This is a genomic window from Neisseria sicca, from assembly GCF_014054945.1.
Lineage (GTDB): Bacteria > Pseudomonadota > Gammaproteobacteria > Burkholderiales > Neisseriaceae > Neisseria > Neisseria sicca.
In genome coordinates this window covers 285,317-400,092 of sequence record NZ_CP059566.1, presented here as the reverse complement: position 1 = coordinate 400,092, position 114,776 = coordinate 285,317, and the positions used below count along the sequence as shown (strand labels likewise).

116 protein-coding genes, 3 tRNA genes and 1 pseudogene (2 of these 120 running past the window's edge) are annotated in these 114,776 nt (G+C 50.9%); 40 read left to right on the top strand and 80 right to left on the bottom strand.

Annotated features, from left to right (window positions below):
• From rbbA to rluD, 7 genes are all read right to left on the bottom strand, one after another.
• Positions 1-666: the 5' portion of a ribosome-associated ATPase/putative transporter RbbA gene (gene rbbA, locus H3L95_RS02010; protein ID WP_003755510.1), read on the bottom strand. The gene continues 2,280 nt to the left of window position 1, outside the view; the window shows 666 of its 2,946 coding nt (coding positions 1-666); its start codon is at positions 664-666; the stop codon falls past the left edge of the window.
• A 51-nt stretch (positions 667-717) separates the two neighbouring features.
• Positions 718-1,344: a hypothetical protein gene (locus H3L95_RS02005; protein ID WP_040667879.1), complete on the bottom strand. Its 627-nt coding sequence runs from the start codon at positions 1,342-1,344 to the stop codon at positions 718-720.
• Between the two features lie 297 nt (positions 1,345-1,641).
• Positions 1,642-2,412, bottom strand: a complete 771-nt coding sequence (pgeF, locus tag H3L95_RS02000) for a peptidoglycan editing factor PgeF (protein ID WP_003755515.1) — start codon at positions 2,410-2,412, stop codon at positions 1,642-1,644.
• A 53-nt stretch (positions 2,413-2,465) separates the two neighbouring features.
• The gene (locus tag H3L95_RS01995) at positions 2,466-2,756 is read right to left on the bottom strand and encodes a hypothetical protein (protein WP_003755517.1); all 291 of its coding nucleotides are present in this window, start codon (positions 2,754-2,756) and stop codon (positions 2,466-2,468) included.
• A 130-nt stretch (positions 2,757-2,886) separates the two neighbouring features.
• Positions 2,887-3,225, bottom strand: a complete 339-nt coding sequence (locus H3L95_RS01990; RefSeq protein ID WP_003755519.1) for a hypothetical protein — start codon at positions 3,223-3,225, stop codon at positions 2,887-2,889.
• A gap of 73 nt (positions 3,226-3,298) precedes the next feature.
• Positions 3,299-3,880: a hypothetical protein gene (locus H3L95_RS01985; protein ID WP_040667880.1), complete on the bottom strand. Its 582-nt coding sequence runs from the start codon at positions 3,878-3,880 to the stop codon at positions 3,299-3,301.
• A gap of 1 nt (position 3,881) precedes the next feature.
• Positions 3,882-5,006 (bottom strand): 23S rRNA pseudouridine(1911/1915/1917) synthase RluD, encoded by a 1,125-nt coding sequence (gene rluD, locus H3L95_RS01980; RefSeq protein ID WP_003755525.1) that lies wholly within the window; start codon positions 5,004-5,006, stop codon positions 3,882-3,884.
• Here rluD and H3L95_RS01975 point away from each other — a divergent pair.
• Positions 5,005-5,811 (top strand): outer membrane protein assembly factor BamD, encoded by an 807-nt coding sequence (locus tag H3L95_RS01975; protein WP_003755523.1) that lies wholly within the window; start codon positions 5,005-5,007, stop codon positions 5,809-5,811. The genes rluD and H3L95_RS01975 overlap by 2 nt on opposite strands.
• Positions 5,812-6,295: 484 nt before the next feature.
• Here the strand turns inward: H3L95_RS01975 and H3L95_RS01970 are convergent, their stop codons facing one another.
• From H3L95_RS01970 to sdhC, 17 genes are all read right to left on the bottom strand, one after another.
• Entirely contained in the window at positions 6,296-6,565 is a 270-nt protein-coding gene (locus tag H3L95_RS01970; protein ID WP_003755528.1) for a hypothetical protein, read from the bottom strand.
• Positions 6,558-6,956 (bottom strand): phage holin family protein, encoded by a 399-nt coding sequence (locus H3L95_RS01965; RefSeq protein ID WP_003755531.1) that lies wholly within the window; start codon positions 6,954-6,956, stop codon positions 6,558-6,560. The genes H3L95_RS01970 and H3L95_RS01965 overlap by 8 nt, the downstream gene beginning before the upstream one ends.
• Before the next feature lie 141 nt (positions 6,957-7,097).
• A complete protein-coding gene (locus tag H3L95_RS01960) occupies positions 7,098-7,532 on the bottom strand; it encodes an ElaB/YgaM/YqjD family protein (RefSeq protein WP_003755533.1) in 435 nt (144 codons plus the stop codon).
• 235 nt (positions 7,533-7,767) lie between these two features.
• The gene (locus H3L95_RS01955) at positions 7,768-10,287 is read right to left on the bottom strand and encodes a TonB-dependent siderophore receptor (RefSeq protein WP_003755537.1); all 2,520 of its coding nucleotides are present in this window, start codon (positions 10,285-10,287) and stop codon (positions 7,768-7,770) included.
• A gap of 464 nt (positions 10,288-10,751) precedes the next feature.
• On the bottom strand, positions 10,752-11,642 hold the full coding sequence (gene sucD / locus H3L95_RS01950; protein WP_003755541.1) for a succinate--CoA ligase subunit alpha: 891 nt from the start codon (positions 11,640-11,642) through the stop codon (positions 10,752-10,754).
• Positions 11,643-11,652: 10 nt separating this feature from the next.
• On the bottom strand, positions 11,653-12,819 hold the full coding sequence (gene sucC / locus H3L95_RS01945; RefSeq protein ID WP_003741782.1) for an ADP-forming succinate--CoA ligase subunit beta: 1,167 nt from the start codon (positions 12,817-12,819) through the stop codon (positions 11,653-11,655).
• A gap of 98 nt (positions 12,820-12,917) precedes the next feature.
• A complete protein-coding gene (locus H3L95_RS01940) occupies positions 12,918-13,205 on the bottom strand; it encodes a hypothetical protein (RefSeq protein ID WP_003755543.1) in 288 nt (95 codons plus the stop codon).
• A 199-nt stretch (positions 13,206-13,404) separates the two neighbouring features.
• A complete protein-coding gene (gene lpdA / locus H3L95_RS01935; RefSeq protein ID WP_003755544.1) occupies positions 13,405-14,838 on the bottom strand; it encodes a dihydrolipoyl dehydrogenase in 1,434 nt (477 codons plus the stop codon).
• A 284-nt stretch (positions 14,839-15,122) separates the two neighbouring features.
• The gene (locus H3L95_RS01930) at positions 15,123-15,392 is read right to left on the bottom strand and encodes a hypothetical protein (RefSeq protein ID WP_009312043.1); all 270 of its coding nucleotides are present in this window, start codon (positions 15,390-15,392) and stop codon (positions 15,123-15,125) included.
• Positions 15,393-15,586: 194 nt separating this feature from the next.
• Entirely contained in the window at positions 15,587-16,768 is a 1,182-nt protein-coding gene (gene odhB, locus H3L95_RS01925) for a 2-oxoglutarate dehydrogenase complex dihydrolipoyllysine-residue succinyltransferase (RefSeq protein WP_003755551.1), read from the bottom strand.
• Between the two features lie 112 nt (positions 16,769-16,880).
• A complete protein-coding gene (locus H3L95_RS01920) occupies positions 16,881-19,709 on the bottom strand; it encodes a 2-oxoglutarate dehydrogenase E1 component (protein WP_003766559.1) in 2,829 nt (942 codons plus the stop codon).
• A gap of 207 nt (positions 19,710-19,916) precedes the next feature.
• A complete protein-coding gene (gltA, locus tag H3L95_RS01915) occupies positions 19,917-21,200 on the bottom strand; it encodes a citrate synthase (protein ID WP_003755555.1) in 1,284 nt (427 codons plus the stop codon).
• A 117-nt stretch (positions 21,201-21,317) separates the two neighbouring features.
• Positions 21,318-21,566, bottom strand: a complete 249-nt coding sequence (locus H3L95_RS01910) for an FAD assembly factor SdhE (protein ID WP_003755557.1) — start codon at positions 21,564-21,566, stop codon at positions 21,318-21,320.
• Between the two features lie 3 nt (positions 21,567-21,569).
• Positions 21,570-22,277 (bottom strand): succinate dehydrogenase iron-sulfur subunit, encoded by a 708-nt coding sequence (locus H3L95_RS01905; RefSeq protein ID WP_003678833.1) that lies wholly within the window; start codon positions 22,275-22,277, stop codon positions 21,570-21,572.
• 124 nt (positions 22,278-22,401) lie between these two features.
• Complete coding sequence (gene sdhA, locus H3L95_RS01900) at positions 22,402-24,165, bottom strand: succinate dehydrogenase flavoprotein subunit (RefSeq protein ID WP_003755560.1); 1,764 nt, start codon at positions 24,163-24,165, stop codon at positions 22,402-22,404.
• A 2-nt stretch (positions 24,166-24,167) separates the two neighbouring features.
• A complete protein-coding gene (sdhD, locus tag H3L95_RS01895; protein ID WP_003755562.1) occupies positions 24,168-24,509 on the bottom strand; it encodes a succinate dehydrogenase, hydrophobic membrane anchor protein in 342 nt (113 codons plus the stop codon).
• The gene (sdhC, locus tag H3L95_RS01890; RefSeq protein ID WP_003779309.1) at positions 24,503-24,880 is read right to left on the bottom strand and encodes a succinate dehydrogenase, cytochrome b556 subunit; all 378 of its coding nucleotides are present in this window, start codon (positions 24,878-24,880) and stop codon (positions 24,503-24,505) included. Before sdhC ends, sdhD begins: the two co-directional genes overlap by 7 nt.
• 499 nt (positions 24,881-25,379) lie before the next feature.
• Here sdhC and H3L95_RS01885 point away from each other — a divergent pair, with 499 nt between their 5' ends.
• Positions 25,380-25,778, top strand: a complete 399-nt coding sequence (locus H3L95_RS01885) for a YkvA family protein (protein WP_003755567.1) — start codon at positions 25,380-25,382, stop codon at positions 25,776-25,778.
• Between the two features lie 67 nt (positions 25,779-25,845).
• On the opposite strand, the gene H3L95_RS01880 is transcribed toward H3L95_RS01885, so the two are convergent.
• From H3L95_RS01880 to dapF, 4 genes are all read right to left on the bottom strand, one after another.
• On the bottom strand, positions 25,846-26,358 hold the full coding sequence (locus H3L95_RS01880) for a lipoprotein (RefSeq protein WP_003755569.1): 513 nt from the start codon (positions 26,356-26,358) through the stop codon (positions 25,846-25,848).
• Between the two features lie 201 nt (positions 26,359-26,559).
• Positions 26,560-27,492, bottom strand: a complete 933-nt coding sequence (gene cysK, locus H3L95_RS01875) for a cysteine synthase A (protein WP_003755570.1) — start codon at positions 27,490-27,492, stop codon at positions 26,560-26,562.
• Positions 27,493-27,606: 114 nt separating this feature from the next.
• Positions 27,607-28,215 (bottom strand): hypothetical protein, encoded by a 609-nt coding sequence (locus H3L95_RS01870; RefSeq protein WP_003755572.1) that lies wholly within the window; start codon positions 28,213-28,215, stop codon positions 27,607-27,609.
• A complete protein-coding gene (dapF, locus tag H3L95_RS01865; protein WP_003755574.1) occupies positions 28,212-29,063 on the bottom strand; it encodes a diaminopimelate epimerase in 852 nt (283 codons plus the stop codon). Before dapF ends, H3L95_RS01870 begins: the two co-directional genes overlap by 4 nt.
• Positions 29,064-29,589: 526 nt before the next feature.
• Here dapF and H3L95_RS01860 point away from each other — a divergent pair.
• Entirely contained in the window at positions 29,590-30,078 is a 489-nt protein-coding gene (locus H3L95_RS01860) for a hypothetical protein (RefSeq protein WP_003755579.1), read from the top strand.
• Positions 30,079-30,253: 175 nt separating this feature from the next.
• A tRNA-Asn gene (locus H3L95_RS01855) sits at positions 30,254-30,329 on the top strand.
• Between the two features lie 158 nt (positions 30,330-30,487).
• On the opposite strand, the gene H3L95_RS01850 is transcribed toward H3L95_RS01855, so the two are convergent.
• Both H3L95_RS01850 and H3L95_RS01845 read right to left on the bottom strand, forming a co-directional pair.
• Positions 30,488-30,904, bottom strand: coding sequence for a hypothetical protein (locus tag H3L95_RS01850; protein WP_040667887.1), 417 nt, complete (start codon positions 30,902-30,904; stop codon positions 30,488-30,490).
• A 142-nt stretch (positions 30,905-31,046) separates the two neighbouring features.
• Positions 31,047-32,501, bottom strand: coding sequence for an efflux transporter outer membrane subunit (locus H3L95_RS01845; RefSeq protein ID WP_182096193.1), 1,455 nt, complete (start codon positions 32,499-32,501; stop codon positions 31,047-31,049).
• A gap of 454 nt (positions 32,502-32,955) precedes the next feature.
• On the opposite strand from H3L95_RS01845, the gene H3L95_RS01840 reads away from it, so the two are divergent.
• The 5 genes from H3L95_RS01840 to H3L95_RS01810 all read left to right on the top strand — a co-directional run bounded on the left by H3L95_RS01840 (position 32,956) and on the right by H3L95_RS01810 (position 39,872).
• Positions 32,956-33,165, top strand: coding sequence for a hypothetical protein (locus H3L95_RS01840; protein ID WP_241429719.1), 210 nt, complete (start codon positions 32,956-32,958; stop codon positions 33,163-33,165).
• Between the two features lie 50 nt (positions 33,166-33,215).
• Positions 33,216-36,542: a DUF2339 domain-containing protein gene (locus H3L95_RS01835; RefSeq protein ID WP_182096192.1), complete on the top strand. Its 3,327-nt coding sequence runs from the start codon at positions 33,216-33,218 to the stop codon at positions 36,540-36,542.
• Positions 36,543-36,872: 330 nt separating this feature from the next.
• Positions 36,873-37,253, top strand: coding sequence for a putative zinc-binding protein (locus H3L95_RS01825; protein WP_003757884.1), 381 nt, complete (start codon positions 36,873-36,875; stop codon positions 37,251-37,253).
• Positions 37,254-37,689: 436 nt separating this feature from the next.
• Complete coding sequence (locus H3L95_RS01815; RefSeq protein ID WP_003757882.1) at positions 37,690-38,541, top strand: DUF1853 family protein; 852 nt, start codon at positions 37,690-37,692, stop codon at positions 38,539-38,541.
• 71 nt (positions 38,542-38,612) lie between these two features.
• Entirely contained in the window at positions 38,613-39,872 is a 1,260-nt protein-coding gene (locus H3L95_RS01810; protein ID WP_003757878.1) for an RsmB/NOP family class I SAM-dependent RNA methyltransferase, read from the top strand.
• 228 nt (positions 39,873-40,100) lie between these two features.
• Here H3L95_RS01810 and trxA read toward each other — a convergent pair whose 3' ends face one another.
• The 12 genes and pseudogenes from trxA to H3L95_RS01750 all read right to left on the bottom strand — a co-directional run bounded on the left by trxA (position 40,101) and on the right by H3L95_RS01750 (position 50,271).
• Complete coding sequence (gene trxA / locus H3L95_RS01805) at positions 40,101-40,433, bottom strand: thioredoxin TrxA (protein WP_003757873.1); 333 nt, start codon at positions 40,431-40,433, stop codon at positions 40,101-40,103.
• A 151-nt stretch (positions 40,434-40,584) separates the two neighbouring features.
• Entirely contained in the window at positions 40,585-42,132 is a 1,548-nt protein-coding gene (locus H3L95_RS01800) for an ABC transporter ATP-binding protein (protein WP_003757871.1), read from the bottom strand.
• A gap of 192 nt (positions 42,133-42,324) precedes the next feature.
• Positions 42,325-43,866, bottom strand: a complete 1,542-nt coding sequence (locus H3L95_RS01795; protein ID WP_003757868.1) for a fatty acid--CoA ligase — start codon at positions 43,864-43,866, stop codon at positions 42,325-42,327.
• Between the two features lie 154 nt (positions 43,867-44,020).
• On the bottom strand, positions 44,021-45,067 hold the full coding sequence (locus H3L95_RS01790) for an ABC transporter permease (protein ID WP_003757864.1): 1,047 nt from the start codon (positions 45,065-45,067) through the stop codon (positions 44,021-44,023).
• A gap of 27 nt (positions 45,068-45,094) precedes the next feature.
• Complete coding sequence (locus H3L95_RS01785) at positions 45,095-46,147, bottom strand: ABC transporter permease subunit (RefSeq protein ID WP_003757862.1); 1,053 nt, start codon at positions 46,145-46,147, stop codon at positions 45,095-45,097.
• A gap of 91 nt (positions 46,148-46,238) precedes the next feature.
• Complete coding sequence (locus tag H3L95_RS01780) at positions 46,239-46,889, bottom strand: phospholipase D-like domain-containing protein (RefSeq protein WP_003757860.1); 651 nt, start codon at positions 46,887-46,889, stop codon at positions 46,239-46,241.
• Positions 46,890-47,035: 146 nt separating this feature from the next.
• On the bottom strand, positions 47,036-47,419 hold the full coding sequence (locus H3L95_RS01775; protein ID WP_002219725.1) for a hypothetical protein: 384 nt from the start codon (positions 47,417-47,419) through the stop codon (positions 47,036-47,038).
• A gap of 4 nt (positions 47,420-47,423) precedes the next feature.
• Positions 47,424-47,600: pseudogene (locus tag H3L95_RS01770) on the bottom strand (deaminase domain-containing protein); the annotation flags it as partial.
• Entirely contained in the window at positions 47,570-47,764 is a 195-nt protein-coding gene (locus H3L95_RS01765; protein ID WP_003757858.1) for a phospholipase D-like domain-containing protein, read from the bottom strand. The gene H3L95_RS01765 and the pseudogene H3L95_RS01770, both read right to left, overlap by 31 nt.
• Positions 47,765-47,916: 152 nt before the next feature.
• Positions 47,917-48,846 (bottom strand): CobW family GTP-binding protein, encoded by a 930-nt coding sequence (locus H3L95_RS01760; RefSeq protein ID WP_003757856.1) that lies wholly within the window; start codon positions 48,844-48,846, stop codon positions 47,917-47,919.
• Positions 48,834-49,310, bottom strand: coding sequence for a Fur family transcriptional regulator (locus H3L95_RS01755; protein ID WP_003744587.1), 477 nt, complete (start codon positions 49,308-49,310; stop codon positions 48,834-48,836). The genes H3L95_RS01760 and H3L95_RS01755 overlap by 13 nt, the downstream gene beginning before the upstream one ends.
• A gap of 133 nt (positions 49,311-49,443) precedes the next feature.
• Positions 49,444-50,271, bottom strand: coding sequence for an SDR family oxidoreductase (locus tag H3L95_RS01750; RefSeq protein ID WP_040668374.1), 828 nt, complete (start codon positions 50,269-50,271; stop codon positions 49,444-49,446).
• Positions 50,272-50,397: 126 nt separating this feature from the next.
• Here H3L95_RS01750 and H3L95_RS01745 point away from each other — a divergent pair, with 126 nt between their 5' ends.
• Complete coding sequence (locus H3L95_RS01745) at positions 50,398-50,856, top strand: c-type cytochrome (protein ID WP_003763338.1); 459 nt, start codon at positions 50,398-50,400, stop codon at positions 50,854-50,856.
• A 232-nt stretch (positions 50,857-51,088) separates the two neighbouring features.
• On the opposite strand, the gene H3L95_RS01740 is transcribed toward H3L95_RS01745, so the two are convergent.
• Positions 51,089-51,181 (bottom strand) — tRNA-Ser (locus H3L95_RS01740).
• Positions 51,182-51,346: 165 nt separating this feature from the next.
• Here H3L95_RS01740 and H3L95_RS01735 point away from each other — a divergent pair.
• Positions 51,347-51,907, top strand: a complete 561-nt coding sequence (locus H3L95_RS01735) for a pseudouridine synthase (RefSeq protein ID WP_182096191.1) — start codon at positions 51,347-51,349, stop codon at positions 51,905-51,907.
• Positions 51,908-52,001: 94 nt separating this feature from the next.
• Here the strand turns inward: H3L95_RS01735 and H3L95_RS01730 are convergent, their stop codons facing one another.
• From H3L95_RS01730 to H3L95_RS01715, 4 genes are all read right to left on the bottom strand, one after another.
• On the bottom strand, positions 52,002-52,808 hold the full coding sequence (locus tag H3L95_RS01730) for a DUF4198 domain-containing protein (protein WP_003757845.1): 807 nt from the start codon (positions 52,806-52,808) through the stop codon (positions 52,002-52,004).
• 137 nt (positions 52,809-52,945) lie between these two features.
• On the bottom strand, positions 52,946-53,263 hold the full coding sequence (locus tag H3L95_RS01725; protein WP_003763340.1) for a DUF2322 family protein: 318 nt from the start codon (positions 53,261-53,263) through the stop codon (positions 52,946-52,948).
• Between the two features lie 255 nt (positions 53,264-53,518).
• The gene (gene upp / locus H3L95_RS01720; RefSeq protein WP_003744890.1) at positions 53,519-54,145 is read right to left on the bottom strand and encodes a uracil phosphoribosyltransferase; all 627 of its coding nucleotides are present in this window, start codon (positions 54,143-54,145) and stop codon (positions 53,519-53,521) included.
• 162 nt (positions 54,146-54,307) lie between these two features.
• On the bottom strand, positions 54,308-55,348 hold the full coding sequence (locus tag H3L95_RS01715; protein ID WP_003757836.1) for a Gfo/Idh/MocA family oxidoreductase: 1,041 nt from the start codon (positions 55,346-55,348) through the stop codon (positions 54,308-54,310).
• 118 nt (positions 55,349-55,466) lie between these two features.
• Here H3L95_RS01715 and rbfA point away from each other — a divergent pair, with 118 nt between their 5' ends.
• Positions 55,467-55,838, top strand: coding sequence for a 30S ribosome-binding factor RbfA (gene rbfA / locus H3L95_RS01710; RefSeq protein ID WP_003757834.1), 372 nt, complete (start codon positions 55,467-55,469; stop codon positions 55,836-55,838).
• Positions 55,839-55,944: 106 nt separating this feature from the next.
• Positions 55,945-56,859 carry a tRNA pseudouridine(55) synthase TruB gene (gene truB, locus H3L95_RS01705; RefSeq protein ID WP_003757831.1) on the top strand — a complete coding sequence of 305 codons (915 nt, stop codon included), beginning with the start codon at positions 55,945-55,947 and terminating at the stop codon, positions 56,857-56,859.
• Positions 56,860-57,398: 539 nt separating this feature from the next.
• Here truB and rpoD read toward each other — a convergent pair.
• The 3 genes from rpoD to H3L95_RS01690 form a co-directional block, all read right to left on the bottom strand.
• The gene (gene rpoD, locus H3L95_RS01700) at positions 57,399-59,348 is read right to left on the bottom strand and encodes an RNA polymerase sigma factor RpoD (protein ID WP_003757828.1); all 1,950 of its coding nucleotides are present in this window, start codon (positions 59,346-59,348) and stop codon (positions 57,399-57,401) included.
• Between the two features lie 223 nt (positions 59,349-59,571).
• Positions 59,572-61,344, bottom strand: a complete 1,773-nt coding sequence (gene dnaG / locus H3L95_RS01695) for a DNA primase (protein WP_003757824.1) — start codon at positions 61,342-61,344, stop codon at positions 59,572-59,574.
• Positions 61,345-61,658: 314 nt separating this feature from the next.
• Positions 61,659-64,814: a TonB-dependent receptor domain-containing protein gene (locus H3L95_RS01690; RefSeq protein ID WP_182096190.1), complete on the bottom strand. Its 3,156-nt coding sequence runs from the start codon at positions 64,812-64,814 to the stop codon at positions 61,659-61,661.
• A gap of 507 nt (positions 64,815-65,321) precedes the next feature.
• Here H3L95_RS01690 and H3L95_RS01685 point away from each other — a divergent pair.
• The 3 genes from H3L95_RS01685 (at position 65,322) to H3L95_RS01675 (ending at position 67,973) form a co-directional block, all read left to right on the top strand.
• Positions 65,322-66,758: an NAD-dependent succinate-semialdehyde dehydrogenase gene (locus tag H3L95_RS01685; protein WP_003757815.1), complete on the top strand. Its 1,437-nt coding sequence runs from the start codon at positions 65,322-65,324 to the stop codon at positions 66,756-66,758.
• A 299-nt stretch (positions 66,759-67,057) separates the two neighbouring features.
• The gene (locus H3L95_RS01680; RefSeq protein WP_003757811.1) at positions 67,058-67,405 is read left to right on the top strand and encodes a hypothetical protein; all 348 of its coding nucleotides are present in this window, start codon (positions 67,058-67,060) and stop codon (positions 67,403-67,405) included.
• A gap of 199 nt (positions 67,406-67,604) precedes the next feature.
• A complete protein-coding gene (locus H3L95_RS01675) occupies positions 67,605-67,973 on the top strand; it encodes a hypothetical protein (protein WP_003757806.1) in 369 nt (122 codons plus the stop codon).
• Between the two features lie 469 nt (positions 67,974-68,442).
• Here the strand turns inward: H3L95_RS01675 and H3L95_RS01670 are convergent, their stop codons facing one another.
• The 4 genes from H3L95_RS01670 to H3L95_RS01655 form a co-directional block, all read right to left on the bottom strand.
• Positions 68,443-68,757, bottom strand: a complete 315-nt coding sequence (locus H3L95_RS01670) for a hypothetical protein (protein WP_003757803.1) — start codon at positions 68,755-68,757, stop codon at positions 68,443-68,445.
• The gene (locus H3L95_RS01665) at positions 68,741-69,043 is read right to left on the bottom strand and encodes an integration host factor subunit alpha (protein WP_003675494.1); all 303 of its coding nucleotides are present in this window, start codon (positions 69,041-69,043) and stop codon (positions 68,741-68,743) included. Before H3L95_RS01665 ends, H3L95_RS01670 begins: the two co-directional genes overlap by 17 nt.
• A 73-nt stretch (positions 69,044-69,116) precedes the next feature.
• Entirely contained in the window at positions 69,117-71,480 is a 2,364-nt protein-coding gene (gene pheT / locus H3L95_RS01660) for a phenylalanine--tRNA ligase subunit beta (RefSeq protein WP_003757802.1), read from the bottom strand.
• Between the two features lie 32 nt (positions 71,481-71,512).
• Positions 71,513-72,514, bottom strand: a complete 1,002-nt coding sequence (locus tag H3L95_RS01655; RefSeq protein WP_003757800.1) for a hypothetical protein — start codon at positions 72,512-72,514, stop codon at positions 71,513-71,515.
• Positions 72,515-72,590: 76 nt separating this feature from the next.
• Between H3L95_RS01655 and H3L95_RS01650 the strand changes: the two genes are divergently transcribed.
• Positions 72,591-73,664 carry a DNA cytosine methyltransferase gene (locus H3L95_RS01650; protein WP_003757798.1) on the top strand — a complete coding sequence of 358 codons (1,074 nt, stop codon included), beginning with the start codon at positions 72,591-72,593 and terminating at the stop codon, positions 73,662-73,664.
• Here H3L95_RS01650 and H3L95_RS01645 read toward each other — a convergent pair.
• The 7 genes from H3L95_RS01645 to H3L95_RS01615 all read right to left on the bottom strand — a co-directional run bounded on the left by H3L95_RS01645 (position 73,659) and on the right by H3L95_RS01615 (position 78,630).
• Entirely contained in the window at positions 73,659-74,078 is a 420-nt protein-coding gene (locus H3L95_RS01645; RefSeq protein WP_003757796.1) for a very short patch repair endonuclease, read from the bottom strand. The two genes, H3L95_RS01650 and H3L95_RS01645, sit on opposite strands and share 6 nt — an antisense overlap.
• Positions 74,079-74,094: 16 nt before the next feature.
• On the bottom strand, positions 74,095-75,084 hold the full coding sequence (gene pheS / locus H3L95_RS01640; protein ID WP_003757794.1) for a phenylalanine--tRNA ligase subunit alpha: 990 nt from the start codon (positions 75,082-75,084) through the stop codon (positions 74,095-74,097).
• A gap of 246 nt (positions 75,085-75,330) precedes the next feature.
• On the bottom strand, positions 75,331-75,690 hold the full coding sequence (rplT, locus tag H3L95_RS01635; protein ID WP_002214103.1) for a 50S ribosomal protein L20: 360 nt from the start codon (positions 75,688-75,690) through the stop codon (positions 75,331-75,333).
• A gap of 12 nt (positions 75,691-75,702) precedes the next feature.
• On the bottom strand, positions 75,703-75,900 hold the full coding sequence (gene rpmI / locus H3L95_RS01630; protein WP_002232040.1) for a 50S ribosomal protein L35: 198 nt from the start codon (positions 75,898-75,900) through the stop codon (positions 75,703-75,705).
• A 146-nt stretch (positions 75,901-76,046) separates the two neighbouring features.
• Positions 76,047-76,568 carry a translation initiation factor IF-3 gene (infC, locus tag H3L95_RS01625; protein ID WP_074895063.1) on the bottom strand — a complete coding sequence of 174 codons (522 nt, stop codon included), beginning with the start codon at positions 76,566-76,568 and terminating at the stop codon, positions 76,047-76,049.
• Positions 76,569-76,585: 17 nt separating this feature from the next.
• Positions 76,586-78,499, bottom strand: a complete 1,914-nt coding sequence (gene thrS / locus H3L95_RS01620; RefSeq protein WP_182096189.1) for a threonine--tRNA ligase — start codon at positions 78,497-78,499, stop codon at positions 76,586-76,588.
• Positions 78,500-78,553: 54 nt separating this feature from the next.
• Positions 78,554-78,630: transfer RNA gene (locus H3L95_RS01615), tRNA-Val, on the bottom strand.
• Between the two features lie 256 nt (positions 78,631-78,886).
• On the opposite strand from H3L95_RS01615, the gene tgt reads away from it, so the two are divergent.
• From tgt to H3L95_RS01530, 17 genes are all read left to right on the top strand, one after another.
• Positions 78,887-80,002 (top strand): tRNA guanosine(34) transglycosylase Tgt, encoded by a 1,116-nt coding sequence (gene tgt, locus H3L95_RS01610; RefSeq protein ID WP_003757784.1) that lies wholly within the window; start codon positions 78,887-78,889, stop codon positions 80,000-80,002.
• A gap of 115 nt (positions 80,003-80,117) precedes the next feature.
• A complete protein-coding gene (prmB, locus tag H3L95_RS01605) occupies positions 80,118-81,017 on the top strand; it encodes a 50S ribosomal protein L3 N(5)-glutamine methyltransferase (RefSeq protein WP_003757782.1) in 900 nt (299 codons plus the stop codon).
• Positions 81,018-81,367: 350 nt separating this feature from the next.
• On the top strand, positions 81,368-82,105 hold the full coding sequence (locus H3L95_RS01600) for a toxin-antitoxin system YwqK family antitoxin (protein WP_003757777.1): 738 nt from the start codon (positions 81,368-81,370) through the stop codon (positions 82,103-82,105).
• A gap of 205 nt (positions 82,106-82,310) precedes the next feature.
• Positions 82,311-82,991, top strand: a complete 681-nt coding sequence (locus H3L95_RS01595) for an excalibur calcium-binding domain-containing protein (protein ID WP_003757775.1) — start codon at positions 82,311-82,313, stop codon at positions 82,989-82,991.
• A gap of 141 nt (positions 82,992-83,132) precedes the next feature.
• Positions 83,133-84,851, top strand: a complete 1,719-nt coding sequence (argS, locus tag H3L95_RS01590) for an arginine--tRNA ligase (RefSeq protein ID WP_003757770.1) — start codon at positions 83,133-83,135, stop codon at positions 84,849-84,851.
• 111 nt (positions 84,852-84,962) lie between these two features.
• Positions 84,963-86,492, top strand: a complete 1,530-nt coding sequence (locus tag H3L95_RS01585) for an ABC transporter permease/substrate-binding protein (protein WP_003757768.1) — start codon at positions 84,963-84,965, stop codon at positions 86,490-86,492.
• 127 nt (positions 86,493-86,619) lie between these two features.
• Entirely contained in the window at positions 86,620-86,868 is a 249-nt protein-coding gene (locus H3L95_RS01580) for a CsbD family protein (RefSeq protein WP_003757767.1), read from the top strand.
• Between the two features lie 222 nt (positions 86,869-87,090).
• Complete coding sequence (locus H3L95_RS01575; protein WP_003757765.1) at positions 87,091-87,840, top strand: class I SAM-dependent methyltransferase; 750 nt, start codon at positions 87,091-87,093, stop codon at positions 87,838-87,840.
• A 59-nt stretch (positions 87,841-87,899) separates the two neighbouring features.
• Complete coding sequence (locus H3L95_RS01570) at positions 87,900-88,298, top strand: hypothetical protein (RefSeq protein ID WP_040668368.1); 399 nt, start codon at positions 87,900-87,902, stop codon at positions 88,296-88,298.
• Between the two features lie 451 nt (positions 88,299-88,749).
• Entirely contained in the window at positions 88,750-89,691 is a 942-nt protein-coding gene (gene tehA, locus H3L95_RS01565) for a dicarboxylate transporter/tellurite-resistance protein TehA (protein ID WP_003757761.1), read from the top strand.
• A 79-nt stretch (positions 89,692-89,770) separates the two neighbouring features.
• Positions 89,771-90,217 (top strand): hypothetical protein, encoded by a 447-nt coding sequence (locus H3L95_RS01560; RefSeq protein ID WP_003757759.1) that lies wholly within the window; start codon positions 89,771-89,773, stop codon positions 90,215-90,217.
• 21 nt (positions 90,218-90,238) lie between these two features.
• Positions 90,239-91,318, top strand: a complete 1,080-nt coding sequence (locus H3L95_RS01555) for a hypothetical protein (protein WP_003757757.1) — start codon at positions 90,239-90,241, stop codon at positions 91,316-91,318.
• Positions 91,319-91,472: 154 nt separating this feature from the next.
• Positions 91,473-92,747: a ferredoxin reductase family protein gene (locus H3L95_RS01550; protein ID WP_003757755.1), complete on the top strand. Its 1,275-nt coding sequence runs from the start codon at positions 91,473-91,475 to the stop codon at positions 92,745-92,747.
• Positions 92,748-92,961: 214 nt separating this feature from the next.
• Positions 92,962-93,825, top strand: coding sequence for an SDR family oxidoreductase (locus H3L95_RS01545; protein WP_003757753.1), 864 nt, complete (start codon positions 92,962-92,964; stop codon positions 93,823-93,825).
• Positions 93,812-94,672, top strand: coding sequence for an ABC transporter ATP-binding protein (locus tag H3L95_RS01540; RefSeq protein WP_003757751.1), 861 nt, complete (start codon positions 93,812-93,814; stop codon positions 94,670-94,672). The genes H3L95_RS01545 and H3L95_RS01540 overlap by 14 nt, the downstream gene beginning before the upstream one ends.
• A 155-nt stretch (positions 94,673-94,827) precedes the next feature.
• Positions 94,828-95,928 (top strand): hypothetical protein, encoded by a 1,101-nt coding sequence (locus H3L95_RS01535; RefSeq protein ID WP_003757748.1) that lies wholly within the window; start codon positions 94,828-94,830, stop codon positions 95,926-95,928.
• A 7-nt stretch (positions 95,929-95,935) separates the two neighbouring features.
• Complete coding sequence (locus H3L95_RS01530) at positions 95,936-96,400, top strand: low molecular weight protein-tyrosine-phosphatase (RefSeq protein WP_040668367.1); 465 nt, start codon at positions 95,936-95,938, stop codon at positions 96,398-96,400.
• A gap of 212 nt (positions 96,401-96,612) precedes the next feature.
• Here H3L95_RS01530 and H3L95_RS01525 read toward each other — a convergent pair whose 3' ends face one another.
• Complete coding sequence (locus H3L95_RS01525; RefSeq protein ID WP_003757745.1) at positions 96,613-97,041, bottom strand: hypothetical protein; 429 nt, start codon at positions 97,039-97,041, stop codon at positions 96,613-96,615.
• Between the two features lie 372 nt (positions 97,042-97,413).
• Here H3L95_RS01525 and waaF point away from each other — a divergent pair, with 372 nt between their 5' ends.
• Positions 97,414-98,439: a lipopolysaccharide heptosyltransferase II gene (gene waaF, locus H3L95_RS01520; RefSeq protein ID WP_182096188.1), complete on the top strand. Its 1,026-nt coding sequence runs from the start codon at positions 97,414-97,416 to the stop codon at positions 98,437-98,439.
• A 109-nt stretch (positions 98,440-98,548) separates the two neighbouring features.
• Here waaF and hscB read toward each other — a convergent pair whose 3' ends face one another.
• Positions 98,549-99,055, bottom strand: coding sequence for a Fe-S protein assembly co-chaperone HscB (gene hscB / locus H3L95_RS01515; protein ID WP_003757741.1), 507 nt, complete (start codon positions 99,053-99,055; stop codon positions 98,549-98,551).
• Positions 99,056-99,137: 82 nt separating this feature from the next.
• Here hscB and H3L95_RS01510 point away from each other — a divergent pair, with 82 nt between their 5' ends.
• The gene (locus H3L95_RS01510; RefSeq protein ID WP_049223989.1) at positions 99,138-99,359 is read left to right on the top strand and encodes an alternative ribosome-rescue factor A; all 222 of its coding nucleotides are present in this window, start codon (positions 99,138-99,140) and stop codon (positions 99,357-99,359) included.
• On the opposite strand, the gene iscA is transcribed toward H3L95_RS01510, so the two are convergent.
• The 8 genes from iscA to iscR all read right to left on the bottom strand — a co-directional run bounded on the left by iscA (position 99,319) and on the right by iscR (position 104,085).
• A complete protein-coding gene (gene iscA / locus H3L95_RS01505) occupies positions 99,319-99,639 on the bottom strand; it encodes an iron-sulfur cluster assembly protein IscA (protein ID WP_003757740.1) in 321 nt (106 codons plus the stop codon). The two genes, H3L95_RS01510 and iscA, sit on opposite strands and share 41 nt — an antisense overlap.
• 72 nt (positions 99,640-99,711) lie before the next feature.
• Complete coding sequence (locus tag H3L95_RS01500) at positions 99,712-100,296, bottom strand: hypothetical protein (protein WP_003757738.1); 585 nt, start codon at positions 100,294-100,296, stop codon at positions 99,712-99,714.
• Positions 100,297-100,310: 14 nt separating this feature from the next.
• Positions 100,311-100,559 (bottom strand): recombinase RecA, encoded by a 249-nt coding sequence (locus tag H3L95_RS01495; RefSeq protein ID WP_003757736.1) that lies wholly within the window; start codon positions 100,557-100,559, stop codon positions 100,311-100,313.
• A 444-nt stretch (positions 100,560-101,003) separates the two neighbouring features.
• Positions 101,004-101,390 carry a Fe-S cluster assembly scaffold IscU gene (gene iscU / locus H3L95_RS01490; RefSeq protein WP_003674559.1) on the bottom strand — a complete coding sequence of 129 codons (387 nt, stop codon included), beginning with the start codon at positions 101,388-101,390 and terminating at the stop codon, positions 101,004-101,006.
• 69 nt (positions 101,391-101,459) lie between these two features.
• Complete coding sequence (locus H3L95_RS13720; protein WP_002234986.1) at positions 101,460-101,588, bottom strand: hypothetical protein; 129 nt, start codon at positions 101,586-101,588, stop codon at positions 101,460-101,462.
• A gap of 129 nt (positions 101,589-101,717) precedes the next feature.
• Positions 101,718-102,323 (bottom strand): hypothetical protein, encoded by a 606-nt coding sequence (locus H3L95_RS01485; RefSeq protein WP_040668358.1) that lies wholly within the window; start codon positions 102,321-102,323, stop codon positions 101,718-101,720.
• Between the two features lie 71 nt (positions 102,324-102,394).
• Positions 102,395-103,609: an IscS subfamily cysteine desulfurase gene (locus H3L95_RS01480; RefSeq protein ID WP_040668357.1), complete on the bottom strand. Its 1,215-nt coding sequence runs from the start codon at positions 103,607-103,609 to the stop codon at positions 102,395-102,397.
• A gap of 29 nt (positions 103,610-103,638) precedes the next feature.
• Positions 103,639-104,085 carry a Fe-S cluster assembly transcriptional regulator IscR gene (gene iscR, locus H3L95_RS01475; protein ID WP_003757728.1) on the bottom strand — a complete coding sequence of 149 codons (447 nt, stop codon included), beginning with the start codon at positions 104,083-104,085 and terminating at the stop codon, positions 103,639-103,641.
• Positions 104,086-104,436: 351 nt separating this feature from the next.
• Here iscR and H3L95_RS01470 point away from each other — a divergent pair, with 351 nt between their 5' ends.
• Positions 104,437-105,609, top strand: coding sequence for an alpha-hydroxy acid oxidase (locus H3L95_RS01470; RefSeq protein WP_003757724.1), 1,173 nt, complete (start codon positions 104,437-104,439; stop codon positions 105,607-105,609).
• Positions 105,610-105,663: 54 nt separating this feature from the next.
• Here H3L95_RS01470 and H3L95_RS01465 read toward each other — a convergent pair whose 3' ends face one another.
• On the bottom strand, positions 105,664-106,650 hold the full coding sequence (locus tag H3L95_RS01465) for a tRNA dihydrouridine synthase (protein WP_040668354.1): 987 nt from the start codon (positions 106,648-106,650) through the stop codon (positions 105,664-105,666).
• Positions 106,651-106,775: 125 nt separating this feature from the next.
• On the opposite strand from H3L95_RS01465, the gene H3L95_RS01460 reads away from it, so the two are divergent.
• From H3L95_RS01460 to H3L95_RS13715, 3 genes are all read left to right on the top strand, one after another.
• Positions 106,776-107,939, top strand: coding sequence for a site-specific integrase (locus H3L95_RS01460; protein ID WP_003757717.1), 1,164 nt, complete (start codon positions 106,776-106,778; stop codon positions 107,937-107,939).
• A 192-nt stretch (positions 107,940-108,131) separates the two neighbouring features.
• Complete coding sequence (locus H3L95_RS01455) at positions 108,132-108,683, top strand: DUF4760 domain-containing protein (protein ID WP_003757713.1); 552 nt, start codon at positions 108,132-108,134, stop codon at positions 108,681-108,683.
• Positions 108,684-109,038: 355 nt separating this feature from the next.
• Positions 109,039-110,010, top strand: coding sequence for a BRO-N domain-containing protein (locus H3L95_RS13715; RefSeq protein ID WP_003757708.1), 972 nt, complete (start codon positions 109,039-109,041; stop codon positions 110,008-110,010).
• A gap of 59 nt (positions 110,011-110,069) precedes the next feature.
• Here the strand turns inward: H3L95_RS13715 and H3L95_RS01440 are convergent, their stop codons facing one another.
• The 8 genes from H3L95_RS01440 to gpJ form a co-directional block, all read right to left on the bottom strand.
• Positions 110,070-110,579 (bottom strand): hypothetical protein, encoded by a 510-nt coding sequence (locus H3L95_RS01440; protein WP_003757706.1) that lies wholly within the window; start codon positions 110,577-110,579, stop codon positions 110,070-110,072.
• Positions 110,580-110,831: 252 nt separating this feature from the next.
• On the bottom strand, positions 110,832-111,305 hold the full coding sequence (locus H3L95_RS01435; protein ID WP_003757702.1) for a D-Ala-D-Ala carboxypeptidase family metallohydrolase: 474 nt from the start codon (positions 111,303-111,305) through the stop codon (positions 110,832-110,834).
• A gap of 140 nt (positions 111,306-111,445) precedes the next feature.
• Entirely contained in the window at positions 111,446-111,721 is a 276-nt protein-coding gene (locus H3L95_RS01430) for a hypothetical protein (RefSeq protein ID WP_003757700.1), read from the bottom strand.
• Positions 111,718-112,143 carry a hypothetical protein gene (locus H3L95_RS01425; RefSeq protein WP_003757696.1) on the bottom strand — a complete coding sequence of 142 codons (426 nt, stop codon included), beginning with the start codon at positions 112,141-112,143 and terminating at the stop codon, positions 111,718-111,720. The genes H3L95_RS01430 and H3L95_RS01425 overlap by 4 nt, the downstream gene beginning before the upstream one ends.
• Before the next feature lie 63 nt (positions 112,144-112,206).
• Positions 112,207-112,578 (bottom strand): hypothetical protein, encoded by a 372-nt coding sequence (locus tag H3L95_RS01420; RefSeq protein WP_241429718.1) that lies wholly within the window; start codon positions 112,576-112,578, stop codon positions 112,207-112,209.
• Positions 112,579-112,645: 67 nt separating this feature from the next.
• Positions 112,646-112,852, bottom strand: coding sequence for a hypothetical protein (locus H3L95_RS13970; RefSeq protein ID WP_003757693.1), 207 nt, complete (start codon positions 112,850-112,852; stop codon positions 112,646-112,648).
• 16 nt (positions 112,853-112,868) lie between these two features.
• The gene (locus tag H3L95_RS01415; RefSeq protein WP_003757691.1) at positions 112,869-113,315 is read right to left on the bottom strand and encodes a hypothetical protein; all 447 of its coding nucleotides are present in this window, start codon (positions 113,313-113,315) and stop codon (positions 112,869-112,871) included.
• 71 nt (positions 113,316-113,386) lie between these two features.
• A protein-coding gene (gene gpJ, locus H3L95_RS01410; RefSeq protein WP_003757689.1) for a TipJ family phage tail tip protein crosses the window boundary here: on the bottom strand, positions 113,387-114,776 show its final stretch. The gene runs 3,755 nt beyond the window's last position; the window shows 1,390 of its 5,145 coding nt (coding positions 3,756-5,145); its start codon lies off the right edge, out of view — the gene reads right to left on this strand; the stop codon is at positions 113,387-113,389.

The window sequence follows — 114,776 nt, the reverse complement described above, 5'->3', positions numbered from 1 at the left end:
AGGCTTGTTTTCCAGCAGCCTGCCCGCGTCCATCGCCAGCAGCCGCTCGAAACGCTGCGCCTCTTCAATATAGGCGGTCGCTACAATCACGGTCATGCCCGCGTGTTCCCGCCGCAAATCGTCCACCAACGCCCAAAACTGGCGGCGCGACAAAGGGTCCACGCCCGTGGTCGGTTCGTCCAGAATCAGCAAATCCGGGCTGTGCACCAGCGCGCAGCACAAACTCAGCTTCTGCTTCATCCCGCCCGATAGCTTGCCCGCCGCCCTGCCGGAAAACGGCGCAAGGCGGGTCGCCTCCATCAGCCGCGCAATCTGCCGCGTGCGTTCCTGCCCGTCCAAACCAAACAGCCGCGCGTGAAAATCGATATTCTCATACACCGACAAGGTAGGATACAGGTTGCGCCCCAAACCCTGCGGCATAAAGGCGATGCGGTGCGACAAATCCCGCCGCACGTCCTTGTCCGCCATATCGCCGCCCAACACTTCCACCCGTCCGTCCTGAATCACCTTCACCCCCGCCATCAGCGAGAGCAGCGTCGATTTGCCCACACCGTCCGGCCCGATCAAACCGACCGTCGCGCCTTTCGGAATGTCCAGCGACACATCGTCAAGCGCAAGGGTCTTGCCGTAGCGGTGGGAAAGGTTTTGGATGGAAACGGTGTTCATCAGAATTTCCTTAATCTGCTATTCGTTTTTTCAGACGACCTCAAGCCAACATCATCCCCAAAACGCTTCTTCAAACCCTGCCGCGCATTCGTGCGGCAGTTCCCGGTACAGCAACTCGTGCAATGCCGCACTCAATTCTGCAACCGTACAACAGCCTTCTTCATCATAAACCTCCCTGCCCTCCCCCTGCCATTTCTGTTCAAAATCATAAATGTCCAATAAAGTTTGCATCAGGGCAGCCACGGACGGCGCAACAAGGCGGCGTTTTTCTACCGTGCCGTAACCGGTCATCAGCCAATAAACAGGGCTGTCAGGTGAAGCGGTATCGGCAAAAAGAATCGAATCGTCAGACATTACGCCAAACACTGCCCATTCTTCGCGCCAGCCTTCTATCGACAGATATTGTTCGGCTTTGATGTCCCAGCCAAACGCCCAATCGTTCCAAATATCCGGCAGCCTTGCATAAGTCAGCCATTGCAAAAACAGGGTTTCCATTTCCAGCCAATAATCGGCAAGCGGGTTTTCACTCCGCCACGCGCCGTCCATATGGCGGTAAAACCCGTCCAACGCGCCCAAATACAGATGCCGCCCGCCTTCCAACGGCGGCAATTCTTGCGGCTCTTGCTTGTAAGGAAGACCAAAAGTTTTGGCAAAGGTTTGAATCAGTTTATCGTTCATAGCATTGACCGTCATGTTACGCAGATACAGCGTTAAATTGATTTTGGATGGCTTGGGTCTCTATATTACTTTTCTTCAACGGAAAGTTTTACAATTTTTCAGACGACCTCAATAGCGTCACATGCAATGACAAATACCGCCTGATTTATCTAAAGGATACAACGAACAAAGGTCGTCTGAAAACCGTTCCTGAAATTGAGGAAACCGATATTTTCAGACGACCTTAACGATATTGGAACCGATACGCTTAACAACGGCTTTTTTCAGTCAAATATCGGATACACGGTTTACCGCGCTTTATTCCGCCAACCAAATCAGGCTGACCATGCGGCCGGTTTGTCCGTCGCGGCGGTAAGAGAAGAAAGTGTCGCGTTCCAAGACGGTGCAGTGTGTGCCGCCGTAGATCATGTCCACCCCTTCGCGGCGCAGAACCAAACGCGCCAGTGCGTAGATGTCGGCAAGATATTTACCGCCGCCGATATCTTCGAATGCGTCCGCCGCTTCGGGCATGGGGGCACAAAATGCGTCGAAAACGTCTTGTCCGACTTCGAATGCGTCCGCGCCGATGGCAGGGCCGAGATATGCCATGATTTCGACGGGCGCGACATTCATTGCGGCTATGGTGTTTTGCAGCACGCCGCCCGCCAAACCGCGCCAGCCTGCATGTGCGGCAGCGACGACCGTACCGGCTTTATCGCAGAACAAGACAGGCAGGCAGTCGGCAGTCATCGCGGCGCAGGCGGCTTTGCCTGTGTTGTCCACCGAAGCGTCTGCGTCGGGCGTGTTGCCCAATGCGTCGGCAGCGTTGACGACGATGGTGCTGTGGATTTGATTGAGGTAGGCAACGGGCAGCCCGACCTGTTCCTGCACGATTTCACGGTTGCGGCGCACGGCGTCAGGATCATCGCCGACGTGCAAACCGAGGTTCAAACTTTGATACACGCCTTGGCTCACGCCGCCGTTGCGGGTGGTAATCAGGGTTTTCACGTTGGCGGGCGCAGGCCAATCGGCTGTCAGGAAATTTTTGCCTTGCGGGGCGAGGTTTAAGGTTTCTGTGATGGTTTTCATGTTTTTATCTGAGTAAGGAAAGGTTTGAAAGGAATGCGTCTATCGGCTTCGTATTAACGCATCTCTACGACTTCCAATAATTCTGTGTTTTCCAATCGGTAATAAAGGTCATAACCCCGACCATGCTTATCTTCTCCTTGATTGGGCAGGAAACTGATACAGGCAAATTCTTTATTCTCGGAAATATTGAACCAAATAGTATAGTTCCTCAAATCCGATTGATTCTGCAAATAACGATCAAATTCTTTTTTAGCCGCAGCCATTACCAATAACAAACTTCCATCTAATCTAAATAAATAATCAGATTCAAAAGCATCTCTCCAAACTTTTTCCTGATAACTCATGTCGGCACCTAAATCCTCTATCTTAAATTGACCATTCAGTATGGCAAGTAAGCTTTTTCAACCGTATCGCCTGAATATTCCCATCTGCCTTAGAAAGTAATCAAGGTCATTTAAATAATACAATTGCGTATTAACGCATCCCCACTACTTCCAATAATTCCGTATCTTCCAGTCGGTAATAAAACTCATAACCCCGACCATATTTATATAGTCCTCTATAAGGAATTTCAAAAAATATCCCACCCACCATTTCATCTATTTTGGGTATAAAGCCGATATTGGCAAATTCTCCATTTTCGGAAATATTTAACCAAATAATATAGTTTTTCAGATCCCATTTACCTTGCGAATAACCATCAAATTCTTTTTTTGCAGCAGCAATTGCCAATAAAAAATTCCCGTCAATTTCAGATAAATCGTCTAATCTAAAAGCATCTCGCCAAACTTGCTCCTTATGACTCATCATCATCTCCTAAGCTACTCGTTTTAAATCGACTTCTCGATATATTGAATGCGATATTGGTATGAAAAGTCTGATCAGACTAGTTGTACAAACCGTTTTCATCTAAAGGCAGATTCATCTGCTTGGCAATATTTTGTGCGGCAGCCGCGAAATCTTTTTTGTCTGACGGCTTGCTATAAATAAAAGTCAAAATTTGAACGTATGGTGCGGGATACGGGCGGCGATATTCCAACGTAAAAGATTCTCTGTAGCCTTTGCTTCTCCATCTGATTATTGATAAGTGGTCATTCTCAGAAAGAGGATATTCCATAACGATTTCGCTGCCTTCCCAATGCGTCAGTACACGTTTGACAGGGTCGTATTGCCAAGACTCATCCTGTAATTTTTCCAATGCTCTTTTTTTGGATGATAGAGACAAATACAGGAAGGGCAAAATCATTATCAAAAGAAATGACAGGAAGAAGAAACCGGAGCCTATGTTCAGAATCTCCATATCCTCCATAATCAACATACCCACCCATACGGGTAGCGCAATCATGGAAACGATGGCAGCTTTAGTGGCAAGTCGGTATGTTTTTTCAGACGACAAATTGCCGTAACCCGCCAGCCACTGCATTTCGCCGTCCATTTGTGCAAGATTTACCAAATCTGAAGAAGACATCTTAATCCCTCACATAAACCACTTCGACATCGTAGTCGTCTTCGTTCCAATCATCGTCGTCATCCGTGCCGAGTTTGTCCTGCCATTCTTCTTCGTTGCTCAAAGACGAATCCAAGCCTGCTTCGAGGCGCAGGACGGAGAGCAGGTGGTAAATATCGTCGGGAATCGGGGCTTCAAAAGAGACGGTTTCGCCGGTTTTCGGATGGACGAAACTTAAGCGGTAGGCGTGCAAAGCCTGACGCGCGCCCAGACTTTTGACGGCTTCTTTTACCGGTTCGCTGCACGGATGGCGCAGGTTGCCGTAAACGGGGTCGGCGGCAAGCGGGTGGTTGGCTTCGCGCATATGGACGCGGATTTGGTGCGTCCTGCCTGTTTCGAGCGAGCATTCGATGTAGCTGTGGGCAAGATAGCGTTCCAACACTTTGACGTGTGTCACGGCAGGTTTGCCGCCGAATTTGACGACCGCCATTTTCAGGCGGTTGTGCGGATCGCGTCCGATTTGGGTTTCGATTTTGCCGTCAAAGGGAACGATGCCGTTGGCGACGGCGCGGTAGATGCGTTTGACCGTGCGCTCTTGAAGCTGTTGCACGAGGGAATTTTGTGCGGGCAGGGTTTTGGCGACCACCATCAGGCCGCTGGTTTCCTTGTCTAGTCTGTGGACGATGCCCGCGCGCGGAATCTGGCTCAATTCGGGACAATGCGCCAATAAACCGTTGAGCAGCGTCCCCGTCCAGTTGCCTGCGGCGGGGTGGACGACCAGTCCGGCAGGTTTGTTGACGACAATGACGGTATCGTCTTCGTACACAATATCCAAATCCATCGCTTCGGGTTTGAACGCGAGATTCTCTTCGCTCGGAAGTACCGTTACGCTGATGGATTCCCCGCCTATCATTTTGTCTTTGGGTTGGGCAGGCTTATCGTTTACAATAACCGCGCCTTCTTTAATCCACGATGTCAGGCGGCTGCGCGAATAATCAGGCATGAGCTTTGCCAACACTGCATCCAGCCGCCCGCCCGCAAGCTCCAGCGGAACAGTCAAATTAACACAACTTTCTGCTTCGGGGGCTGACGTAAAGTCTAAATCGTCGCTATAATCGGCTTCATTATCAAAGGAAGTATTCTGCATGAAAAAAATTCTTTTAGTAGTTTCGTTAAGTCTGGCACTGGGTGCCTGTGCAAGCAATAAAGGTACGGTCGATAAAGACGCGCAAATCACACAAGATTGGAACGTGGAAAAACTCTATGCCGAAGCGCATGACGAGTTGAACAGCAGCAATTATACGCGAGCCATCAAGTTATACGAAATTTTAGAATCCCGCTTCCCCAACGGCCGCTACGCGCAACAGGCGCAGCTGGACACCGCATACGCCTATTACAAAGACGACGAGCCTGAAAAAGCCCTCGCCGCCATCGACCGCTTCCAGCGCCATCACCCGCAACATCCGAATATGGATTACGCGCTTTACCTCAAAGGCTTGGTTCTGTTCAACGAAGACCAATCCTTCCTCAACAAACTCGCCTCGCAAGACTGGTCCGACCGCGACCCTAAAGCCAACCGCAGCGCATACCAAGCGTTTGCCGAATTGGTACAACGCTATCCGGAGAGCAAATACGCCGCCGACGCAACCGAGCGCATGGCAAAACTGGTGGACGCTTTGGGCGGTAACGAAATCTCCGTTGCCCGCTACTACATGAAACGCGGCGCCTACCTCGCCGCAGTCAACCGCGCCCAAAAAATCGTCGAGCGTTACCAAAATACCCGCTACGTCGAAGAATCGCTCGCTATGATGGAGCTGGCTTACAAAAAACTGGACAAACCCCAACTCGCCGCCGACACCCGCCGCGTCTTGGAAACCAACTTCCCGCAAAGCCCGTTCCTGCAACACCAATGGCAGCCGAACGATATGCCTTGGTGGCGCTACTGGCGTTAAGGCTTGAAGTTTAAGGCATAGTGATACCGTATCGCCCTATGCTTTTCTGAAACCAAAGGTCGTCTGAAACTGAAAAATACAGTTTCAGACGACCTTTTTATGTTTCAAGCAATCGTTATTCGTGGGCAAAGCCCACGCTACCGTTCCTACATCGCCTGACCGACTGCGACATTTCAAAAAATATAACGAATGCAAACAAAAGCCTCTATACCTCCAGCAGCCGTCATTCCCGCGCAGGCGGGAATCCATCGGAAACCCTAAGAAACAGATATTCAAAAACAGTTGCCGAAATTCAAAAGTGGATTCCCGCCTGCGCGGGAATGACGGCAGAAAAATATCCCGTCGGATACGGTTATCCCAACCTACACCGACAACCCAAAATCGTCTGAAAACCACCGTAGCGTGGGCTTCACCCACGAATCCCACAAATTACAAAAAGGTCGTCTGAAACCCAACTTTCAGACGACCTTCTTTCTAATCCCATCTACTTCATCGCAGCCTTCAACGCAAACGCTGCCAGCAGTGCGCCGAAGCGGTACTTGCGTGGAATGGCGAGTCCTGCCGTTTTATACAGCAGGCTTGTCTGCGTCAGCTCGTTGCCCAAATCCAGCAGCTTCATCAGCGTGTCCGACTTGCGTTCTTCCTGTTCCTTCAATTTTCGCTGTTTCAAATACGATGCCTCAATCCTCAGGCGGACGAGTTTGGCTTCCAGTTGCAGCAGTTCGCGTGCTTCATCGCGTTCCGTTTTATTCATCGTCCCCTCCTTCCTGCATATCTTGACCGCGCAGGCAGGCGATGTCTGCCCGGATGTCCTGCAAGGTTGCCGCGATTTGGTTGTTTTGGCTGCGCCAGTCTTTTGCGACTTTGCCGAACAAAATTGCAATGACGATCAGGCTGAGGGCGGTTATCCCGAAAAATACCCATATCGCCGCAGTATCTGACAACACGCGGTTTAGTCCAAAAAGCAGGCTGATGAATGCAATCAGCAGCAATATGCCCGATACGACCAGCCATATGATGATGCGGAACACGTTTTCCGCCTGCTCCGCCAAATCCAGATTCAAAATCTGCAACCGCAGCAAAAGCAAATCAATACCTTGATTCAGCAGCGTTTTCGTATGTTCGATATTTTGTCTGATACCCATATTCCGATTTCCCTGATTGCTCCGAAACGGACAATCCGAAGGCTTTGGGGTCGTCTGAAACCTTTGCCGCCCCTCATAAGCAAACGCCGCCGGAACAAGACTTCTAAAAATCGTGTCCGGACGGCATTCCTGTTTGACCGATTATCGGCGGTTCAGCAAGACGCCGACGACCAAGCCTGCCAGTGCGGCAAAGCCCATTGCGTAATAAGGTTTGTCGTGTACGGCTGCATCGGCTTGGCGTGCGCCGCGTTTGATGCGGTCGCCCGCTTCTTCTCCAAATTCGGCAAAGCGTTTTTTGCCTTCTTTGAAACGCTCTTCTGCCAATTCTTCAAATTCGTCGTATTTTTCGCGTGCTCGGTCAGCGTGATATCTGATTCGGTCGCCAGCTTCTTCTTGAAAATCGTGTAAACGATCCTTGGCGGCTTCGAGTTTTTCCTGCAATTTGGCTTTGGCTTTTTTACCTTCTTCCGAGCCGGCTTCCACGCCTTTGGTGTACAGCTCTTCGACATCGTTCATTACATCTTGAATGTCTTTCAACAAAGCTTCTTTGCGGGATTCAAAATCATGTTTTTTCATTACCTTCTCCTTGATGTCCTTACCATTGAAATAACAGATTGTTCATCTGTTAATCGATTATAACCCCTTTACACTTCTGCTCAAGTCAATTCGGCTAAAGGTGGTTTGAAAACATGTAAAGATTAACGCGGGAGATAAAAAGGTCGTCTGAAAACTTTCAGACGACCTTTGGGCCTCTTTAAAACTTTTCCGTCATGCAAACTGCTTCTTGGCGGAAGAGTTCCGTGCAAACAGCCTACCACTTAATTTTCAAGGCAACGGAGGCATTGCGCGGCTTGCCGTAGAAATTGCTGCGGGAGTTGGTGTAATAGCGTTTGTTGGTCAGGTTGCCGACGTTGACCGCCAGTGCGGCTTGTTTGTTGATTTTATAGCGCGCCATAACATTCCATATCGAATAGGAAGGCTGCCACAGGGCTTTGGGTTTGTCGGAAACGTAATATTGCCCGTTGGAAAGACCATGTCCCCAAGGTTTGGGCTTGGTGCCGCTGACCCAGCGCATCCCCACCCCCATCGTCAGCTTGGGGGTAAAGTCGTAGCTGGTGAAGAATTTGAAGGTTTTATCCGGCGCGGTATAGGTGCCGCCGTACTCCAGATTCATGTCGTCCCCCAAGTCGTTGGAGGAGTTGGGCGCATCGTAAGGTTTGTCTATCTTCAGTTTGACAAAGCCCGCCTGCATCCGCCATTTCGGGGTAATCTGTCCGGCAAGGTTAATGTCGAACCCCCTGCTGGTATAGCCCTTACCCGTACCATATTCCCAATCGCCTTGGAAGCACCACGGTTCGTTGCCGTTTTCCCCACCGTATTTCCATTCGTAACAACGCGAGCCTGTAGGTTCGAGCGTGGGGTAATTTTTCTGGGTCATGGTGAAGTAAGACAGGGCGAAATTCAGCTTGTCGTTCCACAAGCCGCCTTTGATGCCGACTTCTTTGGAATTGCCGGTAATCGGCGGCAGCCATCCGCCGCCCTCGCCATAGGCCGGCCGATTCCTTAAAACATTGTTGGTTTTCAGGATGCCGGTATAGCTGGCGTAAGCATTGATGGTCGGCGTCAGTTCTACAATCACGCCGCCGTACGGGACGAATTTGCGCACCGTATCGTGATACATCCTGCTTTTATTGTGATCGGGGGCGTACCCTTCGTCGGGCATTTCGACCGTATCGTCCGTTATCACGTTGTTTTTGTTTTTATAAAACGACCATTTCCCACCCCCTTTGTCCCGCCATGTCAGCCAACGCCCGCCTATCACCGCCGTCAGCCACTTGGCCGGCTTGAGTTTCAGGGCAAAATAGGGACCGTATTGTTCCGAAGCCAAATGATCACGGGAAATCAACCCGTCCGGTCCCAATTTTTTCTCCCAAGCCCGGTTGTACCCCAACATGGGATAGCTGCCGTTATTCCAGTAATCAAGCGGAATCGCCTGCCATAAATAGAAGTTACGGTCTATCGGTTCCCCCGTCATGGCCGCAATACCTGTAGGCTTTGCATCATCGACATTCAATTCGCCGCTGCTGCTGAAATTATAATCGTCCCTCGTCTGGGTATGGCGGATGCCGCTAAAACCGACAATAAACTGCTGGTCCTGTTCAAAAAGTTTGAAACGGCTGTCCAGATGGATATCGAATGCCTTGTCGTCGTATTTGTCGCGTTCGCGGCCGAAATCGTAAGTTGCCGCGTTAAATTGCGGCGCGTAGCCGTTTACCCCCATATCGCCGTAACGCAAGTCGCTTTTGGTACGGCTGCGGGTATAGGCGGTTTGTAGCTTGATATGGTCGTTGAAATGATGTTTGTATTCGGCAAACATATTGTCACTGGTGGCTTTGTTAAACGCCCATTCCGCCCCGTTGTTGAAGCTCGGCGGAACGTCGCGGGCATCTATCCAATGTGTCGGGGAATCCCCCAACTCGAAATCATAATCCTGGATAACTTTCGAATAACGCATCAACCCCTTGGTCGGCGCACCGGTGATGTTGCGGTGCTGACGGCTGAAGCCAAACGTAAAGCTGTCTTTGTCGGTTGGCGTCCAATCGAATACAGTGTAGAAGGCATGGGATTTGCGTTTGATTCTGTCCATAAAGCTGTTGCCGTTCTCCCATGTTCCGACGACGCGGCCGCGCAGGGTTTGGGATTTGTTCAACGCACCGCCGTAATCGAATTCGACACGTTTGTTGTTCCAAGAACCGTATTTCAGGTTCAATTCCCCCGATTTTTTCGCCATCGGGCGTTTGCGCACGAAATTGACGCTGGCCGCCGGATCGCCCACTCCGGTACTCAGCCCGTTCGAACCGCGGATGATTTCCACCCTGTCGTAAAGATAGCTGTCCTGTGCGGCAATGAAGCGCGGCCCGCCGAGCAGGTATTTATTGGCCAGCACACCGTCAAGCTGGTAATTATCGACGGGGAAGCCGCGCGAATAATACTGGGCTTCGCCCATGCCGGTAACGGAGTCCTGCAATACGGTAATACCCGGAGTTTCTTCCAGCACCTGATCGAGGTTCTGCAAATTCTGATCCTGCATCTGCTGCTGGGTGAAAACGGTTACACTTTGCGGGGTTTCTTTGAGTTTCAAGTCAAGCTTGGTGGCCGAGGTGCTGCCTTTGACGGTGTAGTTGCCATTACTCTGGGCGGGTGTATTTCTTGCCCCCTTTACGGTAATTTCGTTCAGATTGACTTTATCGGGTACAGTTTGAGCATATGCGGATGAAAATGCAAAAGCGATGACGATACTCAAACAGTTAGGCTGCCACGGGCTGTTCATAACTGCTCCTTAATGGGAAATGAATTCAGATATGAGTAAGGTCGTCTGAAAAAGTAAGATAGGAAGATGTTGATATGATTGATTTGTTTTTGAGAATGATTATATATTGAATAAAAATTAAAGATAACACTGCAAAGTATAGAATATCCGACAATTTATGTAGCTTATGCGACAATCTGTACGATATAGTGGATTAACTTTAAACCAGTACGGCGTTGCCTCGCCTTAGCTCAAAGAGAACGATTCTCTAAGATGCTGAAGCACCAAGTGAATCGGTTCCGTACTATCTGTACTGTCTGCGGCTTTGTCGCCTTGTCCTGATTTAAATTTAATCCACTATAACGCTGGAAACAAACGCCTAACGAAATTCTCAGATTATGGCAAACCAAGTAAAAAGGTCGTCTGAAAACCTGTTTCCAAGTTTTCAGACGACCTTTCGGTTTTTCAGTCAAAACGACCAAGCGTTACGCCAAGCCTTTTGCTTTCAACACTTCCAGCATGGTGCTGCCCAATTCGGCAGGGCTGCGGGTGTAGGCGATGCCGGCTTTTTCGAAAGCGGCAAATTTTTCTTCCGCAGTACCCTTGCCGCCGGAGATAATCGCACCGGCGTGGCCCATGCGTTTGCCTTTAGGAGCGGTAACACCTGCGATGTAACCTACAACAGGTTTGGTTACGTTGGATTGGATGTATTCGGCTGCTTCTTCTTCCGCAGTACCGCCGATTTCACCGATCATGATGATGGCGTCGGTATCTGGGTCTTCTTGGAAGAGTTTCAGCGCGTCGATTTGGTTCATACCCGGAATCGGGTCGCCGCCGATACCGATACAGGTTGATTGACCCAAGCCCAGTTTGGTAGTTTGTGCCACGGCTTCGTAAGTCAATGTACCGGAACGGGAAATGATGCCGATACGGCCAGGTTGGTGGATATGGCCCGGCATAATGCCGATTTTGCACTCGCCCGGAGTAATCACGCCCGGGCAGTTAGGGCCGACCAAACGTGTGCCGTTGCCGTTGGTTTCCAGATAGCGTTTGGCTTTGAGCATGTCCAGAGTCGGTACGCCTTCGGTAATCACAACCACCAAGCCTACGCCGGAATCAACCGCTTCAACGATAGAATCCAATACAAACGGAGCGGGAACGTAAATTACGGATGCGTCTGCGCCGGTTTCTTTAACGGCTTCTTTCATGGTGTTGAACACGGGCAGGTTCAGGTGGGTTTGACCGCCTTTACCCGGGGTAACGCCGCCGACGACTTTAGTGCCGTAAGCCAGAGCTTGTTCGGAGTGGAAAGTACCGTTTTTACCGGTGAAACCTTGAACCAATACTTTGGTGTCTTTATTAATCAATACGCTCATTCTTTTCTCCTTAGGCGTTTACGGCTGCGACAATTTTTTCGGCTGCGTCATTCAGGCCGTCGGCGGAAGTCAGTTTCAGACCTGATTCGTTCAGGATTTTCGCGCCGAGTTCGGCGTTGTTGCCTTCCAGACGGACAACGACAGGCACGTCAACGTTGATTTCTTTAACGGCTGCCACGATGGCTTCCGCAATCATGTCGCAACGGACGATACCGCCGAAGATGTTGATCAATACGCCTTTGACGGATTTATCTTCGAGAATCAGTTTGAACGCTTCAACTACACGCTCTTTGGTCGCGCCGCCGCCTACGTCGAGGAAGTTGGCAGGTTGGCCGCCTTTGAGTTTGATGATGTCCATGGTTGCCATCGCCAAACCGGCACCGTTCACCATACAGCCAATGTTACCTTCCAAAGCAACGTAGTTCAGATCAAATTCGGAGGCTTTCAGCTCGCGTTCGTTTTCTTGGGATTTGTCGCGCAATTCGGCGATTTTCGGCAGGCGGTAGAGCGCGTTGCTGTCGATACCGATTTTGCCGTCCACGCAGGCCAGCGCGCCATTTTCGCGGACTGCCAGCGGGTTCACTTCAAACAGGGCGAAGTCGTTTTCGACAAATGCTTTGTACGCGCCGGTCATCAGTTTGACGAACTCGTTGATTTGTTTGTCTTTCAAGCCCAGTTGGAACGCCACTTCACGCGCTTGGCAAGGTTGCAGGCCGACCAGCGGGTCAACGGTTACTTTGAAGATTTTTTCAGGGGTTTCGGCGGCAACTTTTTCGATTTCCACACCGCCTTCGGTCGAAGCCATGAACGTAATGCGACGGGTAGAACGGTCGACCACCGCGCCCAAATACAGCTCGGTTTGCACCGGATACATGTCTTCGCAAACCAAAACGCTGTTGACCGGCTGACCGTTGGCATCGGTTTGATAAGTAACCAGATTGGTACCAATCAGGCTTTCTGCCACTTCTTTGGCTTCTTCACGGCTTTTGACGACTTTTACGCCGCCCGCTTTACCGCGTCCGCCTGCGTGGACTTGGGCTTTGACGACAGCAAATTTGCCGCCCAGTTTGTCGTAAGCGGCTGCGGCTTCCTCGCCGTTGTGTGCCAAAATACCGCCTTGCACAGGCAAGCCGTAGCCTGCCAGCAGTTCTTTAGCCTGATACTCGTGTAGATTCATGGATTTCTCCTTTAGATTAGTGGAATGCCCTGAGACTGCCCATAAATGGCAACCCCGTGCGTTTCAGACGACCTTTCGGCGGTCGGAAAATCGTCGTTTCACTTGCTGAACGGCAACCACATCCGCGCAAGCAGATACATGATTGCGCCGCCGCCCCCGAGGATAAAAAAGACGATGCCTTTTTTACGCGAATTCGGGCAGAGCAGGTAAACGGCAAGGCTGAAACTGATAAACAACAATGCCACGCGCCAAACCAATTCTTTGTCTTTGAAACGGTTGAGCGTATAAGTTTCGGTCATCATCACATACATCTGCCACAACGCGGCCATACACATGCTGATGATGCCCATCGGTATAAACAGGATACCGATTACTTCTTTATTCATAATCAAATGCTGTCTGTGAATGTGTCGCCGATTATATAGTAGATTCTGCTTAAATCGTCATTCCGGCCAGGGAACAATAGCAACTGATACGCTCTATTTTCTCTCTATACCTATCGGAACATTGCTTCCGAACATTCATCTTTCCGAAAAGGTCGTCTGAAAAAGTTTCAGACGACCTTTTATGCTTTACTTGACCTCATCAGCCGTGCAAAGCGCGTTTGTCGGCGGCCAGTGCGGCTTCGTGAACCACTTCGGACAAGGTCGGATGGGCATGAATGATGCGGGCGATGTCTTCGCTGCTGGCGAAGAATTCGAGCGCAGTGACGCCTTCAGTAACCAATTCGCTGACAACCGGACCGATCATGTGTACGCCTAAGATGCGGTCGGTTTTGGCATCCGCCAACACTTTGACCGTACCTTTTGCCTTGCCCATCGCCAACGCGCGACCGTTCGCGCCGAAGCCGGAAGTACCTTTTTTGTATTCCACGCCTTCGGCTTTGAGCTGCTCTTCGGTTTTGCCGACCCAAGCGATTTCGGGGTCGGTGTAAATCACGAACGGTACACTGTTGAAGTCGATATGCGGTTTCTGACCGGCGATGCGCTCGGCAACCGCCACACCTTCGTCGCTGGCTTTGTGCGCCAGCATCGGGCCGCGAACCACGTCACCGATTGCCCAGACATTAGGCAGGTTGGTGCGACATTCACCGTCCACTTTGATAAAGCCGCGCTCGTCTTTTTCCAAGCCGACGGCTTCGGCGTTCAAGCCTTTGGTGTTCGGAATACGGCCGATGGCGACGATGAGTTTGTCGAAGACTTCGGTTTTGGCTTCGCCTGCGGCAGTTTGGTAGGCAACGGACACGCCTTTGCCTTCAGATTTGATGTCGCCGATTTTCACGCCCAGTTCGATGTTCAAGCCCTGCTCTTTGGTGAAATATTTGAAGGCTTCTTTGGCGATTTGCTGGTCGGCGGCGGCAAGGAAGGTCGGCATGGCTTCGAGGATAGTGACTTGCGATCCGACGCGGTTCCACACCGAACCCATTTCCAAACCGATCACACCCGAACCGATAACGCCCAGTTTGGCGGGCACTTCGGTCAGGTTCAATGCGCCTTCGTTGTCCAATACGTTTACATTATCGATGGCAACCTGCGGCAGCGGACGCGGCACGGAACCGGTCGCCACGATAACGTGTTTGGCTTCGATAACGGTTTTTTCGCCTTTGTTATCGACTTCGATTTGGTAGGCATCGCCGTTTTTTCCGGCAAACGAAGCCGTACCGAACAGGCTGGTTACTTTGTTTTTTTGGAACAGGAATTTCACGCCGCCGGTGAGCTTGGTTACGATGGCGTCTTTGCGCGCAATCATTTTCGCCGCGTCGAATTTGATGTCGCCGACGCTGATGCCGTGTTCGGCAAAATCATGCTGCGCAGTGTGGAAATGTTCGCTGGATTGCAACAGGGCTTTGGAAGGAATGCAGCCGACGTTCAGGCAGGTACCGCCCAGCGCGGGCGCATCGCCTGCTTTGTTGACGCCCGCATCGACACAGGCGGTTTTGAAACCCAGTTGGGCGGCGCGGATGGCGGCGACGTATCCGCCGGGGCCTGCGCCGATAACTACTACATCGTATTGAGACATGTGAAAAATCCTTTGTTTGACATTTTTGCCGCAGGAAAACCTTCGGCAGCGGTATAGTGGATTAACTTTAAACCAGTACGGCGTTACCTCGCCTTGCCGTACTATCTGTACTGTTTGCGGCTTCGCCGCCTTCTCCTGATTTAAAGTTCATCCACTATATTTTGCATAAGAGGTCGTCTGAAAGCGCGGCTTCAATGCAGTTAAAACTCATTCTGCCTTTTTCAGAATGCTAAGCCTGCCTGCAGGCACGACCTTTGAAACTTCAGCCCGATTGTTCGGACGCATCAGCGGCGGCAGGAATGCGGGCTGTATTCCCTGACTTCCTGTCCGGTGAAATTGTTGTAAACGCGGACGGTAGCGTGCGGATAACGTTTGCACAAAACGCTGCGGGCGACGGGAATGCCCGCTTTGTTGCTGTCCATTTCAAAACGCTTGTTCAACATTCTGCCGCGCGCGTCGTAGGCGTTGACGGAATATTCCTTGCCTTCGAATGCGGCACACGCGCCAAGCAGGGAAACGACAGCCAAAAGCGGAAACAGGGAAATGGGTTTCATGGATATGCTCCTATGGATTTTCATACCGTTTGCTTCTGCACGGAAAATGGCAGCAACAAACTTTCTCCCTTAGATTTCAAACATCCCGCCGTTTTCAGACGACCTTTTTTCTTTTCAAGGTCGTCTGAAAACCGGTAAGCAGCCCGATTTCAAACTGCTTTGTTTTGATCCGCTTTATATCCCTTTGGCGGCGTTTACAGATCCAACAACAGGCGTGCCGGATCTTCCAGCGCGTCTTTGATGGCAACCAAAGTCAGCACAGCTTCGCGGCCGTCGATAATGCGGTGGTCATAAGAGAGCGCCAGATACATCATCGGGCGGACAACGACTTGACCGTTTTCCACGACTGCGCGCTCTTTGGTTGCGTGCATACCCAAAATGGCGGATTGCGGCGGATTGATAATCGGGGTGGACATCATAGAGCCGAACGTACCGCCGTTGGTAATGCTGAACGTACCGCCGGTCAAATCTTCCAGCGCGATTTTGCCGTCTTTGGCTTTTTTGGCGTAATCAACGATGGCTTGCTCGATGTCGGCAATGCTCATTTGGTCGGCATCGCGCAGAATCGGCACAACCAAACCGCGCGGACTGCCGATGGCAATACCGATGTCGAAGTAACCGTGATAAACGATGTCGTTGCCGTCAACGGAGGCATTGACCACCGGATATTTTTTCAGCGCTGCAACAGCTGCTTTGACGAAGAAAGACATGAAGCCGAGTTTGGTACCGTGTTCTTTCTCGAATTTTTCTTTGTATTTCGCACGCAAGTCCATGATGGGTTTCATGTTGACTTCGTTGAACGTAGTCAGAATCGCGTTTTCCTGTTGCGAAGCCAAGAGACGCTCGGCAACACGGGCGCGCAGGCGGCTCATCGGAACGCGTTGTTCAGGACGTGCGCCTGCTGGAACGGGGGCTGGCGCAGCAGCGGGTGCAGCAGCAGGTTTGGCGGCGGCGTTTTGCACGTCTTCTTTCAAGACGCGACCGTCACGGCCGGAACCTTGCAGCGCGTTCACATCCACGCCGGTTTCGGCTGCCAGCTTCGCAGCGGCAGGCATGGCAGCATTGGTTTGCGCAGCAGCGGGAGCGGCTTCAGGTGCAGGAGCGGCGGCTGGGGCTTCAGCAGAAGTGGAAGCAGTTGCAGCAGTATCGATACGCGCCAATACTTGTTCGGCGGCAACGGTTTCGCCGTTTTGAGCGATGATTTCAACCAATACGCCGGCTTGTGGAGAAGGTACTTCCAGAACCACTTTGTCGGTTTCGATGTCGATCAGAATTTCGTCGCGCGCTACGGCTTCGCCGACTTTTTTCTTCCATTCCAAGAGCGTGCCTTCGGATACGCTTTCGGACAGCATGGGTACTTTTACGTCAATAATCATTTTGTGTCTCCGGATGGTCGTTGGTTTTCAGACGACCTGTTGTGTGTTATCTCTTTTGTTTGGTAGGCGTTCCGTCTGGAGTGTTTCATTCGGAACGCCGCACCGTATTGCGTTACAGCGTCATTGCGTCTTCAACCAGTTGTTTCAGCTGGGCGACGTGTTTGCTCATATAGCCGACGGCTGGCGATGCGCTGCTCGGACGGCCGGCGTAAGACAGTTTTTGGCTTTCGCCGATAACGTCTTCCAAGCGGTGGCGGATTTGGTAGAACGCGCCTTGGTTTTTCGGCTCTTCTTGCGCCCAAACCACGGATTTCGCGTTCGGATATTTCGCCAACTCCGCGCGCACTTCGTCGTATGGGAACGGATAAAGCTGCTCGACGCGGACGATGGCGACATCGTTTTCCAGTTTGCGCTCGGCGCGACCTGCTTCCAAATCGTAGTAAACCTGTCCGGCGCAAAGAATCACGCGTTTCACGCTTTCATTGTTGCCACGCTCGGCGGTATCGCCGATAACGGGGCGGAAGCGCGAACCTTCGGTAAAGTTTTCCAGCGGACTCATCGCACCTTTGAAGCGCAACAGGCGTTTGGACATGAAAATCACCAGCGGTTTGCGGTACGAACCCAAGACTTGGCGTTGCAGCAGGTGGAACATTTGCGACGCTTCAGACGGCATGATGATTTGCATATTGTGTTCGGAGCACAGTTGCAACCAACGTTCTACGCGGCCGGATGAGTGTTCCGGACCCTGACCGTCGTAGCCGTGCGGCAGGATGGTGGTCAGACCGCAGAGACGGCCCCATTTGGTTTCGCCGGACGACAGGAATTGGTCGATGGTCACTTGCGCACCGTTGGCAAAGTCGCCGAACTGCGCTTCCCAAATGGTCAGTTTGTCGGGTGCGGAGCAGGCGAAACCGTATTCGAACGCCATGACCGCTTCTTCATTCAAGATGGAGTCGATAACGAGGAATTCGCCTGCACCTTCGCCCATATTGCGCAGCGGTACATAAGTGCCGTCATCCCATTTTTCGCGTTTTTGGTCGTGCAATACGGCATGACGGTGCGAGAACGTACCGCGTCCGGAGTCTTCGCCGGAAATGCGCACGCCGTGGCCTTTGGTGACCAGGCTGGCGTATGCGAGGGTTTCCGCCATACCCCAGTCAATCGGCTGACTGCCCGCAGCCATGCCTTTGCGCGCTTCGAGCACGCGTTTGGCTGTCGGATGCAGTGCAAAGCCTTCGGGAACGGCGGTAAATTTCTCGGCAAGACGCTCGATGTCGGCAGCGGGCAGGCCGGTTTCCACATCTTCGCGCCAGTCTTTGCCTTGGTATTTGCTCCAGTCAATTTGCGTGCGTTGGAAATTACTCAACGTCGTTTGTTCGACATGTTCGCCTTTATCCAAAGCATCGCGGTAGGCTTGGATATAGCCGTCGGCTTCTGCCTGCGTCACCACGCCTTCTGCGATCAGTTGCTCGGTGTACAAAGCACGCGCTCCGGGGTGTTGCGATACTTTTTTGTACATCATTGGCTGGGTCAGGGTCGGATCGTCGCCCTCGTTGTGGCCCCATTTGCGGTAGCAGACGACATCGATCACGATGTCTTTGTTGAATTTCTTACGGTAGTCCAACGCGGCTTGGATGGCAAAGCAAACGCGTTCCGGATCGTCGCCGTTGACGTGGATGACCGGAGCGGAAACCATTTTCGCCACGTCGGTACAATGCACGGTCGAGCGGGTGTCGCGGGTATCGGAGGTGGTAAAGCCGATTTGGTTGTTGATGACGATGTGAACCGTACCGCCGGTGGTGTAGCCGCGCGTTTTGGACAGATTGAACGTTGCTTGATTGACGCCCAAGCCGACAAATGCAGAGTCGCCGTGAATCAATACGGGCAATACTTTGTCGCGGCCGTTTTCACCCAAACGTTTTTGTTTGGCGCGTGCAGAACCTTCAACGACAGGATTGACGATTTCCAAATGCGACGGATTGAACGCCAAAGAAACGTGCATCGGGCCGTTCGGCGTAGCGATGTCGGAACTGAACCCCATGTGGTATTTCACGTCGCCGCTGGGCAGCTTGATTTCGGCACGGCCTTCAAATTCGGCAAACAAATCGCCCGGTTTCTTGCCCAAGATGTTGACCAAGACATTCAGACGACCTCGGTGTGCCATACCGATGATGACTTCTTCGACACCATCTTTACCTGCGTTTTGAATCAGGTAATTCAGACCGGCAATCACGCTCTCGCCGCCTTCTACGCCGAAGCGTTTCTGACCGACATATTTGGTATGTAGATAACGCTCCAAAGTCTCGGCAGCGGTCATTTCTTTCAGGATGCGGCGTTTCTGTTCGGCACTGTAGCTCGGGGTGGACAGCACATCCTCGAAATAATTGCGCAACCAGCGGCGCTCTTCGGTATTGGGAATGTAGATGTATTCCAATGCGAGGTGGCCGCAGTAGGTTTGCTTGAGGTTGCTGATGATTTGGGACAGGGGCAGTTTGCTTTGGCCGGAAAAATCGCCCTCGCCCATATTGAACTGAACCGCCATATCGGCATCATTCAGTCCGTGGAATTTGGGATCGAGGGCTTCAATGTTGCGTGGCGGGATACGTTTGAGCGGGTCAAGCTGAGCAGCGCCCACACCTTGAATACGGTAAGCAGAAATCAACCGCAGTACGCCGACCTGTTTCTTCATCATGGCTTCATCCATACCGCCGGCAATAGCCGCTGTCGATTTGGTTTTTGCCAAATTGGCGAAGGATTCACGGATCGGAGCATGGGCGATATCAACATCCGCCGCACCGGGCTGCTTGCTTAAGTCGGTGAAATACTGCTTCCATTTTTCATCGACCGAATTGGGGTTTTCCAGGAAATTCTCATACAACTCCTCGATGTAGGGAGCATTTGAACCGAACAGATAAGAAAAATTGAGTTTTTCATCCATCATGACGCGAGCTCTTTTCTTTAAAATATAAACAAAGGGTAGAATTCCATGTGTTTCAACGGAATCCATGCCGTTTGAAATGACACTTCATTCTACCCTATTTCCAGCCAAATTACTTGTATCTGTTTCGTTTGCTGCAGACAAACTTATTTAAAAAAACTATTCGGCTTTCTCAAATGAAGTTCTGACAACATATTAATATACCGATTTTCAGCGTTTATCCGCCGGCACATAATCGCGGCGTTCCGCACCGGTATAAAGTTGGCGCGGACGGCCGATTTTCAGCGAAGGATCGCCGATCATTTCATGCCAGTGCGAAATCCAGCCCACGCTGCGTGACAGGGCAAAGATGACGGTAAACATTTCGGTCGGAATGCCCAGCGCGGACAGGACAATACCGGAGTAGAAGTCGACGTTGGGGTACAGCTTGCGCTCTACGAAGAACGGGTCTTTCAGAGCAATTTGTTCCAATTCCATTGCCAGCTTGAATTTCGGACTGTCTTCCAAGCCCAATTCTTTCAGTACTTCATAACAGGTTTCACGCATGATGCTGGCGCGCGGATCCATATTGCGGTACACACGGTGTCCGAAGCCCATCAGGCGGTATTTACGCTGTTTCACGCCTTCCATATATTCGGCAACACGGGACACATCGCCGATTTCGTCCAACATTTTCAAGACAGCTTCGTTCGCGCCGCCGTGGGACGCACCCCACAGACAGGCAATACCGGCAGCGATACAGGCAAACGGGTTCGCACCTGAAGAACCTGCCAGACGGACGGTCGAAGTCGATGCGTTTTGCTCGTGGTCGGCATGAAGGATAAAGATGCGGTCGAGCGCGCGTGCCAATACAGGATTGGGTTTGTAGTCTTCACATGGTGTGGCAAACATCATGTGCATGAAATTTTCGGAATAAGAGAGGTTGTTTCTCGGATAATTGAACGGCAGACCGTTGGAATAGCGGTAGCACATTGCTGCAATCGTCGGAATTTTGGAAATCAGGCGGTAAATCGCGATTTTTCGGTGTTCGGGGTTCGTAATGTCCAGACTGTCTTGATAGAACGCAGACAATGCACCGACCACGCCGACCATCATCGCCATCGGATGCGCATCGCGACGGAAGCCACGGAAGAACCAAGTCAGCTGTTCATGCACCATCGTATGACGGCGGACGGTATTGTCAAATTCTGCCTTTTGCTCAAGCGTCGGCAGTTCGCCGTAAATCAGCAGGTAGCAGACTTCCAAATAATCGGATTTTTCGGCAAGTTGTTCGATGGGATAACCACGGTAATACAGCAGACCTTTGTCGCCGTCGATATAAGTGATTTTGGATTCGCAGCTTGCTGTTGAAACGAACCCGGGGTCGAATGAGAATAAGCCTGTGTTTTTCGTCAGTGCGCGGATATCGACCACGTCATGACCGATGCTCGCTTCCAATACGGGCAGTTCTAAATCCTCTTGATTGGGTACGTTGAGTTTAATTGATTTGGACATATTTATCGCTCCTTTGTAGGTTGGGGCTTTCGTTGCTGCCTATGCAGCACGGTCTTTATTTTCAGACGACCTCCGTATCCTAGAAATCCGCCGAAAGGCAGGCGGATTTCCAATACGTCAAGCTTGTCTGATTTTTTCAAGCATGGGGATAAGGTGTTCCTTGTCTGTCGCCGAATGTCCGTTGATCAGGGCAAGAAGCTCTTGATCTTGAAACTCAAGGATTTCGGAAAACTCGGACAGCTCTTTATCGCTCAAATGCTCGAATTCTTTTTCCATAAACCTGCCGAAAATCAAATCTAACTCCAATAATCCCCGGCGGGTTTGAAAACGGATTTTCCGTTTGGCAATATCGTCAAAAACCATCATTTCTTAAACGGCTCGTTTCAACATAATTTCTTTAATCTTACCGATGGCACGGGTCGGATTCAAGTGTTTAGGACATACGTCCACGCAGTTCATGATGGTATGGCAGCGGAACAGGCGATACGGGTCGTTCAAATTATCCAAACGCTCGTTGGTGATGGTATCGCGGCTGTCGGCAATGAAGCGGTAGGCGTTCAGCAAACCGGACGGACCGACGAATTTGTCGGGATTCCACCAGAACGACGGACAGGCAGTTGAGCAGCAGGCACACAAAATACATTCGTACAAACCGTCCAACTCTTTACGCTCTTCTTGGGTTTGCAAGCGCTCTTTGTCGGCATCGATCGGATTGTCGTTAACGACGTAAGGCTTGATGGAATGGTATTGTTTGAAGAACTGGGTCATGTCCACAATCAGGTCGCGGATGACGGGCAGACCGGGCAGCGGGCGGATTTTGACAGGCTGTTTTAGGCTGCGTAAATCGGTCAGGCACGCCAAGCCGTTTTTGCCGTTGATGTTCATACCGTCCGACCCGCAAATACCTTCACGGCAGGAACGGCGGAAAGACAGGGTATCGTCTTGCGCTTTCAGGCGCACCAGCGCGTCCAAAAGTTTGACGTCGGTAGGTTCCAGTTCCAACTCGTAACGTTGCATATATGGTTTGGCATCAACGTCCGGATTGTAACGGTAAATTTCAAAACTCATTTTTTCCATGAGAAGTGTTCCTTTTCTCATAAACCGCCTGATGGTTTTATGTTATGGGTTCAGGCTGTTCAGTGTGGTGGTGTATTTGATTTTCAGACGACCCCTTGTGATACGGCGGTCGTCTGAAAACGCATCAGTAAACGCGCTTGGCCGGTTTGATGTATTCCACGCTCAAAGGCTTGGTGTGTACCGGTTTGTAGGACAAGGTGTTGGTATCTGAATGGTACAGCGTGTGTTTCATCCAGTTTTCGTCATCGCGCTCAGGATGGTCGTCTGAAGCGTGCGCGCCGCGCGATTCTTTACGCGCTTCGGCAGACACCAAAGTCGCTTTCGCTACTTCAATCAGATTATCCAATTCCAAAGCTTCGATACGCGCGGTATTCCACACTTTGCTCTTGTCTTTGATTTCAGTACGTTTCACACGCTCAGCAATCGCCATGATTTCTCGAACACCTTTGCTCAGAATCTCATCGGTACGGAACACGCCGGCATGCAGTTGGACGGAGCGTTGCAGTTCGCGACGCAGTGCATCAACATTTTCGCCACCGGTCTGGTTATCCAAGCGTTCGATACGTTGGCGGGTCAGCTCGCCAGCATCGGCAGGCAACGGTTTCCAATCGCTTTGCTCTTTGATGAATTTAATCATACTGTCGCCGGCAGCTTTACCGAACACCACCAAGTCAAGCAGGGAGTTGGTACCCAAACGGTTCGCACCGTGTACGGAAGCACAAGCGCACTCACCCGCAGCATACAGACCTTTCACCGGCACTTCATATTCGTCGCCTTGCGGCACAACAACTTCACCATGATAGTTGGTCGGAATACCGCCCATCATGTAGTGGGTAGTCGGCACAACGGGAATCGGGTCTTTAATCGGGTCGATACCGGCAAACTGGATGGAAATCTCGCGGATGCCCGGCAGTTTTTCCATAATTTTTTCGGCACCGATATGGTCGATTTTCAGCAATACATGGTCTTTGTTTTTACCGCAGCCGCGACCTTCGTAAATTTCCATCGCCATCGCACGGGAAACCACGTCGCGCGAAGCCAAGTCTTTTACGGTCGGCGCATAGCGTTCCATAAAGCGTTCGCCGTCGGCATTCAACAGAATACCGCCCTCACCGCGTACGCCTTCGGTAATCAACACGCCTGCACCTGCCACACCGGTCGGGTGGAATTGCCAGAATTCCATATCTTCCAACGGGATACCTGCACGAGCGCAAATGCCCAAACCGTCGCCGGTATTCATATAGGCATTGGTGGAAGACGCATAAATACGGCCGCCGCCGCCGGTAGCAAACATCACGGCTTTAGCGTGGAAAATATAAACTTCACCGGTTTCCATTTCCATGGCGGTCACACCGATCACGTCGCCGTTCTCATCGCGAATCAAATCTTGCGCCGTCCATTCCACAAAGAATTGCGTATTAGCACGGACGTTTTGTTGATACAAGGTATGCAGCATTGCATGACCGGTACGGTCAGCAACCGCGCAGGCACGTTCTACTGCACGTTTACCGTGTTCGGCAGTATGACCGCCAAAAGGACGCTGATAAATTTTGCCGCTTTCCACGCGGTCAAAAGGCATACCCATGTGTTCCAACTCAATCACCGCTTCAGGCGCGGCGCGACACATAAACTCAATCGCATCTTGGTCGCCCAGCCAGTCTGAACCTTTCACGGTATCGTACATGTGCCAGTCCCAACGGTCTTCCTGCACATTACCCAGCGAAGCGGAAATACCGCCCTGCGCCGCTACGGTATGCGAACGGGTCGGGAACACTTTAGACAAAACGGCACAATTCAGACCGGATTTGGATAATTGGAGGGCTGCGCGTAAACCTGCACCACCACCGCCGACAATCACGGCATCAAACTTGCGAACAGGAAAACCCATACTTACCCCCAAATTACTTTAATTGAATACACCAAGCAGCCGACCAGCCAAACGATGGTGGCAACCTGCAAAAACAAACGCACGCCGAAGGGTTTGATATAGTCCATCCACAAATCGCGGATACCCACCCAAGCGTGCAAAAATACGGCGATAAAGCTAACCTGGGTGAACACTTTCACCCAAACTTGATCGAAAAATGCCTGCCATGCCGAATATTCTTTAGGCAGGGTAAACAGAATCACTAAAAGCGCGACGGTATAGATCAACATGATAACCGCAGTCGCACGCTGCATCGCCCAATCGCGCAAACCGTAATGGGCACCGGTCAATTTACGTTCTACCATAACAACGCTCCCAAAACGACGGTCAGCACCAATGCGGCAGCAAACACCAATTTGGCGGTATTGCGCGCAGTATTCAGCTCAAGGCCTTTGTGTGCATCCAAAAATAAAAAACGGATACCGGCGAGAAAATGGTGCAGATAAGCCCATAACACGCCGATTAAAATCAACTTGACCAAAGGATTGGAAACGATGGCACGGTAAGTTTCAAACGCCGACTCGCGGCTCAACGTACCGGACAGGAGATACAGCAAAACGGGAAGCATTATAAATAACCCTACCCCGCTGATGCGGTGCAAGATGGAGACAATTCCCGGTATGGGCAACCGTATATTGGGAATCTCCAAAAAGACAGGACGCGGTTTGACGGACATAGCCAGTTCCTCTGTATTTTTTTATCAGCTCAAAACCAATAACTCAAATTACATCGAGTTACATAAACTATAATTTACCTGTTTTATCCGATTTTGAACAGTCTAATTTATAAACAATCTAATAAATTTTACCAAAAAACATCATAAACTGTACCAATAACAAAACACTATCCATTAATAATTGAACCAATACCGCTTCAACTGCCGTTCGACAACCTCCATATGGCTTTCATGCCCTGCAATACCATCTTAATATCTTTGTTTTTATAATATATAAATAGAAATAAATATTATTTTTATAATCCAATAACCACAAAATTCGAATATAAATCGAACCGCAAAAACATTACATTCAACGCCTGTGATCGGTATGTTTCAGACGACCTCTTCAGCACCTATCACAAAACTGCACTATACTGACATTTCTTTGCCTTACTCCGTTTTATACTTTGCCCGCATTACGGCAAACCCTTCCCACTCAATTACTGTGAGGCTTGTTATGAAACATTCCGAAGAAAAACAATACACCCAGTCTTCCGATCCGGAAAACTTTATCCCCAAATTCAGAAGGCGCAATTTGGATAAAACGGGTTTTCTCAATAAACTCGCCCGTTTTGCAGGTCGGTTGGGCGAACCCATCGTACGCCAGTTGTATGCGCTGTATTATCTTTGGGACTCCCCTCACACCCCCAGACGCGCCAAAATGATTATCGTCGGCGCATTGGTTTACTTCCTCAGCCCTATCGACAGCATTCCCGATTTGCTGGGTCCTTTGGGATTCAGCGACGACATTGCCGTCATTACTTTGGTGTACAGCCAGATGAAAACTTACCTGACGGAAGACATCAAAGAGCGGGCAAGACTGGCAACCGAGAAGCTGCTGCGTAAAACATCATAAATATCGGCATCCAAAACAAAAGGTCGTCTGAAAATTTTCAGACGACCTTTTGTTTGAAATGAGGAACTTATTTCAACGGAGTCATATTCATGACTTCCATCAGGAAGTTGGTAAATGCCGGATTAGAAGGTTTGTTACCCATATTTTTCCAGCGTTGCTGCCATCCGCGCAAGGCGTTTTGGATATACAGCTTGGATTGTTCGGTATTGATTTCGCCTCGTTGGCTGTCAACGGCAGAACGCAGATAAACCTCATATACGCTGTCATCCACGACATTACGGCCGACAAGCTGAATGCGGAACTTGTTCAGATATTGGGCAGCTTGAACCTTGGTCATTTTTCCTTGGCTGACCTGATAGCTCAAACGCGTTGCCTCATCGCGGATTTTTGAAACATCACTCCAATGCGAAGAAGCCAAACTGAACGCCGCAGATTTTTCACCCTTAGTCGTTTTAACATTAGGCTTAACATTAGTCGGACGGACAGGCACTTCTTGCAAGCTTGGGACATAAATGGTCTCACAACCGGCAAGTGCCGCCAACGCAAATAAGATGGGGATATATTTTTTCATGTCTACCATTATAATCAGGATTATCCAGATAACCAAATTCTATATCAATCTGACTTTTTCTGTTGACTGAATTACAACAACTTTCGCCTTACATTCCAATCTTTACACGATATGGTGGTTTAAATCCATTTTTGCGCCACACCATGCCGCAAGACCGCAAAAAAGACCGCCGAAGCGGTCTTTTTCATCACTTATTTTCTTCCAACCTTATTATGCCAAATCGGCAAACAGAGGCGTAGAAAGATAACGTTCGCCATAAGAAGGCAGCAGCACGACAATCAGTTTGCCTTCGTTTTCAGGCTGTTTGGCAAGCTGCAGCGCGCTCCATACTGCCGCACCGGAAGAAATACCGACCAAAATACCTTCTTTTTCCGCCATCGCGCGGGCGGTTTCAAACGCTGCTTCGTTCGGAACTTGGGAAACACTGTCATATACTTTGGTATTCAACACGGTAGGGATAAAGCCGGCGCCAATACCTTGAATCGGGTGCGGACCTTTTTCGCCACCGCTCAAAACCGGAGAAGCCTCAGGCTCGACGGCAACGACTTTGACTTCGGGTTTGTATTTTTTCAACACTTCACCCACGCCTGTAACCGTACCGCCCGTACCGACACCCGCCACAAAAATATCGACTTTACCGTCAGTATCGCGCCAAATTTCTTCGGCGGTCGTTTCGCGGTGGATTTGCGGGTTCGCCTCGTTATCGAATTGGCGCGGCATGAAATAAGTATCGGGATGTTCGTCCACCAAGGCTTGTGCTTTTGCAATCGCCCCTGCCATACCTTCGGACGCAGGAGTCAAAATCAATTCAGCACCGAACGCACGCAACAGCATTTTGCGTTCTTTACTCATGCTTTCAGGCATCGTGATTGCCAGCTTGTAGCCGCGCGCCGCGCACACCATTGCCAAACCGATACCCGTATTGCCGCTGGTCGCTTCAACAATTACGGTATCCTTACCGATTTTGCCCGCTTTTTCGGCGGCTTCAACCATCGCTTCGGCAATACGGTCTTTCACGCTGCTGCCGGGATTGAAAAATTCCAGTTTGACGGCGATTTCGGCTTTCAAACCTTCAGTCAGACGGTTTAATTTGACCAACGGGGTGTTGCCGATCAGCTCGGTGATGCTGTTTGCAATCTTCATTTTCTACTCCAGATTTTGATGTGATATGACCTGTATATTAAAGACAGGTCGTCTGAAAAACCAATATCGAATGTTTCTTTATTTATAACTTTTGGTTGTTTGGCTTGATGCGTCCTAATGAAGTCCGATTTCTCCGACTATCGCCCCCGTGACTAAAGTCTGCATGACCAAAGCCATCAGCCAGCCCAGTCTGAGTTGCGCTTTACTGAACACTGCCGGCGACTGCTTGGCAATACTTCTGCGGTGCAGATAAAAAACCGCCATCATGACAAGCTGCAAAATAAACCAATAAACAGGCTTGAGCGCATACAGTTTCAACAATGCCGGAAACGTAAAAGCCAAAGAACGACCCGGCAGCAGAAAATACAATATCACGGCAATCGACACAAAAGCCAAAGTCATCAATACATTGCTGACGGCAAACACGCTCAAAAACGGATAACGCAAATCCGCCTGCCAAAAACCAGTATCCGCCTGCTTTTTCCAATGAAAAGCAAAGAAAAACACACTGGCAAAAGTCAGATAAAAATGCGGGACAAACAACGGACCGACATGGGTAATCCCCCACATTCCCGGCAAAAGCTGCGATCCCAAAATCGACACGCCCAGCCACAAAACAACCGAAGCCCAAAACCACTGGAACATTTCAGCGCGGAAAATCAATCCAAAAAACACCAGCCCATAAGCAACAACTGCGAGAAAATCCAAATTCGTCCAAATCATGAATACTGCAACTCGCCTTCAAAAACCGTTTGAACAGGCCCTGTCATCAAAACGTCCTCACCATGCGACCAAGTAATAAACAAATCCCCGCCCGGCAGCGAAACCTTCACTGGCACACCTTCCGCCAACAGCCCCAACCGGACGCCCGAAACCACAGCCGCACAAGCCCCCGTACCGCAAGCCTGCGTTTCACCCACACCGCGTTCAAATACGCGCAGGCGGATAGATTCCCTATCGACAATCTGCATAAAGCCGACGTTGACACGTTCCGGAAACTGTTCGTGTGACTCAATCGCCTCACCCCAATGAGCCACGGGCGCAGTCTGTACATCCTCGACCACGATCACAGCATGAGGATTGCCCATATTCACACAACTGACCTGCACCGTCTCCAAACCGACCATCACCATATGCGTCAAAGCATCATCCGCTTCGTCAGGAACCGGCACAAACGGGATTTCAGACGACGTAAAGCGCGGTTTGCCCATATTCACGGTCACCAAACCATTATCCAACAACTTGGGAATAATCACACCCTTAGCCGTTTCCACCAAAATTTCCTTTTTATCGGTCAAGCCTTTATCCGCCACAAATCGGGCAAAACAGCGCGCACCGTTGCCACACTGCTCCACCTCGCTGCCGTCCGCATTGAATATACGATAACGGAAATCCACCGCATCGGAAGACGGTTTTTCTACCAACAGCAACTGATCGAAGCCCACCCCTCTAAAACGGTCTGACCATTCGGCAAGCGGCGCAGTCAGTGGATCAAAATCCTGCCCGATACCGTTTACCACCATAAAATCATTGCCCAAACCGTGCATTTTGGTAAATTTCAAGGTTTTCATTGTTTTTTCCAGAATTCGTTATCGATTAAATAGGGAGCGAATATCCAAATATTCTTAACCTTTTTACTTTGCAGAAAAATCCGTCTGAAGGGTCGTCCGAACAGCATTCTACACTATATATATGCTATATCGCAGATTTTCCCGACTTCATACCGCCATACGCCGATATCCTTATTATCCATACAGTCTTAATGCTTCTTTCTCCCACCTTAATCAAAGCTAACGTCCTCAACCGAATAAAAACGATATAATTCAATAAGAAAGTCGCCACATTCGGCTTTAGTTTCATAATATAGTGGATTAACTTTAAACCAGTACGGCGTTGCCTCGCCTTAGCTCAAAGAGAACGATTCTCCAAGGTGCTGAAGCACCAAGTGAATCGGTTCCGTACTATCTGTACTGTCTGCGGCTTCGTCGCCTTGTCCTGATTTAAATTTAATCCACTATGTCATTGTCCATCCGATACAAAACCACGCCTTTCCGTTACCGTCTGCAATCAGGTTCATACTCATAGCGAGGAAATGCCATGAAACCCTCAATTCCCCTCATCCTTCTCTCTCCCGCACTCTGCGCCTGCACCGCCGGCACGCCCGGCATGTCCATAGGTTTAGGCATAGGAACCGGTATCGGACACCATGTCGGACTCGGCACTTCCGTCAACATCCCGATTACCTTAGACAAAAATAAAACCGCCCCAAACAATACAGGCGGCATCAATATTATTGACGAACAAATCGTGACTTATTTCGATACACACGGCAATCCCAGCAACAGCGCCGTCAAGGGCGGCTACTACCGTCAACTGAAAAACAAACGAGGCGATCAATATACCGTACAAGATTTTTACAGCGACAACAGCCGGAAGCGGACAGATCCCTATACCTTAAGCCGCAGCCAACTGATGCAATTCTTCGCTACTCCAAGCGATGGTTCACTCACCACATACGCCTATAACGGCGCCGTAATGCAACACCAAGAGTTCCGCAACGGCAAACTTGTCAACGCCAAATATTAGACAAAATAGCATCCTGACAGGCCAACTACGCCTATTGCCATTTGTACTATATTGGTTTCAAACACAACTATTCACAAAATAAATACTTTTAACATTCAACTATTTGTAATATTACTACGCTCCATCTGAAAAATAATATTGACACTTTTTTTTCAGACGATATAATGCACCCCATTCCCCGATAGCTCAGTCGGTAGAGCGACGGACTGTTAATCCGCAGGTCCCTGGTTCGAGCCCAGGTCGGGGAGCCAAATTTCAAAAGCCTGAACATAATGTTCAGGCTTTTTTGTTTACCAATCCTACTTTGGCTTCTTCAGCATCCTTCTTCGGATGCTTCCCAATCCCAACATCCTTGCACCCGTGTCCCACACACACCAAACATTAATCAAAATTTATATAAATCAATAATTTAACAAACAGATATCAAATAAAGCATACCCTGATCATTCACATAGATAAAAACATTATTTTTTCTAAATACATATATTGAAGAATTCTTTTCACATAGCCAATCGCACTTTTCAGCAAAATTCAGCCAGTCTTCAATACCCGAGAATTCTGAAAACAAATCATTTAAAACTACAGATTTGGCATTTGTGTTCTCAAAATTTATCTGCATACCTATTATTTTTTTATTTTCTAACGAGAACATTATATTTTCATAAGTATCTAAAAATATTTTTGATTTTTTAGAAGTTCTCATAGGGTTTAATACAAAGTCTTTGATTTCTTGGCAAATATCTTCTTGATCATCCCCTACATGAAGCTTACCAATCCTTCCGCTTTCAACAATATCGCTAACTAAATACGGTCCACATCGATTCATCACCACTTCCTCACACACAAATTTAGTCTTATACCCACTAACCTTTTTAATTGGCAACCTTATTTATACCGATATCAGGAATTTTCCATTCTTCTAATAAACCCAGGTCGTCTGAAATTTTTCAGACGACCTTTTTGCTTCTTTATTTCGACCAGCCTCCGCCCAATGCCTTATACAGCGACACCAGCATCTGCGCCCTTGCCAGCCGCGCCGCAATCAGGTTTTCCTGCATTTGGCCTTCGGTGATATGGGCTTTGAGGGCGACATCCAGCGTTTTGTAGCCGTTGCGGAACATTTTTTCCGTATCGGCAGCATGGCGTGCCGCCTGATTATGGGCGGTTTGCAGCAGTTCGGTCTGACGGCTTAACGATTCCACGCCTTGATACGCGCTGTCAACTTCGCCCAGCGCGGTCAGGAGCCGTTTGTCGTATTCCAGCAATGCCGTCTGAAGGCGCGCGTCGGCGGCTTTGATATTGGCCTTGATGCGGCCGTTGGTGAACAGCGGCGTCTGTATGCCCACCGACAGCAAACTTGCCCAGCCGGTCAGCGAACGGTCGCCGTCCACACCGATGCGCCCGCCCTGCCCCATAAAGCTGATGGTGAAACGCGGCAGCAAATCGGCTTTGGCACTGGCGAATTTGGCGGCGTAGGCATTGACTTGCGCCGCCTGCGCGCGCAGGTCGGGGCGGCGTTCCAGCAAGCCTTGCGGCGTCTGCCCGCCCGGCGCGGATGGTTGGCGCGCCAACACATCGGCAGACGATTCGGGCAGCGTAAACGTCTGCGGCACGTTGCCGGTCAACACGGCGATACTGCGCACATAAGCGGCGTATTCCGCCCCTATCGTGGCGCGTTTGGCTTCCGCTGCGGTCAGTTGCACTTTCGCCTCGTTCACTTCATAGCCGCTGACATGTCCCGCCTTAAAACGCCCTTCGATGTAGCGCACCATCCGCCGCAAGGTGGCAACGGTTTGGTCGGCGGTTTTCAGACGGCCTTGAGCCGCACGCGCTTTGAAATAATTGTCGGCAATATCGCCCGCCACCAGCATTTGCGCGCCGTACGCCAGCTCTTGTTGTCCGAGTGCGGCATAACGTGCGGCATCGGCATCGCTGCGTTTCTTGCCGAAAATATCCGGCTCCCACGAAGCGGTCAGTCCGCCGTACATACTGGTGCCTGTGGACTCGATGGTATCGCCGTTTAAAGACGAGGCCTGCGGATAACGCGAGAGCAACGCCCTGGCATTGCTGTCGAGCGGGTTATCCATTTTGCTGTAATTCGCCCCCACCTTGCCGCTCAGTCCGACTGTCGGCCCCAAATCGGCACGCGCCACCCCAGCCACGGCACGGGCTTCGTTCAGACGGCTGACGGCGATTTTCACATCATGCCCCTGCGCCAAACCCTGCGCGATTAATCCGCTTAACACCGGATCGTTCCACTGCTGCCACCACGCCCCGATGTCCGCATCGCCCTTCGCCGCCGCATCCTGCGTAAATGTTTCGGGCAATTCAACCTGACTGTTTAACGGAACTTCTGTGTTTTTACAGGCAGCAAGCGCCAAGGCTGCGGCAATACACAATAAATGGATTTGATTGAATTTCATCGTATTTTCCTTTTTGAAAAGGTTTTAGCGTTCCGTGTTGGCGAAATTTGTTTCGCTCGTTTTCAGCGTGCGCAGCCTCTTGACGGGGCAACCTTTCAGACGACCTTTCAGAAGATTTTTTGCGAAACCTAGGAACCTGAATGTAAGCCTGCGGCTTACTGCCCTCTCCCTAACCCTCTCCCACGGGGAGAGGGAACAAATTGGTCGAAACCCTAATAAGGAGAGGGAACAAATTGGTCGAATCCCTAAAAATGGTTGGGTTTCAGCATCCTCAATCTCCTCTCCCACGAAGAGAGGAGACAAAATTGGCGGGAAACCCAAAGCATGGTTGGGTTAATGAGGCATTAGATTTTCTTTCGAAAAATATGGGTATCAAAAAAGCCTTGAGACTTGTTGGCTAGACAAACCGTACCCTATCGAAGCTAACGCCTATAATAAATAGTCCGTATCAAGTATGGCAAGTTCACAGGACTTGCGCCTGATTCCACGATATAAAGCCTATATTCATGATAAACAGCAGGACGAAACCCATCGACTAGGTCGTCTGAAATCCAATTTCGCTTTTCAGACGACCTTGTACCGTAAATTAATTCTGCAAATACAATGTTGCTTACCGCACAACAGCTTTTCCTACCGTTACGCCTTCTATACATCCTTCTCATGACAAGAATGCTACAATTGGCATATTTTTTACCGTTATCGGACAGGTGTTTTATGCAGTATTTCTGCCTACTCATCCCCATCCTCATTGGCTATTTTCTTGACGAAATGACCGTCGGCGTCATTTTCGGCTCTATTTTATGGTTGTTTGCGCGGGAACTCGGCAAACCGCGTCAGGAAGAACATGATGCAAAACTGCAAAACCTGGAAAAAGAAATCGAGTTGCTGAAGCTGCGTTTGACGGCTTTGGAACAAGAAACCGTTCATGATAAAGCAGAAGTCGGGCAGGCTAGGAAACTGCGCGCTGTTTTGTCCGAACATGCCGACGATATTCAGACGACCCCTGCGCCACTTCATGAGAAGGTTGAGCCTGCGGCGACTGCGGACAATGCGCCTGTCGAGCCGCACATCGAACCGGTTGCCACCCCCTCTTTTTCTGCACCTGTTCCTCCTGTTTCCGCCGAACCTTCCGTACAGCCCGAACCTGCTCTGTACGCAGACAGCGTAGAAACACCTGCCCAAGTTTCCGCTATTCAAGAAGACGAACGCAAACAAGACGCGCCTGTCCTGCAAACGTCGTCTGAAAACGAAGTGCCGATGTCGTCTGAAAATATATCTGAAAACGCAGACGCAGATTCTCGTGAAACCGTTATCCGTAAAGAAGAAGGTTTCGATTTGAAATTCTCCGAAAATCCCATTGTTGCTTGGTTCCTGCGCGGCAATCCGCTGCTGAAAACCGGTATCGTGGTGCTGTTCCTCGGCTTGGCGTTCCTCTTGCGCTATGCCTCCGAGCGGATTTATGTACCGGTGGAAATGCGTTACCTGACTGTGGCAGGCGCGGGTCTGGCGGCGGTTATCGGCGGCTGGAAGCTGCAAAGCCGCAAGCGCGAATACGGCTTGGTGTTGCAGGGCTTCGGTGTGGCGGTGATGTATCTGACCGCTTTGGCGGCGTTGAAACTGCATCCGCTGCTGCCCGCACCGATTGTGTTCGTGCTGATGGTGGCGATGGTCGTATTGATGGCGTTGCTGGCGATCAGGCAAAACGCGCAGATTATGGCGCAGGTTGCCTTGGTCGGCGGTCTGGCGGCGCCCATCCTGGTATCGGACGGCAGCGGCAATTATTTGGTGCTGTTCTCCTACCTTTCCCTGCTCAATGCCGGCGTAGCGGCGATTGCTTGGTTTAAGGCATGGCGGCCGCTGAACCTGACGGGTTTCGCCGGAACCTTCGCCATCGCCGCTTTGTGGGGCATGCAAAGCTATACGCCGCAGCATTTCGCCACGACCGAACCTTTCCTGATTTACCACTGGCTGCTCTACACCTTCATCGCCTATCTGTTCGCCCGCCGCAAGCTGACGGAAAACCGCGAAGACACGCTCGCGCCCGTTGCCGACAATGCGACGCTGGAAGAAATTTGGAACAACCTCTGCTCCCACGGCCTGCGCGTCCACGTCCTCGACCATACTTTATTGTTCGGCACGATGGCGGCGGCGTTCGGACTGCAATACCGCATGGTGGAACACTGGCCGTCCGCGGACGCATTCTCCGCGCTGGGCTTCGCCGCCGTTTACGGGCTTGCCGCACTGATGCTGAAACGGCAACAGGGTTTGTATATCCTGCGTCAGGCGTTTGTTGCCCTGTCGCTGCTTTTCCTCACGCTCGCCGTTCCGCTTTACTTTGAACGCGGCAACACCGTCATCCTGTGGACGGTAGAATCCGCGCTCGTGTATTTCTTCGGACTGCGCCAACAGCGTCCGCATATGCGTCTGGGTGCGCTCGTCGTGTATCTGCTGGCGGCGCTGACCCAACTGAGCGGTTATCAGGAGGGAGAATCCACCATCCTGCAAGGTCAATGGTTCACCACCCTGCTGACCCTGTTCGGCGGCGCGGCAATTTACCTGCAATGGCATTTCTACCGCCGTAAAGGCTCGGCACACTGGGAACACACGCTTCAAAACGCAACCCTCTGCGCCGCCCTGCTCTACACATCCATCCTGCCTTTACTGTTTTTCGCGGAACGCGGCAGCATCATCGTTTTCTCTGCTTTGGTGGCGGCTTGGGCGTTCTGCCGAGGCAAAGGCAAGTCGGACGTGTTCAGCACATTCGCCTTGGGCAATGCAATATTTATCCTGCTCTTCCAAGCCTCGATTAATAATGAACCCAACGGCTTCCTGACACACTGGCACCTCTTTGCCGCCGCGCCACTGCTGTTTGCTGCAGCCTACATGCTGCAATACCCGCGCGTCCAAACCGAATTATCTGAAAACCAAGACAAACAAGACAAATCCCTCCCGTTCTCGCAAATTGCGGGCTGGGCTATCCTCGTTATCGCCCTGATGTTGGGCGGCTTCGCCACCTACACCCAATGGACGGGCGAAGAAACCCTGTTTATCGAGCTTTGGGCATTGCCGATATTCACCACCTTGCTGTTGCTTGCCAACCGTTTGAACTGGAAAGAGCTTTTTCAGACGACCTTGGCATTCCTGCCCCTGTTTGCCCTGCACTTCATCGGCTATCATCTCGAACACCTATGGACGGCCGCCGCAGCCCTGCCGCTTGCCGCCGCCACCGTGTTGAACTTCGTCATCCTGAATAACCGCCGAACCAATGCGCCTATCGGCTTGCACAAACTCAACATCATCATGCTCGGCATCCTTTGGTCGCTTTGGTCGGGAATGTATGTCGGCGAACTCGTCGACGGCGTTTGGTCGCAGCTCTCGTGGCTTGCCGTACCGCTGATCATGTGGGTCGTCCTTCATACGCAGCGGCAGCGCGGCTTTTTCAGACGACATCAATCCGCCTATCAGCATTCCGCCCTGCCGATAGCCGCCCTTGCCGCGGCAAGTTGGATGATATGGACGAACTTCTCTACTCCGTTCCAACCCACGCCGTTGCCGTATATCCCGCTGCTTAACCCGCTGGAACTCGCCTGCGCCGGAATGCTGTGGTTCGCCCTGAAGTCCCTGCCCGAAGCTCTGCCTGCAGAATACCGCCGCGTGAACGCGCCCGGCGTCGCCGCCCTCGCATTCATGGTCATCAGCGCGGGCGTGATGCGGCTGTGGCACTTCTACGACGGCATCACTTGGCGCCTCGACATCATGCTCCAATCCTTCGGCCTGCAAGCCAGCCTCTCCGTCGTGTGGGCGGTTACCGCCATCATCCTGATGGTGTACGGCAACCGCCGCAAACTGCGCCCCTTCTGGATGACCGGCGCAGCGCTGATGGCCGTCGTCGTCGTCAAGCTCTTCCTCATCGAGCTTGCCAACAGCGGCGGCATCGCCCGCATTGCCTCCTTCATCATCGTCGGCGTGCTGCTGCTCTTGGTCGGCTGGTTCGCACCCGTTCCGCCCAAAGCGGTGGAAAACGAAGAAGACAAAGCATAGCCCAGTCCCAAAGAAAAGGTCGTCTGAAAACCGACAGCAAGTTTTGCTAAAATATTTTCAGACGACCTTCAGGCATCCCGAATCCAACCCGGCATGGCAGAAAATCCGACCACTTTTGTCAGGCCTGCTTCAATCTGAGCGTGCTTTACCGATTATTGATGGATTAAAATACACATATAGTGGATTAACTTTAAACCAGTACGGCGTTGCCTCGCCTTGGCGTACTATCTGTACTGTCTGCGGCTTCGTCGCCTTGTCCTGATTTAAAGTTAATCCACTATAAATTTAATCCACTATACAAAATGAAACAGTCTAAAGAGGAGATTAAAAATGCCCAACCGCAGCGAACTTCCGTTGATTTATTCCTGTTCCGGATGTTCTGACGTAGCGCAACTTGCCAACAATACCGCCGTAGCACTCGATCACGCCGGCGAATTTGAAATGTCGTGCATTTCCGGCGTGGGAGGCAAAGTCGCACCTTTAGTACGCAAAGCGCAGTCCGGCAGGCCGATGCTGGTCATCGACGGCTGCCATCTGCATTGCGCCAAGTCGTGTTTGGAAAACGTAGGCGTCGAAATTTCAGAAGAACACCACGTCAAACTCTATGACTTGGGCTACAAAAAGCGTTTTGGCAAAAGCTATGACGAAGCGGCGGTAGAAGAAGTCTATCAATATGTCTTAACTAAAAAACACGATGTGTTAAGCAACTAGCCACCTTTTCCCCAAGCAATCCGTCTGCAAAACCTTCAACACAAACCCGAACGGATGACAACCGTTTCAAAACAAAGGTCGTCTGAAAACCGATAGCAAGTCTCGCTAAAGCGTTTTCAGACGACCTTTTTTAATAGGGAGAACGTTACCGCCCGATTGCCAACTTATTCAATATAGTGGATTAACTAAATCAGGACAAGGCGACGAAGCCGCAGACAGTACAGATAGTACGGAACCGATTCACTTGGTGCTTCAGCACCTTAGAGAATCGTTCTCTTTGAGCTAAGGCGAGGCAACGCCGTACTGGTTTAAAGTTAATCCACTATATCTTGAATGGGAAAAACAATTGCTGCTTAGACGGTACAGCGGCTTACAGGTTTCAACTTCATGCTCAATATTATAAAATCCATCACCTTCCCGACATCCGCACCGCCCCATGAACTACGCCCTAGATGCCCTATGGTGGAAACTCACCAACCCGTCCGTCCGCGCCCTCGCCACTCTGCTGACTGCTCCGCCGCTTTGGCAAAGCGGCTGCGAATTGAGCGTCCGCACACTATTGGGCGAACACGGCTTCCGCTATCTTTTGGATTTGGACGGCAATCCCGCCCCCTTAGACGACTATCTCGCCGAACACGCCCCCTTCGGCAACCGACTCGGCATCTACGCCGAACACCTGCTCGCATTTTGGTTTGCCCATGCGCCGCATACCGAATTGCACGCCTATAACCTGCCCGTGTTTTCAGACGACCTCACGCAAGGCGCCGCCGATTTCATCGCCTCCATCAACGGCAAACCCTATCATATCGAACTGACCTGCAAATATTACGGCAGCGGCAGCGGCAAATCCGCAGACCTGTGCGGACTCAATCCCAAAGACACTCTCGCCGCCAAAGCCGCCAAACTGCCCCGCCAACTCGCCCTGCTTCAATCCCCCGAAGGCAGCGAAACCCTGCGGCAAAACCGTCTCCCCGACGCGCCGCAACCCGCCTCAATCATACGCGGCATCGGCTTTTTCCCCGTCGGCGCAGATTCCGCCGAAGCCCCGCTGAACCCATACTGCTGGCGCGGCGTCTTTATCCGAGACTGGTCGGCATATCCGACCGCCGAAGGAGTACGCTACCACCTCATCGACCGCATGGCATACCTTGCCCCCGCCCGCGTTGCCGAGGCGCAAATCCTGTCCGACCATGACGTCCGCCAAATCGAAAGCGGCTTAATCGCCAAACTCGAATTGCGCCCCGACGGCTTTTGGCATGAAATCGAACGCATCATGAAGGTCGTCTGAAACCTGATTCAACGTTTTCAGACGACCTTTCCAGTATAATCCAAGCCTTTTCCCCCGATTGCGAACCCACCATGACCCCGATCCAACTCGACCATACCGCCAAAGTGCTGGCTGACATGCTGACCTTCAAACAGCCTGCCGATGCCGTTCTGTCCGCCTACTTCCGCAAACACAAAAAACTCGGCAGGCAAGACCGCCACGAAATCGCCGAAACCGCCTTCGCCGCCCTGCGCCATTATCAAAAAATCAGTGCCGTCCTGCGCCGCCCGCATGCCCAGCCGCGCAAAGCCGCACTTGCCGCGCTCGTCCTCGGCAGAAGCACCAACATCAGCCAAATCAAAGACCTGCTCGACGAAGAAGAAACCGAGTTCCTCAGCAGCCTCAAAGCGCGCAAAACCGAATTTTCAGACGACCTCCATACCGCCGCCGAATTACCGCAATGGCTGGTGGAGCAACTGCAAAAACATTTTAGCGACGAAGAAATCCTCGCCTTCGGCCGCAGCACCAACCAAGCCGCGCCACTCGACATCCGCGTCAACACGCTTAAAGGCAGACGCGACAAGGTGCTGCCGCTGCTTCAAGCCGAAAGCCCCGATGCAGAAGCCACGCCCTATTCCCCTTGGGGCATCCGCCTGAAAAACAAAATCGCCCTCAACAAACACGAATTGTTTTTAGACGGCACACTTGAAGTCCAAGACGAAGGCAGCCAGCTCCTCGCCCTGCTCGTCGGTGCCAAACGCGGCGAAATCATCGTCGATTTCTGCGCCGGCGCAGGTGGCAAAACCCTCGCCGTCGGCGCGCAAATGGCAAACAAAGGCAGAATCTACGCCTTCGACATCGCCGAAAAACGCCTTGCCAACCTCAAGCCCCGCATGACCCGCGCCGGACTGACCAACATCCACCCCGAACGCATCAGCAGCGAACACGACAGCCGCATCGCCCGCCTCACCGGCAAAGCCGACCGCGTTTTGGTCGATGCCCCCTGCTCCGGCTTAGGCACACTGCGCCGCAATCCCGACCTCAAATACCGCCAGTCGCCCGAAACCGTCGCCAAACTTTTGGAGCAGCAACACAGCATCCTCGATGCCGCCGCCAAACTGGTCAAACCGCAAGGCAGGCTGGTTTACGCCACTTGCAGCGTGTTGCCCGAAGAAAACGAAATGCAGGTCGAACGCTTTTTGAAAGAACACCCGGAATACGAACTGTTCGACTGCGCCGAGCTGCTCGCCGCTTTGAAAATTGATTTGAACACCGGCAAATACCTGCGCCTCGATTCGGCGAAACACCAAACCGACGGATTCTTCGCCGCCGTTTTGCAACGCAAGGAATAAATGTTCAAATAAGGCGTGAACACACGAAAGGTCGTCTGAAAACCTGATACTAGGTTTTCAGACGACCTTTTTGGCGCAGATTAAAACGAATTTAATCGGGCAATGCCCGTTTGCCGAAATCCTCAAACGATAAAGAAGAGAACAGGCAAAGCATCCCGTTTCCCTAAAATCCAAACATACAAAAAGGTCGTCTGAACATTTTCAGACGACCTTTTGCGTTGTTGAAACTTAAGCCAAAGAAGCGTTTACAAATGCGGTCAATTGACCTTTTGCTAAAGCGCCGACTTTGGTGGCGACGTTTTCGCCGTTTTTGAACACCATCAACGTCGGAATACCGCGCACGCCGAATTTGGCGGGGGTGGCTTCGTTTTCGTCGATGTTGATTTTGACGACTTTCAGACGACCTTCAAATTCGGCGGCGATGTCGTCCAAGATCGGAGCGATCATTTTGCAAGGGCCGCACCAAGGTGCCCAGAAGTCCAGCAATACGGGTACGTCGGATTTCAAAACGTCTTGTTCGAAATTTGCATCGGAGGTGTGGATAATCAGTTCGCTGCTCATGAGTTTTTCCTTTTTGTGTCAAATTGAATCAGATGTTGTGCAGGATAGGGCTTGGGGCTGAAAATTTCAAGTGTCGCAAAAGTGTAATAGCTTTTTTGTAAGGTTGCCATCGGGATTGGCTAATGTTTTTTCAGACGACCTATCCGGCAGTTCAGCCTGCCCTAAAGCTCATCAGATGGCGCGTGTAATCGCTGGAAGGGTTGGCAAATACGGTTTCGCAGCCGCCCTCTTCGACGATTTTGCCGTCTTTCAGCACCATCACGCGGTGCGACAGGGCGCGGATGACGGCGAGGTCGTGGCTGATGATGATGAGGCTGAGACCGTGTTTTTTCTGCAAATCGGCGAGCAGCTCCAGAATCTGTTGCTGCCATTGTACGTCGAGCGCGCTGGTGGGTTCGTCCAAAACGAGGATTTTCGGGCGGACGATGATGGCGCGGGCGATGGCGAGCCGCTGGCGTTGTCCGCCGGAAAAGGCGTGCGGATAGCGTTCGAGTGCGTCTTCGGGCAGACCGACCTGCCGCAATACGTCTTGCACGCGCTGCCGCATTTCTGCGCGGGACAAATCGGGTTCGTGGACGCGCAGGGCTTCGGAAACAATATTAAAGACGTTCATGCGCGGGTTGAATGCGCCGAAGGGGTCTTGGAACACCATTTGGATGTCGCGCCTTGATTCGCGCGTCCAGGCTTCGCCGTTGATTTTCAGACGACCTTCCGCGTCGATAAGGTGCATCACGGCTTTTGCCAGCGTGGTTTTACCGCAGCCGCTCTCGCCGATGATGCCCAGGGTTTCGCCCGCTTTCAAATCGAAGGAAACCGGTTCCAGCAGGGTTTTGCTGCGTTTTTTGAACCAGCCCGCCGTTTCTTTGACGGCAACGGAAAGCTGCTCCGCCTGCAAGACGGTGGCGGGATTGCCCGCCAAAGGTTCGACCTTGCGCGCGGCACCGGCGTTCAACAGCATTTTCGTGTATTCGTGTTGCGGACGGGCGAACACTTCCGCCGCTGCACCCGTTTCGACAATGCGTCCGCCACACATCACGGCGACGTCGTCTGCAAAGCGGCGGACAAGGTTCAGGTCGTGGGTGATGTAGAGCATGGTCATGTTGTGCGCCTGCTGCAAACGCGCCAACAAATCGAGAATCTGCGCCTGCACGGCGACATCCAAGGCGGTGGTCGGTTCGTCGGCAATCAGGAGCTTGGGTTCGGCGGCAACCGCCATCGCAATCATTGCCCGCTGCCGCTGTCCGCCGGAAAGCTGGAAGGGATAGGCAAAGGCTTTCTGCTCCGGCTCGCGGATGCCGGTTTCCGCCAAGAGTTCGACCGCCCTCGCCCATGCCTGTTTTTTGTCCAAGCCCAGATGCAGGGTCAGCACTTCGGCAATCTGCGCGCCGACGCGCATCACGGGGTTAAGCGCGGTCATCGGCTCTTGAAACACCATGCCTATTTCCCGCCCGCGCAGCTTTTGCAGGGCGCGTTCGGATTGGGTCAGCAAATCGTTGTCGTCAAACTTCAGACGACCTTCAAACGACACCAGCGGATTCAGCCGCATAATGCCCTGCGCCAGCACGGTTTTACCGCTGCCGCTCTCACCAACCAATGCCAGTTTCCTGCCGGCCTGTACGGTCAGGCTGACATCGTGTAGGACTTGCTTGCCGGGGAAAAAGGCGTTTAGGTTTTCAATTTCAAGGATGGGTTTCGTCATGGTATCGAGGTCGTCTGAAAACGGAAAACGGGTGGAATCAAATCGGCATTACCCGCCGCACGGGCAGAAATCTTTACGAAGCAATAAGCCAATATCTGAGATGAACAAGAAACACGCCCAACAAACATCGGCTTTCTGCTTTTCAGACGACCTCTGATTCAAACCCGCAAACCGAGGTCGTCTGAACGCTTATTATTTCTGAAACTGCTCTTTCAACACCCGTTTCAACACTTTGCCAGTTGCGTTTTTCGGCAGTTCGTCTTTAAAGTAAATCTGTTTGGGGATTTTAAAATTCGCCAAATGTCCGCGCAAATGGGCGCGCACGTCGGCTTCATCCAACGTTTCGCCGTCTTTGAGTTGGATAAAGGCGATAATTTCTTCGTCGGCGTATTGGTCTTTCACACCGATGACGGCTGCGGCTTCGACGGCGTCGAGTTTGTAAATCGCCTCTTCGATTTCGCGCGGATAAACGTTTTGCCCTTTGGAAATAATCAGGTCTTTTTTGCGGTCGACGATAAAGATAAAGCCGTCTTCGTCTATCGTGACAAAATCGCCTGTTTTCAGCCAGCCGTTGACGATGGCTTCGTCCGTGGCATCGCGCATATTCAGGTATCCCTGCATGACCGAACCGCCTTTGACGATGAGTTCGCCCACTTCGCCCGTCGGCACTTCGACCAATTCGTCGTTGACGGCTTTGACTTCCAATCCGGGCAAGGCGATGCCGACGCTGCGGGCTTTTTGCCTTTCGGGCGTGTTGACGGCGACGACGGGCGAGCATTCGCTCAAGCCGTAGCCTTCCAAAAGCTTGGCACGCGGGAACTTCGCTTTAAAGTCGAGGATGGTTTGTTCCGCCAAAGGCGCGCCGCCGCTGATAAACAGACGGACACGGTTGAACCATCTGAAATACCAAGGGATTTTCGCTTTGCTCATGGCGGTGTAAATCGCGGGTACGCCCAAAAATACGGTCGCGCGTTTGAATAAAACCTGTTTCAAAACGTTGGAGAACGGGAAAACGGATTTCACCAAAATAATCGAACACGCCATATAAATCGGCAGCAAGACCATGGCTGTCAGCGTAAAGCTGTGGAACATCGGCAGGAACACGACGAAGCGGTCGCGTTTGGTAATCTTAAAGATGCGCTCGATGCCTTCAAGGTTGGAGAACAGGTTGCCATAGCTGATCAATGCGCCTTTTGGGTGGCCTGTCGTGCCGGAAGTGTAAATAATATGCGCCAAATCATCGATTTTCGGTTGGCGGCTCAAATCGGGCGTACCCGAAAAACGGCGCGCTTCTTCAAAACGCACATCGGCTTCATCCGCCGCTTTCGCCTCGCCTATCCAAATGATTTTCTCGACGCGGGTCTGTTTCTTCAGCCCCTTCAACTCTTTCTGCAAACCTGCCGAAGCAAACATAAACCGCGCTTTGCAGTCGTTCAAAATATATGCGTATTCGTTGTTTTTCAAAAACGTATTCATCGGTACGGCAACCGCGCCGATGGCAGAGACGGCAAAATAGGCGCTGATAAATTCCGGCGAATTGGATACCGCCAAAGCCACTTTGTCGCCGAATTTGACGCCCATATTTTGCAGATATGCGGCTACGGCATCGACTTCCTGCTTGAGCGCGTGGTAGGTGGTTTTTTCTTTGTCGTTGAACACCGCAGTACCTTTGCCGTTTTTATGGCAGGCAGCGGCCAGCATTTCGTAGAAGTTTGTGTTGTGTGTTTGATTCATTGGAATTCTTCAAAAATTAAGTGAGTAAAATATTTTTGCGGTCGCGCCCATAAACAGGTTTTTCGCCCTGAAAACAAGCTCGGCCTGAAAAGCCATCTATATAGCAGGAAAATGAGCTGCCGGCTATTTTTATATTCATCCGCAATACGGAAAATCATCCCCTCGCGCGCACGTCAAACGCCTGACGCAAGCCCTCGCCTATCATCACCAGCAAAAGCAGCATAACCGTCAGCGTACCGACGGTGGACAAGCCTATCCACCAAGCGTCCAAGTTGTCCTTGCCCTGCGCCAAGAGTTCGCCCAAGCTCGCCTGCGACGCGGGAACGCCCAAACCGAGGAAATCCAAGCTGGTCAGCGCAAGCACCGCGCCGGAGATGCGGAAAGGCAGGAACGCCAATACGGGCGTCAGGCTGTTAGGCAGGATGTGCCGCCACATAATCGCGCGGTTGCCCACGCCCATCGAACGCGCCGCCAAAACGTAATCTGCCTGACGGTTTTTCAAAAACTCGGCACGGACGTAGTCCGACAGCCCCATCCAACCGAACAGCGACAGCAACACCAGCAAAATCAACAAACTGGGATTAAAAAACGAAGACAGGATAATCAGCAGGTAAAGCTCCGGCATCCCGCCCCAGATTTCGATAAAACGCTGCATCAAAAGGTCAGTCTTGCCGCCGAAATAACCCTGCACCGCGCCGGTGATCACGCCGATTACGGTCGTTACCAAAGTCAGCGCAAGGGCGAACAATAGGGAATCACGGAATCCGTAAACCAAACGCGCCAAGACATCACGACCGCGGTCGTCCGTGCCGAGCAAGTGCCTTTCGGACGGACTTGCAGGGTCGGGCTGCGTGTCGAAATCATTGAGCGTATCGGCATCGTAGGGGTTGGGCAGATAAACGGCGTAATTGCCGTTTGACGTGATGTTGCCGCGTATCAGCGGGTCGAGGTAATCGGCAGGCGTGTCGAAATCGCCGCCGAACACGGTTTCGTTGTATTCGTTTACCAGCGGAAAATAATATTCGCCCTGATAACGTATCCACAAGGGCTTGTCGTTGCTCCACAAAGGCGCAAGCAGCGCGAGGGCGAACAAAACGGCTAAAACCCGCAACGCGAACCAGCCGCGTTTGTGTTGCTTGAAGGCCTGCCAAGTGGGGTTTGAAGTGTGTGTTTTCATGGTTTGGAAAGGTTTATCAGTCATGATTTGGAAACATATTTTTCAGACGACCTATTTCTGTCCGCCGAAATGAATGCGCGGATCGACCCACGAATAAGAAATATCCGACACCAATTTCGCCAGCAAACCCATCAGCGTGAACACATACAGCGTCCCCATCACCACCGGATAATCGCGCTTCATCACCGCCTCGTAGGAAAGCAGCCCCAGCCCGTCGAGCGAGAACAAAGTTTCAATCAGCAGGCTGCCGGTAAAAAACGCGCCGATAAAGGCAGCGGGGAAGCCGGTAATCAGCGGAATCATCGCGTTGCGGAAAACGTGTTTCCACAAAATCTGCTTTTCCGGCAAACCCTTGGCGCGGGCGGTATAGACATATTGGCGGCGGATTTCTTCAAGAAATACGTTTTTCGTCAACACCGTCGTTACCGCCAGACTGCCCGCCACCGAAGCCGTAATCGGCAGCGCCATGTGCCACAGATAATCTTTAATTTTGCCAGCCCACGACAGCGTGTCGAAATCATCGCCGACCAAACCGCCCTGCGGGAACCACGCAAAAAAGCTGCCGCCGCCGAACAACACCAGCAGCACCAAACCCAACACAAACGGCGGTATGGTATAACCGACCAGCACCACCATCCCCGTTACCGCATCAAAACGGCTGCCGTCGCGCACCGCCTTGGCAATGCCCAACGGAATACAAATCAGATAAGTCAGGAAAAACGTCCACAAGCCCAAACTCATCGACACCGGCATTTTCTGTTTGACCAGCTCGAACACGGTTTCATGATGGAAAAAACTATTGCCCAAATCAAAACGGGCAAACCGCCACATCATATCCGCAAACCGAGTCAGCGGCGGCTTGTCGAAACCGTACAGCGCATTCAACGCCGCCAAATCTTCCGGACTGATGCGGTTGCCATGTTTCATCGTATCGCCCGCCACCACAGTCGCCGTCTCGCCGCTGACTGCACCATGCGTCAACTGCTGCACCATCTGCTCCACCGGCCCGCCCGGCACGAATTGGATAACGGCAAAAGTAATCGCTAAAATCCCCAACAGCGTGGGGATTAAGAGTAATAGGCGGTGGAGGATGTAACGGTACATGCTTGGGGTATTCCTCTATTTGGGTTTTAAGGTCGTCTGAAAAGTACGGATTGCTTTCAGACGACCTATACTTTTAATAATTGTAAAAAATTTAACTGATAAGCCAGCTAATAAACTTATCCAGCAAATCTTTCTGATTATTGCCAGCCGCTTCGACCATTTCCAATGTCAAACTATCCGGCCACACAATAAAATATCCGTAACGTCCTTTTTTGATAAGCCCACCGGCTTTCTTACCTGTATCTGTCAAACGGTAGAACTTACCGTCTATTTCCTGCAAGCCTGCATGACACAGTTTCGCATTGCATTCTTCCGTTGTTACGCCCCATTTTTCTGCCAGCTTAGCGACAGTCAACGTATCGTATTTTTTAGCAATTTCTATATTCTGATTTTTCTGCGAAACTTGCTCTTTTTCTACTACGTCAACTGAAATCTTAACTTCGTCGCTAATACGGATAATACGCTGCGCTTCGCTATAAGCATCTTGATAGACTTCTCCATCTTCACTACGTTTCAGCAAGATACCCATTTCATTATTATTTACTTGGCTGAATTCATATAAATTCAGGCTTGTAATAATGCAAGCATCTTCGCTGACGTAACATTTTGCATGAAGATTCGGACAATAGCTTGTACGAACATAATTTAAATTTTTCAACCAAGCTGCCTCTGATGGCTGCAATTCACTTTTACCATACTGAAAAATTGTGAGCTTTTCAGACGGTATTGAGCCGTAAATCATGGAACGCGTGCATGCTGGAGCACACACCTTACGCATGGATTTTAGGTTTCATGCAGGCTACAGCTTGCTGCTGCGGCGGTATAAAAGTATTTTTAGTGATTTACCGTTTTTGGTATTTTTGCCCGACGGGGTTAAAAATACAGTTGCTACTCTTGCTGCATGATATTGGCAAGATTTAATTTAAATGTTTGTTGAATCTTGTTTACATCCTTAGCAAAAATATGATAGTCACTCGAAGAATAGATAGATTTTATTCTATCCAAATTAGTTTGTTGATAACATTTTTTCATTTCCGCGATGAAAAAATTATCTTTTCCTCTTTCATTGAGACAGTTATTTTCTAACAGATAGATTGCCCATGCTGTAAAAATAAATGTACTATCTTCCGGATATTCAGATAAATAAATTTCGAATTCAATTATAGAATATTCAGCTGCTTCAATTAATGTTATATCTAAATCTCTGACAAATTTTTCCGTTATATTTTTAAATAATTTCTTGAATTCTATATAATTTTTTATTTTTTCCATGATTCTATTTTCCTGTAAAAATATTTAATTGAATATTTGGATAGCGATTTCTAAACTCTAAAATAACATTGCTGCAAGATTGACAGGCCTTTAATTCTGTAAATAGATCAATTCTACCTGATACATTACGATTATTTCCGAGTTGCTGTGCTATAGTTTCAAGTAATTTATATTCTCCATTACAATCCGCACATCGATTTTCATGCGGTCTTTGTCTTCTAAAAGCTCTTTTACCCTATCGTTTAATTTTAGATAAGGGCTAATCAAATAAAGCCGTTCCTGTGCATTTTTAATTAACTCCTCCAAGTAATACGTTGTACCGCTGGTATTTAAAAATTTTGCCATTTTCTTCTTTCCTGCAATGTTTATTTGATTTATTCGCGGGCAGAGCCCACGCTACGCAGTTGCTTTATATTATTCTGACAGTTGAAACAATAGACTTCACTATCGTTTAGGTCGTCTGAAAATTGCTGCGACAAACTTTCAGACGACCTTCCTTATTTCTCCAAAGCCTCTTGCAGTTTCTTCTCAATCAAATCCGCATCAAACGATTTGGCAATCAGCTCGAAGCGCGAGTCGCGCCGCCATGAGACTTGGTTAGCGCCCCACTGCCCGTCCACCCAGTTGAGCCACACCCATGTGCCGAGCACTTGGAACACGCCTTTGGCGCGGACGAGGCCGTCTGTGAATTTAGGCAGGTCGTTGAAGAAGTTGGTCAATTTTTCGCCGTCGAAATCGCGTCCGGCGGGGAATGTGAAACCTTGCGACTGGAAGCCCATGGTGTTGTCCGGCAGGGCTTTGAGGCGGTAGCGTGATTTTTCGATAACGGGAATGTCGAGCCATTGGATGTCGAGCTGTGCATTTTGGACTTCGACCACTTTGGCTTTGGGCGGAAACAGTTTTGCCGCTTTGTCGTGAAATTCGGCAAGCTGTTCGGGGGTGCATAAATCGGTTTTGCTGGCGACCAATACGTCGCAGATGCCGATTTGGTCTTTATACAACGCCTGCTGCGCGTAATCGGGGTTGATGAACTGGCGCGGATCAACAACAGTAAAGACTGCGCCGATTTCCAGAAGACTATCCAGCGGTTTGGCTTTCAATTCGTCGATGACGCTGGCGGCGTGCGCCAGTCCGCTTGCCTCAATCATCAGGCGGTCGGGCTTGGCGTCGCGCAGCATTTTCTGCACAGTTACGCCCATTTGCGGGCCGGCTGTGCAACACAAACAGCCGCCGGCGATTTCTGCCACGGGGATGCCGTTGTCGCTCAGTACCGCCCCGTCAATACCGATTTCGCCAAACTCGTTGACAATGATGACCCATTTCTCGTTCGGGTCTTTCTGTTCCATCAGGCTTTTAAGCGCGGTGGTTTTGCCTGTTCCTAGAAAACCTGAAATCAGGTGGACTTTGGTTTTTTTCACTTCTGACATTTTTTACAGATTCCAGTTAAAACAACGTGTTCTTCTTTCAGCGCAAAGCCGCTTTCGGCAACGCCTGCGCGCAGTGCCGCCCATTCGTGGCTCAGGGTTTGCTCGTCCGCCGTACCGCATTCGGTGCAGACCAAAATAAACGCGCTGTGGTGCGCTTCGGCTTCTTCGTGGTCGTGGCAATGGTCGTCGCACTCGTGCTGCGCATGGCTGCACAAAATATAGCCGTTGACCGCCGCCACTTTGTGCAAAACACCCTGCTCCGCCCAAAAATCAAGGGCGCGGTAGGCCGTCGGCGGCGCAACCACGCCCTCGCTTTGCTGCTGCATCTGCGACAAGACGTTGTAGGCTTTAATCACGCCGCTTTGCTGCAAAACGATATCGAGCACCTGCTCGCGCAAAGCGGTTACCTGTACGCCGTCACGGCGTGCCTGTTCGAGGATTTTTTGTTTGATTGCGTGTTTCATAAAGGCTTTCAGACGACCTTAAAATTCTGAACGGAGAGGATTACATTATAACGTGTTTATGTAAGATGCAGATATTCGGAGGTCGTCTGAAACCGAGCGCCACCGTTCAGACGACCCATCCCATCCAATCTGCCTATTTGAACCACGACTTAATCCGTGCAAACAAAGACATACTCTGTTTCTCGAAACTCTCCGCCTGCGCGGGTACGGGCAGCGTATTGCGGATGACTTTCATACCGGCAAAGGTTTGGGCGACAGGCATGATTTCGATGGAGTTGACGTTCATGTGCGCCGGACGCTGATAGAGCCACAAAGCCGTATCCGCAATGTCTTGCGGCCGGATGGACTCGACGTTCTCATAAACCTTTTCCGCCCGCTCGTCATCGCCCTTAAATCGGACGTTGGAAAACTCGGTACCGCCGCACAAACCCGGCTCGATGTTGGTGACGCGGATGTTTTTATCCGCCAATTCCGCGCGCAGGTTCATGCTGAACTGGCGCACAAACGCCTTGGTCGCGCCGTACACGTTGCTGCCCTCGTAGGCATAGCTGCCGGCAATCGAACCCAGATTCATGATATAGCCTTGTTTGCGCTCCGCCATTTGTGGCAGGATTTGGCGCGTTAGGAAAGTCAGACCGATAATGTTCGTTTGAATCATGGTTTCCCAATCGCCGAAATCTGCTTTGTCCGCCGTTTCCAAACCCAACGCCAATCCGGCGTTGTTGATCAGGCAATCGATTTCGGCAAAATTTTCAGGCAGGCTGTCGAGCGCGTTGCGTATCGACTCGGTACGCGAAACGTCCATTTCCAAAGGATAAAACCGCTCGCCCAATTCGGCCGCCAATGCCTGCAGTTTCTCGCCGCGCCGCGCCGCGCCGATAACGGAATAACCGGCCTGTACAAACGTGCGGCACATTGCCCCGCCGAAACCCGCTGAAGCGCCGGTAACCAAAATCGCCATAACTATTTCCTTTCTTTTCTCGTTTTGTAAACCCATTTCAGGTATGATTACGACTTTTCAGACGACCTCTTCAGACGTCGTCTGAAAAATATGAATAACAAAATACTATCACAGGACACCAAAGCCATGAATACCAAACTCTTCTCAGCGGCGCTGCTCGCTGCCCTGACCCTTGCCGCCTGCGGTGGCGGCGCACCCGCGCAACCCAAAGGTCCGATCTCCGAAGACCGTACCACCGCGTTCAAATCCATGATGCCCGAGTTCTCCAGCATGGGCAAAATGGTAAAAGGCGAAGAGCCTTACGACGTGGAAAAATTCAAGCAGGCTGCGGCAACCTTTGCCGAAACCAGCAAAAAACCTTTCACCTTCTTCCAATCTGACGACAAAGGCAACGGCCGCGCCCTGCCTGCGGTTTGGTCTGATGCGGCCAAATTCAAAGCCGAAGAAGACAAATTCGCCGCAGCCGTTGAAAAACTGAACGCCGCCGCACAAACCGGCAAGCTGGAAGAAATCAAAGCCGCTTACGGCGAAACCGGCGCAAGCTGCAAATCCTGCCACGACACCTTCCGCGCTCCGGAAGAATAAGCCGCTGCACTGACATACAAAAAGGTCGTCTGAAATCCGGTTTCAGACGACCTTTTTTTGATTTTTAATGATTGCCGTGCTTAATAATCGGTTTCAACGGCAATCCAGCCTGCGCGCAAACGCTTTCATGTTCCGTAAACGTCAAGTTTGACGGTTTGCCTGTCAGTTATCCTTGCTTTCACAAAAACGCTAAAAAGAAAACCCGTCGGATAATCGACGGGTTTTCGTATGGTGGCGGAGTAAGAGGGATTCGAACCCTCGATGCAGGTTGACCCCACATGCTTCCTTAGCAGGGAAGTGCCTTCAGCCTCTCAGCCATTACTCCTAAGGAAGTGCGTAATATACTGGTTTGGCTCGGGCGTGTCAAGCCGGGCTTCAGGGTATTTTTTAACCGTATGAAATCATTTGTATAAAATATAAAGAAGCGTGAAATTGTAGCCTGTATGCGGCGGCTGGTACAATTCATGCTTGGTTTCAGGATGTGATGAAAATGAATGATTTAATCGTATTGAACAAGCCTTATGGCGTGATTTGCCAGTTTTCGGCGCATGAAAAGTATGGGTGTTTGAAAGATTATGTGTCGCTGCCGGACTTTTATCCGGCGGGACGTTTGGATACGGACAGCGAGGGTTTGCTGCTGCTGACGAACGACGGGCGTTTGCAGGCGCGGATTGCAGATCCTAAGTTTAAGCTGGAGAAAACTTATTGGGCGCAGGTGGAAGGTTCGCCTGACGAAGCGAAGTTGGATATGCTGCGGCGCGGTGTGGATTTGGGAGATTTTGTCACGCGTCCGGCAAAGGTCCGCGTGTTGGAAGCGGGCGAAGCGGATGTTTTGTGGCCGCGCGTGCCGCCTATCCGCGTACGCAAGTCTGTACCTGATTTTTGGGTGGAAATTCGGATTTCGGAAGGGAAAAACCGACAGGTCAGGCGGATGACGGCTAAGGCGGGTTTTCCGTGCCTGCGTTTGGTCAGGGTGGCGATAGGTCGTCTGAATCTATTCGATTTGGGCTTGGCGCTTGGGCAATGGGCGTTTGCGCCTCATAAGCCTTGATGGATGGCTGTTTATTAAATTAATTGGCTGATAAAGAGAAAGGTCGTCTGAAAACCCTGCAATACGGTTTTCAGACGACCTTTGTTATTGGATATTAATGATGCGTATGACCGATTTGGAAGGTCAGGGTGGTGTAGTTCGCCTGTTTTTGGCACACGCTTTGATCGGGGAAATCGGCTTTGTGTTCTACGCTGGCTTTCCAAAAGCCTTGACGCAGGGGGATGATGCTGACTTCGCCTTTGTCGTCCGTGGTATCGGAGAAGGCTTGGGCTTCGGTTTTGTGGGTTTTGCTGCGGTCGCTGGTGTCGAAACCGTCAAATGTGGCGGTAACGGTGGCGTTGGGCAGCGGCTCGCCGTTGAAAAGGACGCGGACTTTGAAGCGTTCGCCGACGTGGACGTTGGCGGGGTTGTCCAGCGGAACGATTTCCAGATGTTGTCCGACTTGCTTGGTGATGACAGCGGTGTCTGCGCTTTCGTGTCCGACGTTGACGATGTTTTTACCGAACATTCGGGTTTGTTCGCAATAGCTGGCGTCAGGCATTTCTTTGATGCTCGCCTGTTTCCAGCCTGCGCTGTTTTTAGACCAGAAGGTCGGCTGGTATTCGGCAGTAACGAGGTAGCTGCCGTCTTTGACAGGGAGTTTGCTGCGGTATTGGTAGTTGTACGTCCCTTTTTGAATCAGATTTTCTTTGCCTTTTTCGGTAATCAGCTGCATGGGCTTGCTGAAAATGTGCAGGCGGTCTTTGGCGATGGGTTCGAGTTCGGGGAACTCGCCATAGCCCAATTCGGCTTGCAGGTATTCGCCGCCGTGCGTATGGGCGATTTCGACCCAGACGCGGTGTGCTTGGGCGGTTGTGCTGAACAGGAGTGCGGATGCGATGAACAATGCGGTTTTTTTCATGGGTTCTCCAAATGTATCGGGTAGAAATTTGATTGGTTATAATATAACAATTTTATTTATAACAAAACGGTTTCATGAAAAAAGGTCGTCTGAAAACAGGATTTCTGTTTTCAGACGACCTTTCGCTTAGCTGATGTTTAAGCGTTAACCGGCTTTAGCAGCAATCTGAGGTTTTCGTTTTTCACTTGCAACAGCAAATCGATATTGGGATGTTTGCCCGGATTGGCTTGCGCGTCGGCAACGTGTTCGGCAAACCAATCCAAACCCTGCGCAGCAGCAGCGGCATCGAGCTTGCCGCCGAAATTCAATGCCAAAGCGTTGTAGAGTTTCAGCGAGCCTTGCTTGCCGGGCGCGTTGGGGATGTGATGGACGGCTTTGCCTTGTGCGTCGAGGATGTCGAGTCCGCTCAAATGACCGATGTCGGGCATGGCAGCGAGGTTGTCTTGGAAGCTCATGGGTGTCCTTTCTAACATGGGATTTTCAACGAAAAATACCTTGTATAGTGGATTAACTTTAAACCAGTACGGCGTTGCCTCGCCTTAGCTGCTCAAAGAGAACGATTCTCTAAGGTGCTGAAGCACCAAGTGAATCGGTTCCGTACTATCTGTACTGTCTGCGGCTTCGTCGCCTTGTCCTGATTTAAAGTTAATCCACTAAAAAAGGTCGTCTGAAACCCATACATTCAGTTTCAGACGACCTCAAATCACGAATCAGCGCGTGCCGAAAATCTTATCGCCCGCATCGCCCAAGCCGGGGATAATGTAGCCGTTTTCGTTCAGATGGCTGTCGAGGGCGGCGGTGTAGATGGTGACGTCGGGATGCGCTTCATTGACGGCTTTGACGCCTTCGGGCGCGGCAACGAGTACCAACGCTTTGATATTTTTGCAGCCTTTCGCCTTCAACAGGTCAATGGTGGCCACCATAGAGCCGCCGGTCGCGAGCATGGGGTCGATAATCAGCGCGGGACGTTCGTCCATGCTGTCCACGAATTTTTCAAAATAGGAAACGGGTTTGAGCGTTTCTTCGTCGCGCTGCAACCCGACCACGCTGATTTTGGCAGTCGGAATCAGGTCGAGCACGCCGTCGAGCATACCCAAACCGGCACGCAAAATCGGTACGACGGTCAAGGTTTTGCCCTTGATGCGGTCGCCTTCGATTTGACCGCACCAGCCGTCGATAATGTATTTTTCAATTTCAAAATCACGGCTGGCTTCGTAAGCCATCAGGCGCGCCAGCTCGGTAGTGAGGGTGCGGAATTTGTAAGTGCTGCAATCGGCCTCGCGCATGAGCGTGAGTTTGTGGCGGACAAGGGGGTGATTGATAACGGTTACGTTCATTTGGCAGGCCTCGGATTGTTTTTGAATGGGTGTGATTATACTTTTTTTTATAACGAAACAAAATAAAGGATACGCAACGGGGGCTTATTTTCTGCGATCTTCAGGCTTACGTTTCCCCAATGGTTTTGCCCCGCCCTTCTATCCGGCGATTTAAACCGCTCCCTACACCTTCACCCGACACCCCGACTTCGCGCTTTCATATACTTTTTCCAGCAGCCCCAGCACTTGCGCCACTTGGCGCGGTTGCACCGCTGCGGGAGATTTACCTTGCAGCGCGTCATAAAGGTTTTCATAAAACGCCGCATAATTGCCGCTGACGCTTTCGATTTTTTTGCGGACGACCACACCGTCGATTTCCGTATGCAGGATGCCCCTTTCGTCTTCTGATTCACGGTTCCACGCTCCGACGGGTTGCACGCCGCCGAGCAGCAGGGCTTCTTGGTTGTCGGCATTTTGTTTGACGTATGAACCGCGTTTGCCGTGCAAAGTCATGAACGGCAAAGGCTCGCGGGCATATTTGCTTGCGGTCAGGGCGACTTTTTTGCCGTCGGCGTAATAAAGCGCGATATAGAAATTATCGTCGCTGACTGCTCCGTCATGCTGATAGCGCACGTCGGCATAAAGCTCGTCGGGCATCCCGAAAACATCGACCGCCATATCCATGAGGTGCGAACCCAAATCGTACACCAGCCCTACGCCCGCCTCGCCCGTTTCCTTCCAGCGTTTTTTGTTCAAGGCAGCCGCATAACGCTCGAAACGGAACTCCGCATCCACAATTTCGCCCAAAAGGTCGTCTGAAAGCAGCTTTTTGGCGGTCAGCGGCGCGCTGTCCCAACGGCGGTTTTGGTAAACGGTCAGCAATACGCCCTGCCGCTCGGCAAGTTCCGCCAGTTGCAAGGCTTGCGCCGCCGTGGCGCACAACGGTTTTTCCACCACCACATTTTTACCTGCACACAAAGCCTGAGCGGCAAAATCGAAATGCGTCTGGTTCGGCGTGGTCACGACCACCAAATCCACATCGTCGGTAAGCAACTCCTCAAACGAACGCACGGTCTGCGCCTGCGGCAGGACTTCCTGCGCCCTATTGCCGCTGCGTTCAAACACGCGCACGACTTCAAACCGCGCATCCGCACGCCAAAACGGCAGATGGAACACCTGCGCCGACATGCCGAACCCTGCCAATCCGATTTTGATTTTCTGCATAGCCAAACTCCTTTTCAGACGGCCTCAAATTGCCGTATATCCGTTATAATACCGCATTTATTTCACACAGGCCGTCTGAAAACAAAGTTGAAACGGCCGCCGCCGTTTAAGGAAAACCATGAGAAAACTGCAACGCGGCTATGCCCGCCAAGACCGTGTCAAAGAACAAATCATGCGCGAACTGGCCGAGCTGGTCCGCACCGGCCTGAAAGACCCGCGCGCAGGCTTCATCACCATCAACGAAGTCGAAGTCACCCGCGATTACAGCCACGCCACCGTGTTCTACACCGTCCTCGACGACAGCACCCGCGACATCACCGAAGAAGCCTTGGAACACGCCAAAGGCCACTTGCGCAGCGAATTGGCGAAACGCATCAAACTCTTCAAAACGCCCGAGCTGCACTTCAAATACGACGAATCGCTCGAACGCGGCATGAGCATTTCCAGCCTCATCGACCAAGTGGCGGCGGAAAAACCGGTGGAAGATTAAAGGTAAAGGTCGTCTGAAAACGCCGCAGTCAAAGCGCGAACCTGTTTTCAGACGACCTTTTGCAATCATTTCCCGCCCACACAACTGCCACTTACCCTTCCCCATCATGACCGCCAAACCCGCCAAACGCCCCGTCAACGGCGTCCTTCTGCTCGACAAGCCCGAAGGACTTTCCAGCAACACCGCCCTGCAAAAAGCCCGCCGCCTCTACAACGCCGAAAAAGCGGGGCATACCGGCGTGCTCGATCCTTTGGCAACCGGACTTTTGCCCGTCTGCTTCGGCGAAGCGACCAAGTTCGCCCAATACCTGCTGGATGCCGACAAAGCCTACACCGCCACGCTGAAACTCGGCGAAGCCAGCAGCACCGGCGATGCCGAAGGCGAAATCATCGCCACTGCCCGCGCCGATATTTCCTTAGCCGAATTTCAGACGGCATGCCAAGCCCTGACGGGCAACATCCGCCAAGTGCCGCCGATGTTTTCCGCCCTCAAACACGAAGGCAAACCGCTGTACGAATACGCCCGCAAAGGCATCGTCATCGAACGCAAACCACGCGACATCACCATTTACGCCATTGATATTACCGAGTTTGACGCGCCTAAAGCCGTCATCGACGTACGTTGCAGCAAAGGCACCTACATCCGCACCCTCAGCGAAGACATCGCCAAACACATCGGCACATTCGCCCACCTGACCGCCCTGCGCCGCACCGAAACCGCCGGTTTCTCCATCCGCGAAAGCCACACGCTCGAAGCCTTGGCAGAATTAAACGAAACCGAACGCGACGCCCTGCTCCTGCCCTGCGATGTTTTAGTGCGGCATCTCCCCAAAATCGAACTGAACGACCGCGCCGTAACCATGCTCAAATGCGGCCAGCGCCCGCAGTTTACCGAAAACATCCCCGCCGACCAGCCCATCCGCGTTTACGACAGAAGCGGAACATTTATCGGCCTGGTGGAATACCAAAAAGAAATCGGCCGCCTCAAAGCCCTGCGGCTGATGAACACGGCGAAAGACTGAATGGTTTGATGATCAAATGAAAATATAGGAAAGGTCGTCTGAAAAACAGGAAAACCGGTTTTCAGACGACCTTTTTTTGCAAACTATGTTTTGGTTGCCAGCCGGTCTAGAAAAGATAACGCGATGTAGCGTGGGCTTTGCCCACGAAGATGATAAGTAAAAAAGCTGCCGAAATTTTCTCTATTATCCGCGGGCAAAGCCCGCGCTACGGGTTTCAACCGACCATAGTGCAATGAATGCAAAACAGGTCGTCTGAAAACGTAAAACTTCTGTTTCAGACGACCCCTTACCCATAAAAAACCGCAGATATGAAACCTGCAGCTTGCTGTTATAAAGTCGTAGCGTGGGCTTTGCCCACGAAGATGATAAATAAAAAAGCTGCTGAAATTTTCTCTATTATCCGCGGGCAAAGCCCACGCTACGGGTTTTAACCAACCGTGCAATGAATGCAAAACAGGTCGTCTGAAAACGTACAACTCCTGTTTCAGACGACCTCTTACCCATAAAAAACCGCAGGGATAAACCTGCGGTTTGCTGTTTTACAGTTTGCTGTCTTCGCTGTCGAGGAAGCTTCTGAGGCGGTCGCTGCGGGTCGGATGGCGCAGTTTGCGCAGAGCTTTGGCTTCGATTTGACGGATACGTTCGCGGGTTACGTCAAACTGTTTGCCGACTTCTTCGAGCGTGTGGTCGGTATTCATGTCGATACCAAAGCGCATACGCAGGACTTTGGCTTCGCGCGGGGTCAGGCTTTCGAGGATTTCTTTGGTGACTTCGTGCAGGCTGGTGTACATTGCGGCGTCTGCAGGGGCAACGTTGTTGGCGTCCTCGATGAAGTCGCCCAAGTGCGAATCGTCGTCGTCACCGATCGGAGTTTCCATCGAAATCGGCTCTTTGGCGATTTTCATGATTTTGCGGATTTTGTCTTCCGGCATTTCCATCAACTCGGCAAGTTTGGCGGAATCGGGCTCTTCGCCGGTTTCTTGCAGATACTGGCGGGAGATTCGGTTCATCTTGTTGATGGTTTCAATCATGTGCACCGGAATACGGATGGTGCGCGCCTGGTCGGCAATCGAGCGGGTAATCGCTTGGCGGATCCACCATGTCGCGTAGGTGGAGAATTTGTAGCCGCGGCGGTATTCGAACTTGTCGACCGCCTTCATCAAGCCGATGTTGCCTTCTTGAATCAAATCAAGGAACTGCAAACCTCGGTTGGTGTATTTTTTGGCGATGGAAATCACCAGGCGCAAGTTTGCCTGAATCATTTCCTGCTTGGCGGCTGCGGTTTCTTTTTCGCTCGACACCATGTTTTTGTTGATGTCTTTCAGCTCTTCGATGGAAATGCGGGTTTCTTTTTCCATGTTTGCCAACTCGGTTTGTTTTTCGAGGATGGCGTGGCGGAAGCGGTCGAGTGCGTCGCTCCAGACCCTGCCTTTGGCGACTTCTTCTTCGACCCATTTCAGGTTGGTGATTTCGGGCAGGAAGTTTTGGATGAAGTAGTCGCGTTCCATATGGACGCGGTCAAGGCAGATGTCGCGGATTTCGCGTTCGAGCTTGCGGATGTTTTCGACACGGCTGCGAAGGTTGCCGCTGAGGCTTTCGATTTGGCGGGTGGCGAAGCGGACTTCCAAGAGCTTGTTGGCGATGGCGTCGCGGTGTGCCAGATAATCGGGGTGGCGGCTGTCGTGTTTTTCCAGCTTTTTGATCATCTTGCCGTATTCGCTTTCGATGAAGGCGAAGTGTTCCAGCACTTTTTGCTTCAATTCGGCAAGATGCGCGGCGGACATGGCTTCAGAGTCGCTGCCGGAATCGTCGTCATCGTCGTCTTCATCCGCTTCATCTTCTTCACTGCTGCCGGAATCGTCGTCGTTTGACGCGCTTTCCAAGTGTCCCAAGCCCAATTCGTTGAGCAACACTTCGTTCGGGTCGATGATGGCTTCGACCACTTCGTCCACGCGGATTTCATCCTTGCGGATTTGCTCGATCAGCTCGAGGATTTCGGCAATGGAGCCCGGACAGGCGGAAATTGCCTGCACCATGTTTTTCAGGGCGTTTTCGATTTTTTTGGCGATGATGATTTCGTCTTCGCGGGTCAGCAGGTCAACCTGCCCCATTTCGCGCATATACATACGCACGGGGTCGGTGGTTCTGCCGAACTCGGAATCCGCGCTGGACAAGGCGGCTTCGGCTTCGGCAACGGCATCGTCGTCGGTTACGGCGGCGGCGTTGTCGCTCAACAAAATGTCTTCCGCATCAGGCGCCTGCTCGGTCACTTGGATGCCCAAGCCGGAAATCATGCTGACGATGTTGTCGATTTGATCCGCATCGGACATATCGTCGGGCAAGGCGTCGTTGATTTCGGAATAAGTGATGTAGCCGCGTTCCTTACCCATGATGATGAGCTGGCGCAGGCGGGCGCGCTGCTCTTCGAGGGTCAGCGGACGGTTGTCGTCCTGTTCTTGATAGTCTTCGTGATTTTGGTCTTTAGACATGGATTACTTTCTTGATCTGATGGTGTGCCGACGGTTTGCATGATGCACCTGAAGGCGGAACAGAGTGATAACCGATTTAAAGTCAATCTGTTGGGTTATCACTCTGAGGTCGTCTGAAAGCTCTTTGGAACGGGTGTTCTGCGGGATCATCATGTTCGCAGCTTGGGACAATGCTTTTCTGACGGCCTGAAGGTTGCTGGATTCGGCTGGGATTGCCGTTCGTTCAATTTTGCTTTGCGGTCAAAAGCGACAGCAAGAGTTTTTTTTCATTTTCATTCAAACCCGATTGCAGGCTTTTCTGCTTGAGGGTTTCGATTTGTTGGTATTTCAACTCGTTAAGGAGTTTCTTCATGCCGATTTGGAAGTTCTCGCGGTCTTCTTCGCCTCCGCCTTCCATTTCTTCAGAATAGAGTGTCGATTGGAAGATTTGGTTCACGGTTTCTTCGTAAGGAGAACCGCGCATATACTCTAAAACCTGCGCGGTAGCAGGTACGGCGGCATGGCTTTTAATGGTTTCGGCGAGATTGGCAAGGCAGGCGAAATCGCCGTCCAACGCCACATAATCGGGCAGGTCTATATATGCAGCCCAATCCGGATTTATCAAGAGGCTGCGGATTTGCCGTTGCACCAGCGTCAGCATGACCGGCTGTTTGACGGAAATCGGAGGCAGTTTGTAGCTTTTTTGTTTGACGTGCCGCTTCGGCGCTTCCTGCCCCAATAGTTGGGCGAGATTGTCGGGATCGATGCCGACCAGTTCGCTAAGCCGTTGTTTCAACAAATAAGCCAATGCCGGCGCGGTAATCTGCGCCAAAAGCGGCGAACTGGTTTTCACCAATTCCGCCTTACCTTCCTGCGTATTGAGATTGAGGTCGTCTGAAAGATGCTCCCAGAAATATTCCGACAAGGGCTTGCTTTGATTCAACAGCGCGTCTTCAAATTGCGCTTTGCCGTAGGCGCGGATGTAGCTGTCGGGGTCGTGTTCTTCCGGCAGGAACAAAAAATGCAGCGATTTATCATCTTTCAACTGCGGCAACGCATTTTCCAGCGCGCGCCAAGCCGCTTTCCGTCCCGCGCTGTCGCCGTCGAAACAGAAATAAATACTGTCCGCCTGACGCATCAGGATTTTGACGTGTTCCGCCGTCGTCGCCGTGCCCAAAGCCGCCACGCCGTAGCCCACGCCGAACTGCGCCAGCGCGACCACGTCCATATAGCCTTCGACCACCAAAATCCGCCCTGCGTCTTTGACCGCAGCACGACCTTCATACAAGCCGTAAAGATTTTTCCCTTTATCAAACAAAGGCGTATCAGGCGAATTCAAATATTTCGGCTTCGAGTCGTCCAACACCCTGCCGCCAAAACCGATTACCTGCCCGCGCGGATTGCGGATGGGGAACATAATCCGATGACGGAAGCGGTCGTAATGCCGCCCCTCATTGTCAATCACCATCCCCGTATCCACCAACGCGGTATTCGGGTACGGTTGGAACACTTGCGCCAAAGGCTGCCAGCCGTCGGGCGCAGAGCCCAAACCATAATGCGCGATGACTTCCGCGCTCAAGCCGCGTTTGTCCAAATAAGCTTTCGCCGCCGGATTGAATTTCAACTGTTGCGCATAAAAATCAGCCGCCGCAGCCGTCGTTTCCTCCAACGTCTGCTGTTTTTTCTTACGTTCGGCACGGACTTCAGGATTATCGTTCTGCCCGCGCACTTTAGGCACAGCCATGCCCACACGGTCGGCAAGAAACTGCACCGCCTCCGGAAACGACAGCCCCTGATGTTCCATCACAAAACCAATCGCCGAACCATGCGCTCCGCAACTGAAACAATGATAAAACTGCTTGGTCGGACTGACCGAAAACGACGGCGTCTTTTCCTTGTGGAACGGACAACAAGCCATATAGTTCGCCCCGCCCTTCTTCAGCGGAACCTGCTCGTCGATAATATCGACAATATCGACTTTGGCCAGAAGCTCGTCAATGAAATCGGATGGAATCATAGTTCGGCGGATGCGTATGGACGGGACAAACGTTTTCAGACGACCTTTTATCTTAAAGGTCGTCTGAAAACGGAATCTCGAATCGGTTTGAAAACAAGGTTCGTATTATAACGTGTATTCAGGATAAAAATAGCACTCTTACAAAACCGGCTCCTTAGCGGACAGCTTATACAACATAAACCTTCGAGGTCGTCTGAAAATTCGTTTTCAGACGACCTCGGATGCTTAAAACCTGTATTCTGCTTTGATGACAAAGCCCCTGAATATCCTCTTCCCAATATCGAAATACGGGGAAATCCTAATTTGAAATTACTTTAGAACTTGCCTGTAATCCCTATCCTGATGGTTCTACCCGGTGCGGGCATGAAGGAGCGGCTGAACGGGTCCATATAGTAGCGGTTGGTCAGGTTGGTGCCCACCAACTCAGCGGTGATGTTTTTGTTGATGCGGTAGCGCAGATAGGCATCGACGACGGCCGTGGGGGTCCAACGCATATCTTCTATGCCATCAGTATAGCCTTTGACTTCGTCCGTAGCGGTGGCGTAATGGTCGTTAACCGCCCGCTCGAAGCCGCGCCATGAGTCTACGCGGGTTTTATAGACGTCGCTGTGCCAGTGGAAGCGGGTGCCGACATCCAGTTTGTTTTTCAGGAAACGTGCGCCCAATTCGGCATCGACCGACCAGCGCGGCTGCATCATGGATGACAGGTAACCATCGATTTTCACGCCGCCGGGGAAACAGGTCGGCGCGCGCAGCAGCGGTTTGCTGCCGCTGCTTTGAACATGCAATCTCAGCACAGTTGACTGCAATTGGTCAGTGAATGCGGCACCTTCGTCGCAGACGTCGTTGCGGATGGTGCGGATGAGGCCGAGGCTGCCGTACACCTTGCCGGTATCGAAGCGGGCGGACAATTCCGCGCCAGAACGTATCTGCTTGTCGAATTGTTCGAATTCAAGCTGGTCGTTGCGGTCGATGATGTTTTTGGTGATGTTGCGGAAATAGTTGATGCGGAAATCGGCCTTGCGCATTTTCGGGAACATTCCGGTCAGGTCGTGGATATAGCCGACCTCGAAATTTTTGCCGCGTTCGGGTTTCCATTGGTAGCCATAGCGGTTTACCGAGGTGGTGTTGAGCTTCGGGCTGATGGGAACACCTACGGTACCCTCGAAAATGCTGGGAAAACGCAGGGTTTGGGTATAGCGCAGGTAGGCGCGGGCATAGTCGGTCAGATTGAAGGTTACCGAAGCGGCGGGTGCCCAGCCGCTGCCTTTCTGCTTCAGCACCTGCTGCTTCTGCGCCGGGGTCAGCACGCTTTTATAAGAGTAGTCACTTGCAGTTTCGGCTTTAAGGTTTTGGAATTTGTTTACAAAACGCGGGCTGCTGGGATCAGCCGGATTATAGGCGGGGTTTTCGACACGGGTCAGCACTTTGGGATTGTTCAATACCGGATGGTCGGCCATATTCAGTTTGCCGTATTGGTCTTTGGTCCAATCGAAACGCGCTCGATTAGCATACACTGGTATACCTATACCGTTAGATCCGGGATTGATTTTAGTAAATGCATCCAACATGTCTTGTGTCGGTTCGCACGTAGGAGACATGATGCAGGCATCGGCTTTTTGGTAGGCTTCGTAATCCTTTTTCGTTGCCACAACTTCAGCGGTATATCGAAGCCCCCTGTGGGCTTCCAATTCACCGCCGTTGTCTAAGAATTTTTTGACACTGTCGTCTTGCAGGGAGAAGTTGGTATAGCGCGCGCCTGCGGTCAGCGTCAGCCACGGGCGCGGCTCGAAGCGGAAATTGAAGCCGAGGTTGTATTCGCGCCGCCTGCCGTTGCGCGGGTAGGTAATAGTATCAAGAAATGAACTGGGATAGATCAAGTTTTGATCAAATTCCTTTTTGTAGCGGTTGCCATATAAATCGGCAAATTCGTTATGCGTTGCCAGTTTTTCGTTCTGAAAGTCGCCCAATACGGTCAGCTCGAGATTGTCGTGCAGCTTCATGCGGTTGGAGAAATTGAAGCCGTTGCGATTGTTGGTGGCGTAGAGCGCCTGCGCCTGGCGGGTATTGAAGCGGCCGTCGGTATTCGGCAGGCCTTCGTCCAAACCGGGCCTTTTGCGAAGGCCTTGAATCCAGTCGTCGGCAGCCGCATTCCATCCCACGTCGGTCCAAGCAATATCGCCGGGGACGCCGCCGGAGGAATTGGTTTTGGAGCGGGTGCGGGTGGCCCATAGCGAGGCGTTCAAATCAATCCAGCGGCTGCCCTCGGGTTTCCACGAATAGTCGATATTGTAGGCACGCTGCTTGACCCACGCCTGTGGCCATTCGGCGATTTTGTTTTGGGAATCGACATTATCACCTTGGAAACCGCCGCCGCTGAGGATACGCGAGGGCATGACCTCGCCGAAGGTCGAGTGCGTATGGCGCAGGCCGAGTTTGATGCTCTGGTTGTTCGGCAGGCGGAAGGTGGTTTTACCCAGCCAGGATTCGGTTTCCAGCGAAGTATTGGCCACCTCGCCGCCCGGCGTATAGAAGAGGCCGATAATGGGGGCTTCGGGGCTGAGTTCCTTTATTCCCTGTTCTTGCAGCCTGCGGAGGTTCTCGGCATTGTCGATAGAGTAGAAGCCGTAGCGGTGCGCGCCTTTTTTGCCTGAAAAGTAATTGCCCTTGTTGCGGTAGGCATAGGTGAGTATGGCATCGAAATTATCCTGTTTGGTCGCAGCGGCGATGCGGTAGGCCTTGTCTTCCGAAAATTTATGCTTGCCGCCGAAGCGCGGGGTCAGTCTGTCGGAATCGTCGGCATAAAACCGCCAGTATCCGCCCATTACATTTAAAGGATTTTCCAAGGTACGGTAGTCCACGTTTTCGGCATAGGTGGCTTTGCGCGGCTTGATGGAATTGTTGCTAGCCTCTGCCTTGATTTCCACGCCGTATTTCTGACCTTTGGGTACGATGTCGTCGGCCTCGAGGGTTTTCAGCGCCACCGAACCGCCGATACCGCTTTTGACCTCGCGGTTGAACGACGGGCCTTTTTCCACATACACGCTGCTGATGATATTGGGATCGACATAGTTGCGGTTGTTTGCGCCGAACATGCCGCGCCAGACGGTAATCGCCTGCTCGGTGCCGTCGATGGTAACGGGAATCCGTCCCTGCCCCTGCACGCCGCGTATATTGGGATCCAGCGCGCCGCTGTTGCGCGCGTCGCCGCTGTACACGCCGGACATACCGCTTAAAAGGTCGGATACGGTGTTGCCTTTGAAGGTTTCGACATCCTCCTTGCCTTTGTAGAGGTTGACGATTTCGCGGGTATAAACTCGGCTTTTACCAATTTCATCTTTATTGCGCGTGCCTTTGACGGTAACGGGATCGAGAATGACGGTCGGCGTATTATCGGCAGCATAAATGATGGGAGAGAAACCAATGACGGCGATGCAGGCGGCAAGGGTGTTGACTTTGACTGGCTTCATAACGGATTCCTTGTGTGGCGGAATGTCAGACAGCGTCGTCTGAAAATGTTCAGACGACCTCGGAAAGGTTTTGCCGCAAATAGAAATAGATTGAAATATATTTAATGATTTTGATTATTATTTGTATAATTTTTTGAGATTTTAACAAGTTTTTAAGCGCATGCAAACATTTGCCGGATATATCCGCATTTAATAGTTAAAATGATTTAAAAACCTATTCCATTGTTTAACATAAAAATATTCCATTTTTTATATAACCCATATAGGCAAACAAGAAATTCAAAAATAAAAATTGCCTGAATATGTCTTATCAGCCGGTCAAAACACTTTCTTACCATTCAAACGAAAAATCCTAACCAAGCCCATAAGACATTTTCAGACGACCTTTTTAGCTACCTACTTTGGGTTCTTCTTCTCATGTGACTCAAACTGCTCAAGCAGTTTGCGCTTTTATCCTATGAAGAGAATAATGACTTCCATCCATCATCTATACACACGAGGGCAGGCATGAACTCTTTTACATCATTGTTAAACCATCCCGATATTTCTTTTCTCCCGATTCCAGACAGCATCAAAGTCGATAATCCGGCGACGGGCGAGACTTTGGCGTTTGTCCGCACAACCCGTTCAGACAGCCTCAAGTTGCTGATTCAAAAGGCGGAAGCCGCACAAAAATTATGGGCGGCAAAAACCGCGTTGGAACGCGCCGATGTGTTGTGGCGTTGGTATTTTCTGATGAAGGAAAACAAAGAAGAACTGGCGCGCATCATGACGATGGAACAGGGCAAAAGCCTGACCGAGGCGCGCGGCGAAATCGATTATGCGGCTTCGTTTGTACGCTGGTTTGCCGAAGAAGCGCGGCGGATTGACGGCGATGTGCTGACAAGCGTGAAGGCGTCGCAAAAACTGGTCGTGTTGAAACAGCCCGTCGGCGTTACCGCCGCGATTACGCCGTGGAACTTCCCGTCCGCGATGATTGCGCGCAAAGCCGCGCCTGCTTTGGCGGTGGGCTGCGCGATGATCGTCAAACCTGCATCGCTCACGCCTCTGAGCGCATATGCGCTGGCGCTACTGGCTTACGAAGCGGGCGTGCCGCAGGATTTGCTCCCCGTCGTCAGCGGCCGCGCTTCGGAAATCAGCCATGAATTTGCCACGAACCCGACCGTGCGCAAAATCAGCTTCACCGGCTCGACCGAAGTCGGCGCGAAAATTTTTGCTGACAGCGCGGCGGACATTAAAAAACTCAGTTTGGAGCTGGGCGGCAACGCGCCGTTTATCGTGTTTGACGATGCCGATTTGGACAAAGCCGTCGAAGGCGCGCTGGCGAGCAAGTTCCGTAACAGCGGTCAAACCTGCGTCTGCACCAACCGCGTGTACGCTCAATCGGGCATTTACGACGAATTTTGCCGCAAATTAAGCGAAAAAGTAGCCGCGCTCAAATTGGGCAACGGCTTGGATGAAGGCGTGAACCAAGGGCCGCTGATTGAGGAAAAAGCGGTGGAAAAAGTCGAGCAGCACATCGCCGACGCGCTCTCCAAAGGCGCGGTCTGTCTCACCGGTGGCAAACGCAGCGCATTAGGTGGAACGTTTTTCGAACCGACCGTTTTAAGCGGCGTAACGGCGCAAATGGCGGTGGCGCGCGAAGAAACCTTCGGACCGTTGTGTCCCGTGTTCCGCTTTGAAACCGAAGCCGAAGTCATTGCGGCTGCCAACGATACGGAATACGGTTTGGCGGCCTACCTCTTCACCTCCGACGCTGCCCGACAATGGCGCGTCGGCGAAGACTTGGAATATGGCATGGTCGGCATCAATACCGGCCTAATCAGCAATGAAGCGGCACCGTTCGGCGGCGTGAAACGTAGCGGGCTGGGACGCGAAGGCAGCAAATACGGTGCGGACGAATATTTGGAATTGAAATATTTGTGTATCGATGTAGCGGATTGAGTTTAGTCTCAGGAGGTCGTCTGAAAACGTAACTTCAACAAGATAATCTCCCCCTATCTTTGTAGCAGCACTCTGAAAAAATTGGCGGAAATCAACAAATACGCGATACAAGGCTGCCGTGTCGTGCAACTGATGAGTTCGCCAAATATTTTTACAGGGGCAACGACACCAAACTTTAAGGCTCACTGGATAGTATGGGAAAGTCCGTTACACAGCCGGCAAACAGGGGAGATATAGTGGATTTGAAACTGTTTACTTGAAACAATAATTTTTAAAGCAATAACATAGGAAAAAAGAAAATGAAAAGATTGTTTATATTTGCTCTAGCTTGCTTTACTGCGAGCTGTACTGTCACACCAAAAGTCGAATCATTGCCTGATGCAGAATTAAATAAGCCATATTTCATAGAATTTAATGTGGCCAATCAAGCTACTTATCCCGATCATTTCATAGTAGAAATGGATCCTCCGAATTCGGGGTTAACTGTAAAGCCTATCGATAAGTGGTATGATACGGTTCATATTTCTGGAACTCCAAAGATGAAGCAGGATATCATGATTGAAATATCATATTTAATAAGAGGGCCCGTAGGTTTTTTTGAAGATCCGGAACAGAAGAAATTTTATCAGATAAAAGTTAAAGAATGATTTAATGTTATCTGAAGGTTTAGTTTAGATAGCTTTTCTCTAAGAAAGGATTGTTCATATTTCAAGAAAACACCGCGTTGTTTACATAACAGGCGTAGGTTGAATTGGAAGCCTAACTTTCTCAAAGGTCGTCTGAAAAATTTCTAAAAGCCAGCTTTGGAGCAATTGATTTTAGAATTTTGTGAAATATCAGTAAATTATGGAGCTTATTTTAAGTATGATAAGGAAAGTATTTATCTTTTCGACTGTAATAGCATTATCCGGTTGTTTTGCCGGCAAACATAAAGTTCAGGCATTACCGGATGCAGAATTAAATAAGCCATATTTCATAGAATTAAGAACCAAATATGCTGCTTATCCCAATCATTTCAATGTGGAAATGGATCCTCCGAATTCGGGGTTGACTGTAACACCTACCAATATGTGGTATAACAAATTGAATATTTCTGGAACTCCAATAACTAAGCAGGATATTAAGATTGAAATATCTTATTATGTAAGAGGAGCAGTAGGCTGGTTTGAAAGTATGGACCAGAAAGAATTTTATCAGATAAAAGTCAAAGAATAAGTTAAGGTTATCTGAAGGTTTAGTTTAGATGGCTTTTCTCAAAGAAAGGATTGTTCATATTTCAAGAAAGCACTGTGTTATTTACATAACAGGCGTAGTTTGAATTGGACACCTAACTTTCTCAAAGGTCGTCTGAAAGTTTTCAGACGACCTTTTTACTAATGGCAGTTGTCCCGTTCGATTGTTCATGCAACAGAAAAAACGGAAGATGATATAGTGGATTAACTTTAAACCAGTACGACGTTGCCTCGCCTTAGCTCAAAGAGAACGATTCTCTAAGGTGCTGAAGCACCAAGTGAATCGGTTCCGTACTATCTGTACTGTCTGCGGCTTCGTCGCCTTGTCCTGATTTAAATTTAATCCACTATAAATTGGCATAAAAATATATTGTTAAACTTTTCATCATCAATAAAAAACCAACCTTTCAAAGGTCGGTTTTTTTATTTTTCGCAGAAATACGAAATGGCGATTATGAATGCGCTTCCAAATCTGCCAAAATTTGATTCAGGCTATCCCTAACCTCTTCTGCCTTTGCAGCAGGATGACCGTTTGCATCCAAAGAATCACGGCTGAAGCGGTCGACATAAGGCGCAAAGGTATCTTTCAGCTTCAGCAGTTTCACCACATCGGAACGGGTGTAACGATCGCCGCCGTAACCGACAACGATACCGTTCTCATGTTGCCACTGGGCAAATTGTGACGGGCTGATTTGCACCAGTTCGCACATTTCGTCCAGTGAGAAATAACGTTTTGCAGGAATAACGGGATTAGCGTTGTTTGTCATAGTAATGCTCCACCATGCCTTTGAGTTTTTGGCTGGCATGGAAAGTGACTACGCGGCGGGCGGTAATCGGTACTTCTTCGCCGGTTTTCGGATTACGGCCGGGACGCTGCGGTTTGTCGCGCAACTGAAAATTACCGAAACCGGAAATTTTGATTTCTTCGCCGCGTGCCAAAGTGCTGCGGATTTCTTCAAAAAAGAGTTCGACGATTTCTTTGGCATCGTTTTTGGTTACATTGCTGACTTTATCTACCAAAATATCGGCCAATTCGGCTTTAGTTAATGTCATATTATTACCTTCTGTTGTAACAGGTGCAGATTATTACCAATTTCTATTTAAAATTCAAGCGAATATTTATTTTTTAGCTGCGAAGTTGCGCTCCCGCAGCAGTTGCCGCGTCAATCAGTTTTCCGATAACTGGCTCGACTGTTTCATCCGTCAGCGTGTTTTCCATATCCTGCAAAATCACTTTGACCGCCATGCTCTTCATCCCTTCAGGCAGGCCCGTACCGCGATATACGTCAAATACGCTGATTTCCTGTACCAACTTGTTTGCCGCGCCTTTCAATGCGGCCAACAAATCATCATGAGTCATGGTTTCAGGCATGACAAACGCCAAATCCCTGCGCACCGGCTGGAATTTCGATACTGCCTGATAACGCGTTTTTTCCCGTTCCAACACGGCTGCCATGTCGATTTCAAATACCAGCGGCGCTTGCGGCAAGTCGTATTTTTGCAGCCATTTTGGATGCAATTCGCCGACAAAGCCGATAACTTGGCCGTCTGAAACGATATTGGCAGCACGGCCGGGATGCAGGGCGGGATGTTCGGTTTTGACGAACTCAACTGCTTTGTTTTTCAAAAGATTTTCTACATCGGCCTTGATGTCGTAAAAATCTGCGTTGCGCGTTTTCTTGCCCCATTGTTCGGGCATCGCCGCGCCGTACCACAGGCCGCCGATGCGTTCGTTTTGTACAAACTGGCCGTCTGAACCTTTGCTGAACACGCGGGCAATTTCAAACACGCGCACGCGGTTTTGCTTACGGTTCAGATTGTTTTGCAAAATTTCCACCAAGCCGCCGATAAGTGTGGAACGCATCACGGCATACTGCGCCGCCAGCGGGTTTTGCAGACGGATGGGATTTGCGTTGGCGGCAAAATCGAGTTCCCACTGCTCGTCAACGAAGGCGTAGCTGACCACTTCGCGGTAGCCGCGCGCCGCCATTTCGTTATAAACGGCAAAACGCGGACGGCGGGTTTCGGGCAGCGCCAGCATTTTCAGACGACCTGACGTGTAATCGTCAGGGATATTTTCATAGCCGTAAACGCGACCAATTTCTTCAATCAAATCGGCCTCGATTTCGATGTCGAAACGGAAACTCGGCGCGGTAACGCGGAAGCCTTCCGCCGTTTTTTCAGGCTGCAAGCCCAAGTGCTGCAAAATGGTTTCCACCTGTTCGGCAGGAATGTCCACGCCCAACACGGTTTTCAGACGACCTAAACGCAATTCGACCTGCTTCGCTTCAGGCAATTCGCCTTGCGCTTCCACCATTTCTCCTGCTGCACCGCCGCAGATTTGCAAAACCAGTTCGGTGGCGCGTTCGATGGCATCAGCCTGCAAACGGTAATCCACGCCACGCTCAAAGCGGAACGACGAATCCGAGCCAAAACCATATTGGCGCGATTTGCCGGCAATGATTTCAGGCGCAAACCAAGCCGCTTCCAGCACGATATTTTGCGTGTCGTCTGAAACCGCGCTCGCTGCACCGCCCATCAGACCCGCCAAACTCAACGCGCCTTTTTCATCGGCCACTACCAGCGTGTTTTCAGACAGGGAGACGGTTTTCTCGTTCAGACATTCCAGCGTTTCACCTTCGCGCGCACGGCGGATGTGCAGGCTGCCTGAAAGTTTGTCGGCATCAAAAACATGCATCGGCTGACCGATTTCCAGCATCACATAATTGCCAATGTCCACCAGCGCGGAAATACTGCGGACACCGCTGCGATCCAAACGCTGCTTCATCCAATCCGGCGTAGCGGCGCGCGCGTTCACGTTTTCAATCACGCGGCTGATAAAGCGGCCGCAATCGGCAGGCGCATCAATCTGCACGGGCTGTTTGCAGCTGCCCGTGATTGGCGCGGCATGGATTGCTGGCTGCTTGAACGCACAACCCGTCAGCGCGGACACTTCGCGCGCGATGCCTTTGATGCTCAGGCAGTCGGCACGGTTCGGCGTGATTTTCAGCGTGAACACCGTATCGTCCAAATCCAGATATTCGCGGATGTTTGCACCGACAGGAGCGTCTTGCGGCAAAATGTGCAGACCGTTCACGCCGTCGTCAGGCAGACCAAGTTCATCGGTAGAACACAACATCCCGTTCGACACCACGCCGCGCATCTTGGTCGGCTTGATTTTGAAATTGCCCGGCAACACCGCGCCAGGCAGCGAACACGGCACTTTGATGCCCGCTTTCACATTCGGCGCACCGCACACAATCTGTACCAACTCGCCCGTCCCCGCATCGACTTGGGTAACGTTCAAACGGTCGGCATCAGGATGTTTTTCAACGGATTTCACTTCGGCAATCACCACGCCCGTAAACGCAGGCGCGGCAGTCTCGGCCTCTTCCACTTCCAAGCCGGACATGGTTAACAAATGTTCCAGCTTATCGGCGGAAAGTTCGGTATCGGCTTGGGTTTTCAGCCATGAGTAGGAGAATTGCATGTTATGTTCTCAAAAAATGTAGGTTGTAATAATTAGAATTGCAAGGTAGTCCGGTGCCGTACATCTGTTTCAGATAGTAGGGATTTTATATCACCATAAAGCCTAGACAGTGGTCTTAAAAAATCGGTACCGTTGATGTTTTTTGGCATTTCCCTATTATTCTTACTATAAAATTCAAAGATCTGATTATAGGTATTTGTTTTATTTTCCTGCTGTTTCAGAGATACAGGAATATCTGGCAGGTACATTGCCAAAAATCCAACCCTTTGGAAATTACGGATTTTAGCTTTACTGGTAAATTCTTTATAATCGGTGAAAAAGCCAACACCCAGAATATCTGTGGTATAGCCGGAAGCCAACAGCCTCTCACGGGCAAAATTCGATTTGACGGACAACCATAAGTTATTGGGCAGACACATCAGTACAAAATCACCATAAGACTGGATTTCCGGATTGTTGGTTTTAAAAAAATGTATGCCATCGATCAAATCAGCCAAAGCCCTTTCCAGCAACATTTCAGAAATAGTTCCCAAATTAGAGACCCCACTCTGTGATTCGGATTCCGTTTGCCGTCTCACCCATGCCAAACGATTTAAATCATCTATTTCAGTCTTAAAGCGGATAAAATTTTCCGAATCAACCTCCTCACCAACCAACAGAGCAATTACTTTCAGAGTGATCTCTGCTTTTAAGTGGATATGTTTTAATACCAAGCCGAATACCGGAAATTCAGCAACAAAAATCCAAATCAGTTTTTGATACGGGTTATTATCATACCTAGGTATCTCGACAGAACAGGATTTTCTTAACGCAGACTGTTGACTTTTGCTCATTTTTGCATATAAGTCGATAATTTCATCCTTAAAATCATCAGCATCCAATTCCATCAGTTTACCTTGAGACGGTAATGCATTGTAAAGCAACCGATATACTGGACGGTAAAATCCGTCTGCAATTTCTTGACTGAAGTGGCTGAAATCAGGTTCAGACGACACTTCTATGCCCCTGATACATTTCACCGAAACATCTTCCATAAATTTAAAAACCTCTTGGCTTTTTACAATCAAAAAGATAAAATGTGCTTAATCTGGTACATTTATAGACCCTGATATGAAGCAAATCCACATCAAATTAAACGACGAACTACACCAAAAATTGTCCACATACTGCAAGCTAAACCATTTAAGTATCCAAGACTTTGTAGAATCTCAATTATTTTCGAGTCTATACAAGTCGCAAACTCCCCAAAACGCACCCTTTCGGTTTATCGACCTTTTTGCTGGAATCGGCGGAATCCGGTTGCCTTTTGAAGAATTGGGAGGGCAATGCGTATTCAGTTCCGAAATCGATAAATTCGCCAAAACAACCTATCAGGCATTCTATGGAGATGTCCCGCATGGTGACATTACACAAATCGCTCCGTCCGAAATTCCTGATTTCGACCTGTTACTAGCCGGATTTCCCTGCCAGCCATTCAGCCAAGCAGGATTGAAAAAAGGCTTTACTGATACACGCGGTACAATGTTTTTCCATATAGAAGAAATCATCCGCCAAAAGCACCCTAAAGCTTTTCTATTGGAAAACGTAAAAGGTTTAAAAGGACACGATAAAGGTCGGACATTCCAAACAATCTATGACTCTCTGACTGCACTCGGCTATACTGTCAATGCCAAAGTAATGGCAGCTAAAGATTTCAACCTACCCCAAAACCGTGAACGGATTTATATAGTCGGCTTTCGCTCTGCAAAAGATGCCGCACAATTTGAATTTCCCCATCCCTTACCTAAAACCGTGAAGGTGGGAGATATCTTGGAATCCTTCCCCGATGCCAAATATACAATTTCAGACAGACTTTGGCAGGGACATTTACGACGCAAAGCCGAGCATAAACAGAAAGGAAATGGTTTTGGTTACGGTCTGTTCAATGCACAATCCGAATATACCAACACTATTTCAGCACGTTACTATAAAGATGGTTCTGAAATTCTGATTGAACAGGAAAATACCAACCCGCGCAAACTTACTCCATTAGAAGCTGCAAGATTACAGGGATTTCCTGATGAAATCGTTCTCAAAGCGCGTAAGCGGGGGGTATCAGATGTGCAACTTTACAAACAATTTGGTAATTCCGTAGCTGTAAATGTCATTCGCAGCATTGCCCAAAAAATAGTTCCTCTACTATAACTTTTTTCTATTCAAAGAATCTGCAATCTGCTGAGCATATCGCTGGGGATTCTTAACAACATCCTTTCCCCAAAATCGAAAGACTTCCCAGCCCTCAGCTTTCAGACGGTCTGTTACTTCTATATCCCGTCGGATATTGCTTTCTATCTTAGCAATCCAAAATTCGCGGTTGCCCTTTATTTCCGCTTTTCTCTGTTCCCAATCCTTGCCGTGCCAAAACTCGCCATCGACAAACACGGCCACTTTGTATTTTTTAAATGAAAAATCAGGCTTCCCAAAAATGCTTCCGCTATTTTTCCGATACCTGAGCCCCAAAGCCCACATCGCTTTTGCCAACACAAGCTCGGGTTTCGTCCCTGTGCTTTTGTTGGACTGCATACATTTTTTGCGCTGTTCGGGGGTTAATTTATCCATTAGAGTCGTCTGAAAATTATTTGAACTGCTTCAAAAAGTTCAAATCGTTATCAAAAAACAGCCGCAAATCATTCACGTTGTAACGCAACATGGCAAAACGGTCGAGACCGATACCAAAGGCGAAACCGGTGTATTTTTCGGGGTCGATATTCACGTTTTTCAACACGTTGGGATGCACCATGCCGCAGCCGCCGACTTCCAGCCATTTGCCGTTTTCGCCCATGATGTCGATTTCGGCGGACGGTTCGGTGAACGGGAAGAAAGACGGACGGAAACGTACCTGCAAATCATCGCGCTCGAAAAAGCGGCGGATGAAATCGGTGAACACGGCTTTCAAATCGGCGAAGGTTACGCCCTCTTCCACCCACAGACCTTCAGCTTGGTGGAACATGGGCGAATGCGTAGCATCGCTGTCCACGCGGTAAACGCGGCCGGGGGCGATAATACGGATGGGCGGCTCTTTTTTATCGAGCATGTAGCGGATTTGAATCGGGGAAGTGTGCGTACGTAAAACATCGCCGTTTTCAACGTAGAACGTATCCTGCATGGCGCGTGCCGGGTGGTTTGCAGGAATGTTCAGGGCTTGGAAGTTGTGGAAATCGTCTTCGATTTCCGGGCCGTCTGCCACTTCAAAGCCCATGCCGTGAAAGAGTTCGACCACGCGCTGCAAGGTTAGGGTTACGGGATGCAGACCGCCGTTTTCCTGCGCGCGTCCGGGCAGGGTAATATCGAGTGCTTCAGCCGCAAGCTGTGCTTGCAGTTTGGCTTCGTTGAGGGCATCGCGTTTATTGTTAAAGGCCGTCTGAAACTGGTTTTTGCACTCATTGATATGCGCACCTATGGTTTTGCGCTCTTCAGGCGACATTTGACCTAAGGTTTTCAGAAGTCCGGTCAACTCGCCGGTTTTACCAAGATAACGGGCTTTGATTTGTTCTAGAGCGTTGAAGTCTTGCGCGGCCTCTACTGCGGCAATGCCTTCTGCAACGATACGGTTTACATTTTCCATAGTGGTTTTATCGTCTGTCGGTTGATGATGGGTCGTCTGAAACAATGAGGCCGCCTGTATGGTTTGGTGTTGCCAAACTTTTCAGACGACCTTTTATCGTTTACGGCCAATCCGTTTGATAGAATCGGCGTATTTTAGCGCAAATCAATTCAAAAAAATAGGCTTTAAAGAAAGAAAATCAATCACATAGACTTTCTTCAAACAAAGAAAAAAGGAAGCCGTAGCTTCCTTTTCAAATTTTTTGGATTAAGCAGCCAAAGCAGCTTTGGCTTTCTCAACCAATTGTGCAAAAGCGGCTTTATCGAATACAGCCAGATCAGCCAATACTTTGCGATCGATTTCGATAGAGGCGCGTTTCAGACCGTTCATAAATTTGCTGTAAGACAGACCGTTTTCACGAGCACCTGCATTGATACGAACAATCCACAATTGACGGAATTGGCGTTTGCGTTGACGACGGTCACGGTATGCGTATTGACCGGCTTTCATTACCGCTTGTTTAGCAACGCGGTATACGTTTTTACGACGACCGCGGTAGCCTTTGGCTAACGCGAAGATTTTTTGGTGACGGGCACGAGCGGTTACACCGCGTTTTACGCGTGGCATATTCTAAACTCCTTAAGCGTAGGGTAACATTTTAGCAACAGAAGCCAAATCGCGATCGTTTACCATAGAGGTACCGCGCAGTTGGCGTTTGTTTTTAGTGGTCTTTTTGGTCAAGATGTGGCGTTTGAACGCATGAGCGCGTTTTACACCGCCGTTACCCAGTACTTTGAAGCGTTTTTTCGCGCTAGACTTGGTTTTCATTTTAGGCATGGGAAAACTCCATTCGTTATTAGATAAGGCATCAGGGGGTTTTAAAACATTGGTTTCAAACACTTGGACCCAAAATGCCACGGTTTTTGCCGCCAATCAAAAGCTTACTCCGAAGCGGCAATCGGAGTAAGCTGAAAATTATAACTTTATTTTTTCTTCGGTGCAATCATCATCACCATTTGACGGCCTTCCATTTTAGGGAAGGATTCGATTTGAGCCACTTCCGCCAAATCCTCTTTCACGCGCTCTAAAAGTTGCGCACCGAGTTGCTGGTGAGCCATTTCGCGACCACGGAAACGAAGCGTGACTTTGACTTTATCGCCGTCAGCCAAGAAGCGGTTGATGTTGCGCATTTTAATTTGATAATCGCCTTCATCGGTACCCGGACGGAATTTGATTTCCTTAATTTGTACCTGCTTCTGGTTTTTCTTGGCTTCGTCGCGTTTCTTGGCTTGTTGGTATTTATATTTACCGTAATCCATCAGTTTGCACACAGGCGGTTTGGCAGTAGGGGAAATCTCTACCAAATCCACATCCTGCTCTTCGGCCATGGCCAAAGCTTCACGAACCGATACAACACCAAGCTGTTCGCCTGACTCACTGATTAAACGCACTTCTTTAGCGGTAATTTCGCCATTGATTCGTGCTTCGCGTTCTTGAGCGATGATGAATACTCCTATAAAAATTAATGGTTGACGAGGGCGTCTGCGATTTCTTGCTGCAGTTGTGCAATGAAATCATCCAAATCCAAAGAACCCAAGTCTTCTGCTTTGCGGCGCACGGCCACTTTGTTTTCTTGCTTCTCTTTATCGCCGACAACGATTTGATAAGGGAAGCGGTATTGGCTGTTATCACGGATTTTGTAACCGATTTTTTCGTTACGCAAATCCAGCTCTACACGGAAGCCAGCAGCCTGCAATTTGGCAGCCACTTCACGGCAGTAATCTGCTTGATTTTCGGTGATATTCATAATCACCATTTGAACCGGCGCCAACCATAGTGGGAAAGAACCTGCATGGTTTTCAATCAAAATACCGATAAATCGTTCCAAAGAACCCAAAATGGCGCGGTGCAACATTACCGGACGGGCGCGATCATTGTTTTCGGTTACATATTCTGCATCTAAGCGTTCTGGCAATACAAAGTCCAGTTGCAGCGTACCACACTGCCAAGAACGGCCCAATGCATCTTTAACATGATATTCGATTTTAGGTCCGTAGAACGCACCTTCACCCGGCAATTCGTCCCATTCCACGCCGCAAGCAGTCAATGCTTCGCGCAAACCTTGTTCTGCCTTATCCCATACGTCGTCTGAACCGGCACGCTTCTCAGGACGCAGTGAAAGTTTGACGGACACATCATGGAAACCGAATTGCTTGTAAATACGAACCAGCAATTCATTGAATGCCCGCGCTTCGCTGACGATTTGATCTTCGGTACAGAAAATATGCGCATCGTCTTGTACAAAACCGCGGACACGCATCAGTCCATGCAGTGCGCCACTCGGCTCGTTGCGATGGCAAGAACCAAATTCTGCCAAACGCATCGGCAAATCGCGGTACGAACGCAGACCGTTATTGAAAATCTGAACATGTCCCGGGCAGTTCATCGGCTTAACCGCGTATTCGCGCTTTTCCGAACTGGTTACGAACATATTGTCTTTGTAGTTATCCCAGTGACCGGATTTTTCCCAAAAGGTTTTATCCATGATTTGGGGGGTTTTGACTTCTTTGTAACCGGCGGCATTCAGCTCTTTACGCATATGCTGCTCGATAGTCTGCCACAAAGCCCAACCTTTGGGATGCCAAAACACCATACCCGGCGCTTCGTCCTGCAAGTGGAACAAATCCAGTTGCTTGCCCAATTTGCGGTGGTCGCGTTTTTCTGCTTCTTCAATACGCTGGATATAGGCTTTTAATTCGTCTTTCGTCGCCCAAGCAGTGCCATAAATACGTTGCAGCATTTCATTATTGCTGTCGCCACGCCAGTATGCACCTGCCAGCTTGGTCAGCTTGAAGTTTTTCAGGAAGCGGGTGTTCGGAACGTGCGGACCGCGGCACATATCGACATATTCCTGATGATGATACATACCCATTGCTTCAACTTCGGGCATATCTTCAATCAGGCGCAGTTTGTATTCTTCGCCGCGATCTTGGAAAATTTTGATGGTTTCGGCGCGCGGAGTCATGATTTTGATTACATTATAATCCTGAGCAATCAATTCTTTCATACGCGCTTCAATAGCGGCAACATCTTCGGGCGTAAACGGTTTTTCCGTAGCAATATCGTAATAAAAGCCCTCTTCAATGACGGGGCCGATAACCATTTTTGCATTAGGATAGAGCTGCTTGACCGCATGACCGACAAGGTGGGCGCAAGAGTGGCGGATGATTTCAACGCCTTCTTGGTCTTTCGGGGTAATGATTTGGACGGTTGAATCTTCGGTAATCGGATCGCACGCATCGACCAATTTGCCGTTTACCTTACCCGCCACCGTCGCCTTCGCCAAACCTGCTCCGATAGACGCGGCAATCTGTGCCACGGTAACGGGCGATTCGTACTGGCGGACTGAGCCGTCCGGCAAGGTAATGTTCAACATCAAAAAAGCTCCAAAACATTAAAAAATAACGGCATAAATGCCGTTTGGGGAATTTGGTAGGCACGATTGGATTCGAACCAACGACCCCCACCATGTCAAGGTGGTGCTCTAACCAACTGAGCTACGTGCCTGTTTAACAGGGTTCGGATTATAGACGATACTTTGACGCAATGGCAAGCATGAAAACGAGGTTTCAGACGACATTGTCGGAACATTGTGATTTTTTTGAAACATTTTCAACAGTGAACATCTCGATACGAATAAGGTCGTCTGAAATATTCAAACACCGCTATTGCGATGAAAATCCTTTATAATCGCGTTTTTACCTCAATCGTTTGACTGCACGGCGGCTTCGCACGCCGTTTTCTACATTTATAGATACAACCTATGCTCAAATTTACCTTACATAAAAAAGACGGTCATGCCCGACGCGGCACGCTGGAACTGAACCACGGCAAAATCGAAACGCCCGTATTTATGCCGGTCGGCACTTACGGCTCGGTTAAGGCGATGAATCCGCAAAACCTGCACGACATCAAGGCACAAATTATTTTGGGCAACACTTACCATTTATGGCTGCGTCCCGGTCTGGAAGTCATCGAACAATTCGGCGGCCTGCACGATTTTATCGGCTGGGACAAACCCATCTTGACCGACTCGGGCGGTTTTCAGGTTTTCTCGCTCTCCGACATGCGCAAACTCACTGAAGAAGGCTGTACCTTCCAAAGCCCGATCAACGGCGACAGACTCTTCCTCTCGCCCGAAATCTCCATGAAAATCCAAACCGTACTCAATTCCGACATCGTGATGCAGTTGGACGAATGCACACCGGGCGAAGCAACGCACGAGCAGGCGCAAAAATCCCTGCAAATGAGCCTGCGTTGGGCAGAACGCAGCAAAAAAGCCTTTGAAGACTTGAAGAACCCAAACGCCCTATTCGGCATCGTACAAGGCGCGATGTATGAAGATTTGCGCGAAGAATCGCTGCGCGGCTTGGAACAATTCGACTTCCCCGGCCTTGCCATCGGCGGGCTGTCCGTCGGCGAACCCAAACCCGAAATGTACCGCATGCTGCGCGCCGTCGGACCGATGCTGCCCGAACATAAACCGCATTACCTGATGGGCGTCGGCACACCCGAAGACCTCGTTTACGGCGTGGCGCACGGCGTGGACATGTTCGACTGCGTCATGCCCACCCGCAATGCCCGCAACGGCTGGCTGTTCACCCGTTTCGGCGATTTGAAAATCAAAAACGCCAAACACAAGCTCGACAAACGCCCGATAGACGAAAGCTGCACCTGCTACGCCTGCCAAAACTTCAGCCGCGCCTACCTGCACCATCTGCACCGCGTCGGCGAAATCTTGGGTGCGCAGTTGAACACCATCCACAACCTGCATTTCTACCAAGTCATCATGGCAGAAATGCGCGAAGCCATCGAGCAAGGAAAATTTGCCGATTGGCAGGTGCAATTCCATGAAAACCGCGCCCGCGGGGTGGATTGAGATTAAACCATGCTTATTGAGGTCGTCTGAAAACGTTATATTCAAGTAAACACCGTTTTCAGACGACCTTGCTGTTATAATGCAAACATTAATTTACATTATTTGAGAGTGCGATATGTTTACCCAAGCAGCCCAAGAATTGACCACCGTCCGCGATATCCTGCGTTTCGCCGTCAGCCGTTTCAACGATGCCGGTTTGTTTTTCGGGCATGGCTCGGACAACGCGCACGATGAAGCCGCCTACCTGATCCTGCACACCCTCAACCTGCCTTTGGACACGTTGGAGCCTTATCTTGACGCCAAGCTGCTGCAAAGCGAGAAAGAAGAAGTGTTGGCAGTACTGGAACGCCGCGCAGTCGAACACATCCCCGCTGCCTACCTCACCCATCAGGCATGGCAAGGCGATTTCGATTTTTATGTTGACGAACGCGTCATCGTACCGCGTTCGTTTATTTACGAACTGCTCGGCGACAACCTTACCCCTTGGATAGAACACCCCGAATTGGTTCACCGCGCATTGGATTTGTGTACCGGCAGCGGCTGCCTCGCCATTCAAATGGCACACCACTACCCCGCCGCTGAAATTGACGCCGTCGATTTGAGCTTGGATGCGCTGGAAGTAGCCGCCATCAACATCGAAGATTATGGACTGGAAGAGCGCATCAACCTGATCCACACCGATTTGTTCGAAGGATTGGAAGGCACATACGACCTGATTGTTTCCAACCCGCCCTACGTCGATGCCGAATCGGTCGATATGTTGCCCGACGAATACCTGCACGAACCCGAACTCGCCTTGGGCAGCGGCGAAGACGGTTTGGACGCCACCCGCCAAATCCTGCTGCACGCAGCCAAATACCTCAATCCCAAAGGCGTACTGCTGGTCGAAATCGGACACAACCGCGACGTATTGGAAGCCGCCTATCCCGAATTACCGTTCACTTGGCTGGAAACCAGCGGCGGCGACGGATTCGTATTCTTGCTGACCCGAGAGCAATTGCTGGGATTGGAATAATCCCTTGCTGATTTTGATACGGCCGAAAATCTTCTGCATATAGGTTTTCGGCCGTATTTTCATGATTGCGCTCGCCCCAAACCATTATTATTAACGTTGAACATATCCGTTTAATCTGTTTTCAGACGACCTCCCTACACACAAAATCAATATTCCAATCGGAACCATTTCTTATATTTATTGTCTGTATTTCAACAAGCATTCATAAAAATATTATATTTAACCCGCATGACCTGATGGATTATAATGACGAATAACAGCCGGAATATGCTTTATTCAAATATTATCGACTTGACGACTCAACTAAATACCTATTATTTACATCTCCGCCACATCGGAACAATCAGACAATGAACCACTTTTGGACAAACAGCCTGACCGCCTGCATCCTGCTTGGCGCATCGCTTCAAGCTTCGGCACAAACCCACTCTGTTTATTTCAATCAAAACGGCAAAATTACCGCCACAATGTCATCGGTAGCTTACGTCCGCCAATACACCGTCGAATCCGGCGTAGCGCAAGTGCAGGACTTTTACTATCCGTCCATGAAAAAATATTCCGACCCGTATGAAATACCGGCAGCGCAGATCAAAACCTTCGTTCCCGTCCTCAACAACGGTACTTTGACACTCTGGCATTTCAACGGGCAAAAGAAAATGATCGGCAGCTACCGCAACGGCAAGCCGAACGGCGAATGGACCAACTGGTACCCCAACGGTAAAAAATCGGCGGTCATGCCCTATCTGAACGGCTTGAGCGAAGGCGTCGGCTCACGCTATTACCGCAACGGTACGAAAGAAAGCGAAATCCAGTTCAAACACGACAAGGCAAACGGCTACTGGAAGCAATGGTATCCCAACGGCAGCCCGAAAACCGAAATGACCATGGTCAACGACAAACCGACCGAAATCATGAGTTGGGACGAAAACGGCCGCGCCCTTTCTGAAATTACCATTACCAACGGTAAACGCAACGGCGTTGTTCTGGAATGGTATGACGACGGAGCTAAAAAGTCCGAAACGGTTTACGCCAACGACCAAATAGTGAAAAAGACAAATTGGGACAAAGAAGGTTACGTTATTGAATAACAGAAAAGGGAAACGATATGTTTCCTTTTTTTGTTTAAAACATCACTCTCCCTACCGAATCATGCCGGCCTGACAGGGGTCGTCTGAAACCTGCCATTCCCGATGTCATAGAATTTACATTTAAATATCAACCGCTCCCCTTGTTCCTTTACAGATTTCGTTTAAAATACAACCCAAACAACAACTATTCAAATTACATAAAACTATGCGCTATTACGGTACGATTACACGCTGGAATGACAACCGCCAATTTGGAGCCATCCGCGAAGAAAGCATGGGTACAGAAGTATTCGCCCCGCTTTCCGCCTTTACCACACTGACACGTCCGCCTGCCGAAGGCCAACGCGTCTCATTCGACATCGTCAAAGGCAGACGCGGACGCGACGAAGCCGAAAATATCTGCTTCTCCCTTGACTGTGTCGATGAATTCGACTTTTTCGACACCGAACCTGAGCCGTATAAAAAAACCTTTTCCAAGCTCTTGCTGATTATCCCCATCATCGCCCTGCTTGCCGCCGGCGGATGGTTCGGCTGGGATTACTGGCAGAAATACCAGCAACAGGCGCAAGCGGCAGCGGCAGCGCCGCCGAAAACGATGGTGGAAGAAGTTGCAGCCAAAATAAAAGCCGAACGCGAAGAGTGGTTGGATGCGGTCAACAGCCGTGGTCGTACAAATGCTAAACATAAATCTACGGACACCCAAAAATCTGATCACTCCTCTGTCTCTTCAACATCAAAAAACGAATTCAAATGCGATGGTCGTCAATATTGTTCCCAAATGACTTCCTTAAGTGAGGCAGAATTCTTCGTTAAATTCTGTCCGAATACCAAAATGGACGGCGATCATGACGGTATTCCATGTGAAAACGACAGCCGTTGGCATTAACCTATCTATTTTCTGCGCAAAAGGTCGTCTGAAAACCCAAATCCAAGGTTTTCAGACGACCTTTCACCTTAGCCCTGTTTCAACCCCCCAAATTCTTTTAAAATACCGCCTGATTTGAATTTAACCGAGAGACCGAACTTCATGAACCTACATCAAACCGTCGAACGCGAAGCCGCCGCCGCCTTTGCCGCCGCAGGCATCTCCGACAGCCCCGTTGTTTTGCAGCCGACCAAAAACGCCGAACACGGCGATTTCCAAATCAACGGCGTGATGGGTGCGGCGAAAAAAGCCAAACAAAATCCGCGCGAATTGGCGCAAAAGGTGGCCGAAGCATTGGCGGGCAACGCCGTGATTGAAAGCGCGGAAGTGGCCGGCCCGGGCTTCATCAACCTGCGCCTGCGCCCCGAATTTCTCGCCCAAAACATTCATGCGGCCTTGAATGACGCACGTTTCGGCGTGGCAAAAACTGACAAACCGCAAACCGTCGTCATCGACTATTCCTCGCCCAATCTGGCAAAAGAAATGCACGTCGGCCACCTGCGTTCCAGCATCATCGGCGACAGCATTTCGCGCGTATTGGAATTTATGGGCAACACCGTCATCCGCCAAAACCACGTCGGCGACTGGGGTACGCAATTCGGCATGTTGGTCGCCTATTTGGTCGAACAGCAAAAAGACAATGCCGCATTTGAACTGGCGGATTTGGAGCAGTTTTACCGCGCCGCCAAAGTGCGCTTTGACGAAGACCCGGCCTTTGCCGACACCGCGCGCGAATATGTTGTGAAGCTGCAAGGCGGCGATGAAACCGTGTTGGCGTTGTGGAAACAGTTTGTCGATATTTCGCTCTCACACGCCCAAGCCGTTTACGACTCGCTGGGCTTGAAACTACGCCCCGAAGACGTGGCGGGCGAATCGAAATACAACGACGATTTGCAGCCCGTGGTCGATGATTTGGTTCAAAAAGGTCTGGCGGTTGAGGACGACGGCGCCAAAGTCGTGTTCTTGGACGAGTTCAAAAACAAAGAAGGCGAACCCGCCGCGTTTATCGTGCAAAAACAAGGCGGCGGCTTCCTTTACGCCTCTACCGATTTGGCGTGTCTGCGCTACCGTATAGGCCGTCTGAAAGCCGACCGCCTGCTCTACGTCGTCGACCACCGTCAAGCCCTGCACTTCGAGCAACTTTTTACCACTTCCCGCAAAGCAGGCTATCTGCCGGAAAATGCAAAAGCCGAGTTTATCGGCTTCGGCACCATGATGGGCAAAGACGGCAAACCGTTCAAAACGCGCAGCGGCGACACCGTGAAACTGGTTGACCTGCTGACCGAAGCCGTCGAGCGCGCCACTGCTTTGGTGAAAGAAAAAAATCCCGAATTGGGCGCGGGCGAAGCGGCGAAAATCGGCAAAACCGTCGGCATCGGCGCAGTCAAATACGCCGATTTGAGCAAAAACCGCACCAGCGATTATGTGTTCGACTGGGACGCCATGCTCTCGTTTGAAGGCAACACCGCCCCCTACCTGCAATACGCCTACACCCGCGTGCAAAGCGTGTTCCGCAAAGCCGGCGAATGGGACATGGCCGCGCCAACCGTTTTGACCGAACCGCTGGAAAAACAGCTTGCCGCCGAGCTGCTGAAATTTGAAGACGTGCTGCAAAGCGTGGCGGACACGGCGTATCCGCACTACCTCGCCGCCTACCTCTACCAAACCGCCACCCTGTTCAGCCGCTTCTACGAAGCCTGCCCGATACTCAAAGCCGAAGGCGCAACCCGCAACAGCCGCCTGCAACTGGCGAAGCTCACCGGCGACACGCTGAAACAAGGCTTGGATTTGCTGGGCATTGATGTGTTGGATGTGATGTAAGGCATTCCCATAAGCCAAGGTCGTCTGAAAACGGATTTTCAGACGACCTTTTTCTCTTCTTTGCCCCTTACGCTATACTGTCGGAAATATTTTCAATTCCGACAATTCTTTATGCCCGATTTCCTCCCTGTCCCGCCCGCCGAACTGTGGCAGGCGACGCTTGAACACCTCCGCCTCTCCCTGATTGCCCTGCTTTGCGCCGTCGCGCTGGCCGTGCCGCTGGCCGTGTGGCTGGCGGACAAACGGCGTTGGGCGGAAGGTGTTTTGCAGATAACCAATATCCTGCAAACTATCCCGTCCCTCGCACTGCTCGGCTTGCTGATTCCCTTCGTCGGTATCGGTTCGCCGCCGGTTTTGATTGCGCTGACGCTCTATGCCCTGTTGCCGATTTTTCAAAACACCTATCTCGGTTTGAGCCAAATCGATCCCGCCATCAAAGAAGCGCACACCGCGTTCGGCTTGTCCCGTTGGCAGGCGTTGTGGCGCATTGAATTGCCGATGGCGCTGCCCGCCATGATTTCCGGCATCCGCACCGCGTCCGTATTGATTATCGGCACGGCGACACTCGCCGCGCTCATCGGCGCGGGCGGCTTGGGCAACCTGATTTTGCTTGGCATCGACCGCAACAACATGGCGATGACGTTTACCGGCGCGTTGCTGTCCGCCCTGCTCGCCGTATTGGTCAGCGGCGGCATCGGCATACTGCAAAAGTCCAAGCACAAAATGCCGATTACCGCCGCCCTGCTTGCCATCCTTATCGCCATAGGTTTGGCACCGATTTTTCAAACGAACCCATCCGCACAAAAAATCACCATCGCAGGCAAACTCGGCAGCGAACCCGACATCCTCATCAATATGTACAAACAGTTGATTGAAGAAAATAATCCGCGCGCGCAAGTGATGCTTAAACCCAATTTCGGCAAAACCTCATTCCTGTTCAACGCATTAAACAGCGGCGAAATCGACATCTACCCCGAATTTACCGGCACTGTCCTCGAAAGTCTGGTCAAAGTCCCTGCCGAAGAGCAAAACCGCCGCCTTTCGCCCGAACAGACCTACCAAACTGCCAAAGACCTGCTCGCCCAACAACACCGGCTGACCTTTCTGCCGCCGATGGCATACCAAAACACCTACGCCCTCGCCGTCAGCCAAGACTACGCCGCTGCGCACGACCTGCACAAAATCTCCGACCTCAAACGCGTGCAAAACCAAATCCGCGCCGGATTTACCCTTGAATTTACCGACCGCGCCGACGGCTACAAAGGTTTGCAACAACACGGCATACAATTTAGCCACCTCTCGACGCTCGAGCCCGCTCTGCGCTACACCGCCCTGCTAAACGGCAAAATCGACCTCATCGAGGCCTATTCCACAGACAGCGACCTCAAACAATACCGCCTCGCCGTCCTTTCAGACGACATCGCCCTTTTTCCCTCCTACCAAGGCGCACCGCTGATGAAAACCGAGTTTGCCGAACAGCATCCCGACATCGTGAACGCATTGAACAAGCTGGCAGGCAAAATCAGCGAAGCCGAAATGACTGAAATGAACTACCGCGTGAAAGTAGGCGGAGAAAAACCGGCGGACGTGGCGCGGGATTATTTGCAGAAAAACGGTTTGATTAACGATAAGGGCAAATGATTCAGGTCGTCTGAAAAACGGTTTTCATTTTATTGAAGCGGGTTTTCAGACGACCTCCTAGTTGCAACAAGCTACCAATTAGACTATAGTGATTTCTCGATCAACATAAACATCAAGGAAATAAACCATGAGCGGTAAATTAGACCAAATCAGCGGTAATGTAAAAGAGAAAGCCGGAGAACTCTTAGACGATCCCAAACTCCAAGCAGAAGGCTTGATCCAACAAGGCATCGGCAAAGTCAAAGAAGTTGCTGCCGACATTGAGGAAAAAGCAAGCGACGCATTGAAAAAAGGCAAAGAAGAAGCAGGACATCTGGTTGACGAGGCAAAAGAAAAAGCCGAAAACCTGATTGACGACATCAAAAGCAAGTTCTAATCCCCTCTTGTCTTAAACTATGTCAAAAGGCCGTTTGAAACACGATTTCAGACGGCCTTTATTTCAATCAACATAGCAACCCTAAAATCGCCTGTTCCCCATCCCATCAAACTTTCAGACGACCCCGCCGAATAAATCGGACAGATGAATCCAATGTTTTAACGGCCTTGTCGAATCCCGACTCGAGATACGCATCGCTCAACCCTCAACAGGAGAAGCACCATGCCTTCCGCCAAACTCATCCAAAAACTCAAACCCGCCTTACAAAACCCGCTTCCGCCCGAACAAGACGGTATTCTGTTGTGCCTCGATTCCGACAACGTAACGGGCGACAACGCCAAATACATGAACATGTACAACCGCCTCGCCCGTTGGTACGATTTCGGCGAACGCTGGATAGCCCGCCTCAGATACGGCAACAGCATCAACGAAATGCGGCGCAGCCTGATGGGCGAACTGGAGTGGCGGCAGGATTGCACCGCGCTCTACGTCTCCATCGGCACAGGTACTGATTTAAACCACCTGCCCGCCGACATCGACCCCGCCGCGCTGGACTTGACCGGCGCCGACCTGTCGCTCGGCATGTTGGCACGCTGCCGCAACGTATGGCGGAAAAAAGCGGCAGGCTTGGACTTGGTACACTGCAACGCCGAAGACTTACCCTTTGCCGACAATATGTTCGACGTCGTATTCCATGTGGGCGGCATCAATTTTTTCAGCGACAAACAAAAAGCCATCAACGAAATGCTGCGCATCGCCAAACCCGGCACCAAAATCATGATCGCAGACGAAACCACCGATTTCATCCAACAACAATACAAAAAAAGCCTATTCACGCGGAGCTACTTCCAAGACACCGATTTCGACCTGACACAAATCGAAAACTGCATCCCCGAAACCGTGCATGAAAAGAAAACGCGGCTGCTGTGGAACAACCGCTTTTACTGCATTACCTTCCGTAAACCTGTTTGAAAAACGCCATAAACGCAATCGAGAAGAAATATGCCAAACCATCAAAATCGGAGCATAACATGAACATTCCCTTTGCAGCCGCCGCCCTGCTGTTGGCCGTGGCATTTTTTGCCCATCTTTTTGTCGGCACCCGCGAAACCTTAAGCCTGAAACCCGATGCAGAAAACAGCACGCAACAGGGTACGCGCAACTGGATGCAGGCTGTGTGCGTCTTCCAGTTGGTCAGCGTAGATTTGCTGTTGCTGGCCGCCACAGCCTGCCTGCTTGCGTTCACACGGATTTTCGACGGCATGGAAGCCGCCGCTGCCCGTTTTGTTGCCGTTTATCTGGGCCTGTGGTGCACCGTGTGGCTGATACAGCTTAAAATGGCCGGTGCGCGCGGCAAAAATTATTTCCTACTCGGCCAGTGGATATTGTTTTTATTGTGCGCCCTGCTGATGCTGTGGGGCGCGTACTAAAAAACCGCGCCGCCGCCCAGGCAGGGCGGATAGCGCTTAAGGCCGTTTAAAAGTGCAGGCTGCCTTTAAAGGCCGTCTGAAAACACATTTATAGTGGATTAAATTTAAATCAGGACAAGGCGACGAAGCCGCAGACAGTACAGATAGTACGGAACCGATTCACTTGGTGCTTCAGCACCTTAGAGAATCGTTCTCTTTGAGCTAAGGCGAGGCAACGCCGTACTGCTTTAAAGTCAATCCACTATACTTTTTCAGACGACCTCGGAATCTGACAAGGTCGTCTGAAAACCGCATCTATAAACTCAAACATCAGAATATCCATACCCGATACGGCTCATGCTGAAACCCAATGTCTCAGGCAAATTTAACGTCTTTATCGGGTCTCAACCCAAGCTGCGCTTACCGATTTGAATCGGCTATACTACCGCCTTTCCTTAACACACACATTGTCATGAGTACCAAAAAATTTCCCGTTCCCCTCAGCTATTTCAGCATGCCGTTGGGACTTTTCGCGCTCGGTTTGTCTTGGCGTTACGGCGCGCATATCGGGCTTTTGCCAAATTGGGTTGCGGAAACGCTGTTAGCCGCCGCCTTTGTACTTTGGCTGCTGCTGGTCATTGCCTACATCATCAAAATCCGTTTTTTCCGCCCCGAATTTTTGCAGGATTTACAGGATTTGGTGCAATGCTGTTTCATCAGCACGATTCCGATTACCACGATGCTGGCAGGTTTGGCAGCCTTACCCTATCAAACGCTACCGGCAAAAGGGTTGATTTTGCTGGGAACGGCGGGACAGTTGGCATTTGCCATGTACCGCGCAGGCGGCTTGTGGCGCGGCGTCCATACCCTTGATGCCACCACGCCGATTGTTTACCTGCCCACCGTTGCCACCAATTTTGTCAGCGCGACCGCAATGGCAGCATTGGGTTGGTCCGATTACGCCTGGCTGTTTTTGGGCGCTGGGCTGTTTTCATGGCTTAGCTTGGAAGCCGCCATATTGAGCCGTTTGCGTACCGGCACACCCGTCAACGCCCCTGTGCGCGGTATTGTCGGCATTCAGCTTGCGCCCGCTTTTGTCGGCTGCGGCGCCTATTTTGCTGCATCAGGCGGACACATCGATACCTTCGCGCTGCTTTTAATCGGCTACGGCTGCCTGCAATTCCTGCTACTGCTGCGCCTTCTGCCTTGGATGCTGGAACAGGGTTTCAGCCCTAGCTTTTGGGGTTTCTCGTTCGGTTTGGCGGCAATGACGGGCTGCGGTTTTCATTTGATTGCCGAACAGCGTTTACTGTTTTTAGGCTATTTCCTCGCCGCCACAGGCTCCGGCTTGGTGATGTTGCTGTTGCTGGCGACTTTGAATTTGGCGAGACAGGGACGGTTGTTGGTTAAATGAAAAATCGTGCGGCTTAAAGGCGTGATAAAACGAACATGGTCTCAGGTCGTCTGAAAACTATATTTGGAAATTCAAACCGATGAAGATAAACCCTGAAAACGGCAGCATCATCCTGCCGGACGGCAACATTATTGGCGCACGCACCACGCTTGATGACTGGATTGCATCCTTCCCAAAATCCAGCCCGAATCATCTGCAAGCGGGAATAACATTTTTCAGTTTGTCATTTACCAAACAGTCTGAACAATACACCCTTACCGCCCAGTTCGAGCAGCAGCGGCTGGAGCGCTTATCCATATTCTTCTGCCCGATAGGCGAGGACAACAGCTGGGCAGCATGGTCGGAGGAGCGCGAATTGCAACGCAGAAAACAATTTGATCGATGGCTGGATAAACAGCTGGGCGATGCCCCTTGTTCCATTAAAGCATCGTTATCCGGCAAATGCCGTCAATTCACCTGGGGCAATGCGGGCGCGTATTACCACAATAAAGACGGCAGTACGATGATTGTCATCAGTTATCGCTGAACGCCTTACAAAGGACACCCCATGCACTACCGATCGCTAACCGCCGCGCTGGAACAATACAGCGGCAGCCTGACCCACCATCCCACCTCACCCAACAGCCTTGCCCTGCATATCGACCGTCAAACTCAAGGTCGTCTGAAACTCCACACACCCGACGGTATCAGCCTCAGCCTGACTTACAACGATGAACCCGTGTTCTGGTCGTTCTTCAGCCACGATTTATACGACGTTTACCTCATCCGCAGCTACGCCGAAAGCTGGCAGACATACCAGCCCGTCGGGCACATCGGCAGCCGCGTAAACGAACACACCGCCCGCCAACCCGCCGCAAAGCGAGGCCTGTTTTGGAACAAATATTTCATCGAACAACTCGCCGCCCACAACGCAGGGCTGCTCGGCATCGGCGAATGGCACTTCGACTACCGCCCCGCCCAAACCCTGCCCCCGCAATGGGGTGAATGTTGGCACGACACCGCCGTAGGGCAGCCTGAAACCGACGAAAACTACGTCCAATGGCTGTTTTCAGGCAGCCGTTTCGACGTACTGGACAACAATTTTTATATCCAAGCCGAACGCTTCATCGCCCTGAAAACCCACTACGCCGAAGACGGTCGTCTGAAATATTGGCGCAAACGCGCACAGCAAAACCAACTGCCGCCCGTCTTGGTGTACGAACTTCCCGCCCTGTCCGACCGCTGGCTGATTTTAGACGGACACCTGCGCCTCGCCGCCGCGCTTACCGAAGGGCAACTGCCGCCCCTGATTACCATCCAAGCCACCACCGCCCGACACAGCCCGCAAACCGCTGCCGAACGTGAAACCGCAAAAGCCGCCGCCCTGTCGCAATACGAAAAAATCGCCCGACAAACCGACCACAATCCCCAAGCCTTAAACGCCGTCAGCCAAAACATCGTCCAAGCTTTCGATACCCGCCCCTACCTGCTGCACACCACCCGCGCCGCCGCCGACATCGCCCCGAAAACCTGGCTGCAACAATTGCAAACCTACGCCGCGCAACACGGTTTCGCCGAAGAATTTGAACGCGTTTGGACAACGGAATCATGGCCAATGAAACGGGTTGCTGCTTTTCAGGTCGTCTGAAAAGGTCAGGTTGTTTTAAACTTTTCAGACGACCTCAACAGGTAAACCCTTCCCACCCTGACCCACACCAATAATTTCCACCTAATTTTCCCCACATACAATCCCCACAAACGGCGCAGACCGCTTCATATTCCCATCCGTAAGGACCACTACCATGAAAAACATTAAATTTACCTTAGCCATATTTTTCGGAGGCATATTCGCTTTATGGCTGCTTGCTACATCATTTCCAGATCAGTGGGGCGTATTTCCCGCACGCAACCTATTGCTGCAACTCACAGGCACCATCAGCATACTCCTGATACTTGCCGTGCGTCCCAAAATGCTGGAAACGCCGCTCGGCGGGCTGGACAAAATGTACCGCCTGCACAAATGGTTCGGCATCATTGCGCTTTCAGGCAGCATCCTGCATTGGACCAGTAAACAATTCCCCAAATGGCTGGTAAAGCTCGGTCTGTTTGATGGCAAAAAGCCGCCGCGCCCTCCGATGCAGGAAATATTGACATTAAAAGATTGGCTGACTACCCAACGCCACTTTGCCGAAGAAGTTGGCGAAATCGCTTTTTATGTTGCCCTCGTCCTGCTTATCGCCGCCCTCATCAAACGTATACCCTACCGCTGGTTTGCCAAACTCCACATACTTATCGTCCCCGTTTATCTCGCGCTCGTATGGCACACCATCGTACTGGCAAATTTTGCCTATTGGTCGCAACCGCTGGGATGGCTGCTCATCGCAGCCTTACTTGCAGGCATCGCCTGCTCGCTGATTGCCCTGTTCAAGCGCATCGGCAATCCGCAAAACGCCACCGTATCCTCCCTAAATCAAAACGGCAACCTACTTTCCCTGACCCTGAATGCCCCAAAATGGCAAGGACACCGCGCAGGACAATTCCTCTTTTTACGCGAACACGGAGAAAGCCACCCCTTTACCATCGCCTCCGACTGGCAGCCTAATCACCAACAGCTCACACTCATCATCAAAAGTCTGGGCGACTACACCCGTCGCCTGCCGCAAGGCCTGAATGTCGGCGACACCGTGCAAATCGACGGCGCATACGGACGATTCGACTTTTCCGATGGACAAGCGCAAATCTGGGTCAGCAACGGTATCGGTTTTACCCCTTTTCTCGCACGACTCAACGAATTAGCCAAACAGCCCGCCACCCAGCCGACAGACTGGTTTCATGCCGATAGAAACCTGCCTGCCGAAACGCTCGCCCACTGGCAAAATTTAGCACAACAAGCCAATGTCAATTTCCACTATATCCCTTCCGAAACCCAAAGGCTCACCGCCGAACATATCGGGCAGACTGTCCGCGACAGTGCAAACCGCAGCCTATGGCTTTGTGGCAACCGCAATTTCACTCGCAGCATCTCAGGCAGCCTAAAAACGCGGTCGCAACATTTGGAGTTGTTTGAATTCCGCTAAACGGTCGTAGATGCAAGGCAGCTTGAAAGCACAACCTTAACTGAGTCCAAACAAAAGCAGTCCGCACCTTCAAAATGAAGTTGCGGACTGCTTTTTTACTTTTCAGACGACCTTTACTACTTCTAAAAGGTCGTCTGAAAATCCGTCTACCCTAAAGCCACTTTTTCAGCTACCCTTCCCCTATTATTTTCCTCCACTTCCCAAGGAGTTCCCCATGAACATCGCCATCACCGGCGCCAGCGGCAACATCGGAGGCATGGTCGCCCGTCATCTGAACACACGCGGACTGCCGCTGATTCTGCCGCTGCGCAACCCCACCAAAGCGCCCGCCCTGCCGAACTGCGAAGCGCGGCGGTTTGCCTATGACGATTTGGAGCTTGCCAAGCAGGCGTTAAACGGGGTGGAGGTGCTGTTTATGGTGTCCGCTGCCGAGAGCCCGACGCGCGAACAAGAGCATTTGACTTTGGTGCAGGCTGCTTCGGAAGCGGGCGTGCAACATATGGTTTATCTCTCTTTTGCACAGGCGGCGTTGGACAGCACCTTCACACTGGCGCGCACCCATGCGGTTACTGAAAATGCGATCCGACAAACCAATATGCGCTACACCTTTCTGCGCGACAATTTTTACAGTGAGATGATGGCAACGATTGCCAACGCAGACGGCATCATCGCAGGCCCAGCCGACGACGGGCGCGTTGCCTGCGTTTCGCAGCGCGATGTCGCCCAAGCGGCGGCAAACGTCATCGCCGACATCGCATGCGACAACCACCGCCACGACAATCAGACCTACACGCTGACAGGTTCCCAATCATTAAACTTCGCTGAAATAGCCGCCGTCCTAACCGAAATTACCGGCAAACCACACCTCTACCACAACGAAACCCTAGAAGAAGCCTTCGCCAGCCGCAAAGCCGCGTACCCTGACGCGCCCGACTGGCAGATTGAAGCATGGGTTTCCACCTACACCGCCATTGCCAAAGGCGAACTTGCCGCCGTTTCAGACGACCTGCCGAAATTGTTGGAACGTGAGCCGCGCCGCTTTGTCGAAGTTGCAAAGGATATTTATGATGCAGCCTGAACACAACACTCCCTTAATCGAATTCAAAAACGTCAGCAAACGCTACGACAGCCACACCGCCGTGAACGAACTGAACCTCACCATTTATCAAGGCGAGTTTTTCGTATTGGTGGGCGGTTCGGGCAGCGGCAAATCCACCACGCTGCGCATGATTAACGCGCTGACCGAGCCGACCGATGGCGATGTTTATTTCAACGGCAGGCGTATCAAAGATTACGACATCCGCGGGCTGCGCCACCGCATCGGTTATGTGCTGCAACAAATCGCCCTGTTCCCCACCATGACCGTGCGGCAAAACATCGAGCTGATGCCCGACATTTTGGGCTGGGACAAACCGAAGCGCACATCGCGCGTGAACGAACTGCTCGAGCTGGTCGGTATGCCGCCCGAAACCTACCTAAACCGCTATCCGCACGAACTCTCCGGCGGCGAACAGCAGCGCATCGGCATCCTGCGCGCCATCGCCGCCAAACCCGACATCTTGTTGATGGACGAACCCTTTTCCGCCCTCGACCCGCTCGCCCGCGCCTCCCTTCAGGAAACGGTTTCCCTGATTCACAAAAAACTCGGCACCACCATCGTTTTCGTTACCCACGACATGAACGAAGCCGCCAAACTCGCCTGCCGTATCGGCGTGATGCACCAAGGCAGGCTGGTGCAGGTCGATACGCCGCAGGATATTCAAAACCATCCGGCGGATGATTATGTACGCTCCCTGTTCGGCGCGGCGCAGCCGGAAAACACCGCCTCTGCTGACGAAGTCATCAATCTTTATCGCCGTTTGGATGCGGACGGCAAAGCGCGGGTAAGGGAACACTGGGCAAAAGAAGAAAGAAAAGAAAATTAGAAAAGGGTCGTCTGAAAACGTCAAAATGGTTTGAGGCAGCTTGCGATATTTGTTTGAACGCTGCCGAAGCGTCGTTTTCAGACGACCTTTTCCCAATCCGTATCCTGATATTGTTATAATCCAAGCTGTCCGGACAACCACCGATTTATATCCATATGAACACCTTCATCCTCCACGACACACGCCCTTATCCGCAGACTCCGGTTAAAAACCATTTACTGATAAACGCCTCCCTGCTCGCACACGGCACGACCGCCGCAACCCGCAAGATTGCTGTGGGGCAGCTGCAAACCGAAATCCGCAGCCAGCTTCATCAAAACTACTACGTCAACTTGTCCGTCGCCATGACCATGGCACCCGATGTAGAGACTTACAACGCGCTGATGCAGAGCATCAACCAAGTGTTATCCGCCGAAAACGACGACGAAGCCCAATGGTTTGCCCTGCCCGTCGTCATCGTCGCCGGCTGCAAACAGGAGCGATCGCTGCCCCTGACGCTGCCTACCGAGGCACTGACCGCCTGCCTGTCCAACTATCCCCACTTGCGCGCTTTAACGCACAACACCCAATGGCTGCCCTTCCTCGCCCATTCAGACGACCTAAGCGGCATCACGCCCGAACAGTGGTGGAACGCGAAACAAAACAGCGAATCCGCCGCCGCGTTCCTGCAAACCTTTGAAGACAAACCGCTAATTTGCCCCGAAGGACAATCCGTCCACGTCGTTTACGCGCTGGGCTACGGTGACAAAAACCTGCAAACCGCCTTGGGTGTCAACCTGCAACAGGCAGGCCTGCCGCTGATGCAGGTTTGGCAGGAAAGCCTTGCCGCCGCCGGCGTTACCCTCTTCACCAATCCGCTGTCTCCGAACACCCCGCTCCAAGCCCTGACCGACGGCAGCCACACCCGTCAGCGCATGGCGATGGACGTGTTCGCCACCAACGCCATCCGCGCCATCCGCATGCAGAGTCCGCGCGTCGGCGTCGTCATCGCTGCAAGGGCGGGCGGGCAGATTCTGTTCGGTTTCAACGCGACCGACAGCGCGTTTGAAGTCGTCCCGCAAGTGTTCGTGTGGAACCTTTCGTCTTCCGACAACATCGCCGTCATCCAACACAACTTCCTCGACCTGATGGCGGAATGCCGCGTCGAGCATATCCGCATCCTGCACGACGTTTTGCCGGAAAATGCCGACCTGCCGACCTACGCGCAATCCCTGTCCCTCGACGGACACAACCCATTCTTCTCCGAACACGCCTAAACCGCCTATGAAAAACCATTCCGTACTCTTCGTCTGCCTCGGCAACATCTGCCGCTCCCCCATGGCGGAATACGTCCTGCGCCACCGCGCCCGCGAAGCAGGCGTAGCCCACCGTGTCCGCACCGACAGCGCAGGCACATCCGGCTGGCACGACGGCGAAAACATGCACCAAGGCACGCGCAAAACCCTCGCCGCCCACGGCATTGACCATCAAGGTTTTACCAGCAGCAAAGTGCGTTCCGAAGATTTCGATGAATTCGACTTCATCATCGCCATGGACGACAACAACCTTGCCGAACTGGAAAAAATGTTCGGCAAACACCCCGACAAAATCTTCAAACTCACCGACCTCATCCCCGAAAGCGGCTACCGCCACGTCCCCGACCCGTGGTACACCGGCGACTTTGACGAAACCTTCCGTCTTGTGGACGCAGGCAGCGTCGCGCTGCTGAAAAAGCTGGGTTTGGTTTGAATCGGTTGACAGCGTTTAAAGTTGAACGCAACGCAATAAAAAAGGTCGTCTGAAACCTCAAATTTGGGTTTCAGACGACCTTTTTCCCTATCTTTATAGTGGATTAAATTTAAATCAGGACAAGGCGACGAAGCCGCAGACAGTACAGATAGTACGGCAAGGCGAGGCAACGCCGTACTGGTTTAAAGTTAATCCACTATATCTATGCCGGATTATGAGGGCTGTCCGATTTTCCTGACCTTCTTAGCATGCAAACACGCAATAATCACCAAACAGGAGACAACGAAATACACACCCGAAACAAACATAAACAGCATAGACATCAAGCCTTGCTCCATATCTCCGCAGCAAAGCGGCGTCGAATTGCTCCAATACAAAAACAGATAGGCGCCATTAAGAATCGATGTCACCAAAAGAGTGGTAAGAATATATCGCTTGAAATAAAGATAAGGCAGGCATAGAAAAAATTGCACCAACAGACCAAACCCGGCCATCTCAAGCGCCTCCTTCGGTTCATTCGCCCCTAAATCAAAATATTGCGCCCAAGCATAAGACCATAAGGTCATAACGATGACAATTACAACAGCCGCGCTCAATAAAGAAAAAATCCGCTGTTGCTTGTTTTGAAATTGAAAAAACACGATACGTCCAAACCTCCTCAGAGCGGCACTTTCAAGCCCATTGATATTATAGTGGATTAAATTTAAATCAGGACAAGGCGACGAAGCCGCAGACAGTACGGAACCGATTCACTTGGTGCTTCAGCACCTTAGAGAATCGTTCTCTTTGAGCTAAGGCAAGTCAACGCCGTACTGGTTTAAAGTTAATCCACTATAAGGATTCGATTTTTATTCAAAACCCTTATTCAGTCAACATGACGCCACTGATTTCAACCTGCCTTTTCAGACGACCCCTCGGTCTTTTGCACAACAACACCATCAAACCGCACTCGTCAACCCCATGCGCCTTGGTTTCCTATACAATATCGCGCAATACAAACCTACCCTACCACCATGTCCAAAAAAATCCTCATCATCACCCCGAGCTGGATCGGCGATTGCGTCATGACCCAGCCGCTTTACCGCCGCCTGCACGAACTCCATCCCGGCTGCACCATAGACGCATTCGCGCCCAAATGGTCGATGGCGGTGTTCGAGCGTATGCCCGAAATCAACCGCGTTATTGAAAACCCGTTCGGACACGGCGCATTAGAGCTGAAAAAACGCTGGCGTATCGGGCGCGAACTGGGCAAACAGGGTTACGACCAAGTCATCGTCCTGCCCGGCTCGCTCAAATCCGCCCTCATCGCCTTCGCCACCGGCATCAAGCAGCGCACCGGCTACGTCGGCGAATCGCGTTATCTGCTGCTCAACGACATCCGCAAGCTTGACAAAACCGCCCTGCCCCTGATGGTCGACCGCTACACCGCCCTCGCCCACCCGACGCAGGCGGACTTCAACGGACATTCCGATAACCCGCGTTTCACCATTTTCCCCGAAAGCCGCGCCGCCGCGCTTGCCAAATACGGCTTGGATACAGACAAACCCGTTCTCGCCTTCTGCCCGGGCGCGGAATACGGCCCCGCCAAACGCTGGCCCGCGCGCCATTTCGCCGAACTTGGCCGCCGCTATCTGGCGCAAGGCTGGCAGGTTTGGCTGTTTGGCTCGCAAAAAGATTTCGACATCGCCGAAGAAATCAACCGACTTTCAGACGACCTCTGTACCAACCTCTGCGGCAAAACCAACCTTTCCGAAGCGATTGACCTGCTCTCCTGCACCGACACCGTCGTCTGCAACGACAGCGGCCTGATGCACCTCGCCGCCGCCCTCGACCGCAAACTCGTCGCCGCCTACGGCTCCTCCAGCCCCGACCACACCCCGCCCTTGAGCCCAAAAGCCAAAATCGTCAGCCTACACCTCGAATGCTCGCCCTGCTTCAAACGCGAATGCCCGCTGGGACACACCGACTGCCTGAACAAACTCACGCCGGACATGGTTCAAAAAGCGGCGGAGGAATTGGCGCAAACGGAATCTGAATAAGCCATCAACCGACAAATTCTAAATCTGCAACAAAACCATACGACAAAAGGTCGTCTGAAACCTTATTCCGGTTTTCAGACGACCTTTCAGATGCTCAAAATCTAGGTATTTAATCTTGCAATGCGGCGGCGATTTCGTTGCGCAGTTTGTTTAAAAACCTACCGTGGCGCACCCATTGGGCGGCGGATTCGTGGTCTTTCGCTGCAAAGGCCGTTCGCAAATCTTGATACAGCTTGTCTTGCTCGCGGCTGATTTCTTGATCCAACGCGCGCAGGGCTTCGTTGTTTTGCGCCATTTGCGCATCCATCAGCGTTTCACGCCATTCCATTTGCTGCATGAGAAATTCAGGAGCGAAAGAGGTATGCTCCGGCGCGTCGGCATCTATGCCCAATGTTTTCAACAGATACGCGGCGCGGTCGATGGGATTTCTCAAGGTACGGTAGGCATCGTTGATGGTGGAAGACATCATCACTGCCTGCTTTTGCTCGAACGCGGAGGCTGAAGCAAATTTATCGGGATGGAAACGTGCAGCCAAAGCGCGATAGGTTTGCTCTAAGTTTTCGGTGTCGATATCGAAAGCGGGTTCAAGCTGGAAGAGTGTGAAATATTGGGACATGGCGGGATAATTAATGTGAAATTTTCGGCAGAAACCTGATTTTGCCTTATAATCCGCTGATTCTTAACCCAAAGGACTGAATATGAGCAGTAAAGTGCAACATAATAAAGGCAAAATACGCGACAATGCCTTAAAAGCCTTAGTGAAATCCGATTTGTTCCGACACAAGGTGGAACGGAAAAGAAAAGGCAAAGGCAGCTACAACAGGCAGGAAGCGAAAAAATGGCGGGACGGTTTTGATACTGTCCCGCCGTTTTTATGTCTTAAACGTGGAAGCTCTCGCCACAGCCGCAAGAGTCTTTGACATTCGGGTTTTCGAATTTGAAACCTTCCTGCAAACCTTCTTTGGTGTAATCGACTTGCGTGCCGTCCAGATAAACCAAGCTTTTCGGGTCGATATAAACGCGCGCGCCGTGTTCTTCGAAAACCAAGTCGTCCTCGTTCGCTTCATCGACAAATTCAAGGTTGTATGCCATGCCCGAGCAGCCGCTGGTTTTCACACCCAAGCGCACGCCCAAGCCTTTGCCGCGCTTGGTCAGGTAGCTGTTGATGTATTTGGCTGCGTTTTCTGTGATGGTAATCAAAATATTTGTCCTTTTTATATAGATTGAAAATACTTGTTTTCAGGTCGTCTGAAACTTGAGTTAACTTTTCGGTCACCTGCGGCACCGCTGACGATACAGCAACACAGCCCAAATCAACCAAACACCCAGCCAAACGGGGAAGAGTGCTAACAGACTGAGCCAGCCATAAATACTGCCTGTCCAATCACGGTTAAGCGGCGTACGGAATACAGAATCCAACCAGGTCCGAGAGGCTAAATATACCCGTGCAGTTTCGCCCCGTATCTCAGGACGCAAAGACAAGATTTCCACTTCGATATGGTTTAACCCAATCGGCGTATCCGCGCAGTCCAAACAGCGGATATCTATCCGCCGCCGCGCATGTGCTGCGCTTTTGCTTGTGCTTTGTGGTGTATAGACTTGATAAGTAATGTCGTCAGGCGAGGGTTCCACACTTGCCGCATGCAGTTTCGCCTGCCCAGATTCACGCTCAATCGTGATAAGGGGCGGTTGACTGTTTTGGAGCGCAACATAGAATAATTTTACCCGAGCACCTTCTTTTAAAACAATGCTTTGTGCAGGAGGATAGTAATTCACCACCGCAAATAAAGCATATCCGACCAGCAGTATCAAACTATATGCGTAAAACAGTATTTTCGCGATACCGCATTTACCCATTTATCTAACCTTGTTCAATTTTCCGTTGCCTGTCGCTGCTGCGCCCAAGCAATAGCAGCCTGCATGGCTGCACGGGCCTGCGGACTGTTTTTCCAACAGGTCGAGCCGGTCAATTTCGCGCCCTGTTCCAAAACATCGTCCAAATCCGCTGCCGCCAGCGTGGCAACATCATCCAAACCCATTTGCTGCAAACGCTGCAATATGGTTTTGCCTATACCTTTAACGGCAAGCAGGGATTGGGCTTCTTCATCGGTAAAAGGCATTTCGTCTCCTTCGATTTTGCAGACGTATCGATAAATATAAGCCTACGGCTTATCGCCCTCTCCCTAACCCTCTCCCGCGAGGAGAGGGGATAGATTGGCAGGCAGTCCCAAATTTGGCGGCAACTTCAAAAGGATTAAGTTTCTGTGTCCTTACCCTCTTCTTTACAAGAAAAGGCATGCCGTCTCTTTTGATTTTGCAGGGATATCGACTAAATATAAGCCTATGGCTTATCGCCCTCTCCCTAACCCTCTCCCGCGGGGATAGGGGATAGATTGGCAGGCAGTCCCAAATTTGGCGGCAACTTCAAAAGGATTAGGTTTCTGTGTCCTTGTCTTCCACCTCTGAGTGAGAAGGGAACAAGCCTTCGAGTTTGCTTTTTCCGGAAACCTTAAGACTTTCAGGAGTCCTATGAATGTCTGCCGACAAAGCACCCACTAATCGGGTTATTTGTTTTCCTGACGTTTGCGATAGTCGGCAACAGCCGCTTTTACCGCATCTTCAGCCAAGATGGAGCAGTGGATTTTCACAGGCGGCAGTTCCAGTTCTTCGGCGATTTCGCTGTTTTTGATTGCCAGCGCGTCATCCAAGCTTTTGCCTTTGACCCACTCGGTAATCAGGCTGGACGAAGCAATGGCGGAGCCGCAGCCGTAGGTTTTGAATTTGGCGTCTTCGATGATGCCTTCGTCGTTTACTTTGATTTGCAGGCGCATGACGTCGCCGCAGGCCGGCGCACCGACCATACCGGTGCCGACAGACTCGTCGTTTTTATCGAAAGTACCGACATTGCGGGGGTTTTCATAGTGATCAATTACTTTATCGCTGTATGCCATGATGTGGTTTCCTTAATGTTTTTTGATGGTTTAAGTGGTTTGTTTACTGGTTTTCAGACGACCTAGAATTTAGATTTTGCACGCGCCACCTTCGCAGCCGTCGTCGTTTTCCGAATCGACGCCGCCTTCCACGGTAACGCCGTCAAAATCTTCAAGCAGGTTGTCGAGATTGTCCAAATCTAAATCTTGTTCGTTCATGGTTTTGTATCCTTGATTTTAATGTGGTGGCTTCTAGGTCGTCTGAAAAGGTCTTTTTGAGGTTTCAGACGACCATTTTTAATGTTTAGGTTGAATAAATTGCTCAATATTGCCTATTACAGTTTTTCATCAGCCATGTACAAAAGCACATTCCAAAATTGTTTGGGCTTTCCCGTTAACATTAATCGGTTTCAGTTTTGCTTGCAGGGTTTCGTATTCTTCTAAAATCAAACTGTATTTCCGAACAGGACGGTATTTTCCTTTTAACACCTTGCGTGCCTGTTCCGGCGGCACATCCAACAACAAACGGGTGTAGCTGTAACCTGCGGTTTCTATTTGGAACGTCTGGCTGATATGAACCACAGGCAAGCCATAATAAGTACCGCTGAGTTTCAAACGGGTTTGATCAAGAATGAACGGTTCTCCATCTTCACTAAACTCCGCGCGGTGCAAAGTCATCGGCGGGTGCGCAAGATCACGGTAAGCCTTTGGCAGATTGACTCTATTGGGATAATTCAACCGCAGGTTTTGATATTTAGAGTCCTTATCGTTCCAGCTGTAGTTTATATCACTAAATGAATCCAACAGTTTTCCCAAACGTTTATCGAATTGGCAGCCGTTTTCAAATGATTTAAATATAGTTGACCAATCGGGTTGCGTCTGTGCTGAAACCAGCGGGGCAGAACATAGCATCAGACAAGAAAGTAAGTAGCGTGTTTTATTTTTTATAGTCATTTTTAGTATTTTTCTGGATGGGGGTCGTCTGAAAGGGTCTTTTAGGATTTTCAGACGACCTTTTCTTTTGGTTAATGCGCTGCCCATTCAATCGAGTTCAAATCAATCCCGTCTTTGAACATTTCCCACAGCGGCGACAGTTCGCGCAGTTTGCCGATTTTGGATTTGATCAGTTCGGCGGCGAACTGTACTTCTTCTTCGGTGGTCATGCGGCCGAAGGTGATGCGCAGGGATGAGTGTGCCAGTTCGTCGTTGCGGCCGAGCGCGCGCAGGACGTAGCTGGGTTCGAGCGAGGCGGAGGTACAGGCGGATCCGCTGGATACGGCGAGTTCTTTCACTGCCATAATCAGGCTTTCGCCTTCGACGAAGTTGAAGCTGACGTTCAGGTTGTTCGGGGCGCGGTGTTCGAGGTCGCCGTTGATATAGACTTCTTCGATGCCTTCGATGCCTTTTAGGAAGATGTCGCGCAGTTTGCGGTAGTGCGCCATGTCTTGTTCGAGTTCTTCTTTGGCGATGCGGAAGGCTTCGCCCATGCCGACGATTTGGTGGGTCGGCAGGGTGCCGCTGCGGAAGCCGCGTTCGTGGCCGCCGCCGTGCATTTGGGCTTCGAGGCGGACGCGGGGTTTGCGGCGGACGTACAGTGCGCCGATGCCTTTGGGGCCGTACACTTTATGGCCGGACATGGACAGCAGGTCGATTTTGGCGGCTTCCACGTCAACAGGTACTTTTCCGCAGGCTTGGGCGGCATCGACGTGGAAAATGATTTTGCGTTCGCGGCAGATTTCGCCGATGGCGGGAATATCTTGCACGACACCGATTTCGTTGTTTACCCACATTACGGAAATCAGGATGGTGTCGTCGCGGATGGCGGCTTTGAGTTCTTCCAAATCAATCAGGCCGTTTTCCTGCACGCCAAGGTAGGTTACTTCAAAACCTTGGCGTTCGAGTTCGCGCATGGTGTCGAGCACGGCTTTGTGTTCGGTTTTGACGGTGATGAGGTGTTTGCCTTTGGATTGGTAAAAGTGCGCCGCGCCTTTGATGGCGAGGTTGTCGGACTCGGTCGCGCCGCTGGTGAAGATGATTTCTTTGGGGTCGGCGTTGATCAGGGCGGCGATGTCAGCGCGAGCTTTTTCGACGGCCTCTTCTGCTTCCCAGCCGAATGCGTGGCTGTTGGAAGCGGGGTTACCGAAGGTTTCGGTCAGATAGGGAATCATTTTTTCGGCAACGCGTTTGTCAACGGGGGTGGTGGCGGCGTAGTCGAGATAAACGGGGGTTTTGACGGTCATGGTTTGCTCTTTCTTTTTCTGTAATGTACTTAATGGATATGTGTAAATTGGATGACTTGGCTGCCGTCATCGCTGTTTTTCTGTTCGATGATGCTTTGCAGGGTAACGCTGCTGAGGTAATCGTTGATGGTTTTGTTCAGGTTTTCCCAAAGGTCGTGCGTCAGGCAGGGCGCGCCGTGGTGGCAGTTGGCTTTGCTGCTGCATTGGGTGGCGTCCAGCTTGTCTTCGGCGGCGGAAATGATTTGGGCGATATTGATTTGTGCGGGAGGGGCGGCGAGGATGTAGCCGCCGCCGGGGCCGCGCAGGCTTTCGACCAGCCCGGCGCGCCGCAGTTTGCTGAATAGTTGTTCGAGATAGGAAAGCGAAATACTTTGGCGTTCGCTGATGGCGCTGAGTTTGACAGCGCCGGTTTGCGCGTTCATCGCCAAATCGATCATGGCGGTAACGGCAAAACGCCCTTTTGTGGTCAGTCTCATGGTAGGTGCCTGTGTCGGCTTTTTTATAGTGGTGCGATTGTCTAATATCTGAGTGATTCAGTCAAGTATATTCGGGCGTCTTCCGATTGTTTGTTTAAATGGCTGGGCGAATGGATTTTTATCTGCCTGAAGATTTCTCTTTTTTATCTGAAACTTGAATCCGAGGTCGTCTGAAAAGTGCTATTACCCTGCGTTTGGCGGGGTTAAAACCATTTGCTTTATAATTGCGATTGATATAGATTATCTAATTCATACTAAATCATTATGGTATTGCAAAAGGTCGTCTGAAACCGCCCTGCTCGTTTCAGACGACCCAAGCCATAAGCAACCCCTTAACAGAGGCAATCAACAATGAAACGCGATTTGAGCAAAATGACCTGCATCGAAGACCTGCGCCTTGTCGCCAAGCGCAAGATGCCGCGCATGTTTTACGATTACATCGATTCAGGTTCTTGGACGGAAACCACCTACCGCGAAAACACTTCGGATTTCAAAGACATCCGCTTCCGCCAAAAGGTATTGGTCAATATGGAAGGCAGAAGCTTGGAAACCAAAATGATCGGTCAGGACGTGAAAATGCCGGTGGCGATTGCACCGACGGGCTTTACCGGTATGGCACACGCCGACGGTGAAATCTTGGCGGCGCGGGCGGCGGAGAAGTTCGGCATTCCGTTTACGCTCTCCACCATGTCCATCTGCTCGATTGAAGACGTTGCCGAAAACACCAGCGCGCCGTTTTGGTTTCAGCTTTATGTGATGCGCGACCGCGAGTTTATGGAAAACCTGATTAAGCGCGCGAAAGATGCCAAATGTTCGGCATTGGTATTGACCGCTGATTTGCAGGTTTTGGGCCAACGCCACAAAGACATCAAAAACGGCCTGTCCGCACCGCCGAAACCGACCATCGCCAATTTAATCAATCTGGCAACCAAGCCCGAATGGTGCATGAAAATGCTGAACACGGAACGCCGCACGTTCCGCAATATCGTCGGACACGCCAAAAACGTCGGCGATTTGTCTTCGCTGTCTTCATGGACTTCCGAACAATTCGACCCGCGCCTGAGCTGGGACGACGTTGCCCGAATTAAAGATTTGTGGGGCGGCAAGCTGATTATCAAAGGTATTATGGAACCCGAAGATGCGGAAAAAGCAGCAAAAAGCGGCGCGGACGCATTGGTCGTTTCCAACCACGGCGGCCGCCAGCTCGACGACACCATATCCTCCATCAAAGCCTTGCCCGACATCGTCAGCGCAGTCGGCAGCGACATCGAAGTCTGGATGGACAGCGGCATCCGCAGCGGTCAGGACGTCCTCAAAGCATGGGCTTTGGGCGCAAAAGGCACGATGATAGGCCGCGCGTTCCTCTACGGCTTGGGTGCATACGGCGAAGAAGGCGTTACCCGCGCGCTGGAAATCCTGTATAAGGAAATGGACATATCCATGGCGTTTACCGGTCATCGCAATATTCAGGACGTTGACGCCGGTATTTTGCAAAGCACGCGCTGGCCTGATGACAAATTCTGATGTTTCATACAAAAAGGTCGTCTGAAAATATGGTTTCAGACGACCTCATCATTATCAGGCATTCATCTTGTCTTCAAACGCTACCAAAATCCGCGCGACTTCCTCCGCGTCTTTGACCGCCCTTACCGCGTCAAACAATTCCTGCGCTTCTCCAAATTCTTTCTTCATCATGCCCAGCCATTGTTTCAGGCGGGCGACGGGGTATTTGTTGTTCGCTTCTTTGGCGAGACACAAATGGAAAAATTGGTTTATCCACACCGAAACTTCGGCGAAATCGGTATCGCGGACGGCTTCGCCGTTTTCGTATTGTTTGATTTGGCGCGCCAAATCGGGGCGGATGACGGCGCCGCGACCGAGCATGACGCTGTTGCAGCCCGTCATCTCTTTAATGCCGATATAGTCTTTGAGGCTGAACACGTCGCCGTTGGCGGTTACGGGGATGGCGACGTGTTCGCGGATTTTGCGTATCCATTCCCAATGCGCGGGCGGTTCGTAGCCTTCGACTTTGGTGCGGGCGTGTACGGTCAGGGCGCAGGCTCCGCCTTCGGCGATGGCGGCGGCGCATTCGAGCGCGAGGCTTTTGTCTTCGTAGCCGAGCCGCATTTTGCCTGTGAGCGGGATGTGTTCGGGCAGGCGTTGGCGCAGGGTTTTGACGATATGGTGGATGAGGTCCGGCTCTTTGAGCAGGACCGCGCCGCCTTTGTGTTTGTTGACCGTCGGCGCGGGACAACCGAAATTGAGGTCGATTTTGTCCGCGCCGAAACGGACGGCTTCCAAGGCGTTGACCGCCATATTGTCGGCATCGCTGCCCAAAAGCTGGACGGCACAGGGCGTGCCGGCGGGGGTCTTGTTGCCGTTGGCGATTTCGGGGGCGTATTTGAGCCAGGTGGAACGGGAATGGACGGTGTGGGTAATGCGGACGAACTCGCTGACGCATTCGTCGTAGCCGCCGATACGGGTCAGCAAATCGCGCATCACATCGTCCACCAGCCCCTGCATCGGAGCAAGCACAATTCTGCATTTTTCTTTAAATTCAGTCATTTGATTGTTTTCATTGGATTTTATTTAATTTTTAAAAGTGTTTATTTTGTATTATTCCGCCCTATTTCTGCACGTTTTAGCATTTTCAATGTACCATATATGCACCATTTTTATTTAATTTGTATATGGTGCAAATAATGGGAACGATAACAAAACGAACCAATCCGTCAGGTGCTATCGTATATCGGGCGCAGATACGGATTAAAAAGGCGGGCTACCCTGATTTCTCGGAAAGTCGTACCTTTTCTAAAAAGGCTATGGCAGTCGAATGGCTGAAATTAAGAGAGGCAGAGCTTGAAATGCACCCTGAACTGCTTTTCCGCGAGAAACGGCAAACATTATGCCCCACCCTTCGGGAAGCCGCCAAGCGGTATGCGGACGAGGTGCGAACAGAGTATAGTGATTCGAAGTTCAGGACACTGAATTTCGTGATGAATTTTGAGATTGCCGACAAGCGCATCGACCGGTTGCGGCGCGAGGATTTCACGTCTTATGCCTTTATCCGCCAACGCGGATCGGATGAATTGGGTCTGCTGCCGGTCAAGCCATCCACCATCAATTCAGACCTGCAATATTTGCGCTCGATTTTGAAGCATGCCCATTTTGTTTGGGGCTATCCAGTTACTTGGTCTGAAATCGATATTGCGATTGAAGGCCTACGGCGCGCGCGGGTCATCGGCAAAGCGGAAAAGCGCGACAGACTGCCGACATCAGAAGAATTGCAGAAGCTGACAGATTACTTTTATTTTTCGTGGAACCGCAGAAGCTCAAACGATATGCGCGTGCCTATGCACCTGATTATGTGGTTTGCCATATATTCCTGTCGCAGGCAGGCAGAAATCGGACGGCTGGCATGGGCGGATTTGGATTTGGAAACGCGTCAATGGCTGGTAAAAGATGTAAAACACCCGCGCGGAAGCAAGGGGAATCATAAGAAATTTGAAGTCAGGGACGAGTTAATACCGCTGATAGAAGCTTTGCAGAGTGAGAAAATCAGAAGACAGATGCAGGGAAATCCCGATTTGCTTTTGGGCGGGTATCAATCGAAAACAATCAGCGCACTATTTACCAACGCCTGCCGCGCCTTGCATATTGAAGATTTAAGGTTTCACGATTTACGGCACGAAGGGGCGACGCGCCTTGCCGAAGACGGGCTGTCCATTCCGCTGATGCAGCAGGTTACGCTGCACGGGGATTGGGAAAGCATGCGGGTTTATACCAATATACGCCGCCGCCCGCGACGGTTGGATTTTGTTGAGGCGTTGGAAAATGCCAAGAAGTGCAATTGAGAAATATAAGGTCGTCTGAAAATTCAGACGACGGTTTTGCTCAAAACAACACAAAACAACACGAAAGCACACAAAACCACTTGATAAACGGCAAGGACTGCCATACTATAAACACATATCGAAATTCGCGACCGACAACACAAGGAGCATTAAATGGGTAAAATCTATTCAGAAGGCTGGGACGGTTTTTAAATGGCGCCGGACAGCTTAATTATCTTCAATCAGGCATATGGCTTCTGGGTACAAACAGGAGCCATTATTATATCCATAGCCGTTACAGGCTACTTTGCCCAAAAAGCCATTAAAAAGAATGGGGAATCCGCGAAAACAACGCTGAACCATAATCACGAAATGATTAGGAAAAGAGCCACAATCGACATTCTGATTCAGGAAAACCAAGATACCGATTTGGTTCAGGCAAAAAGGATAGTGGCACAATTGCCGCCAGAAGCCTCTTTTATCAAATACATGGAACCCTCATTCTGCGATACAAAAGAAGCCGAAGCCGAAAAAGAAAGTATCAGAATCCTGTTGAACCGCTACGAATTTATCGCATTGGGCATACGCACCGGCGCATTTGAAGAAGAAATTTACAAACGCCTGAAATACTCGGATGTGATGGACACATGGAAAAAAGCCAAGCCCATGATTATGGAACTGCGCCGACAGAAAGAGCGTAATACCTATTACCAGGAACTGGAATGGCTTGCCAGCCGCTGGGAGGCATCCCCTCTTGGACAATGATTGCAAAAGGTCGTCTGAAATCCACATTTCAGACGACCTTTTGCTTTCAAGTTGCCGCTTGGCGTTTTTTCATGTCGTCTGAAAATTCCTCTTGACGGCGCGGCAGCATTCGTCTAAAGTTTCGTCCGTGGCGTCAGAAACCACATCACTAGCGGAATCGCACCGATAATGCGATTTTTTCACGTCCATAGTTTCTATTCCTTGTTGTTTGTTTCGATGACAGGAAGTTTCTATGACCGCGTGGGCGACGAATACAAGACCCGTTTCCGGGGAATAAGTCCGCCCAACTAGTGATGGGTTCTGAACCACGCGGTCGCCCGATTCGGGCATTCAGAAACTTCACTAGGAAATCGAAATGAACCAAGTTCAACACTTCAACTTCAATCAATCTCAAGTTCGCGTGGAAATGCACAATGGTGAACCACTATTTTGCTTAACCGACGTTGCACAAATTCTTGAAATTCAGAATACAAAATCATCACGTTTTAATTTGAAAGAAGATGGGGTACATAAAATGTACCTCACCGACAAATTAGGCAGGAATCAGGAGGCAACCTTCATCAGCGAACCCAACCTGTACCGCGTGATTTTCCGTTCCAATAAAGCCGAAGCCATTAAATTCCAAGACTGGATTTTTGAAGAGGTCATCCCGACCATCCGCAAAACAGGCGGCTACCAAGCCAAATCTACCCCGTCCGTCAAAGACCAACTTCCGACCCGCGACGAACTCATCCAAGTCATCTACATGCTGGGCGACCGCCTGCGCGAAATCCACGGCTGGGGATGGGGCAACTTTGACGACCATCTCTCCGGCAAATTCAACAAAACCCCGCGAGAATCGACGTATGACGAACTTGTCAACATCATCCGCTGGCTGCACAAACAGACCCAAACCGTAGCCGGTCGCCCCATTGTTGCCGGCGTAAACTGCCCCGTCAAACCCTTCGGCATCGGCGCATCCCTGTCGCAACAGGCTGAAAACCTGCCCGCAATGCTGGCGGCAGAGGAGAAAAAGCAACTCCCCGCGCCTGTTGTGGTCAAAGCTGCCGATTCAAGCGATGCCCAATGCAGAAAACGCGAGATTGCGGAAAGCCACAATTCCGCCATCGCCCGCCTGCTGACATACGACGGCGATACGTCGGAAATCGGGCTGGCGGAATGCGGCGCGGCAACCGAAATCGTCAACCTGACCAAAATAGTCAGCGATGCCTATGAGAACTTTATGTTCTGCAAGGAAAACCAAAACCAAACCGACGACAATTTCAAATGTGCGATGCTTGAATTGACGCGCCTGCAAAATACGGTAATGGAACTGATCTGCTGCTGATGGCAATGGGGACAAGCCGCCCGAACCTGTAATCTTTTCTTACAGGTTCGGGCGGTTGCTTATTCGGCACGCTGGCTGCTTACTGCATGACCATATGCCTGCCATTCCCTTAAATCGGCTGCATGTCCGTCGGCTGTTTCTGCCAGTCCTGCATATTTTTCAGCGCACTGTCCGAATAATAGCCAGCCTTGGGAATCTGACGCGCCATGAGATGCGGGGGCGGCGGTAGTGGTTGCGGGCAGGTTTCTGCTGCGATTTTGGGCGGCGGCGTAGTGGCGCAGGCGGTTAAGCTCAAGACGCATAGCGGCAACAGTTTTTTCAGCATTTTGTTTTTCCTCTTCTAATTTGGTTTGTTGTTCGGCAAACGCGGCGGCGGCTTTCTGCTCGACAGAACGCGCCTGCTTTGCCTGCTCGATATAGCCGTCTTTCAGACGATTGGAAATTTCGGCAGCGGCGGCCTCCCGTCCCATGCGGTATTTTTCGGCGCGGTCGAAATGCCATGCGGTAAAAATCAGGACTATCAGCAGCAATACGCCTACCGGCTTCCAGTATTTCAATAAAATATCCATTTCAGACGACCTTTACTTTAAAACAGACAGGATTTCGGGCAGTTTCCACAAAAGCACGGTCAGCGGGACGGCTGCCAAAGCTGCCCACATAAACCGCCGCGCCCGCGCGGATTTGTCGATCAATTCAAGCATCTTGCGTATTTCCTTGTTTATGCTAAACTTCATGTAAGATTTTTCCTTAATTGGGTAAGGTTAAATACAGAAACGCCGTAATGATTCCAGTCATGCGGCGTTTCGCTTTTTCAGACGACCTCAAGGATGCAGCCCGGGCAGATACACGGTTTTGCCGTTTTTCTTGGTTGCGGTCAGTATCTGGTTGCGTTGCGGGCTGCTGCGACGGAAGCCGATGTGTACCCATGCGCCGTCCCCGCGCTCGGGAAATTCGAGTATCAACTGGTCGAATTTCAGCGCGCCTTCATCACGCATTTTGATTAACAGTTTGGCAAATGCCAGCGAGGTCATGCCCGATGCGTCGCAATCGGCGGCAAGTCCGTGTCGGTGCGCCGATGTGGGACTGCCACCGACCAATTTGTTTACCCGCTCGCTGCGGAAGCAGCTTGTTACGATAATCGGGCGACCGACGTATTCGCGTATTTTTTCAAGCTGCTGTGCGGTGTAATAAATGTTGTCCATTTCGGCGGGCGACGGTTCATTCGGTACGCCTGCGCGACGAGCGGTTTCGCTGCGTGTCAACTCGCGCAGACTGAAATTTTTGGTAACTTGCATTTCGGTTCTCCATGTTCTTTTCAAATAAAAAGCCGCCTAAACGACAGGCGGCTATCTCAATAATTCTGCATACAAAGTTTTGATACGAAAACGCCGCAAAGCTCTATATACTCCGCGACGTTTTACTTTTTTCAGGCAAACTATTTCAAACCATGCCGATGCTGCCATTTAACAACCCGTACCGAACGGCTGCCGAAATATACACAGGCGGCAATATCCATCATAAATTTGCCTAAGCTCGGCGTCAGCCCGTAAGCAAAGACTATGTAAAAGGTATAGATCGCACCGCCCAAAAAGGCGAGATACGCCCACGCCTCTGGCGACAACGCACTCCACTTGCGCCCATTCAGACGACAAATCATCAAGTACGCCGAAATCAATGATGGGGCGGCAGAAAGAATCAAAAGTAATTTCATTTTTTCGGTCTCCACGGCAGAAGGTTCAGCAACCACTCCACAATATCGTCTGCATGCTTTTCGAACGATGGCCAAACGGCGCGGGCAAATCTCAACAATACCTGCCACAACAAGCCGACAACGACGGGGGCAAAGGCATGTGCAAACTGTATGCGCTGCTCACCCAGCGACGGATGGCTGCCAACTACTTCGCCGATTAAGAAATGCGTCAGCGGTGGGGCAAAAGCGCCACCCAAAAGGCCGCCGATAACGATATAGGCCACTACCATCCAACGGCTTTTCGGTTCGCTTATCATCGTTACCGCCGCCGAAGCCACCGCGCCCAGCACGACTGCATCGACAGGCATCCCCAACAGATGACCTGCGCCGACCACGCCGCCGAAAGTGTAAACGGCGGCAGGGGTAATAATCGGTTCAGACATTTTCTTTTCCCTTATGCGAAGGTCGTCTGAAACTGTTTTTCAGACGACCTTCCGTGTTATGAATCAGATGGCTGCTTCAGGCAAATCGGCATAGACCAACTCCGCGCCGGTCAGGCTGTTGGCGGCAATAGGCTGACCGTAGGCATCGACCGCGCCCTCTTCAACCGCTGCCACAACAGCCTGGTATGCCCAGTCCAATACATCCGTACCGCGCGGCGGCACGCCCGAAATATTCAACTGCATCGAACCGACCGAACGCCCGCGACGTTCAAATGTCGATTTGCGCACATAGCTGTCTAACGACACCACATTAAAGCCGGTTGCATAATCCAGCGATACATGCCGGATGACGTGAAACTCGGCAGAACTGTCGGTTTCGGTATCGATGATTTCACGGTTGATTCCGACGATGATTTGATTTTTGTCTTTTGACATGATGGTTTCCTTTGGATAAAAAAAGACCGTCTGAACCATTCAGACGGTTTCGGTTTTGCAGCCGTATCTATTTCCGTTTCCGAAAATGACGGTAGAAAAGGATACAGGCTAAAAATAAAGGCAGCAGAAAGCGCGCATAGGGATACCACGGATGGTCTGCATGCCAGTATCCGTACCGTCCCTGTGGAACGGTATCATAGCGGTAACGGTCGGGGAAAAAGTTGATCCAAACCGTTACTGCCAGCCATAAAGCTATATCCCTGACTGCTTTCATTTACTTCTGCTCCTGTTTAAATTCCCAGCAATTCCATTTCAAAGCGCGAACGCCAACGGGATTGCGCGGTTACGATGCAGACTTTCAGACGGCGGTCTTTTGCAGTGTACTTTAACCAGCTTTCGTAAAATGCCTCAAGGACTTTAACGGCATTATTAACCTTGCTTTGCTTCAACACTTTAAACACTTCATCACGGGTTTTACTTTTCAGATAGCTTCCAAACGACGAATTCCCAAAAATAAGCGGAATTTCGTTTGGCGCAAGTTTGACAATACTTCCTGCAATACCGTCTGCCAACACCGCCATCGGCTTGATGCGCTCATGGCAGGTCGCAATTTCGTCAAACATCTTGTCCGCCATATCAACGACGGTTTCGGTAATTTGACCGGGCTGTACCTTGACAGCTCCGTCGAATAAAGCGTTAATGATTTTAACATAGGCTGTACGTTTTGCCTGATCCATAATAAACCTCCATAAAAAAAGCCCACCCTTCAGGCAGGCAGAAAAAAGCCGCCCTTTCGGACGGCTAAAATTTAAACAATAAGACAGACGATACCCGATAAATCGCCCAAGGGCGAATAATCAAAATTGCCGCTAATGCGGCAGAGGATATGCAACGAATGCGCTGCACCATCGATACCTTTCTGGAAAGATATACTGCCTATCTTTGGTAGATGGAATGGGACGGAAAAACTAAGAGGCACATCCTGCGGAGTCCTCATATACAACGGCGGCCCACCCGGAACCCATACGGAAAATTTCTCGTTTCGTTCTATCCTCTTTTCAGGCGACTGAATCGTAACCTCCCGCTGAATCACACCATCCATATACAGTTGCAGACTGACAATTGCACCGTTTTCTGCAACAGCAAAAACCGGCGGTACGATGACCGTCCGGCGTGCTTTTCGGCTATCAGGGATTTGGCATATCAATTCCTGATAGCCTAATGGCGACTGCTTCAGCTCAAACGTCCTGACCGCCACGACATCTCCGATGATATTAGCGGCCTCCAAATCCACGGCTTCGATTCTCGCGCCACGTATCGTACCGCCGTTGATCAGACCTGCATTGACGGTTGCACCATTCAACGTCGGCGCCTCGACGGTTAGGTTGGCGGCAAGATGCCTCGCCAAGACAGAACCTGAAGCAAACAAATCACCGTTCAACGCCTGCTTCGCCCTGCCGTTTTCGATAACGGTAACGAAAGCGGGCGTAACCGTCTTATCTTTCGGATCGACATAAGCAACTTTATCTGCCATCAGGAGGATTTCACCGCTTCCCGTCTTTCCATCGGCTCCCACTGCAACCCCTGCAACTGCACGACGGCCGCCTGCTATTGCCTCAGTCTTCAGCGTGTACAAAGACTGTATTTTCCCTCCTATCTCTGCAACAGCAGAACTGGCCTGCTGAACTTTAGCCGACAAGGCCGTCAAAGCAGACGTATCGGCGTTACTGTCCTCCGGCGCGGGACTCCAGTCAGTTGCTACCGTGCCGCGCTCCAGTTTTACACCCGAAACTTTGATGGAATCAGACGTTTGATACCGCGCCTGAACGATGATGTTTCGGAGTGCCTTTACCTCTTTGGCAACTGTGTGTTTGGCGACAATACGCTGTTTCAGCGTTTTGGTCGTACCGCTGATGGCTTGGTCGTACCACGCAGCAAAATACCCGACAGAGTTGTCGGCGTAGGTCACAGAAAATTCCGCGCCAATTCGTGGGTATGGTTTGCCATAAGGCGATGTGGCGTTTACCAGTTCGATATCGCACGAGATAATCAAACTATCGCCTTGCTTCAGTTCCAAAGCAGACGAAACGTCGATAGTAACGTTTTTGGTCTGATTGTTGCCGCTTACCGTAAGAATTTTATCCGCCGCAGCCGTCGATAAGGCGTAGTTCCGTCCGCCGACCTCAACACTCTCCAGC

Bases quoted from the DNA above. Each gene is read 5' to 3' on its own strand.
- H3L95_RS01725 (WP_003763340.1), bottom strand. From the start codon at position 53,263: ATGAGCTTCCAAGACAACCTCGCTGCCATGCCCGACATCGGTCATTTG.
- H3L95_RS01655 (WP_003757800.1), bottom strand. From the start codon at position 72,514: ATGGAAGATGTTTCGGTGAAATGTATCAGGGGCATAGAAGTGTCGTCT.
- H3L95_RS01645 (WP_003757796.1), bottom strand. From the start codon at position 74,078: ATGGATAAATTAACCCCCGAACAGCGCAAAAAATGTATGCAGTCCAAC.
- thrS (WP_182096189.1), bottom strand. From the start codon at position 78,499: ATGTTGAACATTACCTTGCCGGACGGCTCAGTCCGCCAGTACGAATCG.
- H3L95_RS02005 (WP_040667879.1), bottom strand. From the start codon at position 1,344: ATGAACGATAAACTGATTCAAACCTTTGCCAAAACTTTTGGTCTTCCT.
- H3L95_RS01960 (WP_003755533.1), bottom strand. From the start codon at position 7,532: ATGAAAAAACATGATTTTGAATCCCGCAAAGAAGCTTTGTTGAAAGAC.
- H3L95_RS01675 (WP_003757806.1), top strand. From the start codon at position 67,605: ATGGAGCTTATTTTAAGTATGATAAGGAAAGTATTTATCTTTTCGACT.
- H3L95_RS13720 (WP_002234986.1), bottom strand. From the start codon at position 101,588: ATGAACGAACAAGATTTAGATTTGGACAATCTCGACAACCTGCTTGAA.
- H3L95_RS01870 (WP_003755572.1), bottom strand. From the start codon at position 28,215: ATGATTTGGACGAATTTGGATTTTCTCGCAGTTGTTGCTTATGGGCTG.
- H3L95_RS01690 (WP_182096190.1), bottom strand. From the start codon at position 64,814: ATGAAGCCAGTCAAAGTCAACACCCTTGCCGCCTGCATCGCCGTCATT.
- H3L95_RS01790 (WP_003757864.1), bottom strand. From the start codon at position 45,067: ATGACTGATAAACCTTTCCAAACCATGAAAACACACACTTCAAACCCC.
- H3L95_RS01795 (WP_003757868.1), bottom strand. From the start codon at position 43,866: ATGAATCAAACACACAACACAAACTTCTACGAAATGCTGGCCGCTGCC.
- H3L95_RS01970 (WP_003755528.1), bottom strand. From the start codon at position 6,565: ATGAATAAAACGGAACGCGATGAAGCACGCGAACTGCTGCAACTGGAA.
- H3L95_RS01995 (WP_003755517.1), bottom strand. From the start codon at position 2,756: ATGAGTTATCAGGAAAAAGTTTGGAGAGATGCTTTTGAATCTGATTAT.
- H3L95_RS01990 (WP_003755519.1), bottom strand. From the start codon at position 3,225: ATGATGATGAGTCATAAGGAGCAAGTTTGGCGAGATGCTTTTAGATTA.
- H3L95_RS01570 (WP_040668368.1), top strand. From the start codon at position 87,900: ATGAACATTCCCTTTGCAGCCGCCGCCCTGCTGTTGGCCGTGGCATTT.
- truB (WP_003757831.1), top strand. From the start codon at position 55,945: ATGACCGCCAAACCCGCCAAACGCCCCGTCAACGGCGTCCTTCTGCTC.
- gltA (WP_003755555.1), bottom strand. From the start codon at position 21,200: ATGTCCAAATCAATTAAACTCAACGTACCCAATCAAGAGGATTTAGAA.
- H3L95_RS01955 (WP_003755537.1), bottom strand. From the start codon at position 10,287: ATGAACAGCCCGTGGCAGCCTAACTGTTTGAGTATCGTCATCGCTTTT.
- H3L95_RS01555 (WP_003757757.1), top strand. From the start codon at position 90,239: ATGCACTACCGATCGCTAACCGCCGCGCTGGAACAATACAGCGGCAGC.
- H3L95_RS01595 (WP_003757775.1), top strand. From the start codon at position 82,311: ATGCGCTATTACGGTACGATTACACGCTGGAATGACAACCGCCAATTT.
- H3L95_RS01755 (WP_003744587.1), bottom strand. From the start codon at position 49,310: ATGAAACACGCAATCAAACAAAAAATCCTCGAACAGGCACGCCGTGAC.
- sucD (WP_003755541.1), bottom strand. From the start codon at position 11,642: ATGAGCGTATTGATTAATAAAGACACCAAAGTATTGGTTCAAGGTTTC.
- H3L95_RS01745 (WP_003763338.1), top strand. From the start codon at position 50,398: ATGAATACCAAACTCTTCTCAGCGGCGCTGCTCGCTGCCCTGACCCTT.
- H3L95_RS01965 (WP_003755531.1), bottom strand. From the start codon at position 6,956: ATGGGTATCAGACAAAATATCGAACATACGAAAACGCTGCTGAATCAA.
- iscU (WP_003674559.1), bottom strand. From the start codon at position 101,390: ATGGCATACAGCGATAAAGTAATTGATCACTATGAAAACCCCCGCAAT.
- H3L95_RS01885 (WP_003755567.1), top strand. From the start codon at position 25,380: ATGAAACATTCCGAAGAAAAACAATACACCCAGTCTTCCGATCCGGAA.
- H3L95_RS01815 (WP_003757882.1), top strand. From the start codon at position 37,690: ATGAACTACGCCCTAGATGCCCTATGGTGGAAACTCACCAACCCGTCC.
- H3L95_RS01800 (WP_003757871.1), bottom strand. From the start codon at position 42,132: ATGACGAAACCCATCCTTGAAATTGAAAACCTAAACGCCTTTTTCCCC.
- H3L95_RS01560 (WP_003757759.1), top strand. From the start codon at position 89,771: ATGAAGATAAACCCTGAAAACGGCAGCATCATCCTGCCGGACGGCAAC.
- H3L95_RS01540 (WP_003757751.1), top strand. From the start codon at position 93,812: ATGATGCAGCCTGAACACAACACTCCCTTAATCGAATTCAAAAACGTC.
- dnaG (WP_003757824.1), bottom strand. From the start codon at position 61,344: ATGATTCCATCCGATTTCATTGACGAGCTTCTGGCCAAAGTCGATATT.
- H3L95_RS01460 (WP_003757717.1), top strand. From the start codon at position 106,776: ATGGTGCAAATAATGGGAACGATAACAAAACGAACCAATCCGTCAGGT.
- H3L95_RS01825 (WP_003757884.1), top strand. From the start codon at position 36,873: ATGCCCAACCGCAGCGAACTTCCGTTGATTTATTCCTGTTCCGGATGT.
- H3L95_RS01470 (WP_003757724.1), top strand. From the start codon at position 104,437: ATGAAACGCGATTTGAGCAAAATGACCTGCATCGAAGACCTGCGCCTT.
- H3L95_RS01880 (WP_003755569.1), bottom strand. From the start codon at position 26,358: ATGGTAGACATGAAAAAATATATCCCCATCTTATTTGCGTTGGCGGCA.
- sdhA (WP_003755560.1), bottom strand. From the start codon at position 24,165: ATGGGTTTTCCTGTTCGCAAGTTTGATGCCGTGATTGTCGGCGGTGGT.
- H3L95_RS01535 (WP_003757748.1), top strand. From the start codon at position 94,828: ATGAACACCTTCATCCTCCACGACACACGCCCTTATCCGCAGACTCCG.
- H3L95_RS01545 (WP_003757753.1), top strand. From the start codon at position 92,962: ATGAACATCGCCATCACCGGCGCCAGCGGCAACATCGGAGGCATGGTC.
- H3L95_RS01835 (WP_182096192.1), top strand. From the start codon at position 33,216: ATGCAGTATTTCTGCCTACTCATCCCCATCCTCATTGGCTATTTTCTT.
- H3L95_RS01425 (WP_003757696.1), bottom strand. From the start codon at position 112,143: ATGTCTGAACCGATTATTACCCCTGCCGCCGTTTACACTTTCGGCGGC.
- H3L95_RS01975 (WP_003755523.1), top strand. From the start codon at position 5,005: ATGAAAAAAATTCTTTTAGTAGTTTCGTTAAGTCTGGCACTGGGTGCC.
- H3L95_RS01760 (WP_003757856.1), bottom strand. From the start codon at position 48,846: ATGTCAGAAGTGAAAAAAACCAAAGTCCACCTGATTTCAGGTTTTCTA.
- pheT (WP_003757802.1), bottom strand. From the start codon at position 71,480: ATGCAATTCTCCTACTCATGGCTGAAAACCCAAGCCGATACCGAACTT.
- H3L95_RS01940 (WP_003755543.1), bottom strand. From the start codon at position 13,205: ATGAATAAAGAAGTAATCGGTATCCTGTTTATACCGATGGGCATCATC.
- H3L95_RS01495 (WP_003757736.1), bottom strand. From the start codon at position 100,559: ATGCCTTTTACCGATGAAGAAGCCCAATCCCTGCTTGCCGTTAAAGGT.
- H3L95_RS01485 (WP_040668358.1), bottom strand. From the start codon at position 102,323: ATGACTATAAAAAATAAAACACGCTACTTACTTTCTTGTCTGATGCTA.
- argS (WP_003757770.1), top strand. From the start codon at position 83,133: ATGAACCTACATCAAACCGTCGAACGCGAAGCCGCCGCCGCCTTTGCC.
- H3L95_RS01735 (WP_182096191.1), top strand. From the start codon at position 51,347: ATGAATGATTTAATCGTATTGAACAAGCCTTATGGCGTGATTTGCCAG.
- H3L95_RS13715 (WP_003757708.1), top strand. From the start codon at position 109,039: ATGAACCAAGTTCAACACTTCAACTTCAATCAATCTCAAGTTCGCGTG.
- H3L95_RS01715 (WP_003757836.1), bottom strand. From the start codon at position 55,348: ATGCAGAAAATCAAAATCGGATTGGCAGGGTTCGGCATGTCGGCGCAG.
- sucC (WP_003741782.1), bottom strand. From the start codon at position 12,819: ATGAATCTACACGAGTATCAGGCTAAAGAACTGCTGGCAGGCTACGGC.
- H3L95_RS01430 (WP_003757700.1), bottom strand. From the start codon at position 111,721: ATGAAATTACTTTTGATTCTTTCTGCCGCCCCATCATTGATTTCGGCG.
- H3L95_RS01905 (WP_003678833.1), bottom strand. From the start codon at position 22,277: ATGGAAAAAATGAGTTTTGAAATTTACCGTTACAATCCGGACGTTGAT.
- H3L95_RS01500 (WP_003757738.1), bottom strand. From the start codon at position 100,296: ATGGGTAAATGCGGTATCGCGAAAATACTGTTTTACGCATATAGTTTG.
- waaF (WP_182096188.1), top strand. From the start codon at position 97,414: ATGTCCAAAAAAATCCTCATCATCACCCCGAGCTGGATCGGCGATTGC.
- H3L95_RS01670 (WP_003757803.1), bottom strand. From the start codon at position 68,757: ATGACAAACAACGCTAATCCCGTTATTCCTGCAAAACGTTATTTCTCA.
- H3L95_RS01600 (WP_003757777.1), top strand. From the start codon at position 81,368: ATGAACCACTTTTGGACAAACAGCCTGACCGCCTGCATCCTGCTTGGC.
- H3L95_RS01415 (WP_003757691.1), bottom strand. From the start codon at position 113,315: ATGGATCAGGCAAAACGTACAGCCTATGTTAAAATCATTAACGCTTTA.
- H3L95_RS01465 (WP_040668354.1), bottom strand. From the start codon at position 106,650: ATGACTGAATTTAAAGAAAAATGCAGAATTGTGCTTGCTCCGATGCAG.
- H3L95_RS01480 (WP_040668357.1), bottom strand. From the start codon at position 103,609: ATGACCGTCAAAACCCCCGTTTATCTCGACTACGCCGCCACCACCCCC.
- dapF (WP_003755574.1), bottom strand. From the start codon at position 29,063: ATGAAAACCTTGAAATTTACCAAAATGCACGGTTTGGGCAATGATTTT.
- H3L95_RS01775 (WP_002219725.1), bottom strand. From the start codon at position 47,419: ATGGAAAAAATAAAAAATTATATAGAATTCAAGAAATTATTTAAAAAT.
- H3L95_RS01455 (WP_003757713.1), top strand. From the start codon at position 108,132: ATGGCGCCGGACAGCTTAATTATCTTCAATCAGGCATATGGCTTCTGG.
- odhB (WP_003755551.1), bottom strand. From the start codon at position 16,768: ATGATTATTGACGTAAAAGTACCCATGCTGTCCGAAAGCGTATCCGAA.
- rbfA (WP_003757834.1), top strand. From the start codon at position 55,467: ATGAGAAAACTGCAACGCGGCTATGCCCGCCAAGACCGTGTCAAAGAA.
- H3L95_RS01530 (WP_040668367.1), top strand. From the start codon at position 95,936: ATGAAAAACCATTCCGTACTCTTCGTCTGCCTCGGCAACATCTGCCGC.
- H3L95_RS01580 (WP_003757767.1), top strand. From the start codon at position 86,620: ATGAGCGGTAAATTAGACCAAATCAGCGGTAATGTAAAAGAGAAAGCC.
- H3L95_RS01810 (WP_003757878.1), top strand. From the start codon at position 38,613: ATGACCCCGATCCAACTCGACCATACCGCCAAAGTGCTGGCTGACATG.
- tehA (WP_003757761.1), top strand. From the start codon at position 88,750: ATGAGTACCAAAAAATTTCCCGTTCCCCTCAGCTATTTCAGCATGCCG.
- H3L95_RS01910 (WP_003755557.1), bottom strand. From the start codon at position 21,566: ATGATGGTTTTTGACGATATTGCCAAACGGAAAATCCGTTTTCAAACC.
- H3L95_RS01920 (WP_003766559.1), bottom strand. From the start codon at position 19,709: ATGATGGATGAAAAACTCAATTTTTCTTATCTGTTCGGTTCAAATGCT.
- H3L95_RS13970 (WP_003757693.1), bottom strand. From the start codon at position 112,852: ATGAAAGCAGTCAGGGATATAGCTTTATGGCTGGCAGTAACGGTTTGG.
- H3L95_RS01550 (WP_003757755.1), top strand. From the start codon at position 91,473: ATGAAAAACATTAAATTTACCTTAGCCATATTTTTCGGAGGCATATTC.
- H3L95_RS01860 (WP_003755579.1), top strand. From the start codon at position 29,590: ATGAAACCCTCAATTCCCCTCATCCTTCTCTCTCCCGCACTCTGCGCC.
- H3L95_RS01765 (WP_003757858.1), bottom strand. From the start codon at position 47,764: ATGGCAAAATTTTTAAATACCAGCGGTACAACGTATTACTTGGAGGAG.
- rluD (WP_003755525.1), bottom strand. From the start codon at position 5,006: ATGCAGAATACTTCCTTTGATAATGAAGCCGATTATAGCGACGATTTA.
- rplT (WP_002214103.1), bottom strand. From the start codon at position 75,690: ATGCCACGCGTAAAACGCGGTGTAACCGCTCGTGCCCGTCACCAAAAA.
- trxA (WP_003757873.1), bottom strand. From the start codon at position 40,433: ATGAGCAGCGAACTGATTATCCACACCTCCGATGCAAATTTCGAACAA.
- H3L95_RS01750 (WP_040668374.1), bottom strand. From the start codon at position 50,271: ATGGCGATTTTGGTTACCGGCGCTTCAGCGGGTTTCGGCGGGGCAATG.
- H3L95_RS01665 (WP_003675494.1), bottom strand. From the start codon at position 69,043: ATGACATTAACTAAAGCCGAATTGGCCGATATTTTGGTAGATAAAGTC.
- H3L95_RS01440 (WP_003757706.1), bottom strand. From the start codon at position 110,579: ATGGATATTTTATTGAAATACTGGAAGCCGGTAGGCGTATTGCTGCTG.
- rpoD (WP_003757828.1), bottom strand. From the start codon at position 59,348: ATGTCTAAAGACCAAAATCACGAAGACTATCAAGAACAGGACGACAAC.
- H3L95_RS01420 (WP_241429718.1), bottom strand. From the start codon at position 112,578: ATGTCAAAAGACAAAAATCAAATCATCGTCGGAATCAACCGTGAAATC.
- rpmI (WP_002232040.1), bottom strand. From the start codon at position 75,900: ATGCCTAAAATGAAAACCAAGTCTAGCGCGAAAAAACGCTTCAAAGTA.
- pheS (WP_003757794.1), bottom strand. From the start codon at position 75,084: ATGGAAAATGTAAACCGTATCGTTGCAGAAGGCATTGCCGCAGTAGAG.
- H3L95_RS01435 (WP_003757702.1), bottom strand. From the start codon at position 111,305: ATGCAAGTTACCAAAAATTTCAGTCTGCGCGAGTTGACACGCAGCGAA.
- H3L95_RS01985 (WP_040667880.1), bottom strand. From the start codon at position 3,880: ATGTCTTCTTCAGATTTGGTAAATCTTGCACAAATGGACGGCGAAATG.
- tgt (WP_003757784.1), top strand. From the start codon at position 78,887: ATGCTCAAATTTACCTTACATAAAAAAGACGGTCATGCCCGACGCGGC.
- prmB (WP_003757782.1), top strand. From the start codon at position 80,118: ATGTTTACCCAAGCAGCCCAAGAATTGACCACCGTCCGCGATATCCTG.
- H3L95_RS01930 (WP_009312043.1), bottom strand. From the start codon at position 15,392: ATGAAACCCATTTCCCTGTTTCCGCTTTTGGCTGTCGTTTCCCTGCTT.
- pgeF (WP_003755515.1), bottom strand. From the start codon at position 2,412: ATGAAAACCATCACAGAAACCTTAAACCTCGCCCCGCAAGGCAAAAAT.
- H3L95_RS01650 (WP_003757798.1), top strand. From the start codon at position 72,591: ATGAAGCAAATCCACATCAAATTAAACGACGAACTACACCAAAAATTG.
- H3L95_RS01850 (WP_040667887.1), bottom strand. From the start codon at position 30,904: ATGAATCGATGTGGACCGTATTTAGTTAGCGATATTGTTGAAAGCGGA.
- H3L95_RS01730 (WP_003757845.1), bottom strand. From the start codon at position 52,808: ATGAAAAAAACCGCATTGTTCATCGCATCCGCACTCCTGTTCAGCACA.
- H3L95_RS01845 (WP_182096193.1), bottom strand. From the start codon at position 32,501: ATGAAATTCAATCAAATCCATTTATTGTGTATTGCCGCAGCCTTGGCG.
- H3L95_RS01685 (WP_003757815.1), top strand. From the start codon at position 65,322: ATGAACTCTTTTACATCATTGTTAAACCATCCCGATATTTCTTTTCTC.
- lpdA (WP_003755544.1), bottom strand. From the start codon at position 14,838: ATGTCTCAATACGATGTAGTAGTTATCGGCGCAGGCCCCGGCGGATAC.
- H3L95_RS01585 (WP_003757768.1), top strand. From the start codon at position 84,963: ATGCCCGATTTCCTCCCTGTCCCGCCCGCCGAACTGTGGCAGGCGACG.
- upp (WP_003744890.1), bottom strand. From the start codon at position 54,145: ATGAACGTAACCGTTATCAATCACCCCCTTGTCCGCCACAAACTCACG.
- cysK (WP_003755570.1), bottom strand. From the start codon at position 27,492: ATGAAGATTGCAAACAGCATCACCGAGCTGATCGGCAACACCCCGTTG.
- iscR (WP_003757728.1), bottom strand. From the start codon at position 104,085: ATGAGACTGACCACAAAAGGGCGTTTTGCCGTTACCGCCATGATCGAT.
- H3L95_RS01680 (WP_003757811.1), top strand. From the start codon at position 67,058: ATGAAAAGATTGTTTATATTTGCTCTAGCTTGCTTTACTGCGAGCTGT.
- sdhD (WP_003755562.1), bottom strand. From the start codon at position 24,509: ATGGTAGAACGTAAATTGACCGGTGCCCATTACGGTTTGCGCGATTGG.
- hscB (WP_003757741.1), bottom strand. From the start codon at position 99,055: ATGTCCCAATATTTCACACTCTTCCAGCTTGAACCCGCTTTCGATATC.
- H3L95_RS01510 (WP_049223989.1), top strand. From the start codon at position 99,138: ATGAGCAGTAAAGTGCAACATAATAAAGGCAAAATACGCGACAATGCC.
- H3L95_RS01780 (WP_003757860.1), bottom strand. From the start codon at position 46,889: ATGATTTACGGCTCAATACCGTCTGAAAAGCTCACAATTTTTCAGTAT.
- H3L95_RS01575 (WP_003757765.1), top strand. From the start codon at position 87,091: ATGCCTTCCGCCAAACTCATCCAAAAACTCAAACCCGCCTTACAAAAC.
- H3L95_RS01785 (WP_003757862.1), bottom strand. From the start codon at position 46,147: ATGTACCGTTACATCCTCCACCGCCTATTACTCTTAATCCCCACGCTG.
- H3L95_RS01840 (WP_241429719.1), top strand. From the start codon at position 32,956: ATGGCAAGTTCACAGGACTTGCGCCTGATTCCACGATATAAAGCCTAT.
- sdhC (WP_003779309.1), bottom strand. From the start codon at position 24,880: ATGTCCGTCAAACCGCGTCCTGTCTTTTTGGAGATTCCCAATATACGG.